The 115,343-nt window shown below is 71.6% G+C and carries 98 protein-coding genes, 2 pseudogenes and 1 riboswitch (2 of these 101 running past the window's edge); of the genes and pseudogenes, 36 read left to right on the plus strand and 64 right to left on the minus strand.

The features are described from left to right. From OOK31_RS09615 to OOK31_RS09640, 6 genes are all read left to right on the plus strand, one after another. Window positions 1-32, plus strand: partial view of an ATP/GTP-binding protein gene (locus tag OOK31_RS09615; protein WP_266573764.1) — the end only. 553 nt of this gene lie to the left of the window's left edge; the window shows 32 of its 585 coding nt (coding positions 554-585); its start codon lies off the left edge, out of view; it ends in the stop codon at window positions 30-32. 293 nt (window positions 33-325) lie between these two features. After that, complete coding sequence (locus OOK31_RS09620) at window positions 326-3,526, plus strand: nitrate- and nitrite sensing domain-containing protein (protein ID WP_267012009.1); 3,201 nt, start codon at window positions 326-328, stop codon at window positions 3,524-3,526. A gap of 10 nt (window positions 3,527-3,536) precedes the next feature. Then, complete coding sequence (locus OOK31_RS09625; RefSeq protein ID WP_030037347.1) at window positions 3,537-3,950, plus strand: roadblock/LC7 domain-containing protein; 414 nt, start codon at window positions 3,537-3,539, stop codon at window positions 3,948-3,950. A gap of 93 nt (window positions 3,951-4,043) precedes the next feature. After that, window positions 4,044-4,598, plus strand: coding sequence for a DUF742 domain-containing protein (locus tag OOK31_RS09630; protein ID WP_267012010.1), 555 nt, complete (start codon window positions 4,044-4,046; stop codon window positions 4,596-4,598). Then, window positions 4,579-5,163 carry an ATP/GTP-binding protein gene (locus tag OOK31_RS09635; RefSeq protein WP_136214583.1) on the plus strand — a complete coding sequence of 195 codons (585 nt, stop codon included), beginning with the start codon at window positions 4,579-4,581 and terminating at the stop codon, window positions 5,161-5,163. Before OOK31_RS09630 ends, OOK31_RS09635 begins: the two co-directional genes overlap by 20 nt. A gap of 79 nt (window positions 5,164-5,242) precedes the next feature. Beyond that, window positions 5,243-8,326, plus strand: a complete 3,084-nt coding sequence (locus OOK31_RS09640) for an NACHT domain-containing NTPase (RefSeq protein ID WP_267012011.1) — start codon at window positions 5,243-5,245, stop codon at window positions 8,324-8,326. 31 nt (window positions 8,327-8,357) lie between these two features. Here the strand turns inward: OOK31_RS09640 and OOK31_RS09645 are convergent, their stop codons facing one another. After that, a complete protein-coding gene (locus OOK31_RS09645; protein ID WP_267012012.1) occupies window positions 8,358-8,546 on the minus strand; it encodes an acyl-CoA carboxylase subunit epsilon in 189 nt (62 codons plus the stop codon). A 23-nt stretch (window positions 8,547-8,569) separates the two neighbouring features. Beyond that, a complete protein-coding gene (locus tag OOK31_RS09650) occupies window positions 8,570-10,153 on the minus strand; it encodes an acyl-CoA carboxylase subunit beta (protein ID WP_267012013.1) in 1,584 nt (527 codons plus the stop codon). 260 nt (window positions 10,154-10,413) lie between these two features. Between OOK31_RS09650 and OOK31_RS09655 the strand changes: the two genes are divergently transcribed. Continuing rightward, entirely contained in the window at window positions 10,414-11,034 is a 621-nt protein-coding gene (locus OOK31_RS09655; RefSeq protein WP_267012014.1) for a YceI family protein, read from the plus strand. A 31-nt stretch (window positions 11,035-11,065) separates the two neighbouring features. On the opposite strand, the gene OOK31_RS09660 is transcribed toward OOK31_RS09655, so the two are convergent. From OOK31_RS09660 to ureA, 6 genes are all read right to left on the minus strand, one after another. Next, entirely contained in the window at window positions 11,066-12,412 is a 1,347-nt protein-coding gene (locus OOK31_RS09660) for a hypothetical protein (protein WP_267012015.1), read from the minus strand. 83 nt (window positions 12,413-12,495) lie between these two features. Beyond that, complete coding sequence (gene cimA, locus OOK31_RS09665) at window positions 12,496-14,118, minus strand: citramalate synthase (RefSeq protein ID WP_267012016.1); 1,623 nt, start codon at window positions 14,116-14,118, stop codon at window positions 12,496-12,498. A 349-nt stretch (window positions 14,119-14,467) separates the two neighbouring features. Then, a complete protein-coding gene (locus OOK31_RS09670) occupies window positions 14,468-15,103 on the minus strand; it encodes a TetR/AcrR family transcriptional regulator (protein WP_267012017.1) in 636 nt (211 codons plus the stop codon). A 15-nt stretch (window positions 15,104-15,118) separates the two neighbouring features. Beyond that, window positions 15,119-16,156 carry an agmatine/peptidylarginine deiminase gene (locus OOK31_RS09675; protein ID WP_267012018.1) on the minus strand — a complete coding sequence of 346 codons (1,038 nt, stop codon included), beginning with the start codon at window positions 16,154-16,156 and terminating at the stop codon, window positions 15,119-15,121. A gap of 30 nt (window positions 16,157-16,186) precedes the next feature. Next, window positions 16,187-17,929: an urease subunit alpha gene (locus OOK31_RS09680; RefSeq protein ID WP_267012019.1), complete on the minus strand. Its 1,743-nt coding sequence runs from the start codon at window positions 17,927-17,929 to the stop codon at window positions 16,187-16,189. Beyond that, window positions 17,926-18,687, minus strand: a complete 762-nt coding sequence (ureA, locus tag OOK31_RS09685; protein ID WP_267012020.1) for an urease subunit gamma — start codon at window positions 18,685-18,687, stop codon at window positions 17,926-17,928. The genes OOK31_RS09680 and ureA overlap by 4 nt, the downstream gene beginning before the upstream one ends. Window positions 18,688-18,844: 157 nt before the next feature. Between ureA and OOK31_RS09690 the strand changes: the two genes are divergently transcribed. Further along, window positions 18,845-20,281 carry a cytosine permease gene (locus tag OOK31_RS09690; RefSeq protein ID WP_267012021.1) on the plus strand — a complete coding sequence of 479 codons (1,437 nt, stop codon included), beginning with the start codon at window positions 18,845-18,847 and terminating at the stop codon, window positions 20,279-20,281. A gap of 88 nt (window positions 20,282-20,369) precedes the next feature. Here the strand turns inward: OOK31_RS09690 and OOK31_RS09695 are convergent, their stop codons facing one another. The 4 genes from OOK31_RS09695 to OOK31_RS09710 form a co-directional block, all read right to left on the minus strand. After that, a complete protein-coding gene (locus OOK31_RS09695) occupies window positions 20,370-21,455 on the minus strand; it encodes a branched-chain amino acid aminotransferase (RefSeq protein ID WP_267012022.1) in 1,086 nt (361 codons plus the stop codon). Between the two features lie 226 nt (window positions 21,456-21,681). Continuing rightward, window positions 21,682-22,722 carry a 3-isopropylmalate dehydrogenase gene (locus tag OOK31_RS09700; protein ID WP_267012023.1) on the minus strand — a complete coding sequence of 347 codons (1,041 nt, stop codon included), beginning with the start codon at window positions 22,720-22,722 and terminating at the stop codon, window positions 21,682-21,684. 136 nt (window positions 22,723-22,858) lie between these two features. After that, window positions 22,859-22,990, minus strand: coding sequence for a hypothetical protein (locus tag OOK31_RS09705; protein WP_267012024.1), 132 nt, complete (start codon window positions 22,988-22,990; stop codon window positions 22,859-22,861). Window positions 22,991-23,251: 261 nt separating this feature from the next. Next, window positions 23,252-24,151: a LysR family transcriptional regulator gene (locus OOK31_RS09710; RefSeq protein WP_267012025.1), complete on the minus strand. Its 900-nt coding sequence runs from the start codon at window positions 24,149-24,151 to the stop codon at window positions 23,252-23,254. 99 nt (window positions 24,152-24,250) lie between these two features. Here OOK31_RS09710 and OOK31_RS09715 point away from each other — a divergent pair, with 99 nt between their 5' ends. Continuing rightward, window positions 24,251-25,264 (plus strand): NADP-dependent oxidoreductase, encoded by a 1,014-nt coding sequence (locus OOK31_RS09715; RefSeq protein ID WP_267012026.1) that lies wholly within the window; start codon window positions 24,251-24,253, stop codon window positions 25,262-25,264. A 119-nt stretch (window positions 25,265-25,383) separates the two neighbouring features. Continuing rightward, window positions 25,384-27,414: a phosphocholine-specific phospholipase C gene (locus OOK31_RS09720; RefSeq protein ID WP_267012027.1), complete on the plus strand. Its 2,031-nt coding sequence runs from the start codon at window positions 25,384-25,386 to the stop codon at window positions 27,412-27,414. Here OOK31_RS09720 and OOK31_RS09725 read toward each other — a convergent pair. The 3 genes from OOK31_RS09725 to OOK31_RS09735 all read right to left on the minus strand — a co-directional run bounded on the left by OOK31_RS09725 (window position 27,411) and on the right by OOK31_RS09735 (window position 28,923). Beyond that, a complete protein-coding gene (locus tag OOK31_RS09725) occupies window positions 27,411-27,947 on the minus strand; it encodes a GNAT family N-acetyltransferase (protein ID WP_267012028.1) in 537 nt (178 codons plus the stop codon). The two genes, OOK31_RS09720 and OOK31_RS09725, sit on opposite strands and share 4 nt — an antisense overlap. After that, the gene (locus tag OOK31_RS09730; protein ID WP_267012029.1) at window positions 27,944-28,075 is read right to left on the minus strand and encodes a hypothetical protein; all 132 of its coding nucleotides are present in this window, start codon (window positions 28,073-28,075) and stop codon (window positions 27,944-27,946) included. The genes OOK31_RS09725 and OOK31_RS09730 overlap by 4 nt, the downstream gene beginning before the upstream one ends. A 137-nt stretch (window positions 28,076-28,212) precedes the next feature. Then, window positions 28,213-28,923: a tyrosine-protein phosphatase gene (locus OOK31_RS09735; RefSeq protein WP_267012030.1), complete on the minus strand. Its 711-nt coding sequence runs from the start codon at window positions 28,921-28,923 to the stop codon at window positions 28,213-28,215. Between the two features lie 88 nt (window positions 28,924-29,011). On the opposite strand from OOK31_RS09735, the gene OOK31_RS09740 reads away from it, so the two are divergent. Continuing rightward, window positions 29,012-29,713: a nitroreductase family protein gene (locus OOK31_RS09740; protein WP_267012031.1), complete on the plus strand. Its 702-nt coding sequence runs from the start codon at window positions 29,012-29,014 to the stop codon at window positions 29,711-29,713. Window positions 29,714-29,720: 7 nt separating this feature from the next. On the opposite strand, the gene OOK31_RS09745 is transcribed toward OOK31_RS09740, so the two are convergent. Next, window positions 29,721-30,152, minus strand: coding sequence for a MarR family winged helix-turn-helix transcriptional regulator (locus OOK31_RS09745; protein ID WP_267012032.1), 432 nt, complete (start codon window positions 30,150-30,152; stop codon window positions 29,721-29,723). 86 nt (window positions 30,153-30,238) lie between these two features. Between OOK31_RS09745 and OOK31_RS09750 the strand changes: the two genes are divergently transcribed. Further along, window positions 30,239-31,162 (plus strand): zinc-binding dehydrogenase, encoded by a 924-nt coding sequence (locus OOK31_RS09750; RefSeq protein WP_267012033.1) that lies wholly within the window; start codon window positions 30,239-30,241, stop codon window positions 31,160-31,162. A gap of 80 nt (window positions 31,163-31,242) precedes the next feature. On the opposite strand, the gene pruA is transcribed toward OOK31_RS09750, so the two are convergent. Together pruA and OOK31_RS09760 are read right to left on the minus strand one after the other, a co-directional pair. Then, window positions 31,243-32,874, minus strand: coding sequence for an L-glutamate gamma-semialdehyde dehydrogenase (gene pruA, locus OOK31_RS09755; protein WP_267012034.1), 1,632 nt, complete (start codon window positions 32,872-32,874; stop codon window positions 31,243-31,245). Window positions 32,875-32,909: 35 nt separating this feature from the next. Beyond that, window positions 32,910-33,836: a proline dehydrogenase family protein gene (locus OOK31_RS09760; protein WP_267012035.1), complete on the minus strand. Its 927-nt coding sequence runs from the start codon at window positions 33,834-33,836 to the stop codon at window positions 32,910-32,912. Window positions 33,837-34,035: 199 nt separating this feature from the next. On the opposite strand from OOK31_RS09760, the gene OOK31_RS09765 reads away from it, so the two are divergent. The 4 genes from OOK31_RS09765 (at window position 34,036) to OOK31_RS09780 (ending at window position 37,449) form a co-directional block, all read left to right on the plus strand. Next, the gene (locus OOK31_RS09765; protein WP_267012036.1) at window positions 34,036-35,196 is read left to right on the plus strand and encodes a CdaR family transcriptional regulator; all 1,161 of its coding nucleotides are present in this window, start codon (window positions 34,036-34,038) and stop codon (window positions 35,194-35,196) included. A 768-nt stretch (window positions 35,197-35,964) separates the two neighbouring features. Next, window positions 35,965-36,459: a hypothetical protein gene (locus tag OOK31_RS09770; protein WP_267012037.1), complete on the plus strand. Its 495-nt coding sequence runs from the start codon at window positions 35,965-35,967 to the stop codon at window positions 36,457-36,459. Window positions 36,460-36,469: 10 nt separating this feature from the next. Continuing rightward, window positions 36,470-36,865 carry a hypothetical protein gene (locus OOK31_RS09775; protein WP_267012038.1) on the plus strand — a complete coding sequence of 132 codons (396 nt, stop codon included), beginning with the start codon at window positions 36,470-36,472 and terminating at the stop codon, window positions 36,863-36,865. Further along, window positions 36,865-37,449 carry a type VII secretion system-associated protein gene (locus OOK31_RS09780; protein WP_267012039.1) on the plus strand — a complete coding sequence of 195 codons (585 nt, stop codon included), beginning with the start codon at window positions 36,865-36,867 and terminating at the stop codon, window positions 37,447-37,449. Before OOK31_RS09775 ends, OOK31_RS09780 begins: the two co-directional genes overlap by 1 nt. 64 nt (window positions 37,450-37,513) lie before the next feature. Here the strand turns inward: OOK31_RS09780 and OOK31_RS09785 are convergent, their stop codons facing one another. Beyond that, complete coding sequence (locus OOK31_RS09785) at window positions 37,514-38,404, minus strand: hypothetical protein (protein ID WP_267012040.1); 891 nt, start codon at window positions 38,402-38,404, stop codon at window positions 37,514-37,516. 169 nt (window positions 38,405-38,573) lie between these two features. Next, a complete protein-coding gene (locus OOK31_RS09790) occupies window positions 38,574-39,155 on the minus strand; it encodes a TetR/AcrR family transcriptional regulator (RefSeq protein WP_267012041.1) in 582 nt (193 codons plus the stop codon). Between the two features lie 115 nt (window positions 39,156-39,270). Here OOK31_RS09790 and OOK31_RS09795 point away from each other — a divergent pair, with 115 nt between their 5' ends. Further along, window positions 39,271-40,812: an MFS transporter gene (locus tag OOK31_RS09795; protein WP_267012042.1), complete on the plus strand. Its 1,542-nt coding sequence runs from the start codon at window positions 39,271-39,273 to the stop codon at window positions 40,810-40,812. 76 nt (window positions 40,813-40,888) lie between these two features. Here OOK31_RS09795 and serA read toward each other — a convergent pair whose 3' ends face one another. The 6 genes from serA to OOK31_RS09825 all read right to left on the minus strand — a co-directional run bounded on the left by serA (window position 40,889) and on the right by OOK31_RS09825 (window position 50,706). Then, entirely contained in the window at window positions 40,889-42,478 is a 1,590-nt protein-coding gene (gene serA / locus OOK31_RS09800) for a phosphoglycerate dehydrogenase (RefSeq protein ID WP_267012043.1), read from the minus strand. A 281-nt stretch (window positions 42,479-42,759) separates the two neighbouring features. Then, a complete protein-coding gene (gene ilvC / locus OOK31_RS09805; protein WP_267012044.1) occupies window positions 42,760-43,761 on the minus strand; it encodes a ketol-acid reductoisomerase in 1,002 nt (333 codons plus the stop codon). Between the two features lie 172 nt (window positions 43,762-43,933). Then, window positions 43,934-44,458, minus strand: a complete 525-nt coding sequence (gene ilvN / locus OOK31_RS09810) for an acetolactate synthase small subunit (protein ID WP_030236168.1) — start codon at window positions 44,456-44,458, stop codon at window positions 43,934-43,936. A gap of 32 nt (window positions 44,459-44,490) precedes the next feature. Further along, on the minus strand, window positions 44,491-46,377 hold the full coding sequence (locus tag OOK31_RS09815; protein ID WP_267012045.1) for an acetolactate synthase large subunit: 1,887 nt from the start codon (window positions 46,375-46,377) through the stop codon (window positions 44,491-44,493). Window positions 46,378-46,604: 227 nt separating this feature from the next. Next, window positions 46,605-49,475, minus strand: a complete 2,871-nt coding sequence (locus OOK31_RS09820; RefSeq protein WP_267012046.1) for a bifunctional diguanylate cyclase/phosphodiesterase — start codon at window positions 49,473-49,475, stop codon at window positions 46,605-46,607. 283 nt (window positions 49,476-49,758) lie between these two features. Beyond that, window positions 49,759-50,706, minus strand: coding sequence for a 2-hydroxyacid dehydrogenase (locus OOK31_RS09825; protein WP_267012047.1), 948 nt, complete (start codon window positions 50,704-50,706; stop codon window positions 49,759-49,761). A gap of 73 nt (window positions 50,707-50,779) precedes the next feature. Here OOK31_RS09825 and OOK31_RS09830 point away from each other — a divergent pair, with 73 nt between their 5' ends. From OOK31_RS09830 to OOK31_RS09840, 3 genes are all read left to right on the plus strand, one after another. Continuing rightward, window positions 50,780-51,787: an aldo/keto reductase gene (locus tag OOK31_RS09830; RefSeq protein ID WP_267012048.1), complete on the plus strand. Its 1,008-nt coding sequence runs from the start codon at window positions 50,780-50,782 to the stop codon at window positions 51,785-51,787. Between the two features lie 300 nt (window positions 51,788-52,087). Beyond that, a complete protein-coding gene (locus OOK31_RS09835) occupies window positions 52,088-53,242 on the plus strand; it encodes a sorbosone dehydrogenase family protein (protein WP_267012826.1) in 1,155 nt (384 codons plus the stop codon). 42 nt (window positions 53,243-53,284) lie between these two features. Beyond that, complete coding sequence (locus OOK31_RS09840) at window positions 53,285-53,482, plus strand: DUF6191 domain-containing protein (protein ID WP_267012827.1); 198 nt, start codon at window positions 53,285-53,287, stop codon at window positions 53,480-53,482. Here OOK31_RS09840 and OOK31_RS39360 read toward each other — a convergent pair. The 6 genes from OOK31_RS39360 to OOK31_RS09875 all read right to left on the minus strand — a co-directional run bounded on the left by OOK31_RS39360 (window position 53,479) and on the right by OOK31_RS09875 (window position 61,130). After that, a complete protein-coding gene (locus tag OOK31_RS39360) occupies window positions 53,479-56,556 on the minus strand; it encodes an AAA family ATPase (protein ID WP_323188212.1) in 3,078 nt (1,025 codons plus the stop codon). The two genes, OOK31_RS09840 and OOK31_RS39360, sit on opposite strands and share 4 nt — an antisense overlap. Window positions 56,557-56,636: 80 nt before the next feature. Beyond that, window positions 56,637-56,804, minus strand: coding sequence for a hypothetical protein (locus tag OOK31_RS09855; RefSeq protein ID WP_267012049.1), 168 nt, complete (start codon window positions 56,802-56,804; stop codon window positions 56,637-56,639). A 177-nt stretch (window positions 56,805-56,981) separates the two neighbouring features. Further along, on the minus strand, window positions 56,982-57,614 hold the full coding sequence (locus OOK31_RS09860; RefSeq protein WP_267012050.1) for a hypothetical protein: 633 nt from the start codon (window positions 57,612-57,614) through the stop codon (window positions 56,982-56,984). 103 nt (window positions 57,615-57,717) lie between these two features. Beyond that, complete coding sequence (locus tag OOK31_RS09865) at window positions 57,718-58,272, minus strand: GNAT family N-acetyltransferase (protein ID WP_267012051.1); 555 nt, start codon at window positions 58,270-58,272, stop codon at window positions 57,718-57,720. 27 nt (window positions 58,273-58,299) lie between these two features. Then, window positions 58,300-60,531 (minus strand): MMPL family transporter, encoded by a 2,232-nt coding sequence (locus OOK31_RS09870; RefSeq protein ID WP_267012052.1) that lies wholly within the window; start codon window positions 60,529-60,531, stop codon window positions 58,300-58,302. 176 nt (window positions 60,532-60,707) lie between these two features. Then, a complete protein-coding gene (locus tag OOK31_RS09875) occupies window positions 60,708-61,130 on the minus strand; it encodes a signal peptidase I (RefSeq protein WP_267012053.1) in 423 nt (140 codons plus the stop codon). Between the two features lie 108 nt (window positions 61,131-61,238). Between OOK31_RS09875 and OOK31_RS09880 the strand changes: the two are divergent. Together OOK31_RS09880 and OOK31_RS09885 are read left to right on the plus strand one after the other, a co-directional pair. Further along, window positions 61,239-61,991: pseudogene (locus OOK31_RS09880) on the plus strand (GNAT family N-acetyltransferase); the annotation flags it as partial. Window positions 61,992-62,135: 144 nt separating this feature from the next. Then, window positions 62,136-62,582, plus strand: a pseudogene (locus OOK31_RS09885) (DinB family protein); the annotation flags it as partial. 28 nt (window positions 62,583-62,610) lie between these two features. On the opposite strand, the gene OOK31_RS09890 reads toward OOK31_RS09885, so the two are convergent. Next, window positions 62,611-63,345, minus strand: coding sequence for a siderophore-interacting protein (locus OOK31_RS09890; protein ID WP_267012054.1), 735 nt, complete (start codon window positions 63,343-63,345; stop codon window positions 62,611-62,613). A gap of 84 nt (window positions 63,346-63,429) precedes the next feature. Between OOK31_RS09890 and OOK31_RS09895 the strand changes: the two genes are divergently transcribed. Both OOK31_RS09895 and OOK31_RS09900 read left to right on the plus strand, forming a co-directional pair. Further along, window positions 63,430-65,523 carry a penicillin acylase family protein gene (locus tag OOK31_RS09895; protein ID WP_267012830.1) on the plus strand — a complete coding sequence of 698 codons (2,094 nt, stop codon included), beginning with the start codon at window positions 63,430-63,432 and terminating at the stop codon, window positions 65,521-65,523. Then, window positions 65,520-66,116: a GNAT family N-acetyltransferase gene (locus tag OOK31_RS09900; RefSeq protein ID WP_267012055.1), complete on the plus strand. Its 597-nt coding sequence runs from the start codon at window positions 65,520-65,522 to the stop codon at window positions 66,114-66,116. Before OOK31_RS09895 ends, OOK31_RS09900 begins: the two co-directional genes overlap by 4 nt. Here OOK31_RS09900 and OOK31_RS09905 read toward each other — a convergent pair. The 11 genes from OOK31_RS09905 to OOK31_RS09955 form a co-directional block, all read right to left on the minus strand. Further along, complete coding sequence (locus tag OOK31_RS09905) at window positions 66,094-66,897, minus strand: alpha/beta fold hydrolase (protein WP_267012056.1); 804 nt, start codon at window positions 66,895-66,897, stop codon at window positions 66,094-66,096. The two genes, OOK31_RS09900 and OOK31_RS09905, sit on opposite strands and share 23 nt — an antisense overlap. Before the next feature lie 178 nt (window positions 66,898-67,075). After that, the gene (gene gatB / locus OOK31_RS09910) at window positions 67,076-68,569 is read right to left on the minus strand and encodes an Asp-tRNA(Asn)/Glu-tRNA(Gln) amidotransferase subunit GatB (protein WP_267012831.1); all 1,494 of its coding nucleotides are present in this window, start codon (window positions 68,567-68,569) and stop codon (window positions 67,076-67,078) included. Window positions 68,570-68,606: 37 nt separating this feature from the next. Beyond that, the gene (locus OOK31_RS09915) at window positions 68,607-68,852 is read right to left on the minus strand and encodes a hypothetical protein (protein ID WP_030010588.1); all 246 of its coding nucleotides are present in this window, start codon (window positions 68,850-68,852) and stop codon (window positions 68,607-68,609) included. Next, a complete protein-coding gene (gene gatA, locus OOK31_RS09920; RefSeq protein ID WP_267012057.1) occupies window positions 68,849-70,342 on the minus strand; it encodes an Asp-tRNA(Asn)/Glu-tRNA(Gln) amidotransferase subunit GatA in 1,494 nt (497 codons plus the stop codon). The genes OOK31_RS09915 and gatA overlap by 4 nt, the downstream gene beginning before the upstream one ends. Before the next feature lie 5 nt (window positions 70,343-70,347). Then, window positions 70,348-70,644: an Asp-tRNA(Asn)/Glu-tRNA(Gln) amidotransferase subunit GatC gene (gatC, locus tag OOK31_RS09925; RefSeq protein WP_267012058.1), complete on the minus strand. Its 297-nt coding sequence runs from the start codon at window positions 70,642-70,644 to the stop codon at window positions 70,348-70,350. A gap of 223 nt (window positions 70,645-70,867) precedes the next feature. Further along, window positions 70,868-73,063: a bifunctional diguanylate cyclase/phosphodiesterase gene (locus tag OOK31_RS09930; protein WP_267012059.1), complete on the minus strand. Its 2,196-nt coding sequence runs from the start codon at window positions 73,061-73,063 to the stop codon at window positions 70,868-70,870. Between the two features lie 399 nt (window positions 73,064-73,462). Next, window positions 73,463-75,733, minus strand: coding sequence for an NAD-dependent DNA ligase LigA (gene ligA, locus OOK31_RS09935; RefSeq protein ID WP_267012060.1), 2,271 nt, complete (start codon window positions 75,731-75,733; stop codon window positions 73,463-73,465). Window positions 75,734-75,763: 30 nt separating this feature from the next. Further along, window positions 75,764-76,747 (minus strand): methionine synthase, encoded by a 984-nt coding sequence (locus OOK31_RS09940; protein WP_267012061.1) that lies wholly within the window; start codon window positions 76,745-76,747, stop codon window positions 75,764-75,766. After that, window positions 76,744-77,433 (minus strand): SDR family oxidoreductase, encoded by a 690-nt coding sequence (locus OOK31_RS09945; protein WP_267012062.1) that lies wholly within the window; start codon window positions 77,431-77,433, stop codon window positions 76,744-76,746. Before OOK31_RS09945 ends, OOK31_RS09940 begins: the two co-directional genes overlap by 4 nt. A 41-nt stretch (window positions 77,434-77,474) precedes the next feature. Continuing rightward, on the minus strand, window positions 77,475-77,825 hold the full coding sequence (locus tag OOK31_RS09950; protein WP_267012063.1) for a DUF1330 domain-containing protein: 351 nt from the start codon (window positions 77,823-77,825) through the stop codon (window positions 77,475-77,477). Window positions 77,826-77,919: 94 nt separating this feature from the next. After that, complete coding sequence (locus OOK31_RS09955; RefSeq protein WP_267012832.1) at window positions 77,920-78,981, minus strand: GlxA family transcriptional regulator; 1,062 nt, start codon at window positions 78,979-78,981, stop codon at window positions 77,920-77,922. 126 nt (window positions 78,982-79,107) lie between these two features. Here OOK31_RS09955 and OOK31_RS09960 point away from each other — a divergent pair, with 126 nt between their 5' ends. After that, the gene (locus OOK31_RS09960; protein WP_267012064.1) at window positions 79,108-80,034 is read left to right on the plus strand and encodes an NADP-dependent oxidoreductase; all 927 of its coding nucleotides are present in this window, start codon (window positions 79,108-79,110) and stop codon (window positions 80,032-80,034) included. Between the two features lie 19 nt (window positions 80,035-80,053). Here OOK31_RS09960 and OOK31_RS09965 read toward each other — a convergent pair whose 3' ends face one another. From OOK31_RS09965 to OOK31_RS09975, 3 genes are all read right to left on the minus strand, one after another. Next, window positions 80,054-80,788: a M48 family metallopeptidase gene (locus tag OOK31_RS09965; protein WP_267012065.1), complete on the minus strand. Its 735-nt coding sequence runs from the start codon at window positions 80,786-80,788 to the stop codon at window positions 80,054-80,056. A gap of 46 nt (window positions 80,789-80,834) precedes the next feature. Then, entirely contained in the window at window positions 80,835-84,425 is a 3,591-nt protein-coding gene (locus OOK31_RS09970; RefSeq protein WP_267012066.1) for a type I restriction endonuclease subunit R, read from the minus strand. Window positions 84,426-84,534: 109 nt separating this feature from the next. After that, on the minus strand, window positions 84,535-85,044 hold the full coding sequence (locus OOK31_RS09975; RefSeq protein WP_267012067.1) for an anti-sigma regulatory factor: 510 nt from the start codon (window positions 85,042-85,044) through the stop codon (window positions 84,535-84,537). 279 nt (window positions 85,045-85,323) lie between these two features. Between OOK31_RS09975 and OOK31_RS09980 the strand changes: the two genes are divergently transcribed. Both OOK31_RS09980 and OOK31_RS09985 read left to right on the plus strand, forming a co-directional pair. After that, entirely contained in the window at window positions 85,324-86,175 is an 852-nt protein-coding gene (locus OOK31_RS09980) for a helix-turn-helix transcriptional regulator (RefSeq protein WP_267012068.1), read from the plus strand. A gap of 11 nt (window positions 86,176-86,186) precedes the next feature. Further along, on the plus strand, window positions 86,187-86,384 hold the full coding sequence (locus tag OOK31_RS09985) for a DUF397 domain-containing protein (RefSeq protein WP_267012069.1): 198 nt from the start codon (window positions 86,187-86,189) through the stop codon (window positions 86,382-86,384). A gap of 25 nt (window positions 86,385-86,409) precedes the next feature. Here OOK31_RS09985 and OOK31_RS09990 read toward each other — a convergent pair whose 3' ends face one another. The 5 genes from OOK31_RS09990 to mnmA form a co-directional block, all read right to left on the minus strand. Next, a complete protein-coding gene (locus tag OOK31_RS09990; protein WP_267012070.1) occupies window positions 86,410-87,627 on the minus strand; it encodes a restriction endonuclease subunit S in 1,218 nt (405 codons plus the stop codon). Next, window positions 87,617-90,208, minus strand: coding sequence for a class I SAM-dependent DNA methyltransferase (locus OOK31_RS09995; RefSeq protein ID WP_267012071.1), 2,592 nt, complete (start codon window positions 90,206-90,208; stop codon window positions 87,617-87,619). The genes OOK31_RS09990 and OOK31_RS09995 overlap by 11 nt, the downstream gene beginning before the upstream one ends. 84 nt (window positions 90,209-90,292) lie before the next feature. Then, entirely contained in the window at window positions 90,293-91,132 is an 840-nt protein-coding gene (locus OOK31_RS10000) for an RloB family protein (RefSeq protein ID WP_267012072.1), read from the minus strand. Next, window positions 91,129-92,340 carry an ATP/GTP-binding protein gene (locus OOK31_RS10005; RefSeq protein WP_267012073.1) on the minus strand — a complete coding sequence of 404 codons (1,212 nt, stop codon included), beginning with the start codon at window positions 92,338-92,340 and terminating at the stop codon, window positions 91,129-91,131. Before OOK31_RS10005 ends, OOK31_RS10000 begins: the two co-directional genes overlap by 4 nt. Before the next feature lie 275 nt (window positions 92,341-92,615). After that, complete coding sequence (gene mnmA / locus OOK31_RS10010) at window positions 92,616-93,749, minus strand: tRNA 2-thiouridine(34) synthase MnmA (protein WP_267012074.1); 1,134 nt, start codon at window positions 93,747-93,749, stop codon at window positions 92,616-92,618. A 68-nt stretch (window positions 93,750-93,817) separates the two neighbouring features. Here mnmA and OOK31_RS10015 point away from each other — a divergent pair, with 68 nt between their 5' ends. After that, the gene (locus tag OOK31_RS10015; RefSeq protein ID WP_267012075.1) at window positions 93,818-94,444 is read left to right on the plus strand and encodes an N-acetylmuramoyl-L-alanine amidase; all 627 of its coding nucleotides are present in this window, start codon (window positions 93,818-93,820) and stop codon (window positions 94,442-94,444) included. On the opposite strand, the gene OOK31_RS10020 is transcribed toward OOK31_RS10015, so the two are convergent. Further along, window positions 94,413-95,159 (minus strand): GbsR/MarR family transcriptional regulator, encoded by a 747-nt coding sequence (locus tag OOK31_RS10020; protein WP_267012076.1) that lies wholly within the window; start codon window positions 95,157-95,159, stop codon window positions 94,413-94,415. The two genes, OOK31_RS10015 and OOK31_RS10020, sit on opposite strands and share 32 nt — an antisense overlap. Before the next feature lie 223 nt (window positions 95,160-95,382). Here OOK31_RS10020 and OOK31_RS10025 point away from each other — a divergent pair, with 223 nt between their 5' ends. Beyond that, on the plus strand, window positions 95,383-96,360 hold the full coding sequence (locus OOK31_RS10025; protein ID WP_267012077.1) for a hypothetical protein: 978 nt from the start codon (window positions 95,383-95,385) through the stop codon (window positions 96,358-96,360). On the opposite strand, the gene OOK31_RS10030 is transcribed toward OOK31_RS10025, so the two are convergent. The 11 genes from OOK31_RS10030 to OOK31_RS10080 all read right to left on the minus strand — a co-directional run bounded on the left by OOK31_RS10030 (window position 96,357) and on the right by OOK31_RS10080 (window position 108,651). After that, window positions 96,357-97,520: a cysteine desulfurase family protein gene (locus OOK31_RS10030; protein ID WP_267012078.1), complete on the minus strand. Its 1,164-nt coding sequence runs from the start codon at window positions 97,518-97,520 to the stop codon at window positions 96,357-96,359. The two genes, OOK31_RS10025 and OOK31_RS10030, sit on opposite strands and share 4 nt — an antisense overlap. Before the next feature lie 80 nt (window positions 97,521-97,600). Further along, a complete protein-coding gene (locus OOK31_RS10035; RefSeq protein WP_267012079.1) occupies window positions 97,601-98,452 on the minus strand; it encodes a thioesterase family protein in 852 nt (283 codons plus the stop codon). Window positions 98,453-98,495: 43 nt separating this feature from the next. Continuing rightward, window positions 98,496-99,152: a trimeric intracellular cation channel family protein gene (locus OOK31_RS10040; protein ID WP_267012080.1), complete on the minus strand. Its 657-nt coding sequence runs from the start codon at window positions 99,150-99,152 to the stop codon at window positions 98,496-98,498. Window positions 99,153-99,362: 210 nt separating this feature from the next. Next, the gene (locus tag OOK31_RS10045; protein ID WP_267012081.1) at window positions 99,363-100,457 is read right to left on the minus strand and encodes an ABC transporter ATP-binding protein; all 1,095 of its coding nucleotides are present in this window, start codon (window positions 100,455-100,457) and stop codon (window positions 99,363-99,365) included. Beyond that, on the minus strand, window positions 100,454-101,518 hold the full coding sequence (locus tag OOK31_RS10050; protein WP_267012833.1) for an ABC transporter ATP-binding protein: 1,065 nt from the start codon (window positions 101,516-101,518) through the stop codon (window positions 100,454-100,456). The genes OOK31_RS10045 and OOK31_RS10050 overlap by 4 nt, the downstream gene beginning before the upstream one ends. Before the next feature lie 29 nt (window positions 101,519-101,547). Beyond that, window positions 101,548-102,549 (minus strand): ABC transporter permease, encoded by a 1,002-nt coding sequence (locus OOK31_RS10055; RefSeq protein ID WP_267012082.1) that lies wholly within the window; start codon window positions 102,547-102,549, stop codon window positions 101,548-101,550. 157 nt (window positions 102,550-102,706) lie between these two features. Continuing rightward, the gene (locus OOK31_RS10060) at window positions 102,707-104,473 is read right to left on the minus strand and encodes an ABC transporter substrate-binding protein (RefSeq protein WP_267012083.1); all 1,767 of its coding nucleotides are present in this window, start codon (window positions 104,471-104,473) and stop codon (window positions 102,707-102,709) included. Between the two features lie 41 nt (window positions 104,474-104,514). Further along, window positions 104,515-105,507 (minus strand): ABC transporter permease, encoded by a 993-nt coding sequence (locus OOK31_RS10065; RefSeq protein ID WP_267012084.1) that lies wholly within the window; start codon window positions 105,505-105,507, stop codon window positions 104,515-104,517. Window positions 105,508-106,143: 636 nt separating this feature from the next. Continuing rightward, window positions 106,144-106,884: an enhanced serine sensitivity protein SseB C-terminal domain-containing protein gene (locus OOK31_RS10070; protein WP_267012085.1), complete on the minus strand. Its 741-nt coding sequence runs from the start codon at window positions 106,882-106,884 to the stop codon at window positions 106,144-106,146. Between the two features lie 56 nt (window positions 106,885-106,940). After that, window positions 106,941-107,675: an enhanced serine sensitivity protein SseB gene (locus OOK31_RS10075; RefSeq protein WP_267012086.1), complete on the minus strand. Its 735-nt coding sequence runs from the start codon at window positions 107,673-107,675 to the stop codon at window positions 106,941-106,943. A 415-nt stretch (window positions 107,676-108,090) separates the two neighbouring features. Next, entirely contained in the window at window positions 108,091-108,651 is a 561-nt protein-coding gene (locus tag OOK31_RS10080) for an AAA family ATPase (protein ID WP_267012087.1), read from the minus strand. Between the two features lie 265 nt (window positions 108,652-108,916). Continuing rightward, window positions 108,917-109,020: riboswitch (glycine riboswitch) on the plus strand. 186 nt (window positions 109,021-109,206) lie between these two features. Here OOK31_RS10080 and gcvT point away from each other — a divergent pair. From gcvT to OOK31_RS10115, 7 genes are all read left to right on the plus strand, one after another. Continuing rightward, window positions 109,207-110,322, plus strand: a complete 1,116-nt coding sequence (gene gcvT / locus OOK31_RS10085) for a glycine cleavage system aminomethyltransferase GcvT (protein ID WP_267012088.1) — start codon at window positions 109,207-109,209, stop codon at window positions 110,320-110,322. A gap of 122 nt (window positions 110,323-110,444) precedes the next feature. Further along, window positions 110,445-110,828 (plus strand): glycine cleavage system protein GcvH, encoded by a 384-nt coding sequence (gene gcvH, locus OOK31_RS10090; protein WP_267012089.1) that lies wholly within the window; start codon window positions 110,445-110,447, stop codon window positions 110,826-110,828. 17 nt (window positions 110,829-110,845) lie between these two features. After that, entirely contained in the window at window positions 110,846-112,102 is a 1,257-nt protein-coding gene (glyA, locus tag OOK31_RS10095; protein ID WP_267012090.1) for a serine hydroxymethyltransferase, read from the plus strand. A gap of 383 nt (window positions 112,103-112,485) precedes the next feature. Further along, window positions 112,486-112,632, plus strand: coding sequence for a hypothetical protein (locus OOK31_RS10100; RefSeq protein WP_267012091.1), 147 nt, complete (start codon window positions 112,486-112,488; stop codon window positions 112,630-112,632). A gap of 158 nt (window positions 112,633-112,790) precedes the next feature. After that, the gene (locus tag OOK31_RS10105; RefSeq protein WP_267012092.1) at window positions 112,791-114,173 is read left to right on the plus strand and encodes an L-serine ammonia-lyase; all 1,383 of its coding nucleotides are present in this window, start codon (window positions 112,791-112,793) and stop codon (window positions 114,171-114,173) included. A 221-nt stretch (window positions 114,174-114,394) separates the two neighbouring features. Further along, window positions 114,395-114,802 (plus strand): SsgA family sporulation/cell division regulator, encoded by a 408-nt coding sequence (locus OOK31_RS10110; protein ID WP_267012093.1) that lies wholly within the window; start codon window positions 114,395-114,397, stop codon window positions 114,800-114,802. A gap of 87 nt (window positions 114,803-114,889) precedes the next feature. Then, window positions 114,890-115,343: the 5' portion of a hypothetical protein gene (locus OOK31_RS10115; RefSeq protein ID WP_267012094.1), read on the plus strand. Its footprint extends 65 nt past the window's final position; 454 of the gene's 519 nt are visible here — the first part of the coding sequence; it begins with the start codon at window positions 114,890-114,892; its stop codon lies off the right edge, out of view.

Below are 115,343 nucleotides of genomic sequence, written 5' to 3' on the forward strand. Positions count from 1 at the left end.
TCGAGCACGCGCTGATGGCACGGCTCAAGTAGCACGCTTTCCAAGGCCGTACGCCGGGGCGGGCTGTGTCATAGGACACGGCCCGCCCCTGTCGTTCATAACGTTTCGACAGAGAATTAAACGGCCGTCGGCCACTGCCCGCGTTCGCCTGGTGCCGCTCTGCGCACAACTGGCCCCATTTTTGCCGCAGGTCGCTCTTTATGTCCGGTTTATGTGGGGCTTAAGGCTCTGGGAACGGCCGGTTTCAACTGTTTGGAACACGGCCGTGCATCGTGCTGGAATTCAACGAACTAGCTAGTAGCACCGCCGAGAGGTTGTTGGTCGAGTGAGGCGAAGCAACTCGAGCCCCGCGGATGAACCCGCGCGCGGCAACTTCACCCCGCCGCCGCGCGCGGCCATGTCGCCCGTCGACGTGCCCGTGGACCCACCCGCGAGCGGCGGCAGCACCAGCAAGCTCTCGCCCCGCAACTGGCGTGTGGCGACCCGGCTGAACGCCATCCTCCTGGTACCCGTCCTCGTCGGACTGGTCATGGGCGGCTTCCAGGTGAAGGGGTCCGTCGACAGCTGGAACGAGGCGAAGGACGCCGAGAAGACCGCCCGGATCGTCCAGGCCGCGGCCGAGTACGGCCAGGCCCTCCTCAACGAGCGCGACCTCACGGCGGAGCCGCTCCTCAAGGGCGACCGCAACAACGACGCCGTGACGAAGTCCTACGCGGCCACCGACGCGGCCAAGGCCAAGTTCGCCGAGGCCGCGAAGGACCTGCCCGCGAAGCAGGGCCTGGAGCGCCGTCTGGAGCTCTTCCGCCAGGAGGAGCCGAAGCTGGAGCTGGTCCGCAAGACGGCCTACGCCGTCCCGGAGACCCCCAAGAAGAACCTCCCCGCGCAGGCCGGCCCCATCCCGACCGAAGAGGGGTACGTGCTGGTCCAGCACTACCTCATGCAGTTCTCCAACGAACTGGGTCTGGGCACCGGCAACGTCACCAGCTACGGCCGCATGGTCTACGCGATCGAGCTGGCCAAGGCCGCGAACTCGCTCCAGCGTTCCGTGGGTACCCACCTGCTGGTCCGCCCGAGCGAGAACGAGGACACCCGCAAGGCCCAGCTCGTCGCCTTCTCCTCCTACGCCTACCTCGAAGAGATAGCCGTCGGCGAGTACGTCGCCGCCGGCACCGACGAGGACGTGAACCGGCTCAAGGAGGTCATGGGCAAGAAGTCCCAGGAGGGTGCCGCCAAGCTCGCGCAGGCCAAGCAGGCCGCCGAGCAGTCCGGCACCGTCTTCAAGGCTCCGCCCGTGGTCAACGGCTCCGCGCTGACCGGTATGACCGAGGCGATCGCCAGCGGCGCGAAGAACACCACCCTCGCGCTGGCCGGCACCACGCCCCCCGCCTGGCAGGCCGCGTCCACCGCCAAGTTCGACGGCTACGCCGAGGTCGAGAAGGACCTCCTCGACAAGGCCGTCAAGGACGCCGTCGCGGTCTCCGACGAGTCCCGCACCGACGCGATCGTCACCGGCGCCATCGTGGTCGTCGCCCTGCTCGCCGCGTTCATCCTGGCCGCCATGATGGCCCGCCAGATGAGCCGCGCGATGCTGCGCCTGCGCAGCTCCGCCTTCGACATCGCCGAGCAGCGCCTGCCGATGCTCGTCGACCAGCTCTCGCGCACCGACCCGGGCAAGGTCGACACCCGTGTCGCCCCGATCCCGATCACCTCCCAGGACGAGATCGGCGAGGTCGCCCGCGCCTTCGACCAGGTCCACCGGGAAGCGGTCCGGCTCGCCGCGGAGCAGGCGCTCCTGCGAGGGAACGTCAACGCGATCTTCACGAACCTCTCGATGCGCAACCAGTCCCTGATCGAGGGCCAGCTGACCCTCATCACCGACCTGGAGAACAACGAGGCCGACCCGGACCAGCTGGAGAACCTCTTCCGCCTGGACCACCTCGCCACCCGTATGCGCCGCAACGGCGAGAACCTCCTCATCCTCGCGGGTGAGAACCCGGGCCGCCGCTGGGACCAGCCGGTCCCCCTCGTCGACGTCCTGCGCGCCGCCTCCTCCGAGGTGGAGCAGTACGAGCGCATCGAGCTCTCGGGCGTCTCCGACGCCGAGATCCACGGCCAGGCCGTGACCGACCTCGTGCACCTGCTCGCCGAGCTGCTGGAGAACGCCACCACGTTCTCCTCCCCCCAGACCAAGGTCCGCGTCACCGCCACCCGTCTGCCCGACGGCCGTGTGATGGTCGAGATCCACGACAAGGGCATCGGCCTCACCGCCGAGGACTTCGCGGACATCAACCACAAGCTGGCCAACCCGCCGACCGTGGACGCCGCGATCTCGCAGCGCATGGGTCTGTTCGTGGTCGGCCGGCTGGCGGACCGCCACAGCATCCGCGTCCAGCTGCGCCCCTCGGGCGAGGCCGCGGGCACCACCTCGCTGGTCATGCTGCCCGACGCCATCACCCACGGTGGCGGTGGCGAGGGCATCCCGGACGACGACTTCACCGTCTCCCAGATGATCCCGCAGCAGCAGATCCAGCAGCCCGCCCCGCTGCGGACCGCCGCCGAGCTCGGCTTCGACGACTCGCGCTACGACGGCCAGGGCGGCCAGGAGGGCCGGGCGGCCGACGGCACGCCCCTGGACCCGATGGCCCGCTCCCTGAGCCATCAGGAGCGCCGGGCGGCGCTGGAGGCCCAGGTCGGCCAGCAGCAGCCGCAGGAGGAGGAGTACTCCGCCCAGGAGTATCCGGAACCTCAGCCGGAGCACGGGTACCAGCCGTACCAGGGCTACGAGCAGCCGTCCGCGCAGGGCTACGAGGAGACGTACGAACCTCAGCAGCAGGCGCAGGCCTACGAGTCGTACCCGGACCAGGGCTATGCCTATCCGGAAGTCGGCTACCAGGACCAGCAGCAGCCCGCGCAGGCGTACGAGAGCGGCTACGAGGACCAGTCCCAGCAGGCCGAGTGGCCCGAGCGGAACACCTACTCGGGCGCCTACCAGCAGGATTACGGGACCGAATCGGAACCCCAGGCCGCTCCCGAACCGGCTCAGGACCGCGTAGGCTTCGACCGTCCGGGCGCCTCTGCGGACGCCGGTCACGCAATGACCGGAGCGGGCCTGCCCAGGCGCGGCAGCCAGCAGCAGTGGCAGCCGGCACAGCAGGAAGCGGAGTCCTCCGGATCCCTCTTCGAGCAGCGGTCGCCGCGACAGCAGCCGGCCGCCGCCGCGGAGCGGGCCCCGGAAAGCACGGAAGCCGGCACGGCCTGGCGTTCGACGAACGACGAGCGCTGGCAGCAGGCCGGCAAACTCCGCGAGCCGAAGGCGGGCGGGGTCACCCCGTCCGGTCTCCCTCGGCGAGTGCCCAAGGCCAACCTGGTCGAGGGCGCTGCGGAGACGACCCCGCAGGGCGGCCCCGAGGTCTCCAGGGCCCCGGAGGACATCCGTGGCAGGTTGAGCAACCTGCGACGCGGTGTCCAGCAAGGCCGCAACGCGGGATCCGAGCAGTCAAGTAACAGCTATGACCAGGAGCGTTAGTGTGAGCGCGATGAGCCAGGCAGCGCAGAACCTGAACTGGTTGATCACCAACTTCGTGGACAACACCCCCGGGGTGTCCCACACGGTGGTGGTCTCCGCCGACGGCCTCCTGTTGGCGATGTCCGACGGGTTCCCGCGGGACCGCGCCGACCAGCTGGCGGCCGTGGCCTCCGGGCTGACGTCGCTGACCGCCGGGGCCTCCCGGATCTTCGAGGGCGGCGCCGTCAACCAGACCGTGGTCGAGATGGACCGGGGATTCCTCTTCCTCATGTCCGTCTCCGACGGATCCTCCCTCGCGGTGCTCGCGCACCCCGAGTGCGACATCGGCCTCGTGGGCTACGAGATGGCCCTCCTTGTCGACCGTGCGGGCAGTGTCCTGACTCCGGACCTGCGCGCCGAGCTGCAGGGAAGTCTTCTCAACTAACAGACAGACAGTGTGTTTCGCGTCATCGCACCGTAGGGTGCGGTGGCGCGGTTCCACAGGGAGTACTGCGTTCTTGGAGTCGGAGGAGGAAACGTGACAACACCCGGAGGACATCCTTATGGCGGCCAGCAGCCGCAGGGTGGGCACGACCAGAACCGCTTCAACTTCCCTTCTGCTCCCAGCCGGCCCGTGCCGGAGCACAACCCCTACCAGCAGCAGCAGTACGGCCAGCCCCAGCCGCCCCCGCAGTCCCAGCGTCCTTCGCAGCAGCCCCTGCGCGGTGGTCCGCCGCAGGCTCCGAAGGCGCACAACCCGCTGGTGCGCCCGTACGCGATGACCGGCGGCCGTACCCGGCCGCGTTACCAGCTCGCCATCGAGGCGCTGGTCAGTACCACGGCCGATCCCGCGCGGCTGCAAGGGCAGTTGCCCGAGCACCAGCGCATCTGCCGCCTGTGCCAGGAGATCAAATCCGTCGCGGAGATCTCGGCACTTCTCTCCATTCCTCTTGGTGTCGCCCGCATCCTCGTCGCCGACCTGGCGGAGGCGGGCCTTGTCGCCATTCACCAGCCCGGCGGCGACGAGTCTGCCGGCGGCCAGCCAGACGTGACACTGCTCGAAAGGGTGCTCAGTGGACTTCGCAAGCTCTAACGGCGGAGCGGCTCCTCGCTCCACCACCTCCGCGAAGATCGTGGTGGCCGGCGGCTTCGGCGTGGGCAAGACCACGTTCGTCGGCGCGGTCTCCGAGATCAACCCGCTGCGCACCGAAGCCGTCATGACCAGCGCCTCCGCCGGAATCGACGACCTCACCCACACCGGTGACAAGACGACCACCACGGTCGCCATGGACTTCGGCCGCATCACCCTGGACCAGGACCTGATCCTGTACCTCTTCGGTACCCCCGGACAGGACCGCTTCTGGTTCATGTGGGACGACCTCGTACGCGGCGCCATCGGCGCGGTGGTCCTCGTCGACACCCGCCGCCTCGCGGACTGCTTCCCCGCGGTCGACTACTTCGAGAACAGCGGCCTGCCGTTCGTGATCGCCCTGAACGGCTTCGACGGCCACCAGCCGTACACGCCGGAGGAGGTCCGCGAGGCCCTCCAGATCGGCCCCGACGCCCCCATCATCACCACCGACGCCCGCCACCGCGGCGACGCCAAGAGCGCGCTCATCACGCTCGTGGAACACGCGCTGATGGCACGGCTGCGGTAGTTCGCGCCCGCTCCGTGCGGAACGCCGGGAACCCGATACGGGTTCCCGGCGTTCTGTCTTTCTGACGGAGGGGGCACGTGTGAGCGCTGAGGCTGCGGCCATCAATCTGGGCAGGGTGCTGGCGACCCGCGCGGTGTCGCTGTGGCTGGGGCCGCGGCGGCGCGAGCAGGAGGCCGCCTCGTCAATGTCGGAGCTGATCCGCGTGCGCGTGTCGGGCCTGAGGTACCAGCGCAGCCTGGAGCGGCAGTTCGAGGACATGGCCGACGCCGTGGCCGCCCGGCTGGAGCCGCTGCTCGCCCACGAGTTCCGGGGCCTCGCCGCCAACGAGCGCCGGGCCGCGACCGACGCCGTGTGCGACACCTTCGCCCGCGCCGACCTCTCCGACGAGGCGGTGATCGGCGCCGACGCCGACCCCGCGGAACTGGCCCGGCGGATCCGCCGCGCGGTCGCCGTACCGCCGGGCCTGTCCGAACCGGCCCTCGCCTTCCACGAGGCCCTGTTCGCCGAGTCCGTCGACTGCTACGTACGCATCCTGCGGCACCTGCCGGTCTTCACCGAGCGGGCGGTCACCGAGCTGCTGGGTCGCACCACCACGCTCGCGGCCGAGGTGGCCCGCGCTCTGGACCGGCTCCCTGCCCGCTCGCTGTACGCGCCCGAGGGCACGGGCGAGGACGAGGCCTTCCGCCGGGAGTACCTGGCGCTGATCAGCGAAACCCTAGACGAGGTGGAGCTGTTCAGCTTCGCCTCGGAGCGGGCACCCCGGACGAAGCTGTCCGTCGCCTACGTGAGCCTGCGCACCAGCGTCGGCGAGGGCGCCCGGCGTTCGCGCCGGATCCCCTCTCCCCGCCGGTCCGCGAGTGCCTGGGCGGAGGAGGACGAGGGCGGGCACGGCGTACGCGTCGAGGCCGCGCTCGGCGAGGCCCGCCGGGTGCTGCTGCGCGGCGAGGCGGGCTCCGGCAAGACCACCCTGCTCCAGTGGCTGGCGGTCACCGCCGCGCGCGGGGCCTTCACGGGCGAGCTGGCCGGGTGGAACGGGCTGGTCCCGGTCATGGTGAAGCTGCGCCGGTACGCGGGACGTGAACTCCCTTCCCCGGAAGCCCTGCTCGACCAGACGGCGGGCCCGCTGACGGGCCACATGCCGAAGGCGTGGACGGACCGGCTGCTCTCCGAGGGCCGGGTCCTGCTGATGGTCGACGGGGTCGACGAGCTCCCGGCGGGCGAGCGCCGCGGGGTGCGGCAGTGGCTGCGCAACCTGCTGGCCGCCTACCCGGACAACCGGGTCGTGGTCACCTCGCGGCCGGCCGCGGCGGGCAAGGACTGGCTGCGCACCGAGGAGTTCCAGCCGGTGCTGCTGGACCGGATGCGGCCGGCCGACCTGGTGGCGTTCGTCCGCCAGTGGCACCAGGCGGTACGGGAGCAGGGAGACCGGCTGCCGTGCGAGCCGGCGCAACTCCCCGACTACGAACGCTCGCTGATCACCAGCCTCCAGGACCGCCCGCACCTCCAGTCCCTGGCGGCGAGCCCCCTGCTGGCCGCGCTGCTGTGCGCGCTGCACCTGGAGCGGCGGCGCCAGCTGCCGCGCAACCGGATGGAGTTGTACCGCACGGCGCTGGAGATCCTGCTGCACCGGCGGGACACGGAGCGGGGTGTGCCCGGAGACCTGGACGTCTCCCTGACCCTGACGGACAAGCTGCGGCTGCTCCAGGACCTGGCTTGGCGGCTGTCGGACAACAACCGCAGCGAGATCGCGCGGGAACGGGCGGCGGGGCACGTGCACGCGGCGCTCGGCCGGATGCGGCACCTGGACGGGGTCGACGGGGAAGCGGTCCTGGAGCACCTCCTGGTCCGTTCGGGGGTGCTGCGCGCGCCGGCCGAGGACCGGGTGGACTTCCTGCACCGCAGCTTCCAGGAGTACCTGGCGGCGGCGGAGGCGGCCTCGGAGGACCGGATCGGGAACCTGGTGGAGCGGGCCCATCTGGACCTGTGGCACGAGACGATCGTGATGACGGCGGGCCACGCCAACCGCACCCAGCGGGAGGAACTGGTCCACGGCATCCTCGCCCGCGCCGCCGCCGAACCCCGCCACACCCGCCGCCTGCGCCTGCTGGCGGCGTCCTGCCTGGAAACGATGCCGTCCGTCCCCGACGCGGTCTCCGGCCCCCTGGACGAGGCCCTGGACGCCCTGATCCCGCCGCGCCGCATGAGCGAGGCCGCCTCACTGGCCGCGGTCGGCGCGCCGGTGCTGCGCCGGCTGCCGGATTCCCTGGCCGGTCTGTCCGACGCCGCCGTCGAGGCGCTCGTACGGACAGCCTCGCTGATCGGAGGGGAACAGGCCATGGACCGGCTCGGCAAGTGGGCCGATACCTCACACCCCGCGATCCGGCGACACCTGGTCGACTGCTGGGAGTCGTTCGAGTCCACGGAGTACGCCCGGCGCGTTCTCAAACGGCTCCCCCTGGAAGACCGGGTGATGTTCGTGACCCACCCGGCCCAGGCGTGCGCCCTGAGGGAGTTGCCGGAAATCCGCCACGTGGTCTTCGAGTGCCCGATCGAGGGATTCTCCGACCTGGGGCTGCCGGGCGACCTGGCTAGTCTGCACATGTTCGAGCTGCGCGGCACCATGGACCTCTCGCCCCTGCGGGCGTACCGGCGGCTTCAGCACCTGTCGCTGTGTGGGCAGGTCCCGCTGCGGGACACAGCGGTGCTGGGTGACCTCGCCGAGCTGGAAACCCTGACGCTGCTGTGGGATTCCCTCCCCGCACCTGCCCGGACGTCGCTGCCCCCGAACATCGCCAGCCTGACCCTCGCGACCTTGGAGCAGGGGGCCGACCTCGCCCCCCTGACATCCCTCGCCATGCTGCGCGAGCTGCGAATCGACGGTCACGGCAGCCCCGAGGGTCTCCTTGACCTGGCCGGTCTCGAGTCCCTGCAATTGCTGGAGCTCGGCCTGTACGACCTGAGTACGTGGCCGGCGAACGTCCGGAGCGCCGCCCCGGAGCTCACCACCCTCACCCTCCAGCACTGTCTGCTGCCGGACGACCTGGGCATCCTGTCCGCTCTGGGCCCCGTCCGCTCCCTGCGCCTCAAGGAGTGCACCACGCCCGATGGCCGCCCGCCGAACCTGGAATCCGTGCCCGAGGGCATCGAGGTCCAGACCGGCTGAGCGGCCATCGGGTGGAGCTGTAGCGCAGCGGCTAGCCCTGCCAGCTGTGCGGGGCCTGGAAGCCGCGGCTGCGTTCCAGGCGGCGCCAGCCGGCCGTGGAGCGGGGGGTGGTGGCGGCCTCGTCGGGGGTGGCGGCGGCGCGGGCCAGGAGGATCGCGGTGATCGCGGCCAGCTCCTCGGGCTCGGCGTTGCCCTTCTCGACCTTCAGCAGGGGGCTCATGGGTGGCAGGTCTCCTTCGCTCGTTACTGCGGCGGGTTGCCGTGCTTGCGGGACGGCAGATCGGCGTGCTTGGTGCGGAGCATCGCGAGGGCGCTGACGAGCACCTCGCGGGTCTCGGCGGGGTCGATGACGTCGTCGACGAGGCCGCGCTCGGCCGCGTAGTACGGGTGCATCAGCTCGGCCTTGTACTCCTTGACCATGCGGGCCCGCATGGCTTCGGGGTCCTCGGCGTCCGCGATCTGCTTGCGGAAGATGACGTTGGCCGCGCCCTCGGCGCCCATGACGGCGATCTCGTTGGTGGGCCACGCGTAGGTGAGGTCGGCGCCGATGGACTGGGAGTCCATGACGATGTACGCGCCGCCGTAGGCCTTGCGCAGGATCAGGGAGATCCGCGGGACGGTGGCGTTGCAGTACGCGTACAGCAGCTTGGCGCCGTGGCGGATGATGCCGCCGTGCTCCTGGTCGACGCCCGGCAGGAAGCCGGGGACGTCCAGGAGGGTGATGATCGGGATGTTGAAGGCGTCGCAGAGCTGGACGAACCGCGCCGCCTTCTCGGAGGCGTGGATGTCCAGGACGCCCGCGAGGTGGCCGGGCTGGTTGGCGACGATGCCGACGACCTGGCCGTCCATCCGCGCGAGGGCGCAGATGATGTTGCGGGCCCAGCGCTCGTGGATCTCCAGGACGTCGCCCTCGTCGACGAGCTCCTCGATGACCTTGAGCATGTCGTACGGGCGGTTGCCGTCGGCGGGGACCAGGTCCAGCAGGACGTCTGAGCGACGGTCCTTGGGGTCGCTGGTCTCGTGGACCGGCGGGTTCTCGCGGTTGTTGGAGGGGAGCATCGTGATGAGGTAGCGGACCTCGGAGATGCAGGTCTCCTCGTCGTCGTACGCGAAGTGCGCGACGCCGGAGGTCTCGGCGTGCACGTCGGCGCCGCCGAGGCCGTTCTGGGTGATCTCCTCGCCGGTCACCGCGCGGACCACGTCCGGCCCGGTGATGAACATCTGCGAGGTGTCGCGGACCATGAAGACGAAGTCCGTCAGGGCCGGGGAGTACGCGGCGCCGCCGGCGCAGGGGCCGAGCATGACCGAGATCTGCGGGATGACCCCGGAGGCCTTGGTGTTGCGCTGGAAGATGCCGCCGTAGCCGGCGAGGGCGGAGACGCCCTCCTGGATACGGGCGCCCGCGCCGTCGTTGAGGGAGACCAGCGGGGCACCGGCCGCGATGGCCATGTCCATGATCTTGTGGATCTTCGTGGCGTGGGCCTCGCCCAGGGCGCCGCCGAAGATGCGGAAGTCGTGTGCGTAGACGAAGACCGTGCGGCCCTCGACCGTGCCCCAGCCGGTGATGACACCGTCGGTGTACGGCTTCTTGGCCTCCAGGCCGAAACCGGTGGCCCGGTGCCGGCGCAGCTGCTCGACCTCCTTGAAGGAACCTTCGTCGAGCAGGAGCGCGATGCGCTCACGCGCGGTCAGCTTGCCCTTGGCGTGCTGCGCCTCGGTCGCACGGTCACTGGGGCCGCGCCGGGCCTCCTCGCGGAGGGAGTGCAGCTCGGCCACGCGCCCACGGGCGTCCGTCGGCTCGCTCGAAGTCTGGTCCACAACGGTCATGTACCGACCTTACGAAGCCGGCCCATCAAAACCCTCCGTTGGTTCTACACAGTCTCGGGCCCCATCCGCTGTGCGGGCCGGACAGAACCGCCGAAGGATGTATGGACTCCCCCAGTCGGGACCTTGGGCCTTTGTGGGGGTCCCACAAATTACGGGGACAGGACCCAAAGAAGTTGAACTTTGAACGGAATGGGTCTAGCGTCATTCTCGTTGAAAGTTAAACCAATCGGCCAGCAGGATCTTCCGAGGAGGAAGCAGTCATGGGTCTCTTCACCCGCCGCAACCAGACCACCGCCGCTCAGGGCACCGCCGCCGTCGCCACGCTCGAAGTGGACCCCGCGCTCGCCGCCCTCACCGGTGACTACGTCATCGACGCCGGCCACAGCAGCATCGGCTTCACCGTCCGCCACGCGATGGTGACCAACGTGCGCGGCAGCTTCACCGAGCACGAGGGCGCCCTGCACCTCGACGGGGCCGACCCCTCGCGGTCCACCGCCACCATCGACGTGAAGATCGCCTCGGTCGGCACGGGCATCGCCGACCGCGACGCCCACCTGCGCGGCGCCGACTTCTTCGACGCCGAGCTCTTCCCGCTGATGAGCTTCCGCTCCACCTCGGCGGCCGCGCTCGGCGGGGACACGTACCGGATCACCGGCGACCTGACGATCAAGGACGTCACCCGCCCGCTCTCCATCGACCTGGAGTTCGCCGGTTCCGCCACCGACGTCTACGGCAACGAGCGCGTCGGCTTCGAGGGCTCCGCCGAGATCCTGCGCTCCGACTGGGGCCTGACCTGGAACGCGGCGCTGGAGGCCGGCGGCGTGATGGTCAGCGACAAGGTGAAGCTGACCTTCGACATCTCGGCGATCAAGCAGGCCTGACGCCGCCGACGGCGCCGGACCCCGGGGGCGGCTACCAGCCGCCCCCGCCGTCGAAGCCTCCGCCACCGTCGAAACCGCCTCCGCCGCCGAAGTCCCCGCCACCGAAGTCGGACGGGTTGAAGTCGGCCCCGGAGACGTCCCCGCCCTCGAAGCCGCCGCCCGCGCCGCCGCCGAAGTCCGAGGCGTAGGCGGGCGTGGACATCATCGAACCGAGCATCGTGCCCATCAGCAGGCCCGGCAGCATGCCGCCGCCGAAGTAGCCGCCCGCCCAGGGACCGTACGCCGGGCCGGCGTCGTAGTAGGGGCGCCGGCCGTGCTCGGTGTCGACGGTACGGACCGCCGGGTCCAGGCCGTCGCGCAGCCGTACGGCGTCCGCCGCGCAGACCGGGACGTTACGGGCCGCCCCGGCGGGCGGGGCCCAGGCGGCGTCCTCGGTGCTCGGCCCGTGCCGGGGGTCGAAGAAGCAGGGCGACCGGCGCTCGGGCACCGGGCGGCCCTGGCGGCGCGCGTCCAGGCGGGCCAGCGCGTACCGGCCGTCCTCCAGCGCCTGCGTGACGCCCTGCACCTCGTGCGGCTGCTGGACCGAGGCCATGATCTGCTTGGCCTTCTCGTAGGAGTCGAGGCCCTGCTCGTAGTCCTTGCGCATGGCGTCGTCGGCGCCGGGCTCGCCGGGATGGAAGTCGAGGCGCTCCAGTTCCTCGCCGAAGGCCGTGATGTCCTCGTCCACGACCACGGCGAGCCGGGCGATGGCCTCGCGGCGGGCCTCTTCCTTCTTCCTGCGGTTGCGCTTGACCAGGGCGTACGCGCCCCCGCCGCCGACCAGCGCCACCACGCCGAGGCCGATCAGGGCGCCGGACGAGGAGCCCTCGTCGCCGGCGCCGGTGTCCCAGGAGGCCGGGGCGGCGCCCTTGGCCTGGGTCAGGGCCTGGTCGACGAAGTTGTTCAGCTGGGTGGCGGCGTCCACCGGGCCGCCGGTCTTCACGGCCTCGGTGAGGTTCTGTACGGCGTTCCTCGGCATCACGGCCTGGTCCGACCCGGCCTTGAACCCGTCGCCGAGGCGGATCGCGTAGAGCCCGGTGATGCCGGTCTCGGCGCGGACGGCGCCCAGCACCTTCTCCTGGGGGAACTCGGCGGTGGCGGGCAGTACCGCGACGAACACCGGCTTCCCGGCGGCCTCGATCTTCTTGGCCAGGGCCTGCGCCTCGGCCGGGGGGAGCTGCGCCTCGGCGCGGGGGTCGACGTAGACCGGGCCCTTCTTGAGGGCCTCGCCCACGGCGGAGACCCCGGTGGCGGCCGACGCCTGCGGGGCGACCGCGACGGCGGTCGCCGACAGGGCCAGCAGCACACCGGAAAGTACGGATATCAGCCTGGTCCTCATACTCCCGACGCTACCCGAACCCGCACTTTCCCGTGTGAGACGGACATAAGGGCGCCCGCATCCCGGCGCGCCCTGCGCCCCGACTACTCCGCCGGTTCGACGCCCGCGTGCAGGAGGCCGAAGGTGAAGGCGTCCTCCAGGGCCTGCCAGGAGGCGGCGATGACGTTCTGGGCGACGCCGACCGTGGACCACTCGCGGGTGCCGTCGGTCGTGGCGATCAGCACGCGGGTCGTGGACTCCGTGCCGTGCTTGCCCTCCAGGATGCGGACCTTGTAGTCGATCAGCTCGAACTTCGCCAGCTGGGGGTAGAAGCGTTCGAGGGCGACGCGCAGCGCGCGGTCCAGGGCGTTGACGGGGCCGTTGCCCTCCGCCGTGGCGACGATCCGCTCGCCCTTGGCCCACAGCTTGACCGTGGCCTCGTTGGCGTGGGTGCCGTCCGGGCGGTCCTCGACGATGGCCCGCCAGGACTCGGTACGGAAGTACTTGCGCGCCCGGCCCTCGACCTCGGCGCGCAGCAGCAGCTCGAAGGAGGCGTCGGCGGCCTCGTACGTGTAGCCCTGGAGCTCGCGCTCCTTGACCCGCTCGACCACGCGGGCGATCAGGGCGCGGTCGCCGCCGAGCTCGACGCCGAGTTCCTTGCCCTTGAGCTCGATGGAGGCGCGGCCGGCCATGTCGGAGACCAGCATGCGCATGGTGTTGCCGACCCGCTCGGGGTCGATGTGCTGGTACAGGTCCGGGTCGACCTTGATCGCCGAGGCGTGCAGGCCCGCCTTGTGCGCGAAGGCGGAGACGCCGACGTAGGGCTGGTGCGTGGAGGGGGTGAGGTTGACGACCTCGGCGATGGCGTGGGAGATGCGGGTCATCTCGGCGAGGGCGCCCGCCGGGAGGACGGTGCGGCCGTACTTGATCTCCAGGGCGGCGACGACCGGGAAGAGGTTGGCGTTGCCGACGCGCTCTCCGTAGCCGTTCGCGGTGCACTGGACGTGCGTGGCGCCCGCGTCGACGGCGGCCAGCGTGTTGGCGACGGCGCAGCCGGTGTCGTCCTGGGCGTGGATGCCGAGGCGGGCTCCGGTGTCGGCGAGGACGGTCGCGACGACGGCGGTCACCTGGGCGGGGAGCATGCCGCCGTTCGTGTCGCACAGGATGACCACGTCGGCGCCGGCCTCGTGGGCGGCGCGGACGACGGACTTGGCGTACTCGGCGTCGGCGCGGTAGCCGTCGAAGAAGTGCTCGCAGTCGACGAAGACCCGGCGGCCCTGTCCGACGAGGTAGGAGACGGTGTCGCGGACCATCTCCAGGTTCTCTTCGAGGGTCGTGCGCAGCGCCAGCTCGACGTGCCGGTCGTGGGACTTGGCGACCAGGGTGATCACCGGGGCGCCGGACTCCAGCAGGGCGCGGACCTGCGGGTCCTGGGCGGCGGAGCCGCCGGCCCGGCGGGTGGCGCCGAAGGCGACGAGCTTGGCGTGCTTGAAGTCGATCTCGGCGCGGGCGCGGGCGAAGAACTCGGTGTCGCGGGGGTTGGCGCCCGGCCAGCCGCCCTCGATGAAGCCGACTCCGAAGTCGTCCAGGTGCCGCGCGATCGTCAGCTTGTCCGCGACCGTGAGGTTGATGCCCTCACGCTGGGCGCCGTCGCGCAGGGTGGTGTCGAAGACGTGGAAGCCGTCGTCGAGTGCCTCTGTCGGCTCAGTCGCCTCTGTCGTCGTCATGCTGATCTGACTCCTGTCGGATGAGTGGTTCCGGAGACCGGGGATCCACTGCCCCCATCATCGCGCGCCCTTCGGTCCCGGCATGATTTCGGGCCGGGAAACGAAAAAACCTCTCGCGGGTGCGAGAGGTCTGCGCGCGGGTCTGAGGCACGGTGGCCGCTTCCGCGAAGGTCTTCCACGGTTCAGCGGTCACTGAGGACCGGCGCGCTGCTGTCCATAATCATGAGCTGAGCAGACACGCCCGCAGTGTTTCACACGGCTGGACGGCGGTGGACGCTGGTCTCAGCATGCGGGCAGCCCCTGTCCGGCAGGCGGCCCGCCGCCCCTCGCGGGGCGGCCGGCGGGCGGGTCAGGCCCCGGCGACGAGGCTCTCGGCGAGGAACTCGCCCACGTGTTCCAGGATGTCCTGGCGCCCTATCCCGGGCAGGCCGACGGCGACCTGGATGCTAAACCCGTCGAGCAGGGCCCTGACCCGGGCGGCGAAGCGGTCCGGGTCCACGGGGCGGAACTCGCCGCGCGAGATGCCCTCGGCGAGCAGTGCGACCAGGTCGCGGTGCCAGGCGCCCTCGATGGCCGCCTGCCGGTCGCGTTCCTGGGGGCCGGCGTTCTGGGAGCGGTTCCAGACCTCCAGCCACAGCGTCCAGTGCGGGTCCCGGGCGCCTTCGGGCACGTACAGGTCCACGTACGCCTGGACGCGCTCGCGCGCCGAGCCGCGCCGGGAGAGCAGGGCCCGCCGCTCGGCGCCCAGGGCGGCCTCGCTCCACTCCAGGGTCTGCAGCAGGAGCTCATCCTTGCTGCCGAAGTAGTAGAGGAGGTGGCCGCTGCTCATGCCGACCTGCCGGCCGAGGCCGGCCATGGTCAGGCCCTCCAGTCCGCGCTCCGCGATCGTGGCCATGGCGGCGACGAGTACGTCCTCGCGCGGGGGCGCGTTCTTGCGCGCCGCCCGTACCGGTACTCCACCCGCCACCATGGGCCACTCCTTCATGAGGTCCGCCTCGGGTCAGACCTTCGGCTGCTGCTGGGTGATGCAGTGGATACCGCCACCCCCGGCGAAAATCGTACGTGCGTCAACGAGCGTCACGGTCCGCTCGGGGAAGAGACCGCGGAAGATCTCGGCGGCCTCCTCGTCGCGCGGGTCGTCGAAGGCGCAGAGCACCACGCCGCCGTTGCAGAGGTAGTGGTTGATGTACGAGTAGTCGACCCACTCGCCGTCCTCCTCCAGCACGGTCGGCGCGGGCACCTCCACGACCTCCAGCCGGCGGCCCTGGGCGTCGGTGGAGGCGCGCAGGATGGCGGCGATGGTCTTGCAGCGCTCGTGGTCCGGGTGGGCCGGGTCGGGCTGGGTGTGGACCATGACCACGCCGGGGCGGGCGAAGGCGGCGACGATGTCGACGTGGCCCTGGGTGCCGTAGGTGCCGTAGTCGCCGGCCAGGCCGTACGGGAGCCAGATGGCCTTCGTGGTGCCGAGGTGGGCGTGGATCTCGGCCTCGACCTGCTGGCGGGTCCAGCCGGGGTTGCGGCCCTCGCCGAGCTGCACGGTGTCGGTGAGGAGCACGGTGCCCTCGCCGTCCACGTGGATGGCGCCGCCCTCGTTGACGAGAGTGGTGCTGAAGGTGCGGGTGCCGGCGAGGTCGGAGACGTGCCGGGCGACCTTGGAGTCGTGGTCCCAGCGGGCCCACTCCTGGGCGCCCCAGCCGTTGAAGGTCCAGTCGACGGCGGCCAGTTCACCGGCGCCGTTGGTGACGAAGGTGGGGCCGATGTCGCGCATCCAGGCGTCGTCGAGCTCGCGCTCGACCAGCTGGACGTCGTCGCCGACGTGTCCGCGGGCGCTGTCGGCGTCGCCCGGGGAGACGACGAGGGTCACGGGCTCGTACGCGCGCACCGCGCGGGCGACGGAGCCCCAGGCCTCGCGGGCCTCGGCGAGCTCCTGCTCGTTGGTGAAGGTCGGGTTGGGGCTGGGCCAGGCCATCCAGGTGCGCTCGTGGGGCATCCACTCGGCGGGCATCCGGAATCCGTGGTTCACAGGCTTTTCAGTCATGACGGGGAGGTCCTTAGAGGCTGTGCTGGCTTACAAGAAGTACAGGCGGTTGAGGGAGACCGATTCGGCCGCTTCGGAGCGCAGCGGTTCCCCGTCGAGGGAGACGAGTCCGCTGCGCGCGTCCACATCGACCGCGCCCACCCGGGAGTTGAGGAGCAGGTCGCGCGGGCCGATGCCGCGGGTGCCGCGGACGGCGACGCGGCGCCTGCGGGTCGGCATCTCGTCGGAGCCGAGCGCGGCGGCCGCGGCGGAGACGAAGGCGACGGAGATGTCGGCGGCGGTGGCCCCGTAGGAGCCGAACTGCGGTCCGAGGACGAGCGGTTCGCAGGTGTCGGTGGCGGCGTTGGGGTCGCCGGTGACTCCGTAGGCGGGGAAGCCGGACTTCAGGACGAGCTGGGGCTTGGCGCCGAAGAACTGCGGGCGCCAGAGCACGATGTCGGCGAGTTTGCCGACCTCGATGGAGCCGATCTCGTGGGCCAGGCCGTGGGCGATGGCCGGGTTGATGGTCAGCTTGGCCATGTAGCGCAGGACGCGGGCGTTGTCGTCGCCCTCGCCGTCGCCGTCCAGCGGGCCGAGCTCGCCCTTCATCTTGGCGGCCATGGCGAAGGTGCGGCGGATGGTCTCGCCCGCACGCCCCATGCCCTGGGCGTCGGAGGAGGTGATGCCGATCGCGCCCAGGTCGTGGAGCACGTCCTCGGCGCCCATCGTGCCCGCGCGGATCCGGTCCCGGGCCATCGCCGCGTCGCCGGGCAGGTCCGGCTTGAGGTCGTGGACGGAGACGATCATGCCGTAGTGCTCGGCGACCGCGTCCCGCCCGAAGGGCAGGGTGGGGTTGGTGGAGGAGCCGATGACGTTCGGCACGCCCGCCATCTTCAGCACGTTCGGGACGTGGCCGCCGCCGCAGCCCTCGATGTGGAAGGCGTGGATGGTCCGGCCGTCCAGGACGCGCAGGGTGTCCTCCACCGACAGGCACTCGTTCAGGCCGTCGCTGTGCAGGGCCACCTGCACGTCGTGCTCCTCGGCCACCCGCAGCGCGGTGTCCAGGGCCCGGGTGTGGGCGCCCATGTCCTCGTGCACCTTGAAACCGGACGCGCCGCCCTCGGCCAGGGCCTCGACCAGCGGAGCCGCGTCCGAGGAAGAGCCCCGGGCGAGGAAGCCGATGTTCACCGGCCAGGCGTCGAAGGCGTTGAAGGCGTGCTTGAGGGCCCACGGGGAGTTGACGCCGACACCCCAGACCGGGCCGAACTCCTGACCGATGACCGTGGTGACGCCCGCGGCGAGCGAGGCCTCCATGATCCGGGGGGACAGCAGGTGGACGTGGGTGTCCACGGCGCCGGCGGTGGCGATGAGGCCTTCGCCGGAGACGATCGAGGTACCGGTGCCGACGACCACGTCGACCCCGTCGAGGGTGTCGGGGTTCCCGGCCCGGCCGATCGCGTGGATCCGGCCCTCGCGGATACCGATGGACACCTTGCGGATGCCCAGGACCGCGTCGATCACCAGCACATTGCTGATCACCACGTCACAGGTGTCACGGACGGCGGCGGCCTTCAGGTGCAGGCCGTCACGGGCCGTCTTGCCGAAACCCGCCAGGAACTCGTCGCCCGGCTTCTGCGCGTCGTGCTCGACGCGGACGGTCAGCCCCGAGTCGCCGAGCCGGACCCGGTCCCCGGCGCGGGGGCCGAAGACGGACGCGTACTCGTGCGGGTCGATGTGGCGGCTGCCGGGAGCGCAGTGCGCGCTGTGGTCGGTGTGCGGTGTCTGCCGGCTCATGCCGTCGTCCCTTCCGGGTGGTCGTGGGCGTCGGGGGTCGGGGCGTCGGCTTCAGCCTGCGCCGGGCCGGAAGCTCCGGAAGCGCCCAGGTAGCCGCAGGCCTCCGCGCGGGCCAGGGCCTGCTCCTTGGCCCCGGGGGCGTCGAGGGGCCCGTCGACCAGGCCCGCGAAGCCGACGGCGATCCGCTCGCCGCCGATCGGGACGAGGCCCACCTCGCCCTCGCCGTGCGGGTCGAAGCGCACGGAGGAGCCCGCGGGCACGCACAGCCGCATGCCGTAGGCGGCCGCGCGGTCGAAGTCCAGGCGCGGGTTCGCCTCGAAGAAGTGGAAGTGGGAGGTGACGCTCACCGGCACGGGGGCCGTGTTGCGCACCCGCAGGTGCACCTGCGGCTCGGGCTGCGGCGCGCCGGGGCCCGGTACGACCGCGCCGGGGGCGTCGTCGCCGAGGGAGACGGCGCCCTGGATCGGGGCCGAGACCACCGCGAGGCGGGATCCGTCGTCGAAGACGGCCTCCACGTGCACCTCGGTGACCACGTCGGACACGCCGGGCAGGACATCGCCGGGGCCGAGGACGCCACGGGCCTCCTCGATGGCCTCCGCCAGCCGCTTGCCGTCGCGCGCGGCCTCGCAGACCGTGTCCGCGATCAGCGCCGTGGCCTCGGGGACATTGAGCTTCAGGCCCCGGGCCCGCCGGGCCCTGGCCAGTTCCGCCGCGCTGCGCAGCAGCAGGCGGTCGCGCTCCGTTGGGGTCAGCCGCACGCCGATCCACCACCTTTTGAGTCGATGGGTTAGAGCATCACTCTAACTCTTCATTTCCTCGCAAGGAATCATTGACCTGAGACCAGGGCTTAGGTCACATTGAGTGTCGCTCAAACACATGCGCAACCACCCCCCGCCCTGCCAAGGGAGTCCCCCCATGCCCATCGAACAGCGCGGCGTCGACACCATCCCGGAGGAGGAGCGGACGAGCGGTCCCCGTGACCTGATCTCGATCCTCCTCGGCTCCAACCTCTGCCTCGGCGTGATCGTCTTCGGATGGCTTCCCCCGTCCTTCGGACTGGGCCTGTGGCCCTCGGTCACCGCCATCGTGACGGGCACCCTCGTCGGCATCGCCTTCACCGCGCCGCTCGCCCTGGTGTCCCTGCGCACCGCGACCAACCTGTCCACCTCGAGCGGCGCCCAGTTCGGCGTACGGGGGCGACTGGTCGGCTCGGTGGTCGGTCTGCTGCTCTCGCTCGGCTACACCGCGCTGACCCTGTGGATCGGCGGTGACGTGATGGTCGGGACCCTGTCCCGGCTCACCGGGCTGCCCGACACCGGGGTCTCGCGCGCCGCGATGTACGGAGTGCTGGCCGCCTGTACCGTCGTCGGGGCCGTCTTCGGCTACCGGCTGCTGCTGCGCATGAGCAAGGTCCTGTCCATCGGCATGGTGGTCCTGCTGGCCGTGGGCGTCTTCGCCTACGCCCCGGACTTCACCAGCGCCGCCCCGCCGGACACCGCGTACCTGCTCGGCTCCTTCTGGCCGACCTGGCTGCTGGCGGCCGTCGCCGCCGGACTCAGCGGCCCCGTCGCCTTCATCACGCTGCTCGGCGACTACACCCGCTACATCTCCCCCCGCGCGCACAGCCCCCGCAAGGTCCTGCGGGCCACCGCCCTCGGCCTGCTGGTCGGCCTGCTGATACCGCAGCTGTTCGGCACGTACACCGCCCTCGCCGCCAAGGCCGGCACCGACTACGCCGGGCCCCTCGTCGAGGCCGCGCCCTTCTGGTACCTGGTACCGCTGCTCGTGGCCGCCGCGGCCGGCTCGGTGGGCAACGCCGGGCTGATGCTCTACTCCATGGGCCTCGACCTCGACGCGATCGTGCCCCGCGCCACGCGCACGACGGCCACCGTCATCGCGGCCGCCGTCGCCACCGCCTTCGTCTTCTTCGGTTCCTTCGAGTGGGACGTGCAGTCCGCGATGACCTCGTTCGTCCTGCTGCTCACCGCGATCGGCACGCCCTGGGCCGTGATCACCCTGATCGGTTACGTGCGCTGCCGCGGGCAGTACGACGCCGACGCCCTCCAGGTCTTCAACCGCCGCTCGGTGGGCGGGATCTACTGGTACCGGGGCGGCTGGAACCTGCGGGCCACCGCCTCCTGGGCGATCGGCGCGGGCGTCGGCCTGCTCGCCGTGACCACCCCCTTCTACGAAGGCCCCCTGCTCGCCCTGACCGGCGGGGTCGACTGCTCCTTCGTGCTCTCCGGGCTGGCGGGCGGCCTCGTCTACGCGGCGCTGACCGCCCGCACCGCGCCCGCTCCGGTGCCCGCGCCCGCAGCCGAGGCCCCGGCGGAGGAGCCGGCCACGGCCTGAGGCACTCCCCCGCCGACGTGCGAAGGCCCGCGCTCCCTGGTCCAGGGGGCGCGGGCCTTCGTACGCAAACGTTTTGCCGGGGCGGGGGCTAGCCCAGCGGGTGCATCCAGCCGTGGTTGTCGGCGGTGCGGCCCGTCTGGAGGTCCAGCAGCGCCTTGCGGAGCTTCATGGTGACCTCGCCGGGCTCGCCGTTGCCCTGGGTCCAGTTGGCGCGCTCGGACTTGACCGAGCCGACCGGGGTGATGACGGCGGCGGTGCCGCAGGCGAACACCTCGGTGAGGGTGCCGTTCTCGTTGTCGCGCTTCCAGTCCTCGGTGGTGATCCGGCCCTCCTCGGCGGTGTAGCCGAGGTCGCGGGCGATCGTGAGGAGGGAGTCGCGGGTGATGCCCGGCAGGAGCGAGCCGGTCAGCTCGGGGGTGACGATGCGGTCGCCGTACACGAAGTACAGGTTCATGCCGCCCATCTCCTCGATCCAGCGGTGCTCCAGCGCGTCCAGCCAGACGACCTGGTCGCAGCCGTGCGAGGCGGCCTGGGCCTGGGCGACGAGGGAGGCCGCGTAGTTGCCGCCGGTCTTGGCCGCGCCGGTGCCGCCCTTGACGGCGCGGACGTACTCCTCGGAGAGCCAGACGGAGACGGGCTTGACGCCACCGGGGAAGTAGGCGCCGGCGGGCGAGGCGATGACCATGAAGAGGAACTCGTTGGCCGGGCGGACGCCCAGGCCGACCTCGGAGGCGAACATGAAGGGGCGCAGGTACAGCGAGGCCTCGCCGGAGTCCGGCACCCAGGCGCGGTCCTGCTTGATGAGGGCGTCGCAGGCCTCGATGAACAGCTCGGTGGGCAGCTCGGGCATCGCCATGCGGCGGGCGGAGGCCTGGAAGCGCTCGGCGTTGGCGCGCGGGCGGAAGGTGGCGACGGTGCCGTCGGGCTGCTTGTACGCCTTGAGGCCCTCGAAGATCGTCTGCGCGTAGTGCAGCGTCATGTTGGCCGGGTCGATCGACAGCGGCGCGTACGGGACCAGCTCGGCGTCGTGCCAGCCGCGCCCCTCGGTCCACTTGATCGTCACCATGTGATCGGTGAAGTGGCGGCCGAAACCGGGGCTGGCCAGGATCGCCTCGCGCTCCGCGGCGGACAGGGGGTTCGAGGAGGGCTTCAGCTCGATCGTGGGCGTCGTCATGAGTGCTTGTCCTTCACCGGTGGGTTGTGGTGGACCGCGCTCACGGCGTACTAGGACGTCCGAGCTTCCCCGTATTCCGCGGCCTCGCGTTCGATTATCGCGCGCGGGCAGCCTTCGGTGAAACGGGGCGTTAGCGGCCCAGGGGAGATGGTGGCACCCGGGGCCGCGCAGGAGAAGCCGCCAGGTCCCTTTGTGACCTGGCGGCTTCCTGGGTGGAGCTGCCGGGTCAGCCGGCTACTCGCGCGGCGAGGGCGTCGCCGATCGTGTCGGTGGAACGGAACGTACCGTCGCGCTCCGCGAGGTCGGCGGAGACGGCGTCCTCGATGCGGACGGCCTGGGCCTCGTAGCCGAGGTGGCGCAGCAGGAGGGCGACGGACAGGATCGTCGCGGTCGGGTCCGCCTTGCCGGTGCCGGCGATGTCCGGGGCGGAGCCGTGGACGGGCTCGAACATGGAGGGGAAGGAGCCGGTCGGGTTGATGTTCCCGGAGGCGGCCAGGCCGATTCCGCCGGTCACGGCGGCGGCCAGGTCGGTGAGGATGTCACCGAAGAGGTTGTCCGTGACGATGACGTCGAAGCGCTCGGGCTGGGTGACGAAGAAGATCGTCGCGGCGTCGACGTGCAGGTAGTCGGTGGTGACCTCGGGGTACTCCTGGCCGACCTTGTCGAAGATGTTCTTCCACATGTGGCCCGCGTACACGAGGACGTTGTTCTTGTGGACCAGCGTCAGCTTCTTGCGCGGGCGGGCGTTGGCCCGCTCGTACGCGTCACGGACGACGCGCTCGACACCGTAGGCGGTGTTGATGCTGACCTCGGTGGCCACCTCGGCGGGCGTGCCGGTGCGCAGGCTGCCGCCGTTGCCGGTGTACGGGCCCTCGGTGCCCTCGCGGACCACGACGAAGTCGATCTCCGGACGGCCGGCCAGCGGGGTGGCGGTGTTGGGGAAGAGCTTCGAGGGGCGCAGGTTGATGAAGTGGTCGAAGGCGAAGCGGAGCTTCAGCAGCAGACCGCGCTCCAGGACACCGGACGGGACCGACGGGTCGCCGATGGCGCCCAGGAGGATCGCGTCGTGGTGCTTGAGGGCTTCGAGCTCCGCGTCCGGGAGGGTCTCACCGGTGCGGTGCCAGCGCTGGGCGCCGAGGTCGTATTCCTTGGTCTCCAGCTTCACATCCTGGGGCAGGACCGCGGTAAGGACCTTGAGGCCCTGAGCCACGACTTCCTGGCCGATGCCATCACCGGGGATCACTGCGAGATTGATGCTGGTCGACATGACGGAACCGTACTCCGTGTCCCAGCCCTCAGACATATCGCGTCCACCATATGGACCCCCGGTCGGCCTGCGGGGGCCGACGGGAACCAGGGGCGGGCGCGACATGCCGGGGCCTCGATTTCGGTGACCGGGAGGGTCAGTGGCCGGTCGAGCCGCCGTTGTCGCGGCGGTCCAGGGCGCGCTGGAGGGCGGCGGCGGCGTTCTTGCGGTCCTCGTCGGCCGGGGAGGTGTGGCGGACGCGGCGGGAGGCAGCGGTGGTGGGGGTCATGGTGATCGACTCCTTGAGATCACGGCGTGGCGGGGCCACGGATGAGGGGTTCCTTCAAGGCGCCGGAAGAGGCGGGGAGCGGTGCGCCGCAGGGGTTGCCTGCCAGGGGCGCGCGCTCTCGACCGCCATTCGCCGGATCGGCGAGACGTTCGGCTCCTACAAAGCTAGGCCAGGTCCTGCTGTATGTCTCCGCAATTACTCGGACTTCCTACTATCTGAGACGCAGAACCGCCCGGAAGGACCCTTCTCGTGGTTCCGGTTTCAGACCTTGTCGGCCCTGAGTTCCCTGATCAGAGCCCTTACGACGAGAGTCTCAGCAGATTCCGGTGTGGTGACGTATCCCACGCGCCTCACCGGCCTCTCCGGCCCCAGTGCGGCGATCTCCACGGCCTCCGTGGCCTCGCGCAGCGACAGCTCCGGCATGATCGCCATGCCCAGGCCCCGGCCGACCATCGTGAGCACCATCGCGTCGTCCTCCGCCTTCACCGTCGCCGCCGGGATCCAGTCCTGGGACCGCCACCAGGCGCGGGTGTAGGAGCCGCAGTTCTCGTCCCAGTCCAGCAGCGGCAGCGCCCTGGGGTCCGGGTGTCCGGCCGGGTGCACCAGGGAGTACGCCTCCACGGCCAGGTCCCCCGCCAGCAGGCCCGGCGGCAGCCCCGCGGTGGCGGCCTCCCCGGGCCCGCCCAGCGTGGCGATGCCCAGGTCGGCCCGGCCCGCGGCCACCTCCCCCGCCACCCCGGCGCCGACCTCGCGGACCACCCTGACCTCGGGGCGGACCCCGGGGTGCCGCGCGGTCAGCCGCTCCAGGGCGGGCGGCAGCAGGTGCAGGGCCGCGCTGCGGAAGGCGGCGACCCGCAGCACCCCGGCCGGCTCCTGCTGCCCGGGGGCGGCCCGCCCGGCGGCGCGCGCCTCCGCGCCGAGGACCTCGTAGAGCCGCAGGATGCGCCGGCCCAGGGCCACGGCCCGCTCCCCCGCCGGGGTCGGCGAGGCGCCGGAGCGCCCGCGCTCGAAGAGCACGGCGCCCACCTTGGCCTCGCTGCCGCGCACGGAGTGGGAGACGGCCGACTGGCTGATGCCGAGCTCCGCGGCGGCGGCGGAGAAGCCGCCCGCTGCGGCGACGGCGACCAGCACCCTCAGTTCCTGCGGGGCGAGCTCGGCCACGGGTTCCCACCTCGGTGTATGAGCCGCGCTCATGGATGCGCGGCTTCCATGAGCCCAACCCCCTGCCCGGGGCGGTGATTCCTTCCTACGGTCCTGACCATGACCACGAACACCGCTCACTTCGTCCACCAGACCGCCCGCCCCACCGGCTTCCCCGCCGCCTCCGACTTCACGTACGTCTCCTCCCCCGTACCCGAACCCGCCCCCGGGACGGCCCTGGTGGAGAACCTGCTGCTGTCCGTGGACCCCTACCACCGGGGCCTGATGGACGGCGGCGAGGGCGGCTTCGAGCTGCACGCCCCCCTCGAAGGCCGCGCGGTGGGCCGGGTGCTCGCCTCCCGCGACCCGGGCCTGGCGGAGGGCGACCTGGTCTTCCACCGGGCGGGCTGGCGCACGCACGCGCTGGTCACCCCCGGCGCCGACGGGACGCGCAAGCTGCGCGGCCACGCGGGCGTGCCGCTGGAGGCGTACCTGTCGATCCTGGGCGGCACCGGCCTGACCGCGTACGCCGCCCTGACCCGCACCGCCGCCCTGCGCGCGGGCGAGGACCTCTTCGTCTCGGCAGCCGCGGGCGGGGTCGGTACGGCCACGGGGCACATCGCCCGGCTGCTGGGCGCCGGCCGGATCGTCGGCAGCGCGGGCTCCGCGGCGAAGGTCCGCCACCTGACGGACGTCCTCGGCTTCGACGCCGCCTTCGACTACCACGACGGGCCGGTCGGGGAGCAGCTGGCGGCCGCCGCCCCCGAGGGGATCGACGTGTACGTGGACAACGTGGGCGGGGAGCACCTGGAGGGCGCGATCGACTCCCTGCGCGAGTACGGGCGGATCGCCTGGGTCGGTGCGATCTCGATGTACAACGGCGACCGGTCCCCGGCCGCGCCCCGCAACCTCTTCGAGGTCGTACACAAGTCGCTGCGCCTGGAAGGGGTATTGGTTCGAAATCACACCAATCTCCAGGAGGAGCTGGAAGAGTTCCTCGTGCCCCATCTGCGCAGCGGACTGGTGGGCACCGACACCACCGTTGTGCAGGGATTCGACCGTACGGTGCAGGCCTTTCTGGGCATGCTGCGGGGGGACAACCTGGGCAAGATGCTGGTCCGTCCCACCATCTGAATCCAGCCAACCCGATGTTCACCGACTCCTTACCGCACGGATGTAGACCTTTGGCGTGGCCGGCGTCACTCTTGCGGTCAATGTGCCAGCGGGGCACTTGAGTTGGAGGCGGGCACCCAGTGACACCGATCAGCCGCAGAGGATTCGTGGGAATCGGCGCCGGGCTCGTGGCGGGCGCGGCCCTGCCCGCGGTCGCGTCGTCCTCGGCGGCCGCGGCCGCCGCGTCCGGCACGATCACCGACGTGAAGCACGTGGTGATCCTGATGCAGGAGAACCGCAGCTTCGACCACTACTTCGGCAGGCTGAAGGGGGTCCGCGGCTTCGGTGACCGCGCCGCCGGCAACATCCCCGGCGGCTGGGGCACCTTCAACCAGCCCAACTGGGGCGGCCGCCAGTACCCGTGGAAGCTCTCCTCCACCCCGCCGGCCGGCGGGGCCGACAGCCAGACCCTGGCCCAGTGCACCGGCGACCTCCCGCACAGCTGGACCTCGCAGCACGCGGCCTGGAACAACGGCCGGATGGACAACTGGGTCGCCGGCGTCGGCAAGACCCACACCCTCGGCTACCTCGACCGCGGCGACATCCCCTTCCACTACGGGCTCGCCGACCACTACACGATCTGCGACGCCTACTTCTGCTCCACCCTCAGCGCGACCGGCCCGAACCGCACCTTCCTGTGGAGCGGCAGGATCGACGCGGGCAGCAAGGACGGCGGCGAGGAGTCCGGGCTGACCTGGGAGACGTACGCGGAGGCCCTCCAGCGGGCCGGGATGACCTGGAAGGTCTACCAGAACGCCCAGGACAACTACGGGGACAACGGCCTCGCCTACTTCAAGAAGTTCACCGACGCCAGGCCGGGCGACCCGCTGTGGGACCGCGGCATGGGCTCCGTCCCGAAGGTGACCGGCTCCACCCCGGACGACATCGCGGCCGCCATCCGCGCGGACGTCGTCGCCGGCACCCTCCCCCAGGTCTCCTGGGTCGTGGCGAACGAGGCCTTCTCCGAGCACCCTTACGCCCCGCCCGGCGACGGCGCGCACTTCGTGGACCTGGTCTACCGGGCGCTCGCCGCGAACCCGGAGGTCTTCGACTCCACCGTCCTGTTCCTCAACTACGACGAGAACGACGGCTTCTTCGACCACGTCGCGCCGCCGGTCGCCCCGCCCGGCACCCCCGACGAGTACGTCGACGGCACCCCGATCGGGCTGGGCTTCCGCGTCCCGATGCTCGTGATGTCCCCCTGGACCCGGGGCGGCTGGGTGAGCTCGGAGGTCTTCGACCACACCTCGGTGCTGCGCTTCATGGAGACCTGGACGGCAGCCCTGGGCACCCCGGCCGCCTGCCCGAACATCAGCGCGTGGCGCCGCAAGGTGGTCGGCGACCTGACCGGCGTCTTCGACTTCGCGCACCCCGTCTACGGGGTCCCGGTGGGCCTGCCCTCCACGGCGAAGGTCATCGGGCAGGCGACCTGCGGCCCGCTCCCCAACCCGGCGCCGCAGGACAACGCCCAGCCGGCGCAGGAGTCCGGGACGCGCCCGGCGCGCGCCCTGCCGTACCAGGTGAACGGCAACATGGACCGCCTGGAGTTCGGGGCGGCGGGGAAGATCCTGGCCTGGTTCTCGATGACCAACCAGGGCGCCCAGGCCAAGCGGCCCGCGCACTTCTCGATCCAGCCGCACCAGTACCGGGACACCTCCGCCTGGCAGTACACGGTGGACCCGGGCGCCACCTCGACGGACTGGTTCAGCATCGGCCTCGGCGCGGGCTCCGGAAAGTACGACATCTCGATGTACGGGCCCAACCGCTTCCTGCGCCGCTTCATCGGGGACGCGGCCAAGCCCGGGAAGTCCCTGGAGGCCGCGGCCCGCTTCGCGGTGGAGCCGGGCACCGGCAAGACGGCGATCTGGTTCAGGATGACCAACGCCTCCGCCGCGCCGGTCACCTTCACGGTCCGCTCCAACGCCTACCGCACGGACGGCCCGTGGACCTACACGGTCCCGGCGAACTCCTCGCGCGAGGACTTCTTCAACGCGGTCGCGTACAACAAGGGCTGGTACGACTTCACGATCCTGGCCGACTCCGACGGCACCTGGTCGCGCCGCTACACGGGCCACATTGAGACGGGCGCCGCGAGCATCAGCGGAAGCTAGAGCACGTCCCCGTCCCGCCAGTCGAAGTCCAGCCGTCCGGCGGGGTCCAGTACCGCCCCGCCGGGCGGGGTCCACACGTAGGTCGAGCCCTCCTCCTCGGGGAGCCGCTCGGGGCCGTGCGGTCCGAGGACCCCGACCGGGCCGGGGTGCGGGCACCAGCCCCGGCCCGCGTACAGGGCCGCGCCCTCCTCGGACGCCGACAGCGCGCCCAGGACGTAGGCCCGGCCGATGATCCGCTCCAGCTCGGCCATCACCCGCCCGGCCAGCCCGCGCCGGCGCGACTCGGCGCGTACGGCCACGGCCTCCACGTACCCGGTGCGCAGGGCCCGGCCCCGGTGCAGCACGCGCCGCTGGACGACACTGCCGTGGGCGACGAGCCGCCCGTCCCGCTCGACCAGGACGTGCATCCCGCCGAGGGCGTGCTCGAAGTCCTCGTCGGAGAACTCCCCGCCGAAGGCGGCGTCGAGCAGCTCCCGGATCGCGCGCAGTTCACCGGCGGCCAGCTCGGCGGTGTGGGCCGTACGTACGCTCACGGCTCCTCCAGCCAGTCGGTGTACCAGGTGCGGAAGTCGGGGCTCGCGGGGACGAAGCCGCCCCAGTCCGGGTCCAGCCGCCACACCTGCCCGGCGCACGGACCGTTCAGGACCAGCCGCAGGTACATCCCGCAGCCCTCCTCGGCGAGGGTGAGCGTGCCGCCGGTCAGCGCCTCGGCCGGGCCCTTGAGCGCTCCCGGCAGCGGCCCGGCCGGAGCCGCTCCCGCACCGCGTGCGCGTCCCAGCTCTCCATGCGGGGACCGTATCAGCGCCCCCGGAGCCGGCCCTCCAGCCGCCCGAGCTCCGCCGCGTCCAGCCCGGCCGCGCGCAGGTAGGCCTCCGCGTCCAGTTCCGCGGCGGCGTCCCGGGCCAGGGCGTGGACGGTGGTGCCGAGGCCGGCGACGTACTCGTCGATCTCCGTGGCGTCGTACGGCCGCTCCTGCGCGGCGTACCGGGCGCGCACCCGCGGCTCGCTCAGCGCGTGGTCGTCGGCGATCTCCTCGGGGCTCGCCCCGGCGAGGCGCAGCAGGACGAGCGCGACGATCCCGGTGCGGTCACGGCCCAGGCCGCAGTGGAAGGCGACGCCGCCCGGCGGGGCGTCGGCGACGGCCCGGGCGACGGCGGCGACGCGGTCGGGGAAGCGTTGGAGGAAAGGCCGGAAATACGCGGGCGTTCCGAATCCCGGAGTGCCCCACCACACGTCCCAGAAGTCCCGGTGCTCGATCCCGTCGAGGGGGATGCGCAGGGTCGTCAGCCCGGCCGGGCGCGGGCTGTGGTCCACCTCGCGCTCGTCGTCGTTGCGCAGGTCGAGCACGGTCCGGACGCCGTGTGCGGCCAGGGTGGTCCAGCCGCGCGCCGTCAGTGCGTCGAGGCTGTCGGCGCGGAACAGGGCGCCGCGCCGGAGCCCGCCCAGGCCGCCGAGGTCGCGGGCGTTGAAGCAGCCTTCCCAGTCCACGAAACGACCGACGTTCGTCATCCTCATAGCCCTCCTATCAACACACAACGGACAGTTGCTGATGACGAGACCCTGGCCGCGGGCGGTTCCGTCCCGTGAAGATCTGCGCATGTCGCCTGAGACCCAGCAGTGGACCCCCACCCACGGCGAGCCGTACCGGCCCGTCGCCTACCGGCCCGCGCGCATGCCGGCCGCGGAATCCCTCGCGCGCGCGGCGGAGTTGCGCACGCGCATGGACGAGCGGCGGACGGTGCGCCACTTCTCCCCCGATCCCGTCCCCGAGCAGGTCGTCCGGGACGCCGTCGCCTGCGCCGCCACCGCCCCCTCCGGGGCGCACCAGCAGCCGTGGACGTTCGTCCTGGTCAAGGACCCGGCGATCCGGCAGCAGATCCGCGCCGCCGCCGAGCAGGAGGAGCAGATCTCCTACGACGGCCGGCTCGGCGACGAGTGGCTCGCGGCGCTGCGCCCCATCGGCACGGACGCCGTCAAGACCCACCTCACGGACGCGCCCGCGCTGATCGTGGTCTTCCAGCAGCGCTACTGGCTCGGCCCGGACGGCACGAAGCGCAAGCACTACTACGTCGACGAGTCGGTCGGCATCGCGGTCGGCATGCTCCTGTCCGCCCTCCACCTCAGCGGCCTGGCCGCCCTCGTCCACACCCCGAGCCCGATGCGCTTCCTGGGCCACGTCCTGGACCGCCCGGAGAACGAGAAGGCCTTCGCGGTCGTCCCGGTGGGCTACCCCGCCGAGAACTGCGAGGTCCCGGACCTGGTCCGCAAGTCCCTGGACCAGGTGATGGTGGAGGTCTAGCCCTGGTCTAGCCCGCCTCGTGGAGGCGGGTCAGGAGGGTGACCAGCTGGCCGCGTTCGGCCGGGGTGAGGGGGGCCAGGAGTTCGGCGTTGGCGGTTTCGGCCAGGGTGGCGCAGCGGGTGAGGGTGGCCAGGCCGGCTTCGGTGGCGGTGACGGCGTTCTTGCGCCGGTCGGCCGGGTCCGGGGTGCGGACGACGAGGCCGGCTGCCTGGAGGTGGTTGAGGAGGCCGACCAGGTCCTTGGGGTCGATGGCGAGGCGCCGGCCCAGGTCGGCCTGGGCGAGGGGGCCGTACTCGGCCGTCGCCGCGAGTACCGCGTGGTGCGCGAGCTTCAGCCCCTCGGCGGCGATGGCGTCGGCGACCAGCCCGCGGCCGCGTGCGGCGACCCGGCCGACGAGCCAGCTGGGCAGGGACTGGATGTGGGCGAGGGCTGAGGTCATGGGCCGAGCCTACCGAAAAGTCGTTGGACTTCCCCACGACTTTCCGCCTATCGTTGGGATGTCCAACGAATCGGAGGGGGAAGTCCGTGCTGCGCGTACGCCATGAGGTCAACGGTGGTCCCGAGGTGCTGTTCACCGAGGAGGCCGAGGTGCCCGCGGCCGGGGCCGGGGAGGTCCTGGTGCGGGCCGAGGCCGTCGGGGTGACCCTGCCGACCGTGCGCAAGGTGCGCGAGGGCAGCGGGCCGGTGTCCTTCGGCGGGGAGGTCGCCGGCACGGTCGTCGCCGTCGGCCCGGACGCGCGCGGCTTCGCCGTCGGCGACCGCGTCACCGGGCTCTGCTTCGACCACGCCTACGCCGAGTTCGCCGTCCTCGCGGCCCCCCTCGCCACCCGGATCCCGGACGGCGTGGACCCCGTCGACGCCGTCGCCCTGGTCCGCAGCGGCCTGGTCGCCCGCGGGGCGTACGAGTCGGCCCGGGTCGAGCCCGGCGAGTCGGTCCTCGTCACCGCGGCGGCGAGCGCCGTGGGCGGCCTGGCGCTCCAGTACGCCAAGGCCCTCGGGGCGGGCCGGGTGGTCGCCGCCGTGAGCAGCGCCGCCAAGGCCGCCTTCGTGCGCGGCCTCGGCGCCGACGAGGTCGTGCTCTACGGGGACGCCGACTGGGGCGGCCCGTACGACGTGGTCCTCGACGGGGTCGGCGGCGAGCTCCTCGCCCCCGCCGTCCGGGCCCTGGCCACCGGGGGCCGCCTGGTGGCGTTCAGCTCCGGCGGCGGCACGGTCGAGGCGTACGAGCTGCTGGTCCGGGGCGCCTCGCTGATCGGTTTCCAGATGCGGGCCGTCGCCCAGGGCCGGCCGGAGCTGTACGCCCGCTGGCAGCGCGAGCAGTGGGAGATGTACGCGGCCGGGACCCTGCGGACCTCCGTGCACGAGCGGATCCCGCTCGCCGACGCGGCCCGCGCGCACGCGGTGATCGAGGAGCGGCGCAACCTCGGCAAGGTCGTCCTCGTGCCGTAGGACCCGGCCCCGGAACTGGGACCGCCCCCGCTCCGGACTTGGGGGTACCGGAGCGGGGGCGGGGTTCAGCGGTGGGCGGGTCAGCCCATGTGCGGGTAGCCGTACTCGGTCGGCGGGACCAGGGTCTCCTTGATGGAGCGGGTCGAGGTCCAGCGCAGCAGGTTCGACGCCGCGCCCGCCTTGTCGTTCGTACCCGAGGCGCGGCCGCCGCCGAAGGGCTGCTGGCCGACGACGGCGCCGGTCGACTTGTCGTTGATGTAGAAGTTGCCCGCCGCGAAGCGGAGCTTCTCCATCGTGTCGGCGGCCGCGTAGCGGTCCTGCGCGATGACGGCGCCGGTCAGGGCGTACGCCGAGACGTTCTCCATCTGGGCGAGCATCTCGTCGTACTTGTCGTCCTCGTAGACGTGGATCGCGAGGATCGGGCCGAAGTACTCGGTCGTGAAGACCTCGTTCTCCGGGTCGGTGCACTCGATGACCGTGGGGCGCACGAAGTAGCCCTCGGAGTCGTCGTACGTGCCGCCGGCGACGATCGTGCAGGTCGGGTCGGCCTTCGCACGGTCGATCGCGGCCTTGTTCTTCGCGAAGGAGCGCTCGTCGATGACCGCGCCGATGAAGTTCGACAGGTCGCGGACGTCACCCATGGTGATGCCGTCGACCTCGGCCGCGAACTGCTCCTTGAAGCCGTCGTTCCAGATCGAGGCCGGGACGTAGGCGCGCGAGGACGCGGAGCACTTCTGGCCCTGGAACTCGAAGGAACCGCGGGTCAGGGCGGTCTTCAGGATCGCGCGGTCCGCGGACGGGTGCGCGACGACGAAGTCCTTGCCGCCGGTCTCGCCGACCAGACGCGGGTAGGAGCGGTACTTCTCGATGTTGTTGCCGACCGTCTTCCACAGGTACTGGAAGGTCTTGGTCGAGCCGGTGAAGTGGATGCCGGCCAGCTCGGGGTGGTTCAGGGCCACCTCGGAGACGGCGATGCCGTCGCCCGTCACCAGGTTGATGACGCCCTTGGGCAGACCGGCCGCCTCCAGGACCTCCATCAGCAGGACGGCGGAGTGCGTCTGCGTCGGGGACGGCTTCCACACGACCACGTTGCCCATCAGGGCCGGGGCGGTCGGCAGGTTGCCGGCGATGGCCGTGAAGTTGAACGGCGTGATCGCGTAGACGAAGCCCTCCAGCGGGCGGTGGTCGCTGCGGTTCCACACGCCGGCCGAGTTGGCGGCGGGCTGCTCGGCCAGGATCTGCCGGGCGAAGTGGACGTTGAAGCGCCAGAAGTCGACGAGCTCGCACGGGGTGTCGATCTCCGCCTGCTGCGCGGTCTTCGACTGGCCCAGCATGGTGGAGGCGGCCAGCTTCTCGCGCCACGGGCCGGCCAGCAGCTCGGCGGCACGCAGGATGATCGCGGCGCGGTCGTCGAAGGACATCGCGCGCCAGGCCGGGGCGGCGGCCAGGGCGGCGTCGACGGCCTCCTGGGCGTCGGCCTCGGTGGCGTTGGCGTACGTACCGATGACCGACTTGTGGTCGTGCGGCTGCACGACGTCGAAGCGCTCGCCGCCGCCCATCCGCTTGACGCCGTCGATCGTCATCGGCAGGTCGATCGGGTTCTCGGACAGCTCCTTGAGCTGCGCTTCGAGCCGTGCGCGCTCCGGGGTGCCGGGGGCGTACGAGTGGACCGGCTCGTTGACCGGCGCGGGGACCTGGGTCACAGCATCCATGGGGCGGGTAACTCCTTGACCTTGGTTTCGTGGACCTAGTTCTTGGTGATCATCGAGCGGAGGAAGAACAGCAGGTTGGCCGGCTTCTCCGCGAGGCGGCGCATGAAGTAGCCGTACCAGTCGGTGCCGTACGCCGTGTAGACGCGCATCCGGTGGCCCTCGGCGGCGAGCCGCAGGTGCTCCTCGCTGCGGATGCCGTACAGCATCTGGAACTCGTACTCGTCCAGCTTGCGCCCGGCCTGGCGGCCGAGCTCCTGGGCGATGGCGATCAGGCGCGGGTCGTGCGACCCGATCATCGGGTAGCCGTCGCCCTCCATCAGGATGCGCATGATCCGGACGTACGCCTTGTCGATCTCGGCCTTGTCCTGGTACGCGACCTCGGCGGGCTCCTTGTAGGCGCCCTTCACGATGCGGACGCGGCTGCCGGCGGCGGCCAGGCGGCGGGCATCGGCCTCGGTGCGGAAGAGGTACGCCTGGATCACGCAGCCGGTCTGCGGGAAGTCGCGGCGCAGCTCCTCGTGGATGGCGAACATCGAGTCGAGGGTGGTGTGGTCCTCGGCGTCCAGGGTGACGGTGGTGCCGATGGCGGCGGCGGCCTCGACGACCGGGCGGACGTTGGCGAGGGCCAGTTCGTGGCCGCCCTCCAGCGCCTGGCCGAACATGGACAGCTTGACCGACATCTCGACCGTCTCACCGAGGCCGAGGGCGGCCAGGCGCTCGATGAGCTGGAGGTACGCGTCACGGGCGGCGTGGGACTGCTCCACGGCGGTGATGTCCTCACCGACGACGTCGAGCGTCACCTCGAGGCCCTTGCGCGTCAGGTCCTCGACGATCGGGATGACCTGGTCGACCGTCTCACCGGGGATGAACCGGTTCACCACGGGCTTGGTCACCGGGGCGGCAGAGACGATTCGGCGCATCTTGTCGCTGCGCGAGGCGGCGAGGATCGCGGGACCCAGCACGGGGCACCTCCAACGGGTGGCAGAAGCAGGCATACGGTCCGCCGCGGGATGTGCGGAGGCCATAAGAAAAACGCAAGTAAAACCACCGTGAAACCTAAGGATCTCCACGATCCTCTGCCATCGACAGCTGTCACGCATCCGTGTCCCGGATCTCATACATCTGTCTGAAGAGCGGGTGCGGGGGTGGGAGAATGTCCGCGTGAAGGGCGATTACCAGGACCTGGTGGACGAGATCTCGGCGCTGCTGGGCGCCCCGGCGACGCTGGAGAACCGGGACTTCCGCCTCATCGCCTTCGGTGCGCACGACAGCGACAGCGACGGCGGCGAACTCGTCCTGGACCCCGTACGCACCCGCTCGATCCTGACCCGGCAGTCCACGGCGGCGGTGCGCAGCTGGTTCGAGGGCTTCGGCATCGCCCGCGCCACGGGCCCGGTCCGCATCCCGGCGGCCCCGGACGCGGGGGTCCTGACGGGGCGGATCTGCCTGCCGGTGCGCTACCGGGGCATCGTGCAGGGCTACGTATGGCTCCTCGACCAGGACCCGGGCCCCGGGGCGGAAGCCCTGGAGGCGGCCATGGAGGCGGCCCAGCGGATCGGGGTGCTGCTCGCGGAGGAGGCCAAGGCGGGCGCGGACCTGTCGCGGGAGTTCCTGGCGGTGCTCACCGCCGGTCGGGGCTGGCAGCGGGACATGGCGGTGGCGGCGCTGCGCCTCGCCCTCGGGCCGGGCGCGGACGGCCTGCACGCGGCGGTGTGCGTGGCGCCGTGGGCCGGGGAGCCGCCGGCGTCGGTACCGGGGGCGGCGGCGGTGTGCGTGGTCCCGGCGGAGGCGGGAGGCCCGGGGCAACTGGCCGTACTGCTCCGGCTCCGGTCGGCGGACGCGCTGGCTCCGGCCCTGACGGCGGTGGGGCGGCTGCTGCCCCGCGCGGGGACGGGTACCGGCACGGGTGTCACCGCCGGGCTCTCCGACCCGGTCCGGGGACTCGCGGGGCTGCCCGCCGCCTGGGCGCAGGCCACCGCCGCGGCCCGGACGGCCGCCGCCCAGCCGCGGCTGGGCCCGGTGGCCCAGTGGTCGGGGATCGGCCCGTACCGGATGCTGGCGACGCTGGCGGCGAGTCCCGTGGACGATCCGGCGACCCGCGCGCTGCTCGGCCCGGCCCACCGCGAACTGGCCCGCACCGCCGAGGTGTTCCTCGACTGCGCCGGCCAGGCGGGCCGCGCGGCGGCGGCCCTGGGCATCCACCGCCAGACCCTGTACTACCGGTTGGGCCGGGTGGAGCAACTGACCGGCCTCGACCTGGACACGGGCGAGGACCGCCTCCTCCTCCACATGGCCCTCAAGGCCTCCCACCTGCAGGGCTGATCCAGGTTCCACCGTCTGGCGAAAACTGTCGGCGGATCATGAGCACACTCGCGAAGCTCCGCGTCGGCGACCGCGACCTGATCCGACTTCCCAAGCCTCCGCACTCACCACGATGCTTCCGGGCGCATGCGAAAGCCGCGGGCCGCGAGAATCCGATCCGCCCGGAGCCCTCCAGTGAGCGACCGCCCGACAGAACGCCCCTCCGTACCCGAGGCTCCGCCTCCACCCGAAGCCACGGACGCCCCAGAACCAACTTCCCCGGACGACTCGGCACGCCCTGCACCTGCGGACTCGGACCACCCCGATGCCCCGAACCCCGCCGAAGCCCTGGGCACAGCGGAGTCCACGCGCCCGACCGAAGCCCCGGAACCGGACGCGGTCACAGCTCCGGATCCCATCGCCCCCTCACGTGGACCCGAGGCTCCAGACCCACAGGATGCGTCGCGGCGACGATCCATCGAGGCGCCGGATGAGGCACCGGACCCGGATGCCGCGCCCGGCCGCTTCGGAGGTCCCGAACGTGCGGACGCCCACGAACAGGCAGGATCCGTTCTCCTCGAAGCAGACGAAGCACCCGAGCCAGACCAGGCATCGGACGCTCCGCGAGCTCCGGAATCGACGGCCGAAGCCCGCGCAGCGTCACCCGGCGACGACCCTGATACCGCGCCCGACCCGACCCTGCCCCACGACGTCCCCGGATCCCGCCCCGAGTCACCCGAACCGGCCGAGCCGCTTTCGGAAGCCGCCCCCGACCCGGACGAGGCACCCGTGCCGAACGGCATCGCCGGGACCGGAGCGGAGCCCGACCGAATGGCAGCGGCAATCGACAAGACTGTCGATCTCGACCAACTGGGTAGGACACCCATCTGGCGCGGCGACAACGCTCCCCTGTACAGGAACGACAACAGAGATCCCGAGGAAATATTCGAGATCGGCTTCGAAGCACGCGACCCCTCACGCGTCGACCTCGTTGAACACGTGGAGGACAGCAATGCCTCAGCATTCGTCAGAACCTCATACCGCGATGACATCGGCGACGACTTCGGAAGTAAATACACATACGAAATTGACGCACCTGGCGGAATCGACGTGAACACAACCATGGGGACACACCCACTCTCCTACGAGAAAGAGGTAGCATTCCCTGGCGGGATCCGCCCCGAGTACATCAAGGGAGCCCGCCCGTACAGCTACGCGACTGGCGAGCTCGGCAATCTCACACCCAACCCGAACTACCGCCCCGAGGTCGAACGTGTCAAATGAACCGGAAGTCTTGCACGACAGACAGGTCAACCTCGTCTCGAGTGCTGGGGTCTCGACAGGAAGACTCGTCGGGGAATACTCCGGAACGGACTACACGGTCCGCGTTCGCCACGGGAGTACCATCTCGGAGCACAAGGCGTGGAATCTTTTCGAGGCATTGGTAAAAGTTCGAAACGACCTCGAACTGGAAGGCTTCAAACCTGCCGTTGAGGGCGCCTGCAGGGATGTTTATCCCAGCCGAATGGGATTGGACATGGGAGGCGGCAGAAGGGCTTACCGCTGGCCGCTCGCCGACCAGCCGACGACAGTCGGAATCTTCGATGAAGTGCCGATCTCGCAGTTCAACCGACTCGCCTACGTGGATGAACAGAGAGAGTCCGTGCGAAAGCTGAAGGGTCTCGAATAATGAGCGAACCGGGAGCAACCTCTCCACAAATCACGGAAGCGATGCGTACTCAAGCGGCGGAGCATCCCGGATCCTGGGTCTACGCGATCGACCCGTTCGTCGATCCGGCCGGCCGTGTCCCCCCGTACGCGATCATCGGCGCCTGGAAGGTAGACGGCCGGGGTGAAATCACCGACCACTTCAAGAGCAATCCGAATTACCGGCCTTCGCCACGCAGCGCGGGAATGAGCGAGCCGACAGACCCGGTGGACTCGGCGATTCAACGCGCTGCCACGGGATACGGGATTGAGGCCGAAGTCGTTGCGGCGCTCGCGAGATCCACCGTCTTCCTTGTTCCCGGAGCGATCTCCGAGGCGGCGGCCCGCTCGGCGGGAGAACACGGGGTCACCCTCGCGGTCTTCAGCGACACACGTCATGCCCCGAACACCGTTCCGGAGTTGCAGACAGCGGATGCGCATCTCCTCGTGACCACCCTCCCAACCGGCACCGTCCTGAAGGTAAATCCAGGAAGTTCTGCCTCCGTGGAGATCCCGCTGGAAGATCTACAGGCGCGACTTGGCCCCCCGAACGGCCTGCACCATTGATCCGAAACAGTTCAGGTTCCGGGTCGTCTCGGTGGTGCTGACCGGAGTCACGGCGGCCCACCCCTCAGCGGCGGGTGTTGCGGGGCTGGAGCGGGGTGCCGGTCGTGGCGTCGAGGAGGAGGCGGTCGCCCAGGGGGCGGGTGAGGGTGACCGGGACGGTCTGCTCCAGCATCACGAGGGGGCAGGCGGCGTCCGGCCGTACGTCCTCGCGGGGCAGGATCCGTCCGGCCAGGACCACCGTCGCGGCGCCCTCCAGTACGTCCACGGCGACTCCGGCGTCGCAGGCCCCGTGCCCGGCGGTGACCTCGAAGGAGGTCGCGCCGGGCGCGGCGGCCGTATGCGCGAACAGCGGGGCCGTGCCCTCGTCGAAGGTGCCCTTGGGGGCGACCGGCGCCGTCGGGAGCTCCTGGGGGCGGATCGCGAGCCGGGTGAGCGGGGTGTCGTAGCCCTCGACGGTGAACAGCCAGGCGGGCACTTCGGCGGGGCCGCGGCTGGTGCGGGTGGTTGCGGCGCCGAAGCGGACGGCGGTGACGGTGAGCGGGCGCTCCTGTCCCGGGGCCATGGCGAACTCCTCGTAGGCCTCGCGGGCGCCCATCAGCCTCAGGGTCAGTTCGCCGCCGCCGGACCAGCGGACGGGCGTGGCGGGCGGTGCGGCGGAGGGCAGTTCGGCCCTCAGGGTGAAGTTCCCGGAGAGGTAGGCGGCCTTGTCCTCGCCGGAGCGGAAGCCCCCGGGCGGCTGCCAGTCCTGGGGGTCCAGGGGGTGGTAGCCGGAGCGCCACTGGTGCAGGGCCTCCGAGCCCTCCCAGGCCTCGGCCACCTGCTTCCTGCGCGCCAGGGTGTCGGCCGGGGCGATCCGCACCGGGTCGGTCGCGCATCCGGCCAGCAGGGCCGCCGGCGCGAGCAGCGCGGCAAGGGCCGCGACGGGCCCGCGCCGCCCCACCCGTACGCGCGCCACCCGCAGTCGACCCGCCGGTGCCACCTCTGCCCGTACGGCCTCTGCCCCTGGCCGCCCTGCCTGTCCGCGCGCTCTCGACACCGCCATCACGACTCCCCCTCGGGCCCGTCCGGTCAGGTTCCGGGCGTGGGACGCGGGCGGCCCGGCGGCGGTTCCCGTCCCCTGGGCCCTAGCCCTGCGCCGGCCGGTCCAGCCCCTGCGCGATGCGGCGCATGCCCTCGGTGAACTCCTCGGCGGTCGCGGCGGTCGCGGGGTCGAACAGCCACTGGATCATCAGGCCGTTGAGGAGGGCCTGGTAGACGGTGCCCAGCGTGCGCTCGTCGCGTTCGTCGAGCTGGTCCTCCGGGGTCCCGGTCAGCATCGAGATCAGCCCCCTGCGCCCTTCGGCCTGCGAGGCCGCGAGCATCGTCCGCAGCTCGGGCCGCTGATCGCGGCTCAGTGCGACCTCCAGGCTGGCCGCCCAGACGGGGGCGGACGCCTCGTGCTGGTCCAGGACCCCCTCCCACACGGAGCGGAACCGTTCCAGCGAGCCCGGCTCCCCCTTGAGGCTCGCCTGGAAGACGTCGCCCCACTCCTCCATCAGAGCGATGAAGGCCTGTGTGAGCAGGGCGTCCTTGGAGCCGTAGTGGTAGCCGATGGACGCCAGGTTCGTACCCGACGCACTGACGATGTCGCGCGCCGTGGTGCGCACGAACCCCTTCTCGGCCAGGCACTTCTTGGCGCCTTCGAGCAGATCTTCACGATGTCCCATGCCGCCACGGTAGCAAGACAGCCGTCCCAGACAGAGGTCCAACACACACGTACAAAACACTCGTCTCATACGAACGTCATAGACAAACGTTTATGACGGCTGTACATTCCTGCTCATGACGAACCCCGCCACCACGGCACCCCTCGCCGGCCGCCGCGAATGGATCGCCTTCACGGTCCTCGTGCTGCCCCTGCTCCTGGTCTCGATGGACGTCTCCGTCCTCTACTTCGCCATCCCGGCCATCACCCGGGAGCTGGACCCGAGCGCCACCCAGCAGCTCTGGATCTTCGACAGCTACGCCTTCGCCCTCTCCGGGCTGCTGATCACGATGGGCTCGCTCGGCGACCGGATCGGCCGCCGCAAGCTGCTGCTGATCGGCGCGACCGCCTTCGGCCTCGCCTCCGTCGGCGCCGGCTACGCCACCAGCGCCGAGATGCTGATCGCGGCCCGTGTGCTGCTGGGCATCGGCGGCGCCACCCTGATGCCGTCCACGCTGGCCCTCGTACGGAACCTCTTCCAGGACGCCAAGCAGCGCGGCAAGGCCATCGCGATCTGGTCCGGGGCCATGACCGGCGGCATCGCCCTCGGGTCGGTGCTGAGCGGTGTGATGCTGAACCACTTCTCCTGGGGCTCGGTCTTCCTGATCAACGTGCCCGCGATGCTGCTCCTGCTGGTCCTGGTCCCCGTGCTGGTCCCGGAGTTCAAGGACCCGGCCCCCGGCCGCTTCGACCTGCTGAGCGTGCCGCTGTCCATGGCCGCCGTACTGCCCGTGGTCTACGGGCTCAAGGAGATCGCCGTCGAGGGCTTCGAGCCGCTCTCCCTGGGCTGCCTCGCCGCCGGGCTGGCCTTCGGGTACCTCTTCGTCCGCCGCCAGCGCACCCGTGAGGACGCCATGGTCGGCCGGGCGCTGTTCCAGGGACGCGGATTCGCGGCGGGCATCGGCCTCAACACCGTCGCCGCCTTCGCCATGATGGGCTCGGCCTACTTCACCACCCAGTACCTGCAGTCCGTGCTCGGCATGGGCACCCTGGAGGCCGCCCTGTGGAGCCTGGCGCCCTCGGTCGTCATCGGCGCCGCCGCGCCGGTCTCCGCCGTCCTGGCGCAGAAGGTGGACCGGGCCTACGTCATCTCCGGCGGGTTCGCCCTCGCCGCCGCCGGGTTCGCCCTGGTCGCCCTGGTGGGCACCGACTCCCTGTGGCTGCTGCTGACCGGCGCCGGGGTGCTCGCCTCCGGGATCGTGACCGTGATGTCCCTGGTCTCCGACATGGCGCTGGGCTCGGCCCCCGCCGAGAAGGCCGGCTCGGCCGCCTCCCTGCTGGAGACGGGCCAGGAGTTCGGCGGCGCGCTCGGCATGGCCCTGCTGGGCAGCCTCGGCACCGCCGTCTACCGCGGCGACATGGCCGGTGCGGCACCCGCCGCCCGGGAGACCCTGGGCGGGGCGGTCGCCACCGCCGGGCAGCTGGGCGGCGAGGCGGGCGGGCAGCTGCTGGCCCTGGCCCGGGAGGCCTTCGTGCACGGGATGCAGTACGCGGCCTGGGGCGGCGCGGCGCTGCTCCTCGGGGCGGCCGTGGCGGCCGGCGCCCTGCTGCGCGGGACCCCCGCTCCCGCCGGGGCGCGCACCGGACCGGCCGAGGCCCTGGCGACGTCGGCGCACTGAGCCCCGTGGCGGACGGGGTACGGCGAAGGGCCCGGGGTGTCCACCCCGGGCCCTCGCGCGCGTATCGGGGCGGTGCTCAGCCCAGGTTGACCGTACGGGCCGAAGCGGCGCCGATCTCGGTCGAGATGGCCGCGAGGACGTCGACCGGGACCTCGGCGTCGACGGTGAGGACGACCAGCGCCTCGCCGCCCTCCTCGGCGCGGGCGACCTGCATGCCCGCGATGTTCAGGCCGGCTTCGCCGAGCAGCTGCCCGACCTTGCCGACGACGCCCGGGCGGTCGGTGTAGCGCAGCACGATCATGTGGTCGGCCAGGGCCAGGTCCACGTCGTACGCGCCCACGCCCACGATCTTCTGGAGGTGCTTCGGGCCCGCCAGGGTGCCGGAGACCGACACTTCCTGACCGTCCGACAGGGTGCCGCGGACGGTCACCACGTTGCGGTGGTCCGGGGACTCCGAGCTGGTGGTCAGGCGCACCTCGACGCCGCGCTCCTGCGCGAACAGCGGGGCGTTGACGTAGGAGACCGTCTCGTCGACGACGTCCTCGAAGACACCCTTGAGCGCGGAGAGTTCGAGCACCTTGACGTCGTGCTGGGTGATCTCACCGCAGACCTCGACGTCGAGACGGACCGCGACCTCGCCCGCGAGGGCAGTGAAGATGCGGCCGAGCTTCTCGGCGAGCGGCAGGCCCGGGCGTACGTCCTCGGCGATGACGCCGCCCTGGACGTTGACCGCGTCCGGCACGAGCTCACCGGCGAGCGCCAGGCGCACCGACTTGGCGACCGAGATGCCGGCCTTCTCCTGGGCCTCGTCCGTGGACGCGCCGAGGTGCGGGGTGCAGACGACCTGGTCGAGCTCGAAGAGCGGGGAGTCCGTGCAGGGCTCCTTCGCGTACACGTCGAGGCCGGCGCCGGCGACGCGGCCCTCCTTGATGGCCGCGTACAGCGCGGTCTCGTCCACGATCCCGCCGCGCGCGGCGTTGACGATGCGGACGGACGGCTTGACCTTGTGCAGGGCCTCGTCCCCGATGAGACCGAGGGTCTCGGGGGTCTTGGGGAGGTGCACGGTGATGAAGTCGGCGACCTCGAGGAGCTCGTCCAGCGTCAGCATCTTGACGCCCATCTGGGCGGCGCGCGCGGGCTGCACGTAGGGGTCGTACGCGACGATCTTCATGCCGAAGGCCGACATGCGCTGCGCGACCAGGACGCCGATGCGGCCGAGGCCGACGACGCCGAGGGTCTTCTCGCTGAGCTCGACGCCCGTGTACTTGTTCCGCTTCCACTCGCCGTTCTTCAGGGCGGTGTTGGCCTGCGGGATGTTGCGGGCCGTGGCGACGAGCAGGCCGCAGGCGAGCTCGGCGGCGGTCACGATGTTGGAGGTCGGGGCGTTCACGACCATCACGCCGGCCTTGGTGGCGGAGGAGACGTCGACGTTGTCGAGGCCGACACCGGCTCGGGCGACGACCTTGAGCTTCTTGGCGGCGGCGATCGCCTCGGCGTCCACCTTGGTGGCGGAGCGGACGAGGATGGCGTCCACGTCGACGATCGCGGGCAGCAGCTCGGCGCGGTCGGCGCCGTTGACGTGCCGGATCTCGAAGTCCGGACCGAGTGCGTCCACCGTGGCGGGCGACAGCTCTTCGGCGATGAGTACGACAGGTTTCGAGCTCACGTGGGTCCTCACAAGTCCAGTGCGGACGGCCGTCCCGACGGCCGCAGGCGGTGGAGGGGGTAGCCGCGTGGAAGACGCACGACACTGTGGGCCTGACGCGTTGTGTTCAGCAGTGTAGTGGCGGATCCGGAACGGAATTCCGCCTGTACGGAAGGATCACCCGTCCGAGATTGGCCGGGGTGGACAATCCGAGCTACGGGAGGTCTACATTCCGTCGGTCTCCCGCACGGGCGGTGCGCGGCAGGGCCGGGACGGTGCGTCCCGGCCCCGCCGCGTACTGATCAGCTCTCGTCGTTGTCGACCCAGCTCATCAGCTTGCGCAGCTTCTTGCCGGTGGTCTCGAGCAGGTGCTCGGAGTCCGCCTTCTTGTACTCGTTGTACTTGGGCAGACCGGCCTTGTACTCGGCCATCCAGTCCTCGGCGAACTTGCCGCTCTGGATCTCGGCCAGGACCTTCTTCATCTCGGCCTTGGTGGCGTCGGTGATGACGCGCGGGCCGGTGATGTAGTCGCCCCACTCGGCGGTCTCGGAGACCGACCAGCGCATCTTCTCCAGGCCGCCCTCGTACATGAGGTCCACGATGAGCTTCAGCTCGTGCAGGCACTCGAAGTACGCGATCTCCGGCTGGTAGCCGGCCTCGGTCAGGGTCTCGAAACCGGCCTTGACCAGGGCGGAGGCGCCACCGCAGAGGACGGCCTGCTCACCGAACAGGTCGGTCTCGGTCTCCTCGGTGAAGGTGGTCTTGATGACGCCGGCGCGGGTGCCGCCGATGCCGGCCGCGTACGACAGCGCCAGGGCGAACGCGCCACCGGTGAAGTCCTGCTCGACGGCGGCGATGCAGGGCACGCCGCGGCCTTCCTCGTACTGGCGGCGGACCAGGTGGCCCGGGCCCTTCGGGGCGACCAGGGCGACGTCCACGTTGGCCGGGGGCTTGATGAAGCCGTAGCGGACGTTGAAGCCGTGACCGAAGAAGAGCGCGTCGCCCTCCTTGAGGTGGTCCTTGATGGACTCCTCGTAGATCTCGGCCTGGAGCGGGTCCGGCGTCAGGATCATGATGACGTTCGCCCACTCGGCGGCCTCCGAGACGGAGACGACCTTCAGACCCTGCTCCTCGGCCTTGGCCTTGGACTTCGAGCCCTCCTTCAGGCCGACGACGACGTCGACGCCGGAGTCACGGAGCGACAGCGCGTGGGCGTGGCCCTGGCTGCCGTAACCGATGACCGCGACCTTCTTGGCCTGGATGATGGACAGGTCGGCGTCGTTCTCGTAGAACAGCTCGGCCACTGGGATATCTCCTTGGTGCGCTGGTGTTGCTCCCACCGTACGGCGGGGAACGGAATCTGAGTTTCTCGGTCTCGCCATGCGAGCCGGCGTGTCAGGCGCCGCGTGGGTCGCGTGCGTCGGCGTGCCGGTCGCCGTGTGTCAGGCGCCGCGTTGGATCAGGCGCCGCGTCTCGTCAGGCGCTGCGGTCGAGCGAGCGCAGGCTGCGGTCCGTGATGGACCGTCCGCCACGCCCTATGGCGATCGTGCCGGACTGCACGAGCTCCTTGATGCCGAAGGGCTCCAGCATCTTGAGCATGGCGCCCAGCTTGTCGGTGCCGCCGGTGGCCTCGATGGTGACGGCCTCCGGGGAGACGTCGACCGTCTTGGCGCGGAACAGCTGGACGATCTCGACGATCTGCGAGCGCGTCTCGTTGTCGGCGCGGACCTTCACGAGGACGAGCTCGCGCTCGATCGCGTTGTGCGGCTCCAGCTCGACGATCTTGAGCACGTTGACCAGCTTGTTGAGCTGCTTGGTCACCTGCTCCAGCGGGAGGTCCTCGACATTCACGACGATGGTGATGCGGGAGATGTCGGGGTGCTCGGTGACGCCGACCGCGAGGGAGTCGATGTTGAACCCGCGGCGGGAGAACAGCGCGGCGATCCGGGCGAGGATGCCGGGCGTGTTCTCGACCAGGACGGAGAGCGTGTGCTTGGACATGTGAGTCGTTCTCTCTCTCAGGCTCTCTCGGCTCAGTCGTCTTCGTTGTCGCCGAAGTCGGGGCGGACGCCCCGGGCTGCCATGACCTCGTCGTTGGAGGTGCCGGCGGCGACCATCGGCCACACCATGGCGTCCTCGTGGACGATGAAGTCGATCACGACCGGGCGGTCGTTGATCGCGTTGGCCTCGGCGATGACCTTGTCCAGGTCGGCCGGGTCCTCGCAGCGCAGGGCGACGCAGCCCATGGCCTCGGACAGTTTGACGAAGTCCGGGACGCGGGTGCCCTTGCGGGGGGCGATCGACTCGCCGAGCTGCGAGCCCACGGTGTCGTGGCCGGTCTCGTCCGCGTGCAGCACGGTGTTGGAGTACCGCTGGTTGTAGAAGAGGGTCTGCCACTGGCGGACCATGCCCAGCGCGCCGTTGTTGATGATCGCGACCTTGATCGGGATGTTGTTCAGCGCGCAGGTGACCAGTTCCTGATTGGTCATCTGGAAGCAGCCGTCACCGTCGATCGCCCAGACGGTGCGCTCCGGCATGCCGACCTTGGCGCCCATCGCGGCGGGGACCGCGTAGCCCATGGTTCCGGCGCCGCCGGAGTTCAGCCAGGTGCGGGGCTCCTCGTACTTGACGAAGTGGGAGGCCCACATCTGGTGCTGGCCGACACCCGCCGCGAAGATCGTGCTCTTCGGCGCGAGCGCGCCGATCCGCTCGATGACGTGCTGCGGGGAGAGGCTGCCGTCCTCGGGCAGGTCGTAGCCCAGCGGGTACGTGTCGCGCCAGCGGTTGAGGTCGTTCCACCAGGCGGTGTAGTCGCCCGCGTTGCCCTCGGTGTGCTCGGCCTGGACGGCCTGGATCAGGTCGGCGATGACCTCGCGGGCGTCGCCCACGATCGGGACGTCGACCTCGCGGTTCTTGCCGATCTCGGCGGGGTCGATGTCCGCGTGGATGATCTTCGCGAAGGGCGCGAAGCTGTCCAGCTTGCCGGTGACGCGGTCGTCGAAGCGGGTGCCGAGCGCGATCAGCAGGTCGGACTTCTGGAGCGCGGTGACGCCGGTGACCGAGCCGTGCATGCCGGGCATGCCGACGTGCAGCGGGTGGCTGTCGGGGAAGGAGCCCAGGGCCATCAGGGTGGTGCAGACCGGGACGCCGGTCAGCTCGGCGAGGACCTTCAGCTCGGCCGTGGCGCCGGACTTCATGACGCCGCCGCCGACGTACAGGACCGGGCGCTTGGCCTGGCAGATGAGCTTCGCGGCCTCGCGGATCTGCTTGGCGTGCGGCTTGGTGACGGGCCGGTAGCCGGGCAGGTCCATGGACGGCGGCCAGGAGAAGGTGGTCTTCGCCTGGAGGGCGTCCTTGGCGATGTCGACCAGGACCGGGCCCGGGCGGCCGCTGGCCGCGATGTGGAAGGCCTCGGCGATGGTCCGCGGGATGTCCGCGGCCTTGGTGACGAGGAAGTTGTGCTTGGTGATCGGCATCGTGATGCCGACGATGTCCGCCTCCTGGAAGGCGTCCGTACCGATCGCCTTGGAGGAGACCTGGCCCGTGATCGCGACGAGGGGGACGGAGTCCATGTGCGCGTCGGCGATGGGGGTGACCAGGTTGGTGGCGCCCGGGCCGGAGGTGGCCATGCAGACGCCGACCTTGCCGGTGGCCTGCGCGTAGCCGGTGGCGGCGTGGCCGGCGCCCTGCTCGTGGCGGACCAGGATGTGACGGACCTTCTTGCTGTCCATCATCGGGTCGTACGCCGGGAGGATGGCGCCGCCCGGGATACCGAAGACGGTGTCGCACCCCACCTCTTCGAGAGAGCGGATGAGGGACTGCGCACCCGTGACGTGCTCAACTGCGGTGGGCTGGTGTCCACCCGTACGGGGCCGCGGCTGCGGATGGTGGGCCCCGGTGGCCTGCTCGGTCATCGGCATTCTCTTCTCGAAGCTGAGGGTTTTACGAGGAGCGGGGATCCCCCGGATCAGAGCCGGGGACGTGTGCCAGTGCAACAAAAAACCCCCCGTGCCTGGTGGCAAGCGAGGGGAGCGCGTCGGTAGCGTTGAGCGGGGACATGCTGGTCCCAGCTTCAGCCGACGCGCTTTCCAAGTACGAGAATTCGGGTGCGCATGGCATTGACCCTCCCTCCGGCGGGAGGTGGATGTCAAGCGGGTGGGACGGGCGTCTCATTATTTGAGCCTCTACGGATGACCATCGAGCCGCCGGACGCGCCTCCTGCCAAGGCGGGCAGGGCTGAACCGCCCGGTACAGGGAACGTACCTCTCACGAGCGCGCGCCGCAGCCTGTATTCGTCGAGCGGACCGGAAAACGCCATTCCCTGGCCGTGGGTGCACCCCATCGCGCGCAGCGCCATCACCTGTTCGGGCAGGTCCACGCCGTCCGCCACGGACTGCATGCCCAGGTCGTTTGCGATCCGCAACAATCCTGCGGTGATCTTGTGCAGGCGGGCGGACTCGACCACGCCCTCCACCAGCCCCCGGTCGAGCTTGAGCAGGTCCACCGGGAGGCGGCGGAGGGCGCTGATGGCCGCGTAGCCGCTGCCGAAGCCGTCCAGGGCGATCCGTACGCCGAGCCGGTGCAGGGCCGTCAGGCGGCGCTCCAGCTCGTCGAAGGGCACTCTGGGGTCGGAGGCGGCGAGTTCCAGGACCAGTGCACCGGACGGCAGCCCGTGCCGGGCCAGCAGGGACTCCACGGACCCGCGCGGCATGGAGCGGTCCAGCAGCCGCTGGGCGGTCATCCGTACGGCCACTGGTACGTCGTGCCCGGCGCGGTGCCGCTCGGCGGCCTGCTCGACGGCCTCCTCCAGCAGCCAACGGCCCAGCTCGGCGGCGCGCGAGGCATCCGGCCCGCCCGCGCCGCCCGCGCTGCGCTCGGCCACCCGCAGGAACTCGGCCGGGGTGAAGAGGATCCCCTGCGTGGAGCGCCAGCGGGCCTGGGCGGCGACGGCCGTGACCTCCCCGGTGACCAGCGAGACCACGGGCTGGTGCAGCAGGGCGAACTCGCCGTCGTGCAGCGCGGTGCGCAGCCGCCCGGCGATCTCGGCCTTGCGTACGACCTCGGCCTGCATCTGGGGGGCGTACAGCTCGACGCGGTCCTTGCCGCCGGCCTTGGCCCGGTACATCGCGAGATCCGCGTTGCGCATCAGGTCCGAAGGGGTGATGCCGGGCTCTGCGAAGGCCACTCCGATGCTGGCGGCGACCCGGACCTCGCTCCCGGCGATCCGGTAGGGCTGGGAGAGGGTGGTGCGCAGCCGGTCGGCGATCTCGTGCACCTGGTACTCGCGGGCGCTGCGGTCACGGCTGCCGTCGCCCAGGATCAGGGCGGCGAACTCGTCCCCGCCGAGCCGGGCGGCGGTGTCCCCGGCCCGGACGGCGTCCTGGAGGCGGCGGGCGGCCTCGATGAGCAGTTCGTCGCCGGCCTGGTGCCCGATGGTGTCGTTGACGGCCTTGAAGCCGTCGAGGTCGATGAAGAGCACGGCGGTGCTGTGGTCCCCGGCCCGGCGGCCGGTCAGGGCCTGGCGGACACGGCGGGTGAAGAGCGCCCGGTTGGGCAGGTCGGTCAGCGGGTCGTGCTCGGCACTGTGCTGGAGCTGGGCCTGCAGGCGCACGCGCTCGGTGACGTCGCGGCTGTTGAGGATGAGCCCGCCCTGGTGGCGGTTGACGGTGGACTCGACGTTGAGCCATTCGCCGCCGCCCGACTTGAACCGGCACTCGATGCGGGTGGTGGGCTCCTCGGCGGGCGGGGCGGCCAGGAAGCGGCGCACCTCGTGGACCACGCGGCCGAGGTCGTCGGGGTGGATGAGGGTGGCCAGCTCGGTGCCGACCAGCTCCTCGGCCTCGCGGCCGTAGACCCCGGCGGCGGCGGGGCTGACGTAGCGCAGGGTGCCGGTGGGCGCGGCGATCATGATGACGTCGCTGGAGCCCTGGACCAGGGAGCGGAAGTGGTTCTCCTTCTGGGCCAGTTCCTGGGTCAGGGCGATGTTGTCGAGGAGCATGATGCCCTGCCGGATGACGAGGGCGAGGACGACGGTGCAGCCGGTGAAGACCACCATCCGGTCGACCTTCCGGCCGTCCACCACGTTGTACAGGATGCCGAGGGTGCAGACGGCTGCGGCGAGGTACGGGGTGAGGGCGGGCAGCGAGCCGGTGATGGGGCGGCTGTGCGGCCGGTCGGCGCGCGGGGGCGCGGGCCGCCCCTGGGACTCGGCGCGGCGGGCGCCCCAGGGCGCGTAGGCGAGGAGCAGTGAGCCCGCGAACCAGCCGGCGTCGAGGATCTCACCCGAACGGTAGGTGGTGTTCAGCAGCGGGGAGGTGAAGAGCGCGTCGCTCAGGACGGTCAGCGCGAGGGCCGCGATGGCGGTGTTGACGGCCGAGCGGTTGTTCGCGGAGCGGCGGAAGTGCAGCACCAGGACCATCGAGACCAGCGCGATGTCGAGGAGCGGGTACGCGAGCGAGAGCGCGGCGCGCGGGACGCTGCCGGGGGCGCCCGACTGGGCGGTGCGGGCGGCGTTGGCGAGGGCCAGGCTCCAGGAGAGGGTCAGCAGCGAACCGCCGATGAGCCAGGAGTCGAGTCCGAGGCAGACCCAGCCGGCCCGGGTGATCGGGCGTTTGGCGAGGACGAGCAGGCCCACGATCGCGGCGGGCGCGAAGCAGAGGAAGGCGAAGTCGGCGAGCGAGGGCTCCGGTACGTCCTGGCCGAGGATGACCTCGTACCAGCCCCAGACGGCGTTCCCGAGGGCGCCCATGAGCGAGGAGAACGCGAACATCAGCCAGGCGGGACGCTCACGCCGGTCGATCGTGCGGGCGTAGTGATAGCAGGAGACCGCGGCCAGTAAGCCGGCCGTGCTGAGCCCGAAATCGCCCATGATCTTGGCGACTTCCTCGGACCCCCAGCCGAGGGCGGCGCCGACGGCGTACCCGCCGCTCACCACCGCCAGGAGGAGCTGCGCCGCGAGACCCTTGCCGCCGCCGGAGACCGGCGGCCGGGTCAGGAGCGCCGCCCCCGGGGCGCTCACCGGTCCCCCTCGCCGGCTTGTTCCAGAGCAAGGCGGTCTCGACAGCGTCGCCTCCGGCGGCTCTGCCGCATCGGATCCTTCGTCCATTGGCCGTGCATCGCCCGTCGCCCCCCAAAGTGTCCGATCACTCCCCAGCGCCAGACGTACGTGGCGCAGCCCCTTCTTCCGGACGATACACCACTTTCGTCACTCAGCGACATAGCTTCTCTACGCTCCGTCACCACCAGGGGAGTTGTGGGCACGGCCCGCGCACGCGCCGTCGCGCAGCGTGCGCGCCCCCGCCTCAGCCGGTGACCAGCACGGTGTTCTCCACCGGCTCCCCGGCGGCGAACCGGGTGAGCTGGCGGGCCACCAGACGCTTGGCCCGGGGCTCGAACGCCGAGCTGCTGCCGCCCACATGAGGCGTGATCAGGACATTCGGAGCATGCCAGAGCGGGTGGCCCGCGGGCAGCGGTTCGGGGTCCGTGACGTCCAGTGCGGCGTGCAGTCGGCCCGATTCCAGCTCGGACAGCAGGGACTTGGTGTCGACGACGGGGCCGCGCGAGACGTTCACGAGGAGGGCTCCGTCCTTCATCCGGCCGAGGAAGGCGGCGCCCGCCAGGCCCCGGGTGTCCTCGGTCAGCGGGGTGCACAGGATCACCACGTCCGCGTCCGGGAGGAGGCGGGGCAGGTCGGCGAGGGCGTGCACGGGCCCGTGGGGGGCGGTGCGCGCGGAGCGGGCGACGCGGGTGACGGGCCCGCACTCGAAGGGCAGGAGCCGGTCCTCGACGGCCGCGCCGATCGATCCGTAGCCGACGATGAGGACGGAGCGGTCGGCGAGGGCCTCGTAGAAGCCACCGTGCCACTCCTCGCGGTCCTGGCCGCGCACCATGCCGGGGATGCCGCGCAGGGAGGCGAGGGTCAGGGTGAGGGCGAGCTCGGCGGTGCTGGCCTCGTGGACCCCGCGGGCGTTGCAGAGCCGCACGCCGGCGGGCAGGTCGGCGAGGCCGCCGAGGATGTTGTCGATGCCGGCGGTGAGGGTCTGCACGACCTGGAGGGCCGGCATCCGCGGGAACGGGCGCAGGGTCACGGCCTGGGACTTCATGTACGGGGTGACGTAGAAGACGCAGTCGGCCGGATCGGCCGGGAAGGTGTCCTCGCCGTCCCAGTGGCGGTAGCTGAGGGAATCGGGGAGCCCGTCGATCTCGTCGGCGGGGAAGGGGAGCCAGACGTCCCCGGTCGTTGCGGTCATGATCGCGAGGCTATGCGAAGGGAACTGGATCAAGCCGTTAGTTTGAGGGCCGGACCGGGAGGGGGACGCAGGGGTGGAGCGCAGGTCGATCGGGTCGGGACCGCTGACGGTGGGGGCCATAGGGCTCGGGTGCATGCCGATGAGCTGGGCCTACGCGCCTTCGCGGCGCCGGGGCGAGGAGTCGCTGCGCACCGTGCACACGGCGCTGGACCTGGGGGCGAACCTGCTGGACACCGCCGATGTGTACGGGCCGTTCACCAACGAGCTGGTGGTGGGGCGGGTGCTGCGGGAGCGGCGGGCCGACGCCTTCGTGTCGGCCAAGGTGGGGCTGCGGGCGGGTGAGCAGCACGTGGTGGCCGACGGCCGGCCGGGGTACGTGCGGCGGGCGTGCGACGCCTCGCTGCGGCGGCTGCGGACCGATGTCATCGACCTGTACCAGTTGCACCGGGTGGACCCGGACGTGCCGGTGGAGGAGACCTGGGGCGCCATGGCGGAGCTGGTGGGTGCCGGGAAGGTGCGTGCGCTCGGTTTCTGCGCGCTGGGCGCGGGGGCCGGGCCCGGGGCGGGGCGGCGCGGGGACCGGGGGTACCGCTCGACGCTGCGGCAGCTGGAGCGGGTCCAGCAGGTGTTCCCGGTGACGGCGGTGCAGGCGGAACTGTCGGTGTGGTCGCCGGAGGCGGCGTGGCAGCTGCTGCCGTGGTGTGCGGCGCGGGGCGTGGGGATGCTGGCGGCGATGCCGCTGGGCAGCGGGTTCCTGACCGGGACCCTGACGCCGGGGCAGGGTTTCGAGGAGGCCGACGTACGGGCGCGCCATCCCCGGTTCACGGCGCACGCGATGGCGTCGAACCAGGTGCTGGTGGCGGGGCTGCGGCGGGTGGCGCGGCGGCACGGGCCTGAGGTCACGGCGGCGCAGGTGGCGCTGGCCTGGGTGCTGGCGCAGGGGCCTCACGTGATACCGGTGCCGGGGGCGCAGCGGGCGCACTGGGCGGCGGAGAACGCGCGGGCCGCGGAGGTGCGGCTGACGGCCGGGGAGCTGGCCGAGATAGCGGAACTGCCGGGGGCGGTGGGAGCCTGGGACTGAGCCCCGACAATCACTCGATCGAGTGTACGAGTGGTGGAACTTGGGGGTGGGCCCCGGATGTTGAGTCATGTGGAAGGCGGGAATCGCGGGATCGGGACCGGATCCGAGGGGATCGGTCGGGCCCGGTCGGGATCGGACGGGGGCGGGACGATGCGGTACGAGCGGACGCGGGCGGTGCGTGCGGTGCGGGCTACGCGGGCGGTGCGGCGGATCGGGGAGGTCCAGGGGGCCGAGCGGCCCCGGGCGGCGGGGGCGCGGTGGTACGGCGCCGGGAGCGCGGGGAGCCGGGGCGTGCTGGCGGTGCTCGCGCTGGCCGGGTGCGGGGCCCTGCTGACGGCGGGCTGTTCCGCTCCGGGCGGCGCCGGGGCAGGGGCGGGCGGCTCTCCCCCAGTCTCTCCGCCGGCTTCTCCCCCGGTGTCGTCACCGGGGTCCGCGCCGGCGGAGGCCTCGGGGCCGCCCGCGAAGGGGTCGGTGACCGTCTCGGGCGAGGTCGCGAAGGGGCTGGAGTCCCCCTGGGGCGTGGCCCCGCTGCCCGGCGGGGACCTGCTGGTCGCCTCGCGCGACAAGGGGACCATCAGCAGGGTCGCGGCGGGCACCGGTGCCGTGACGCAGATCGGCAGGGTGCCTGGGGTGGCGCCGGGCGGGGAGGGCGGCCTGCTGGGCCTGGCGCTCTCCCCGGGCTTCGCCTCGGACCACCTGGTGTACGCGTACTTCACGACGGAGTCCGACAACCGCATCGCGCGGCTGCGCTACGACGAGCAGCGCGCGCCGGGGCAGCAACTGGGCGCTCCCGACACGGTGTTCCGCGGGATCCCCAAGGGGCTGATCCACAACGGCGGCCGGATCGCCTTCGGCCCCGACAAGATGCTCTGGGCCGGGACGGGCGAGACCGGGAACACGGCTCTGGCACAGGACCGGAAGTCGCTGGGCGGCAAGATCCTGCGGATGACCCCGGACGGGCAGCCGGTGCACGGCAATCCGGAGGCCGACTCCGTCGTGTACTCGTACGGGCACCGCAATGTGCAGGGCCTCGCCTGGGACAAGGACAAGCGGCTCTGGGCGGCCGAGTTCGGGCAGAACACCTGGGACGAGCTCAATCTCGTCGAGCCGGGCGGGAACTACGGCTGGCCGGAGGTGGAGGGCAAGGCCGGCAGAGCCGGGTTCCGTGATCCGGTGGCCGTCTGGAAACCGGACGAAGCCTCGCCGAGCGGGATCGCCTGGGCGCAGGGGTCGGTCTGGATGGCCGGGCTCAAGGGGGAGCGGCTGTGGCGGGTCCCGCTGCGGGGGGCCGCCCTGGCCGCGGAGCCCGAGGCCTTCCTGCAGGGGAAGTACGGGCGGCTGCGCACGGTGGTGCCGCTCGACGGTGACCGGTTGCTGCTGGTCACGAGCGAGACGGACGGGCGCGGGTCGCCGGAAGCGGGCGACGACAGGATCCTGACTCTGACGGTGCGGTGACCTGACTGGCCCCGTGGGGGGACGAGAGGCACGGTGGACGCGGTGTTCAACATGATCGAGGAACTGTTCAACCCGGGACGCAAGCACACGGACGAGGAGCGCAAGCGGCTGGAGCTGTCCCGGACCGACGTGAGTGACGGCGATCCGGGACGGGGCCCCATAGACCTGGACTCCGGCAAGGTGCTCATACGCCCTGCCGAGGCGCACGCCGACGAGGCGCGCCCCGAGGAGACGGCCTAGGTCCGGGCCGCCGTCCGGGCCGCGGTCGGGGTGGCTTGGGGGGCGGGCGGGGTGAAGAGGCGCAGGCGGTGGGCGAGGGCCGCGGCCTCGCCCCGGCCGGCGACGCCCAGCTTGGCCAGGATGTTGGACACGTGCACGCTGGCCGTTTTCGGGGAGATGAAGAGTTCCTGCGCGATCAGGCGGTTGGTGGCTCCGGTCGCGACCAGGCACAGCACCTCCCGCTCGCGGCTGGTCAGGCCCAGGGCCTCGGCCGGGTCGAGGTCGGGGGCGGGCGCCGGGCGGGTGTCGTCGGGGGTCAGCGGGAGCCGGGCCCGCTGGGCGAGCAGGGCCAGGTCCTCGCGGAGTCGGCGGGAGCCGAGCCGGTCGGCGGTGGCGTGGGCGTCGCGCAGCAGTCCGGCGGCCGTCTGGCGGTCCCCGCCGCCGACCAGCAGGGCTTCGGCGAGCCGGTGGCGGGTGCGGGCCAGCAGGTACGGGCGCTCCAGCGGGCGGACGGCGGCCTCGACGTCATTCCAGTCGGCGGCGGTGTCGCGGCCCTCGGCGCGGAGCAGTTCGGCCCTGAGGTACTCGGCGTGGGCGGTCCACACGGGCGCCGGGGTGGGCAGGGTGCGGGCGGCGGTGCGCAGGACCTCCAGGGCGGCGTCCCGGCCGGCGTCGGCCGCGGGCAGGCCCCTGGCGTCGGCTTCGGCGGAGGCCGAGGCCAGCAGGAGGGGCCAGGCGTAGCGGTGCTGGCCGAGCGGAAATCCGTAGGCGACGGCCTGGGCGGTCTCGGCGCGGACGTCGGCTATCCGGCCCTCGCCTTCGGCGACGCCGATGGCCAGCCGGTACAGCGGGAGCCGGTGCTGGGGCTGGTTGTCGTGGGTGCCGAAGTGGGCGTGGGCGGCGGCGAGCTGCTGGGCGGCCTCGGTGAGTTCGCCGCGGGCCAGGGCGAGGTAGGCGAGGCGTGAGGCGGCGGCGCCGCGCGGGGCGGCGCCCTGGCCGACGCGCAGGATGCGCCGGGAGGCTTCGGCGGCTTCGTCCCAGCGGCCGAGGCTGTACAGGCTCTCCGCCAGGTTGCCGCGGACCCAGGCCTCGGTGTCCAGGAGCCGGGACCTGCTGACGAGTTCGGCCCCTTGTTCGGCCAGTTCCACCGCTTCGCGGGACCGGCCGAGTCCTTCGAGTTGAGAGCTGAGGTTGATGTGTACGCGTCCTGCTACCACCGTGAGTCCGAGTGCGACGGCCCGTTCGAGCACCGCGTGGAGTTCGGTGAAGCCCGCTTCGGGGTCGCCGGCGTCGCCGAGCATGCTGCCGACCGTGATCCGGGCGTTGAGCTCGGTCTCCTCGGCGCCGACCATCCGCGCGTACTCGACGGCGCGTTCGGCGGCGGCCATGTTGTCGGGGCCGGGGTTGTGGAGCATGCCCCAGCCGGCGGCGCGGACGAGGACGTCGGCGTGCACCTGGGACGGGGGCAGCCCCTTGACCAGGTCCTGGGCCGTGGCGATCTCCGCCCAGCCGTCGCCGCGCCCGAGGCTGGCGATCAGCCGGGAGCGCTCGGTCCAGAACCAGGCGGCGCGCAGCGGGTCGGGGCCGTCGGCGCCGTCCTCGTCGAGCATCCGCAGGGCGAGTTTGGTGAGTTTGAGGGCGCGTTCGCGTTCCCCGCCGAACCGGGCGGCGACGGTGGCCTCGGCGAGCAGGTCGAGGCGCTGGAGCGGGGTGGTCTCCGGGTCGCAGCCGCAGGGCGGGTACACGTCGGTGTAGTCCGCCGGGCGCAGGGCCTCGCGTACGTCCTCGGGGGTGCTCTCCCACAGGTCCAGGGCCCGCTCCAGCAGGCTCAGCTGCTCGGAGTAGGCGTGCCGGCGGCGGGCGGTCACGGAGGCGGCGAGGACGGCGGGCAGGGCCTTGGCGGGGTTGTTCGCGGCGTACCAGTAGTTGGCCAGCCGGATGACCCGCTCCTCGGCGCGGACGAGGGTCTCGTCGGCTTCCACGGCCTCGGCGTAGCGCCGGTTGACGCGGGCGCGCTCGCCGGGCAGCAGGTCGTCGCTGACGGCCTCGCGGACCAGCGAGTGGCGGAAGCGGTAGCCGTCGCCGTCGGCGGTGGCGAGGAGGATGTTGGCGCCGACGGCGGCCCGCAGGGCCTCGATCAGTTCGTCCTCGCCGAGCTGGGCGACGGCGCGCAGCAGCGGGTACTCGATGGTGGAGCCGCCTTCGGCGACGATGCGCACCACGCGCTGGGCGGCGTCGGGGAGCACCTCGACGCGGACGAGCAGCAGGTCGCGCAGGGATTCGGTGAGCCCGGTGCGGCAGCCGCTCTCGTGCGAGGCGACGAGTTCCTCGACGAAGAAGGCGTTGCCGTCGGAGCGGTCGAAGACGGAGTCGACGAAGGCCTCCTCGGGCTGCGAGGCGAGGATCCCGGCGAGCTGGCGGCGTACTTCGGCCCGGTTGAAGCGGGCCAGTTCGATGCGCCGGACGGTGCGGAGCCGGTCGAGTTCGGCGAGGAGCGGGCGCAGCGGGTGGCGGCGGTGGATGTCGTCGGCGCGGTAGGTGGCGACGACGACGAGGCGGCCGCTGCCGAGGGTGCGGACGAGGTAGGCGAGCAGGTGCCGGGTGGAGGTGTCCGCCCAGTGCAGGTCTTCCAGGACGAGCACGACGGTGCGGTCGGCGGCGAGCCGTTCCAGCATCCGTGCCGTCAGTTCGAAGAGCCGGGCGGTGCTCTCCTCGTCGTGCGGGCCGCGGGGGGTCTCGCCGAGTTCGGGGAGGATCCGGGCGAGTTCGTCCTCCTGGCCGGCGGCGGCCGTGGCGAGCTCGTCGGGGAGCTGGCGCAGGAGGCTGCGCAGGGCCGTCGAGAAAGGGGCGAAGGGAAGTCCCTCCGCCCCGATCTCCACACAGCCTCCGACGGCCACGACCGCGCCGCGGCGGTCGGCCTCGCACAGGAACTCCTCGGTCAGCCGGGTCTTGCCGACCCCGGCCTCCCCGCCCATGAGCAGGGCCTGCGGCTCCTGGTCCTCGGCGCGCGTCAGGGCGTCCACGAGTACGGCCAGTTCGTCGGCGCGGCCGACGAACACCGGGCTGACAGATCTGGTCTCCACGCCGCCGAGCATCGCACAGAGGTGCGGGCCGGCGGCACTCGTTATCGGTGCGCTTCTCATCACGTGTCAGTTCACACGGTTCGCGGCGCGGGTCACGCGGCGCGGGTGAAGCGGCTCCGGGTTCCCCTCACCGACCTCTCGGATTCCTGGCCGCGAGAGGAGGAGCGGTGCGCCTTGCGGGCCTCCTGGGCCATCCGGTACTGGTCGGCCTCGCGGATGAGGTCGGCGCGGCGGGCGGTGGCCATCTCGTACTCGAACATCTCGTTCTCCCTGGTTGCGTTTCTCGGGCACCTCGTTCGGTGTGATCCAAGATTCGCTTCCCAGAGGGGTCCGCCGCATCGGGCGCATGCCGCATGTCCGGGGGGCGGGGGTCCTTAGGCCGGGGCCGTAGGTACTCAAGGAGCGCTCGGGCGGCCTAAGGCGTGGCGGTGCAGTGCTTATTCGGCGGCCGTGGGCATGGGGACGAGGAGGTCGAAGTACATGAGGCCGAAGACCAGGACACCGAGGAGGCCCAGGGCGACGGCGGCCCAGGAGACGGACCGGACCCAGACCGGGAGGACCCGGCCGGGGGCGCCGAAGGCGGGGCGGGCCAGGACGAAGACGGCGATCAGGAGGGCGAGGGTGGACAGGACACCGTTGACGAGGGCGGTCATGTGCCAGGCGTCGCCGTACAGGGCGGCGATCTTCTCCTTGGCGGTGGTGGCGCTGACCGATTCGATCTGGCCGATGAGCGTCTGGCGCTCGGCGATCACCCGGGACACCCAGCTGCCGCTGAGGGCGACGAGTCCGAGACCGGCGGCGACGATGGCGGAGGCGGCGGAGCCGACGCCCGAGCCCTGCTCGGGGGTGTCGCCGGCCTCGTCGTCGAAGGCGTCGAGCTCGTCGGCGTCGTCGGCGACGTCGGCGACGTCGGCGACGTCGGCGGCGGCCGGGGCGGCGGGGGTTTCGGCGGCGGGCTCGGCCTGGGCGGGCTCGGCCTGGGCGGCCTCGGCCGGGGTGTTCTCTGCCGCCTTGTCCTCGGCGGCGTCCGCCTCGGTGGCGGTCGGGGCGAGGCTCTTCTTGGTGTCCATGCCGGGCACCGTAGGCGGCGTTTCTGAGAGGTTCCTGAGAAGGGCCACGACGTTCGCGGGGCGCAGGGCCGCAGGCCAGGGGCGGTGCCTGCGGCCCGGGAGGCTACGCGGGGCGGGCGGCGGCCCATTCGGGGGCGAGGACCGACCAGATCTCGGTGTCCTGGCGGACACCGCGGTGGAGGTGGTTCTGCCGCAGGACGCCTTCGCGGGTGAGGCCGAGCCGCTCGGCGACGGCGATGCTCTTCTTGTTGCCGGAGGCGACGTGCCATTCCACGCGGTGCATGCCGCGCTCCTGGAAGGCCCAGTCGATCAGGACCTTGCAGGCCTTGGTGACCAGGCCCCGGCCGGCTCCGGCGGGCTCCAGCCAGCAGCCGACCTCGCAGTTCCCGGCGGCGGCGTCGAAGCTGGGGAAGAGGACCCCGCCGACGAGGGTGCCGTCGACGCGGATCCCGTACAGGCGGGCGCCGTCGGCGGCGGCCTTCTCGGCGTTCGAGCCGAGCAGGCGCCGGGCCGACTCGAGGTCGGTGGCCCGGTCGGGGAATCCGACGTACTGGCCGATGAACTCGCGGCCGCGGTCCATGTGGGCGAGGAACTCCTCGGCGTGCCAGATCTCCAACGGGAACAGCTGGGCGTCGTCGGCGAGGTCTATCGCGAACATTCGTGCTTCCTTACGGCTCGTAACCGGTCAGCGGGACAGCGGGGCCGGCTCCGCATGGTCCGCGTCCGGCCGCTGCGCCGGAAGTGTCGCACGGGTGCGGCACTCGGGGGGCTCGATGCTGATGCGGGGCAGCCGGCGGTCCAGCCAGCCGGGTATCCACCAGTTCGCCCCGCCGAGCATGTGCATCAGCGCGGGCACGAGCAGGGTGCGCAGTACGAAGGCGTCGAGGGCGACGGCGACGGCGAGCGCGATGCCGAACATGGCGATGAGCCGGTCCCCGCTGAGTACGAAGGCCAGGAAGACGGAGATCATGATGACGGCCGCCGAGTTGATCACCCGGCTGGTCTCGGCGAGGCCGACGCGGACGGCCCTGCGGTTGTCTCCGGTCTCCAGCCACTCCTCGTACATCCGGCTGACGAGGAACACCTGGTAGTCCATGGAGAGCCCGAACAGCACCGACACCATGATCACCGGGAGGAAGGGCTCGATGGGCCCGGCGCTGCCCAGTCCCAGCAGTTCGCTCCCCCAGCCCCACTGGAAGATCGCGACGACGACTCCGAAGGAGGAGGCGACGGCGGCGACGTTCATGGCGGCCGCCTTGAGCGGGATGCCTATGGAGCGGAAGGCCAGCAGCAGCAGGACGCAGCCGAGGGCGACGACCACGCCGACGAACAGCGGCAGCTTCCCGATGATCACCTCGGCGAAGTCGTCGTAGCCGGCCGTGACCCCGCCGACGTGGGCCCGCATCGAGCTGCCGTCCTCGGCGCGCGGGATGACCTCCTGGCGCAGCGTGTCGACCAGCTCGCTCGTGGCCCGGGACTGCGGCGCGGAGTCGGGTACGACGGTCAGGACGGCGGTGTCCCCGCTGCGGCTGAGGAGGGCCGGTCCGGCGGACGCCACGCCCTCGGTGGAGCGCAGCGCCCCGGCCAGCCGGTCCACGGCGAGGCGGTCACCGGCGCCGTCGAGGCGGGCCACGACGGTGAGGGGGCCGTTCATCCCCGGTCCGAAGCCGTCGGCGAGCAGGTCGTAGGCCTTGCGGGTGGTGGAGGACGCGGGGTTGTTGCCCTGGTCGGAGGTGCCGAGGTGGAGGGAGAGGGTGGGCAGGGCCAGGACCACCATGACCACGGTGGCGAGCATGCCGAGGAGTTTGGGGTGCCGTTCGACGAAGGCCGACCAGCGGGCGGCGAATCCGGTCGGCGCGTCGGGCTGGGGGCCTTCGGCGGCGAGCCTGCGGCGTTCGCGGCGGGAGAGGGCGCGCGTCCCGATGTAGGAGAGGAGGGCCGGGAGCAGGGTGACGGAGGCCGCCACGGTCAGCACGACGGTGAGGGAGGCCGCGATCGCCACGCCGTCGAGGAACTTCAGTCGCAGGACGAGCATGCCGAGCAGGGCGATGCAGACGGTGGCCCCGGCGAAGACGACGGCCCGCCCGGTGGTGGCGACGGCGCTCTGCGCGGCCTCTTCGACCGTCAGGCCGCGGGAGAGGCCCTTGCGGTGGCGGGTGACGATGAAGAGGGCGTAGTCGATGCCGACCCCGAGGCCGACGAGGGTGCCGAGCATCGGGGCGAAGTCGGCGACCGGCATCGCGTGCCCGAGGAGGGTGATGCCGAAGTAGGCGCTGCCGACGCTGACGAGGGCGGTGGCGATGGGCAGCAGGCTCGCGGCGAGCGAGCCGAAGGCGAGGAAGAGGACGAGGGCCGCGATGGCCACGCCGATGACCTCGGCGAGGTGGGCGCTGGGTGCCTCGGTGAGGCCGACGGCACGGCCGCCGAGTTCGACCTGGAGGCCGTCGGCCTGGGTGGCGGGGTTCCTGGCCGCCTCGACGACCGCCCGGGCCTGGGCCTTGGGGACGGCGTCGGCCTGCCGGTCGAAGGTGACCACGGCGTAGGCGGTGCGGCCGTCGGGGCTGATGCGGGCGGCGTTCTCGGGTCCGGGGCCGTAGGGGCCGGAGACCGAGCCGATGCCGGGGAGGGCGGCTATCTCGTCCAGGGCCCGGGTCATGCGCCGTTCGACGTCCGGGGTGCGGGCGCTCTGATGGTCCGGGGTCCGCCACACGACGGTGTCGGTGTCGCCGCCCTGGCCGTGGAAGCCGTCGCGCAGGAGGTCGTGGGCCTTGCTGGACTCGGTCCCGGGGACCTCGTAGTCGTTGGAGAACGCGGTGCCCGCGGCGGTGGCGGCCGAGGCCGTCGCACCGAGGGCGAGCAGCCAGATCAGGAGGGTGACCAGTCGGTGCCGCATGCACCACCGTGCGATTGCTGCCAACGGACGTGCTCCCTGGTGGTTCGGATCTTCACCGGGGGCGGGGACGGCCCGACGCAAAGAACGCATGAACTCGTGAACTCGTGAACTCTTGTTTTTGTGAAGCGGCCTGGGGTGGTCTACACCTCAATGCCACGATCTCAGCGTTTGGTGATCGTTGGCCTGATTCGTGTGCATCGTCACAGGCCTGCGGCGGGGTGCGGGTCCTCGGGCCCGGCCGTGGGGGCGAAGGGCCCGTCGGCGCGGTAGCCGGGGACCGAGGGCCAGCGGACGGTGAGGACGACCGCGTCCTCCTCCGCGTACCAGGAGTGGTCGACCCCGCGGCCCCAGACGACGTAGTCGCCCTGCTCGGCGAGGACCACGGTGCGGCCGGGGAACTCCAGCCGGAAGCGGCCGCTGATCAGTACCTGGAGCGCGGTGCGCTGCTCGCCGGTCACCCACTTCTCGCGTTCCTCCCCCTTGGGGTGGACGCCCCACTTGATCTCCACGTCCTCGCTGTGACGGGGATCGCCGGGGGTCTTGAAGTGGCCGAGGAGCCAGCCCCGGTCGGCGGCGGCGTCGGGGGTGGCCTTGCCGGTGTAGATGGCGGAGTCGACGTTCACGGGGTGAGGCTAATGCAGTTGTGGGGGTGGGCGTGCGCCTGATGATCTGAACCGATGACCATGGAACGAGATGAACTGCTGAAGGTGCGCGACCACTACGACGCGCAGATGCGCCGGGACGCGGTGCCCGACGCCGCGCACGCGCGGGTGGAGCGGGTGGGCCCCGTCGTACGCCAGACCGTGCCCGGGCTCGGCTGGAACGGCGTGCTCTGGTCGGACCTCGACGAGGAGACGGCGGACGCGCAGATCGCGGCGCAGGTGGCGTACTTCTCCGCGCGCGGGGACCAGGAGGGCGGGGCGGAGTTCGAATGGAAGCTGTACGCCCACGACCGCCCGGCGGACCTCGGGGACCGGCTGCGCGCGGCGGGCTTCGTGCCGGAGCCGGCCGAGACGCTGCTGGTGGCGCGGACGGCCGAGCTGGCCCTGCTGCCCGTGGAGCCGCCCGAGGGGATCACCCTGCGGGTGGTGCGGGACGAGGCCGGGGTGGATCTGATGATGGACGTCCACCACCGGGCCTTCGGCACCGAGCGGCCCCGGATCCGGGAGCAGATGCTCAGCCTGCTGCGGGACGAGCCGCAGACCCTGGAGGCCGTGGTGGCGATGGCCGGGGACGTCCCGGTGAGCGCGGCCCGGATGGAGATGCGGCCGGGCAGTTCCTTCGCGGGCCTGTGGGGCGGCGGCACGGACCCGCAGTGGCGCGGCCGGGGCATCTACCGCCTTCTGGTGGCGCACCGCGCCCGGGTGGCGCAGGAGCGCGGCATCCCGTACCTGCAGGTGGACGCGTCGGACGACAGCCGCCCGATCCTGGAGCGCCTCGGCTTCGGCGTGCTGGGCGTGACGACCCCGTACGTCTGGCAGCCTGACCCCCCGCGCCCTGCGGCCCCGGCCGGATCCCGGCGGGCCGGTGCGGCCGGGTTCCGTGGGGGCGGGGCGCCGGGGGAGGATCGGGGGATGGAACGCATCGGACCGCCCCTGACCGGGGACGAGCGCGAGACGCTGCGCGCGTACCTCGACTTCCACCGGGCCACCCTCGCCTGGAAGTGCGAGGGCCTCACCGACGAGGAGTTGCGCCGGCAGGCCTCGCCGCCGTCCACCCTTTCCCTGCTGGGCCTGGTCCGGCACATGGCCGAGGTGGAGCGGCACTGGTTCCGGCGCACGGTCGGGGGTGCGGACGTACCGCACCTGTGGTCGCGGGAGCACGACTTCCAGGCCGCCTACGACGCCTCCGCCGCGACCCGCGCCGAGGCCTTCGAGGCCTGGGAGGCGGAGGTGGAGCACTCCCGCGCGGTCGAGGCGGCCGCCGAGTCGCTGGAGGTGACGGCCCACGTCACGAAGTGGGAGCGGGACGCCTCACTGCGGGTGGTGATGCTCCACATGATCCACGAGTACGCCCGCCACAACGGCCACGCCGACTTCCTGCGCGAGGCCGTCGACGGCTCGACGGGCGCCTGAGGTTCTCGACCGGCCACAGCACTGGGCGTCAGGCCGCCCGCCAGTAGCCGAGGCTGTTCACCCGCTCCTTGGGCAGGGCCAGGTCCTTGCGGAGGTACGCCGTCAGGCTGCGTGTGGTCGCCGTGTCGCAGGCCAGCCACACGTACGCCGAGTCCGGGTCCGGGCCGACCAGCCCGGGGAGTTCGGCCCGGACCCGTTCGGCGAGCGCCGACCCGCCCCGGGGGACCCGGCGGATCTCGTGCCGGGCGGCGTCCGCCCGCAGGGGCAGCCGCGCGTCGGAGTCGTGCTGGGTCTCGAACCAGATGGTGGCGGGGGTCGACGGGTACGCGTCGAGCAGGGAGTTGATCGCGGGCAGGGAAGCCGGGTCGCCGATGACCAGCAGCCGCTGCGGCTGCGGGACCGGGGCCTTGAAGCCGGTGCCCTGGACGGTGGCGTCGAGGGTGTCCCCGGGCCGGGCCGTCCGCGCCCAGCGGCTGGCGAGCCCGTCGTGCAGGGCGAACTCGAAGGCGAAGGTCCCGGTCTGCGGGTCGGGGTCCACGAGGGTGTAGGCCCGCTGGTGCGGGCGGGCGCCGCCCTCGAACCAGACCCGGACCCACATGGTGGGGTGCAGGGATTCCCCGGCGGCGGCCAGCAGTCCGCCGTCGGTGAAGCGGATCCGCCGGAAGTGCTCGGTGACCTCCTCGACCGCGGTCACCGTGAACGTGAAGTCCTTGCCCCTCATGAGCTTGAGGACCACGCCCTCCCAGCCCTTGCCGACCGCCATGTCCACCCCTTCCCCGGGCACCCCAGGGGCACCCCTATAGTTAGGTCAGCCTAACCTAAGCGCTTGGGGAAGAGTGTGAGCAGTGTGACTACCGAGGCCTACGAGGTCTACCGCGACAGCTGGGGCATCCCGCACCTGCGGGCGTCCGACCCGCTCCGGCTCGCCTACGCCCAGGGCCGGGTCACCGCCCAGGACCGGGCCTGGCAGCTGGAGGTCGAGCGGCACCGCGCCCAGGGCTCCAGCGCCTCCTTCCTCGGGGCCGACTGCGTCGACTGGGACCGCTTCGCCCGCCGCGCCCGCCTCGACGACACCGCCCGGCGCTGCCACGAGGCCCTGGCCGCCGACGACCCGGAGACCGCCGCCTGGCTGCGCGCCTACGTCGACGGGGTCAACGACGGCCTCGCCGAGGGCGCCGCCCGCGACGACCGCTTCGCGCGCACCGGCCACAGCCCCGCCCCCTGGGAGCCGTGGGTCCCGCTCTCGGTCTGGATCGGCACCCACATCCTCTTCGCGGGCTTCGCCACCAAGCTCTGGCGCGAACGCGCCGGCCGCGCCCTCGGCGACGCGGCCGCCACCCTCTTCGCCACCGACGCCCCCGGCACGGCCGGCAGCAACGGCTGGCTGGTCCCGGGAGACCGGACCGCCACCGGAGCCGCGATCATCGCGGGCGACCCGCACCGCTTCATCGAGGACCCGGGCGTCTACCAGCAGATACGCCTGTCCTGCCCCGAGTACGACGTCCTCGGCCTGGCCGTCCCCGGCGTCCCCGGCCTCGCCCACTTCGGCCACACCGGCAGCGCCGCCTGGGCCATCACCAACGCCATGGCCGACTACCAGGACCTCTACGTCGAGCGCCTGCGGCCCGCCGCCGACGGCGAGGGCCTCGAAGCACTGGGCCCGGACGGCGCCTGGGAGCCCGTCGCCCGCCACACCGAGACCATCACCGTCGCCGGCGCCCCCGACGTCGAGGTCGAGGTGCTGGAGACCGCCCGGGGCCCGATCGTCGTCGACGCCGCCGACACCGGAGGCAGCGGGTCGCAGGACCAGACCCTCTCCCTGCGCTACCCGCCCCGCGTCCGCCGCGACCTCGGCTTCGCCGTCCTCCCCGCCCTGCTCCGCGCCCGCACCGTCGCCGACATCGACCGCGCCCTCGACTGCTGGGCCGAGCCCGTCAACGTCGTCCACGCCGCCGACTCCGAAGGCGGGCTGCTGCACCGCGTCGCCGGCGCCGTCCCGCTGCGCGACGCCGCCAACCGGCTGCGCCCGGTGCCCGCCTGGGAGTCCCGTCACGCCTGGCAGGGCTGGGCGGACACCCCCGCCGAACCCGTCCAGGGCTTCGCCGTGATGGCGAACGCCCGCGGGATCGCCTCCCCGCTCGGCGTGGAGTTCGCGCCCCCGCACCGCGCCGACCGCATCCGCGAGCTGCTCAGCGGCTCGAAGGACTGGTCCCCGCAGGCGATGGCCGACGTGCACGGCGACACCTACCTGGCCTCCGCCGCACCGCTGCTGGCCCTGCTGCCGGCCCTGGAGGGCCTCTCCCCCGCCGGCCGGGCCCTGCGCGAGCGGCTGCTGGCCTGGGACCGGCACATGGCGGCCGACAGCACGGACGCCACCGTCTTCTCGGCGTTCCGGGCGGCGACGGTACGCCGCTTCGCCGCCGATCCCGTCTTCGCGGGCCTGGCGGGAGCGCCCGCCGGCCCCGCCGTCTTCCACCCGTGGCTCTACCTCCTGCCCCGCGTCGGCTACGCCCTCGAAGGGCTGCTGGCCACCGGGCTCCTCCCGGACCTGGACCGGGTCGCGCACGTGCGCGCCGCCCTGGAGGAGACGGCGGCGGCCGCCGCCCCCGACACCCCGTGGTCCGAAGTGCACCGCCTGGCCCCCTGGCAGGCCCTGCCCGGCCCGGACGCCGAGGACGACTGGCCCGGCCTCGGCGGCGACCACGACTGCGTCAACGCCACCTCCTCCGTACCCGGGTTCACCGACCGCTTCGCCCGCGCCTCGGCGGCCCGCTACGTCTGGGACCTGGCCGACCGCGAGGCCAGCCTCTGGGCGGTCCCGCTCGGCGCGGACGGCGTCCCCGGCTCACCCCACCACCGCGACCAGCTCCCGCACTGGGCGCGCTGCGCACTCGTACCGGTCGTCACGGACTGGTCCCGTCTCACCAAGGAATCCGCATGATCCCCAGCTCGTCCCGACAGCCCGTGCACAGCAGCCACGTCGAGGGCTTCGGCACCGTCACGATCACCCCCGTGGACCCCGCCGCCGACTCCGCCCTGATCCACAGCTGGGTCACCGAGGAGCGGGCCCGGTTCTGGGGCATGGCGGAGGCCGGCCGCGAGCTGGTCCAGGAGATCTACGAGGACGTCGACCGGCGCACGACCCACCACGCCTTCATGATCGGCCGCGACGGCGAGCAGGTCGCGCTGTTCCAGACGTACGACTGCGCCGAGGACCGGGTCAGCGAGGTCTACGAGGTGCGGCCCGGGGACGTCGGCGTCCACCTGCTGATCGGCCCGACCAAGGGCGCGGCCGAGCACGGCTTCACGGGGAACCTGATCGCGGTCTTCATGGAGCACCTGTTCTCCGACCCGGCCACCCTCCGCCTGGTCGCCGAGCCGGACGCGCGCAACGGCAAGGCCGTCGCCCTGCTGGAGCGCAGCGGCTTCACGCTCGGCCCGGAGGTCGAACTCCCCGAGATCGACCTCCCGGAGGTCTACCTCCCGGCCAAGCCCGCCCGGCTGACCTTCTTCAGCCGGCCGGCTTCTCACTGAGTCCGGCCTCGCCCAGGAACGCGAGGACCAGCTCGGCCCATTCGGCCGGGCGCTCGGCGAAGGGGAGGTGCCCGGTGGGCAGTTCCGCGAACCGTGCGCCCGGCAGGGTGTCCGCCAGCTCCCGCTGGAGGCCGATCGGCACGAGCAGGTCCTCGGTGGTCCCGATCACGAGGGCCGGTACGCCGATCCGCGCGGCCTCCGCGCGCAGGTCCGCGCCCTGGAGCAGGTCCACGTGGTCCCCGGACCCGGGCGGCACCGACCCGGCGGTGGCGCGCACCACGTCCTCGGCCTGAGCGGGCGTCAGCCCCTCCAGCGCCGCCGGGCTCAGCGCGAGCGGCACCAGCAGCCGGGCGAGCAGCTCGTCCTCCCCGCGACGGGCCAACTCCGACCACAGGTCGGCGACCAGCTTGAGCCGGTTCCCGGCGCGGACGAAGGTGGCGGTGAGCACGAGCGCGGTGACCCGCTCGGGGTGGCGGGTGGCGAGCCGCAGCGCCACGTTGCCGCCGACCGAGTAACCGAGCACGGCGAACCGTTCCAGCCCCTCGGCGTCGGCGGCGGCCACCAGCTGGTCGGCCAGCTCGTCCAGTTCGAGGGGCTCTTCGGCCTTCGGCGTACCCCCGGTACCGGGGTAGTCGACGCCGACGACGCTGTGCCGGGCGGCCAGCGCGTCGAGCACCGGCCCGAAGTTGGCCTCCACCGACCCCCCTCCCCCGTGAGCCAGCAGCAGGCCGGGGCCGCCGCTCTCGGTACGGACGGTGCGGGCGTAAGCGGCAGTGGTCATGACGAACCTCGGAATTTCTGTATCGGCTGTTACGGATGTGACGGTACCCCAATTCCCTAACGCTCGCTACAGAAAAGAGGCAGGCCGGCGCCCCAACCCGGACGAGGAGGCGGGTACGACGAAGGGCCGCGCCCGGGAGATCCCGGGCACGGCCCCTCGTGCGGAGTGGTCCGTGGGCTCAGCCCTCGGAGACGCCCAGGCGCTCCAGGATGAGCTCCTTGACGCGGGCCGCGTCGGCCTGGCCGCGGGTGGTCTTCATGACCGCGCCGACCAGGGCGCCGACGGCGGCGATCTTGCCGCCGCGGATCTTGTCGGCGATGCCGGCGTTGCCCGCGATGGCCTCGTCCACGGCCGCGCCGAGCGCGCCCTCGTCCGAGACGACCTTCAGGCCGCGCTTGTCGACGACCTCGTCCGGGGTGCCCTCGCCGGCGAGGACGCCCTCGAGGACCTGGCGGGCCAGCTTGTCGTTGAGCTCACCGGCCGCGACCAGGGCCGCGACGCGCGCGACCTGGGCCGGGGTGATCGGCAGCTCGTCGACGACGACGCCCTGCTCGTTGGCGTTGCGGGCCAGCTCGCCCATCCACCACTTGCGGGCGGCCGTCGAGTCGGCGCCGGCCTCGATGGTGGCGACGATGGAGTCCACCGCGCCCGCGTTGAGGATCGACTGCATGTCGTGCTCGTTCACGCCCCAGTCCTCGCGGAGCCGGTTGCGGCGCACGCGCGGCATCTCGGGCAGGCCGCCGCGCAGCTCCTCGACCCAGTCGCGGGCCGGGGCGACGGGGACCAGGTCGGGCTCCGGGAAGTACCGGTAGTCCTCGGCGTTGTCCTTGATGCGGCCGGCGGTGGTGGAGCCGTCCTCCTCGTGGAAGTGCCGGGTCTCCTGCACGATCGTGCCGCCCGAGGTGAGCACCGCCGCGTGGCGCTGGATCTCGAAGCGGGCCGCGCGCTCGACGGAGCGCAGCGAGTTGACGTTCTTCGTCTCGCTGCGGGTGCCGAACTCGGACTCGGGGGTCGGGCGCAGCGACAGGTTCACGTCACAGCGCATCTGGCCCTTGTCCATGCGGGCCTCGGAGACGCCGAGCGCCTTGATGACCTCGCGCAGTTCGGCGACGTACGCCTTGGCGACCTCGGGGGCCCGCTCGCCGGCGCCCTCGATCGGCTTGGTGACGATCTCGATGAGCGGGATGCCGGCGCGGTTGTAGTCCAGCAGGGAGTGGGACGCGCCGTGGATACGGCCGGTGGCGCCGCCGACGTGCAGCGACTTGCCGGTGTCCTCCTCCATGTGGGCGCGCTCGATCTCCACGCGGAAGATCTCGCCGTCCTCCAGCTGTACGTCGAGGAAGCCGTTGAAGGCGATCGGCTCGTCGTACTGGGAGGTCTGGAAGTTCTTCGGCATGTCCGGATAGAAGTAGTTCTTCCGGGCGAAGCGGCACCACTCGGCGATCTCGCAGTTCAGCGCGAGGCCGATCTTGATGGCGGACTCGACGCCGATCGCGTTGACGACGGGCAGCGAGCCGGGCAGACCGAGGCAGGTGGGGCAGGTCTGCGAGTTGGGCTCCGCGCCCAGCTCGGTCGAGCAGCCGCAGAACATCTTGGTCTTGGTGCCGAGCTCGACATGGACCTCGAGGCCCATGACGGGGTCGAACGAGGCGAGAGCGTCCTCGTACGACATCAGTTCGGTGTAGGTGCTCACGGTGAAACTTTCCCTCTCAGCCCAGCAGGACGTCGTCGTCGCCCAGGCGCTTCAGCTCGCGGTACAGGATCGCGAGGCCGGTGACGATGGCGGCGGCGGACACGGCGGCGTCGACCAGCTTCAGCACGTCGTGCTCGCTGCGGGCCTTCTTGACCTGCTTGATCACGCTGATCGCGCCGAAGGCGGTGGTGCCGATCGACAGGTAGGTGCCGGTCTTGGACTTCTTGAAGCCCTTGGCCTTGGTCAGTGCACTGGTGCTCACAGGGACGGTGCCTCCTCAAGCAGCGGGTGACCCCAGCGCTCGACGAAGGCTGCCTCCACGGCGGCGCCGACCTTGTACAGCCGGTCGTCCTTCATCGCCGGGGCGATGATCTGGAGCCCGACCGGCAGGCCGTCCTCCGGTGCCAGGCCGCAGGGAAGCGACATGGCGGAGTTGCCGGCCAGGTTGGTCGGGATGGTGCACAGGTCCGCGAGGTACATGGCGAGGGGGTCGTCGGTGCGCTCACCGATCGCGAAGGCGGTGGTCGGGGTCGTCGGGGAGACGATCACGTCGACCTGCTCGAAGGACTTCTCGAAGTCCTTCGTGATGAGCGTGCGGACCTTCTGGGCGGAGCCGTAGTACGCGTCGTAGTAGCCGGAGCTGAGCGCGTACGTACCGAGGATGATGCGGCGCTTGACCTCGTCGCCGAAGCCGGCTTCGCGGGTCAGGGCGGTGACGTCCTCGGCGGACTTCGTGCCGTCGTCGCCGACGCGCAGGCCGTAGCGCATGGCGTCGAAGCGGGCCAGGTTGGAGGAGCACTCGGACGGCGCGATCAGGTAGTACGCGGCCATCGCGAGGTCGAAGGACGGGCAGTCCAGCTCGACGATCTCGGCGCCGAGCTCCTTGAGGAGCTCCACCGACTCGTTGAAGCGCTGGACGACACCGGCCTGGTAGCCCTCGCCGGCGAACTGCTTGACCACACCGACGCGCATGCCGGCGACCGAGCCGTTGCGGGCGGCCTCGACGACCGGCGGGACCGGAGCGTCGATGGAGGTGGAGTCGAGCGGGTCGTGACCGGCGATGACCTCGTGGAGGAGCGCCGCGTCCAGGACCGTACGGGCGCACGGGCCGCCCTGGTCCAGGGAGGACGAGAACGCCACCATGCCGTAGCGCGAGACGCCGCCGTAGGTGGGCTTGACGCCGACGGTGCCGGTGACGGCGGCGGGCTGGCGGATGGAGCCGCCGGTGTCCGTGCCGATGGCCAGGGGGGCCTGGAAGGCGGCCAGCGCAGCCGCCGAGCCGCCGCCGGAGCCGCCGGGGATCCGGGTGAGGTCCCAGGGGTTGCCGGTGGGCCCGTAGGCGCTGTTCTCCGTCGACGACCCCATGGCGAACTCGTCCATGTTGGTCTTGCCGAGGATGACGACGTCGGCTTCCTTCAGCTTGCGCGTCAGGGTGGCGTCGTAGGGCGGGATCCAGCCTTCGAGGATCTTCGAACCGACGGTGGTCGGGACCCCGACGGTGGTGAAGATGTCCTTGAGGGCGAGCGGGACGCCGGCCAGCGGGCCGAGCTTCTCGCCGGCCGCCTTCTTGGCGTCGACGGCGCGAGCCTGCGCGAGGGCGCCCTCGCGGTCGACGTGGAGGAAGGCGTTGACCTTCTCGTCGGTCGCCTCGATACGGGCCAGGTGGGCCTCGGTGACCTCGACGGCCGTGAGCTCGCCGGAGGCGATCTTCTCGGCGGTCTGGGCGGCGGTGAGCCTGATGATGTCGATCATGATGATTAGTCCTCCCCCAGGATCTGCGGCACCTTGAAACGCTGCTGCTCCTGGGCGGGAGCGCCGGAAAGCGCCTGCTCGGGGGTGAGCGACGGACGGACCTCGTCCGCGCGCATGACGTTCGTCAGCGGCAGCGGGTGGGAGGTCGGCGGGACGTCTTGGTCGGCGACCTCGGAAACGCGGGCGACCGCGCCGATGATGTCGTCGAGCTGTCCTGCGAAGTGATCCAGCTCAGTGCTGGACAGCTCAAGGCGCGCCAGCCGAGCGAGGTGGACGACCTCCTCGCGCGTGATGCCAGGCATGCAGCGATCCTCTGGGGTTGGTGAATCTGGACTTTGGCCCAATCCTAGAGGGCGCCACTGCCTGGCGGCGCAGCGCTTATATCCATCCCCGCGTGAGCGGGGAGCACAGGTGGCCGGCGAAGTGGCCCAGCTCTTCGCTGGGAACATCCCACTCACGTGGGGAACACCCCGCTGAGTGTACTGCCCACTACGGAAGGTACTGAACGGTCGGCGGGTGGCCGCGCTACGGGGCCGGGGTTTCCGACGTGGCGGCCGCGGCGAGCTCCGCCGTGATGTCGGCGGGCCGGCGCCAGCCCCGCTCTCCGCGGGCCAGGAGCCAGGCGGTGGCCTCCTGCGGCGGCATCGCGGCGGCGACCAGCCACCCCTGGACGGCGTCGCAGCCCAGGTCCCGCAGTCGTTCCCAGGTCTCGTCGTCCTCGACGCCCTCGGCCACGACGAGCAGGCCGAGGGAGTGCGCGAGGTCCACCGTGCAGCGGACGATCTCCGCGTCCTGCGCGTCGACGGCGAGCCGCGCCACGAAAGACCGGTCGATCTTCAGCTCGCTGACCGGCAGCCGCCGCAGGTGCACGAGGGAGGAGTAGCCGGTGCCGAAGTCGTCGAGGGACATCTTCACCCCGTGGCCGGTCAGCCCGGCCATGGTGTCGGCCGCCCGCTGGGGGTCCTCCAGCAGGACGTGCTCCGTTATCTCCAGCTGGAGGCCGCTCGCCGGCACCCCGTGGCGGGCCAGCCGTGCGGCGACCGCGCCCGCGAAGCCGGGGGTGTGGACGTCGCGCGGGGAGACGTTGACGGCGACGGGCACCTTGAGGCCCTGGGCGCGCCAGCGGGCGACCTGGGCGAGGGCGGTTTCGAGGACGTACTCGGTCAGGTGCGGCATCAGCCCCGACGTCTCGGCGATGGCGATGAACTCGTCCGGGGAGACCCGGCCCCGTTCGGGGTGCACCCACCGGACCAGCGCTTCCAGGCCGGCCACCTGCCCGTCGAAGCGGACCTTGGGCTGGTAGTGGAGTTCGACCTCGCCGGCGTCGAGGGCGCGCCGCAGGTCGCCGAGGAGGCCGAGCCGGTCGGGGGTGTTGCTGTCGCGCTTGGACTCGTACACCTCCACGCCGGTGCGGTCCCGCTTGGCCTGGTACATGGCGACGTCGGCCCGCCGCAGCAGGCCTTCCGCGTCCAGTGCGTGGTCGGGGAAGACGGCGAGTCCGGCACTGGCCTCCAGGACGAGGGTGAGTCCGTCGAGGTCGAGCGGGGAGCTGAGTTCGGCGACCAGGTTGCGGGCGACGCGCTGGGCGCTGGTGGTGGAGTCGGCGACGGGCAGCAGTACGGCGAACTCGTCGCCGCCGAGGCGGGCGGCTTCGGCGTCGGGCGGGAGGGCCTGGCGCAGGCGTTCCGCGATCTGGAGCAGCAGCCGGTCCCCCGCCAGGTGGCCGAGGGTGTCGTTGACGGCGCGGAAGCGGTCCAGGTCGATCAGCACGAGAGCGGACCGGGTGCCCAAACGTTCAGCCTCGTCCAGGGCGGACCAGGCGCGCTCCAGCAGCCACTGCCGGTTCGGCAGTCCGGTCAGGGGGTCGCGCAGTTGTTCCTCCGCCCGGGCCCGTGCGATCCACAAGGTGGAGTCGAGCGCGATGAGCGGTACGGCGAACAGCGGCAGCAGTACGGGCCGGCCGGCGGCGACCACGCAGATCAGCGGGGCGATCCCGAGCAGGGCGGCGGCCACGAGTGCCTGCCGGAGCAGGGCGGTGCGGGCCACGGTGGGCAGTCCGCCGCCGCGCGGGGTGAGCGCGAACCAGAGCAGGGCCCGGGTCACCGCCAGGTAGGCGACGGCGACCAGTACCACCTCGGGGACGGCCGCGAGGTCCCAGGTGCCGGGCAGCCAGGGGGCTTCGACGCTCGGCGCGTCACCGAAGGCGAGGAGGACGAGGGCCCCCGCGCCGATGCCGAGGATGTCGACGGAGCCGTGCAGCAGGCCCTGGCGCCAGCGGTGTCTGCGCGCGGCGCCGACCAGGGAGACCACGGCCAGCGAGACGAGCCCGGCCGGGATCCATCCGTAGAGCAGGAGCACGGCGAGGGTGAGGGCGGCGCCGGATCCGGTGCCGCCCCACCAGCGGTCGCGGCCCAGGGCGACGAGGTGGCCGACGATGACGCCGGTGAGCAGCGCGAGTGCCCAGCCGACCGTGCCGCCGGGGAACAGGGCCTGACGGTTGGTCAGCGCGGAGACGATGCCGCCGAGGAGCACCACCGCGGACAGGCCCATGACGGCGAGGGGCAGCACGGTGCGCCGCCCCTGTCCTGTCCCGCCCGCTCCGGTGTCGAGGGGGCGGGTCTCCGGTGTCCTGGCGCCCAGGACACCGATCCGGCCCGCCCGCATGGACGGGATGTCCCCGCCGAATTCAGGTGACGGGTCGGCGCTTTCGGTGGGTTTCATGCCCGTCCCTCTCACAGCCGGCGATGCCGATGTCACGCGATGGCCCCGGTGTCATGCCATCACGGCTGAAGGTCATCAGGCAGCCGTGCACGACAGGCGCACCCCACAACAGTAGGACGCGAGAGGCTCCCAGGGGCAGCGGTCGGCGGTGGTTGCCCGAATGAGCCCCAGCCATCCTCATCAGTACGGTATCCGCCGAACGGGTGAGTTTGGACCAGGACCCCCCAGTCACCCTTCCGATGATCCGACAGGTCACCGCCCCGCGAACAGCCTTGTACCAGCCGTTTACCACCGGACACCGCGCCGGGCGTGCGCCCGCCCGTACGGCCGCACGCCATGCATCCGTTCGCCTTCGCTACTCCCCCGGGACGCCTCCCGTGTGGGTGACTCCCGTGTCGATCACTCCTGGGCCCCGCCCTCGCCCGCGCCCTCGCCCGCGCCCTCGCTCGCGCCCTTGTCCTCGCCGTCGCCCTCACCCGCGCCCGCGCCCTCCAGCGGGAGCGCCGCCTCGCGGGCGGCGTCGGGACCCTGTTCCAGCAGCACCGCGAAGCCCGCGTCGTCGAGGACGGAGAGCTTCAGCTGCATCGCCTTGTCGTACTTGGAGCCCGGGTTGTCGCCGACGACGACGAAGGAGGTCTTCTTCGACACGGATCCGGTCACCTTGGCGCCGCGGCTCTGCAGGGCCTCCTTGGCGCCGTCCCGCGTGTGGCTCTGCAAAGTTCCGGTGACGACGACGGTCAGCCCCTCCAGCGGGCGCGGCCCCTCCTCCTCGGCGGAACCTTCCTCCTCCATCCGGACGCCCGCCTCCCGCCACTTGCGCAGGATCTCCTGGTGCCAGTCGACGGCGAACCACTCCTTGAGCGAGGCGGCGATGATCGCCCCGACCCCCTCGGTGGCGGTCAGCTCCTCCTCGGTGGCCTGCTCGATGCGGTCGATGGAACGGAACTCCCGGGCCAGGGCCTCCGCGGCGACCGGTCCGACGTGGCGGATGGAGAGGCCGTTGATGATGCGGGCCAGCGGCCGCTCCTTGGCGGCGGCGATGTTCTCCAGCATGGCCAGGGCGTTCTTCTTCGGTTCGCCCTTCTGGTTGGCGAAGACCGTGACGATCTTCTCCTCGCCCGTCTTCGGGTCCCGCTTGGGCAGCCCGCTGTCGGGGTCGAGGACGTAGGCCTTGATCGGGAGCAGCTGCTCGATGGTCAGGCCGAAGAGGTCGCCCTCGTCGAGGACCGGCGGGACGGCCGGCTCCAGGGGGCCGGTCAGCGCGGCCGCGGCGACCATGCCGAAGTTCTCGATGTCCAGGCTCTGGCGCCCGGCGAGGTAGAAGATCCGCTCGCGCAACTGGGCGGGGCAGGTCTGGGCGTTGGGGCACCGTACGTCGATGTCCCCCTCCTTCATGGGCCGCAGCGCCGTCCCGCACTCGGGGCACTCGGCCGGCATGACGAACTCCCGCTCGCTGCCGTCCCGCAGGTCGACCACCGGGCCGAGGATCTCGGGGATGACGTCGCCCGCCTTGCGCAGGACGACGGTGTCCCCGATGAGCACGCCCTTGGCCTTGACGACCTCCTGGTTGTGCAGGGTCGCGAACTCCACCTCGGAGCCCGCCACCGTCACCGGCTCCACCTGCGCGTACGGGGTCACGCGCCCGGTGCGGCCGACGCCGACCTTGATGTCGATGAGCTTGGTGTTGACCTCTTCGGGGGCGTACTTCCAGGCGATGGCCCAGCGCGGGGCGCGCGCCGTGGAGCCGAGCCGGCCCTGGAGGGCGATCTCGTCGAGCTTGACGACCACGCCGTCGATCTCGTGCTCCACCGAGTGCCGGTTCTCGCCGAAGTCCGCGATGAACTTCCGCACCTCGGCGAGGGTGGAGACCACCTTGTTGTGCTGCGCGGTGGGCAGGCCCCATTCGTGGAGCAGTTCGTACGCCTGCGACTGGCGCTCGATCTCGAAGCCCTCGCGGGCGCCGATGCCGTGCACGACCATGTGCAGGGGGCGGCTCGCGGTGACCTTGGGGTCCTTCTGGCGCAGGGAACCGGCGGCCGCGTTGCGCGGGTTGGCGAAGGGCTTGCCCTCCGCCTCCACCAGGCGGGCGTTGAGCTCCTCGAACTTCTCCATCGGGAAGTACACCTCGCCGCGGATCTCGACGAGGGCCGGGATCCGGTCGCCCTTGAGGCGGTCCGGGATCTCGGCGATCGTGCGGACGTTGGGCGTGATGTCCTCGCCGGTGCGGCCGTCGCCGCGGGTGGCGGCCCGGGTCAGGCGGCCGTTCTCGTAGGTGAGGTTGACCGCGAGGCCGTCCACCTTGAGCTCGCACAGGTAGTGGAAGTCCGGGGTGTTCACGTCCCGGGCGACGCGCTCGGCCCAGGCGGCCAGTTCCTCGTCGTCGAAGGCGTTGTCGAGGGAGAGCATCCGCTCGCGGTGCTCCACGGAGGCGAAGTCGGTCTCGTACGCCCCGGCCACCTTCTGGGTGGGCGAGTCGGGTGTGCGCAGCTCGGGGTACTGCTCCTCCAGGGCCTCCAGCGAGCGCAGCAGCTGGTCGAACTCGGCGTCGCTGACGACCGGCTGGTCGTTCACGTAGTACCGGAAGCGGTGCTCCTCGACCTGCTCGGCGAGCAGCGCGTGCTGCTCACGCACCGCCGTCGGTACTGCCGTGTCCTGCTGTTCGGCTGCCATGCCGTGTCCTCCCGTGCCCCGTCTCGACCGTCACTCAGGGTTGTCGGCGAGCGACCTCGCCGCCCTGACGCAATGCGCCTGCACCGCGCGGGCGTAGGCGGGCGACGCGCCCGCCAGACCGCACGACGGGGTGACCACGACGGACTCGGCGAGAGTCTCCGGGGCCAGTCCCAGCCTGCGCCAGAGCTTCCTGACACCCATGACGCTACCGCCCGGGTCTGACAACGGGCCGTCGGTGCCGGGCACCACTCCGGCGAAGAGTTTCGTACCGCCCTCGACGGCTTCGCCGATGGTGTCGTCCTCGCGCTCGGTGAGCAAGGAGAAATCGAACGAGACGCCCGTGGCGCCGGCCCTCCGCAGCAGTCCGAAGGGGACCTCGGGGGCGCAGGAGTGGACGATCACCTCACCCTCGTGCACCGCGAACAGGTCGCGCAGCGTGCTCTCCACGACCTGCCGGTCGACGGCCCGGTAGGTCCGGTAGCCGCTGGCGGAGCGGATGCGGCCGAGCAGGACGGCGGTGAGGGAGGGCTCGTCGTACTGGAGGACGATCTCGGCGCCGGGGATCCGCTTGCGCACGTCGGCCAGGTGCTCGCGCAGGCCCTCGGCGAGGGATCCGGCCAGGTCGCGGCAGGCGCCGGGGTCCTGGAGCAGCGCCTCGCCGCCGTGCAGTTCCAGGGCCGCGGCCAGCGTCCAGGGTCCTACGGCCTGCACCTTGAGCTTGCCGGTGTACCCCTGGGTGAACTCCTCCAGCGCGTCGAGGTCCTCGCCGAGCCAGGAGCGGGCCCGCCGGGTGTCGCGTCCCGGCCGGTCGCTGATCCGCCAGCCGCTGGGCTCGACGTGCGCGTACATGTCGACGAGCAGCCCCAGCGAGCGGCCGATCATGTCGGCGCCGGGGCCGCGGGCGGGCAGCTCGGCGAGGTAGGGGAACTCCTCGAAGGAGCCGGTGACGGTCTTGGCGGCCTCGCGGGCGTCGCCGCCGGGCAGCGATCCGACGCCGGTGGCCCCGGCGCTCATCGGCCGGGCCTGACGGTCAGGTCGTTGACCTCGGCGTCGCGCGGCAGGTCGACGGCCATGAGGATGGTGGTCGCCACCGAATCCGGGTCGATCCAGGCGTCCGGGTCGTACTCCTTGCCCTCCTGGGAGTGCACCTTGGCCTGCATGGGGCTGGCGGTGCGGCCCGGGTAGACGGAGGTGACGCGGATGCCGTTCGGCTTCTCCTCGGCGCGCAGGGAGTCGGCGAGGGCCTTCAGACCGTGCTTGGAGGCTGCGTAGGCGCCCCATTCGGCGTGGGCGGTGAGGCCGGCGCCGGAGTTCACGAAGACGACGGTGGCCTTGGAGGCGCGCAGGGTGGGCAGCAGCAGCCGGGTCACCTCGGCGGGGGCGATCAGGTTGACGTTGAGCTGCTGGTGCCAGGTCTTGGGGCGCAGCTCGCCGACGGGTCCGAGGTCGACGATCCCGGCGATGTGCAGGAGGGAGTCGATCCGCTCGGGGACCGGCTGCTTGGAGAAGGCCCACGACAGCCGGTCGGGATCCGCGAGGTCGCCTACGAGGGTCCGCGCGCCGGGGTAGCGCTCGACGAGCTGCCGGGCACGGGCGGCGTCGCGGGCCAGCAGGACGAGGTCGTCGCCCCGGGCGTGCAGGCGGGTCGCGACGGCGGCGCCGATGCCGGATCCGGCGCCGGTGATCAGGTGAGTAGCCATACGGTCATGCTCGCATCCGGGGCGGGGGACGCGCCGCCAGGTCAGCGCCCGGCGGCCGCGCGCAGTCGGGCGGCGGTCCGGGAGGCGTCGTAGTCGGCGGGGACTCCGTCGACGAGGACGGCCTCGCTGGGGACGTGGTCGGTGCGCAGCGGGAGGATGGCCTGGTAGGCGGGCGAGGCGTACCAGGCGCGGGCGCTCTCGATGTCCGGGAAGCCGATGACGACGACCGTCCCGGGGAAGGGGCCCTCCATGACCTCGACCTCCTGGCCGTGGACGAGGAAGCGGCCGCCGAAGGGGTCCATGGTGGCCTGGATCTCCTCGATGTAGCGCAGGACGTCCTCGTGGGGGTTGTCGTGGTCGGGGCGGATGTGGGCGATGGCGTACGCGGTCATGGCGTCTCCCCTGTCGGGCGGTGGCCGGCCCGGTGTTCCGGGCCGTTGCTCCGAGCCTGTCAGCGGGCCGCCGCCGGGTCGATTACCCGTGAGGTCATGCCGGGGCGGGCTCGGCCGGGGCGGGCTCGGGCTGGGCGGACTCGGCATGGCCGGGGCCGTGGAAGGTGCGCCGGTAGGCGATCGGGGAGACGCCGAGGGCGGTGCGCATGTGCTGGCGCAGGGAGTTGGCGGATCCGAAGCCGGAGCGGTGCGCGACCAGGTCGACGGGCAGGTCGCTGGACTCCAGCAACTGGCGGGCGATCTCGAGCCGTTGGGCGGTGAGCCACTGCACGGGGGTCATGCCGGTCTCGTCGCGGAACCGCCGGGTGAAGGTGCGCAGGCTCATCCGGGCGTGGGCGGCGAGCTCGGCGAGGGTGACCGGCTCGGCGAGGCGTTCCAGGGCCCAGGCGCGGGTGGCGGTGGTGGTGGCGACGGTGGGTTCGGGGACGGGCCGGTCGATGTACTGGGCCTGGCCGCCGTCGCGCCAGGGCGGTACGACGCACATGCGGGCGGCGCGGTTGGTGACGGCGGCCCCGTGGTCCCGGCGGATCAGGTGCAGGCACAGGTCGACACCGGCGGAGACCCCGGCGGAGGTCAGGACGTCGCCGTCGTCGACGAAGAGGACGTCCTCGTCGAGGCGGACCCGGGGGTAGGCCCGACGGAACTCGGAGGCGAGGTTCCAGTGCGTCGTCGCGGGGCGGCCGTCCAGGAGTCCGGCGGCGGCGAGGACGTAGGAGCCGGTGCAGATCGAGACCAGGCGGGTGCCGGGGCGGATGCCCGCGATGGCCGCGGCCACCTCGGGCGGCAGCGGGCCGCCGTGGGCCAGCTCGGGCATGGCGTGGGTGGGCGGGACGATCACCGTGTCGGCGGTGGCGAGCGCCTCGGGCCCGGCGGCGGGCTGGAGGGCGAACCCGGAGTCGCTGAGCACGGGGCCGCCGTCGGCGGTGCAGACGACGACCTCGTACAGGGCCCCGCCGGCCTCGTCCACGGCGCTGCCGAAGACGCGGGAGGGGATCCCGAGCTCGAACGGGGGGAAGCCGGGCAGAGCGAGCACGGCGATCCGGTGCCGGGCCCGTCCGCCGTAACCCTGCGCCGCGGTCGTGGGTGGCGTACTCATCTCGGCCATGGCCAAATCCTGTCAGATCGTGGCCATCAGGCCAACACCACGCAGGTCGCACCCGGCCGATGCTGGAGGCACATCGGCGGCCGCACCCGGCCGTCGAGCGTTCGAGGAGAAGAAGACATGCGTGCTGTGGTCGTGAACGAGTGGGGCGGCCCCGAGGTCCTGGCCGAGACGGAGATCGAGCGGCCCGAGCCGGGCCTGAACGAGATCCTGGTGCGCGTCCACGCGGCCGGCGTAAACCCGGTCGACTGGAAGACGCGGGCCACCGGCGGCCTGATCACCTGGGGCGAGACCCCGATCGTCGGCTGGGACGTCTCGGGCACCGTCGAGGCGGTCGGACCCGGCGTGACCCTCTACCGCGCGGGCGACGAGGTGTACGGGATGCCGCACTTCCCGCGGCAGGCGGGCGGCTACGCCGAGTACGTGGTGGGCCCGGCCCGCCACTTCGCCCGCAAGCCCGCCGCACTGGACCACGTGGGGGCGGCCGCGCTGCCCCTGGCGGCGCTGACCGCCTGGCAGGCGCTGGTGGACACCGCCGGGGTCTCGGCAGGGCAGCGCGTGCTGGTGCACGCCGCGGCCGGCGGGGTCGGCCACCTGGCCGTACAGATCGCCAAGGCCCGGGGCGCGTACGTGATCGGCACGGCGAGCGCCGGCAAGCACGAGCTGCTGCGCGAACTGGGCGCCGACGAGGTGATCGACTACCGCTCCACGGACTTCGAGGACGTCGTCACGGACGTGGACGTCGTGCTCGACGGCCTCGGCGGGGAGCACGGGCAGCGCTCGCTGAAGGTGCTGAAGCCGGGCGGCCACCTGGTCACCCTGCCCTCGCCGGACGACGTGCCGGCCGTCGGCACGCAGGACGTGCACACCGGCTGGACGCTGGTGGAGCCCGACTACCGCGGCCTGGTCGAGATCGCGGCCCTGGTCGACGGGGGGAAGCTGCGCCCGGTCATCGACACGGTACTGCCGCTGGAGCGGGCCGCGGAGGCCCACGAGATCGGCGAGCGGGGCCGGACCACCGGCAAGATCGTCCTGACGGTCGCCTGAGCGCCGGGTTCATCCGGTCCTAGCGGACCGCGCCTCGCCACAGGAACGGTTCTTCCTGTGCGAACAGCTCCTCACGGCGCTCGTAACCGGGAAGGACCAGACCCATCTCCCGCCGGAAGGCAGGACCGTGCCCCGGCACCTTCACGTGGCACAGCTCGTGCACGAGGACGAAATCGACCAGGCTCGCGGGCAGCTGCATGACGGCCCAATGCACGGCGATCAGCCCGTCGGGGCCGCACGAGCCCCAACGCTCCCCGAGATCGTCAACACGCACTTCTGCCGGCCGCACCCCCATGCGGAGGGCGATCGCGGGCATGCGGGAGGTGAGCCACCGCTGCCCGCGCTCGATGTACCAGGCGGCCAGGGCCTCCGAACCGGCCGAAGGCGTGGCGGGCGCGGGAAGCTCCAGCCATCCGGCTCTCAGCCGGACCCGCGCTCCCTCCGCCTCCGGTACCGGTCTGAGCCGGTACCGGCGCCCCAGGTAGGCAAAGCTGCTGCCGCCGACGAGTTCCTTGACGGGCTCGGCGGGGCGGGCACGTCGGCGGCGGACCTCATCCGCGAGACGCGGCAGCCGGGAGCGTACGGCTGCGGCCACCGCGCGCGGATCCGCGTCGGCCGGTACGGCGAAGAGCACCTCCCCGTCCGGCGTGACGTCGATGCCCAGGGTCCGCCGCCGGGGGCGGGACTCGACGCGCCAGCTCCACCCCTCAGGGAGGGGTAGTGCGGCGATCGCCTGCTGGACCGAGGTGCTCACCCGGCATTCCTACCACCCGGCTCGGACAGTCGGGCGCGCCACGGTCTCAGCCGTCGTGGCGCGACGGGTAGCGCAGGAAATCGCCGTGCCGGTGCAGCGCGAGCTCGACCAGCAAGCCCGCGACCGGTCCGGTCGCCGACCAGTCGACGTGCAGTTCTTCCTCCAGGTAGATCCGCACTTCCTTGCGTACGCGGTCCTGCGCGTCCGGCAGCGTTGTGAAGTTCGGGGAGCGCACCAGCCCCGCGATCTTCCAGGTGACGTCGCGCGCCGCCTGGTAGAGGTCGGTCCCGTCCGGAACCAGCGACCCGCCCGCCGCGTCCAGCTCGCGGGCGAGCAGGGCGTACACCGGCCTCTCGGTCCAACGGTCGAGGCCCGCCCCCGCCTCCTGACCACCGTCCCGCTCGGAGGCGATGACCTCGTCGGCGAGCCCGGCCAGCGCTGCGGCGGCCTCCTCGAAGTCCGTTCCCATCCGCCGGATGACGGCCTCCAGGCGCTCGCTGAAGTCCTCGTAGCGCGCCCGGTCCGTCTCCAGCCGGGCCGTGATGTGGGTGTGGATCCGGCTGGTCAGGTACGAGATCCGGGCCCGCGGATCGGCGTTGGCTTCGACCCGCTCCATGAAGTCGGGCGCGCCCAGCTCCACCTGCGGGACGCGTTCCACGATGCCGTTCGCCTTGAGGTGCGAGGCGATCAGCGCACGCACCTTGGCCCCGTAGCGGCGCGGGCTGAACTGGTCCCGGCCGTCGAGGTAGCGGGCTCGGGCGAGGTACTGCACCTCCCCCAGCCGCCCGGCGAAGGCCTCGTACCGGAGCGCGAACGGCCGGGGCAGAACGGCGCCCAGCGCGTTGAAGAAGTCTCGGGCCAGTTCGTCGAACTCGCCCCGCAGCAGCGGGTCCTCCAGCGCCGCCAGCAGATCCTCCCGCTGCGCCTCATCAGCTAGCCGCCTCGCGCCCCGCTCAGCCAGGAAGTCGTCGAGGCGCTTGAAGAGGTCGGCGAGGAGTGCTTCGGCCGCCGCGTCGGTCTGGAGCCACATCCTGCCCGTAACCGGTTGTTCCGCATCACTGTCGGGGTCGAGGTGGTCGAAGGATACGTCGTCGTAGCCGAGGACGGCCTTCAGATGCGCCTCCTCGTAGTCGGTCATGGACTTCGCCAGCTCGGGCCCGACGCCGATGTAGTCCACCACCTGGCCCCAGTGCTTGTTGCGGTAGGGGCGGTTGGTGCGGGCGATGGCCTGGAGCAGGCCGGCGCCGAAGAGCGGCCGGTCGAGGTAGAGGACCTGTTCCACGGGCGCGTCGAAGCCGGTGAGCAGCATGGAGGTAACCACCAGGAATCCGAGGGGACGCTCGGCCTTTTCGTCGCGGGGCCGCCGCCCGGCCGCCTCGCGGTCTTCGCCCGCCCCGCCGTCCCAGGGGTCGTGGGCCGAGGTCCGGGTCCCCGTGCGCGCTCCTCCTCCGGGCCGTCCGTGCGTGTGGGCGGTCCAGGAGGGATCGTCGCTCGTCTCGAACGGATCGGGTACCTTCACCCCACGCCGAAAGCGGTCGATGTGCGCCGCCTGGCTGCTCGGCCGGGTCCACACGTCCCAGTCCTTGGGGTCCTTGCCCTTGCCCCGCTTCGGCGACGCCGAGATGACGGCGGCGGCCTCGACCTGCGCGAGGACGTCCCGGTAGCGCAGCAGCCGCAGGATGTCGACCTCGCCCTCCGGGGCGGGCGCGGGGTCGTGGGCGTCTCCGCCCAGCCCGTCGAGGTCCGCCACGAGACGGCTCAGCGCCTTCGAGATGGCCTCCCTGTACGCCACGGCGGCGCGCCGGGACACGGCGACGACCTGCGCGCCGAATCCGTCCGGCAGGGCGCCTGCCGCCCAGTGCCGCACCATGTGCTCGGCCTTCCTGGCGATCACCGCGGGCGATTCCAGGACCTCCTTCTTCCGCCCGAACCGCCGCAGCACCCGGCGCCTCTGCTCGGGATCGTCGGGGACGTGCGCGTCGAAGCCCGCGTCCAGAGCGGCCTTCTCCACCACCTCCAGGTTCACCTCGTGGGCCTCGTACCGTACGGGGACGACGGCCCCGTCGATCTCGGCGTCCCGCAGGGTGTAGGTGTCGGCGTACGAGCCGAAGATGTCCTCGGTGGTCTTGCGGGCCCCGCCGAGAATGGGCGTGCCGGTGAATCCGACCATGGCGGAGTTGGGCAGCATGGCGCGCAGCCGGGCGTGCTGCCAGGCGCTCTGGCCCCGGTGCGCCTCGTCGACGAGGACGACGATGTCGGAGCTGGCGTTCGCCACGCGGTTGTGGAGCCGGTTGCGCCCCTCGGGGTCCTGCGCAAGCACTTCGTCACGGCCGTCGTCGGCGCTGTCGTCCCGGCGAGCCTTCTGGAGCATGACGAGGACGAGGTCGGGGACGTCGAGGCTCAGGTAGCTGCGGGCGTACTTCACCGAGCGCGCCCGGTAGATCTTCTCTTCTGCGGCGGCCAGACTCTGGCGGATCTGCGCTTCCAGGTCCTTCCGGTCGGTAACGACCACGACCTTGTGGCGAGCCAGATCGCGGCTGCTGCGCAGGTAGCGGACGAGGAAGGCCATGGTGAGGGACTTGCCCGAACCCTGGGTGTGCCAAGTGACCCCGCCGCGCTGGTCGACGTCCAGGCCCCCGGCCAGGGCGGTGCGCCGGTCGCGCAGCAGCTTCGCGATCTTGTGGACGGCGCGGAACTGCTGGTAGCGGCCGACCACCTTGACCGTGCGCGGCCCGCGCCCCGCCTCGGTGGTGAAGTCCTTGACGAGGGTCAGCAGGTGGGCGGGCCGGAGCACACCGCCGACCAGGGTCTCCTGTGGGTGGAGTTCGCTTCGGCTGTCGGGGGCGGCTGCCTCCCTCCGCACCGTCTCCTGCCGGGCCGGGTAGACGGTCCGCCAGGGCGCAAAGTGCGCGGCCTCCGCACTGATGGTGCCGATCTCTGCGTGATCCCGGTCGGTGGCGACGAGCACCTGCGCGAAGCGCACGAACTCGGCGACGGGCTCGGGCGCCTCGACCCCCGCGTAGCCGATCACGTCGTCGACGGCCCAGTCGATCGCGAACCGCTTCTCCCCGGGGCTCGACAGCGGGGCCTTGCACTCGACGACCACCCAGGGCAGGCCGTTGACGAACAGCACGACGTCGGGGATCGCCGGGGTGGACTCGGGGCGCTCCACCTTGAACTGGGATACGGCGAGCAGGTCGTTGCCGGTGCCGGCGTCTCCGAGCTTGGGGAACTTCCCCTCCCAGTCGACCAGTCGTACGTGCTCGGGGTCTCCCTTGGTCCATCCCGGGAGCGTGCGCGCGTTGATCCCCTCCCGCAGCATCTGGGTAACGTCCAGATTCCCCGCGACTCCGCGCCCGGCCGGGGCCTGGCCGGGCGCGGTGCCGAGGAGTAGGGCGAGCAGGTGGTCCAGCTGGGCGGCCGTCAGCCAAGGCTTGCCGTGGGAGTCCGGGTTGATCCGTGCCACGGCGGCGCGGAACCGCTTGGGGTAGACCACCTCGGCGAACGAGCCGCGCCCGGACCGCGCCGGGTCGGTCACCGGCTTCCCCGGCGGCGCGCCCTGGAGGTGCTTCCACCCCATGGCGACCAGCTGGTCGATGAGCGGCCTCTCGACCTTGTCGTACTCCGGCTGCCCCATCGCTGGTCTCCCCGCCCCGTGTGCGTACGTCGCTCCCCGCCCCTGTCGAACCTCGAACAGGGGTAGGGGCCACTTTACCTACGGGGTTGGAGCGCGCCGGGGCCGTTGTTCAGGCCGCGAGAGCGGCGGCTGCCGGGGGCGGGGGCGCGTCGGGCCCGCCCTTCCCGGTCCGCAGCTCGAACCAGATGGTCTTGCCGCCGGTCCCGAACAGCTCCTCGTCGAGGCAGCAGCCGCCCCACTGGTCCGCGACGAGTTCGAGTATGGCCAGCCCCCGGCCGCGCTCGGCGTCCCAGGCGATCGCGGCCGGGGCCTCCATCGGGAACACCGAGCTGGAGTCGGAGACGCTGACCCGCAGCACGGGGCACATCCAGCGCAACCGCACGGAGGCGGGCCCCTTGGTGTGCCGGACGGAGTTGGTCGCGAGCTCGGAGGCCAACAGCTCGGCACGGTCCGCCAGTTCGTCGAGCCCGTGCGCGTCGAGCACGGCCCGCAGGGTGGTCCGCGCGATGCCGGGTGCGCGGGGGTCCCGGGGGAAGTGGAGCTCGTACTCCCAGGGTTCGGCGAAGCCGATCGGCGGGGCCACCGCCCCGCCCCGGTTCTTGTCCGTTTCGCGCGTCACGCGGGCACCTCCATGTGCGGCGTGAGGGATCTACGTCGGCCACGTGTCGCGTCGCCTTGCCCGTGTCGGTGGCTTGCCGTCCCGCCCTCCCCGCCTTGGGGGTTGAACGGTCGGTGCGCTTCCGCCTACGAGTCTGCGACGAGTGGCTTGCGTCACACGCTAGCCTCGAAACTAAAACCCGTGCTACCTCATTCACCGAAACGGGTAGTACTTCCGGTTCCGGATGGACGAGCACATACCGCTGTCGGCAAAATGTCCGCGCGAGCAAGGAGTTGACCCATGGCACCGAGGCATTACCCGACCATCCGACAGCGGCGCTTCGGAGCGGAACTGCGCCGCCTGCGGGAAGGCGCCGGGCTGTCCGCGCCGACTGCGGCGGAGCGCCTGGGCGCGGACCGCACGATGATCTCCAACATCGAATCGGGACGGTTCGGCATCAGCGAGGAGCGGCTCCGCCGCCTCGCAAGCATCTACGAATGCAACGACACCGGGCTCGTCGAAGCCCTGGCAACGATGACCGGAGGGCGCGCAAAAGGTTGGTGGGACGAGTACCGGGGCAAGATCCCGCCGGACTTCCTGGACGTGGCGGAATTGGAGCACCACGCCACAAGTCTGCGGACACTCCAGACGGCCCACATCCCAGGCCTGTTCCAGACGGAGGACCACGCACGGGCCCTGTTCGACCTGTTCGTTCCGGCACTGCCCCGGCTGGAATTGGAGCTACGGGTAGCCCACCGGCTGGCGCGGCACAGTGTGATCACGCAGGATCGGAGCGTGCCGTACGTGGGGTTGGTCCACGAGTCGGCCCTACGGATGCGCATCGGCGGCAGCCACGTCGCCAAGCGTCAGCTGATGCGCCTCCTTGACGAGAGCGAGCGGTCCAACGTCCGGCTCCTAGTCATCCCCTTCACCGCCGAAGGCTTCCCCATGGCCGGGGATACGGTGATGTACGCCTCGGCCGCGAACCCACATCTGGACACCGTAGAGGTGGACTCGCCGATCGGCGCGGTCTTCTTCGACACGCCGACGCAACTGGCCAACTTCCGGGAGCGGCTGGACTTGGTCGAACAGGTGACGTTGAATCCGGGAGAGTCGAGGGACCTCATCCTCGCCATCGCCGGAGATCTTTAAGAGGTACCGCCTTGTCCGAGTTGAGTTGGTTCAAGTCTTCGTACTCCGAGGCTTCTGGCAACGCCTGCGTCGAGGTCGCCGTCTGCGAGGGCGACGGCGTGGCGATCCGGGACAGCGTCTTCCCCAGCAGGGTCATCACGGCCAACAGAGCCGCGCTCGCGGCTCTGGTCGTCGGCGCACAGGCGTCACTGAGCGTCGCCTCGCGATAACGGGCGCTCCGGGTACCGGTCAGCCCTACGAGACGCGCACCCGGCCACTCAGCAGGTCTTCGACCAGACCCAGCTGCACCACTCGGAGCTTCTCGATCTGCCTGCCCAAAGCCTCATTGCGCGCGCGGACCGCACGCACCGGGCCCAGCAACCGCTCCTGTTCCGCGCGGGGCGGCACCGGAACCGACATGGCCTTCACCTGGGTTGAGTTGATGGACGCGAGATTCGTCGTCTGCTTGCCCACGCTCTGGAAATACGCTCGCCCAGCCGACGACGACGTGTAGAGCGCGAGGAAGTCGGGCGACAGCTCATCACCGCATCGCACGCGGAACACGTGGTTCTGATGCAGGCACGGGTCCAACCGGCCGTCCCACACCGCTCCACGCCCAAGCTTGTCGAGGTCGCCGCCCTCCGTGAGCAGCAGGTCCCCGGCACGGAGCGCGTACCGCTCGTACTGGGAACTCAGAATCCGGACGGTCTTGACCTCCGTCGTGTCGATTCGGCCGTCGAGGACGTTGGCCACTCTCAAATACGGCAACTCCACAACGCCATCACCGACCGGTTCGGACCCGAGTGTGACGCCGGCCGCGACCGTCGCTACGGACTCCAGCCGGCGAGTCAACCACTCGTCTGTGCCGCCGGACAGCGCCTGGGCTGATAGCGCTGCTTCCGCCACCTCGCACTTCGCCCTCACCCTCTCAATTGCAGCAATGCGTCGCTCGATCGCGATGTGGGCGGCAACGATGCGACACTGCTCGTCAAGTGGGACATCGGGCACCGGCAAACGCCGAATCTGTCCCTGGCCGATGTTCTTCATGCTGCCGCTCGTACCCGTGGCCAGCGACCGGATGCGCTGACGCAGCGACGGTTGGGCCAGCACGAGGGCGAGAAAGGTCGGATCAGCCACCGCCTCGTCCACGACAAGCCGCAGGGTCTTGTCGCTGAGCATCAGTCGTGGAGGAGGAGCTACCGCGACGCACGCGAGCCCGACGAGTTCCTCCGTGTTGGCCCGCGTCATGATGAGATCGCCGGGCCGTACCTCGTACCCCGGGTGAATCAGCGCCGTATCCCGTACAGCCTTGTTTTCCCGCGCGACGAACCGGCCGGACTGGATCGCGCTGACCTTGAGCACCCCCCACTCGCCCTGGCCAGCAGGTGTGTCATCCGCCATGGGGCTCTTACCGGCCTCAATGCGGCAGAGCAGATCGCCAAGCTCAACGTGCCCGAACCTGCTACCGCGCATAGCCAAGCTCCTTCAGCCACTCCCCGAACTCCCCCGCCGCGCCCGCACTTTCCGCCTCCAGGGCTTCCAGGGAGACGGCGTACTTGTCGGCCCACCGCCGCACCGACGCCACCAGTTCGCGGCGGCCGGCGGCCACCGACGCCGTAAGGCGGGTGGACAGGGCCTCGTCCAGGACGGACAGGGCCACGCGCTGGGCGCCGTCCGGCTCCGCCTTCGCCAGTTCGGCGGCGGCCTTCAGGTCGGGGAGGAAGCGCGCGTCCAGCGCCGAGCGCTTCTTCGACGCCGCCGCACGCTCCTTGCGGCGGCGGGTGACCTCGGATTCAAGGCGGGCCAGTTCCTCCGGGACGACCGGGGGGCGGTCCGAGGCGTCGTCCTCGTCCGTGTCCTCTTCGGGGTCCGACGTCGGGGGCTGGGCAGCAGCCAGTTCCTCCAGCGCCGTCTTGTAGGCGGCATCCGCAATGGCCATGGCCGCGTCCGCGCGGGCGACCTCGGCCAGGAACTCCGGGATCAGCACCCGGACCACCGGCTCGTCCATCGCGCGGCGGCGGTCGGCGGCGGATACGGAGGACTTCGCGCGGCCCCGGCCGCGTCCGCCGGAGGGCTCCTCCGCCTCCGGCGTGACCGGTTCGACCATGGTCTCCACCGAGTCGACCCAACCGTCGAGCACCCGCTCGTATCCGCCCGCCGCGAGCGCCTTGAGGTCGTAGCGGGTGACCGTCCACCAGTCGGCCATGATGCCGGCCGTCGTGTACTCGTCCAGCACGCCCGCCGCGCCGATCGTGTCCGTGAAGCCGGTCACGAGCTGTTCGCGCAGCACCATCAGGCGCTGGTTCTTGATCAGGGACTCGAAGTGGGCGGTCTGCTCCGACCACCACTTCTCGTACGTCCGGCGGAGCATCTCCTCCTTCGGCGCCGTCAGGTCCGGAACGCGGGCAGCCGTGGCCTCCGGGCCCTCCGCCAGGAAGTCGACGTACTCCTCGTCGTCCGCGCGCGCCGCGAAGAGGGCGGAGGAGTCGACGCCGTACGCGGCGAACAGCTCCGCCTTCGCCTCGATCTCGGACTTCGGCACCCCGCCGTACAGGTGGGCGCGGACGTCCTGCGGCTCGGCCGGCGGGGAGTTGTCCACCCAGCGGCGGATGTTCAGGTTGGCGTCGGCGGCCAGCAGGTCGTCGCGGCTCACCGCGCGCGAGTAGCCCGGCTCCTGGCGCCAGTGCCGGAAGACCGTGGCGATCTTCTCCACGTGCTCGGGGCCCAGCTCGTTCTGGTTGCGCGCGGACCGGAAGTCACGGTCGGCGTTGATAAAGAGGACCTTCTCCTCGCGGTCGCCGCGCTTGCGGTGCGGGGGCCGCAGGACCAGGATGCAGGCCGGGATACCCGTCCCGTAGAAGAGGTTGGGGCCCAAGCCGATCACGGCCTCGATGCAGTCGTCCTCCAGCAGCTTGACGCGGATGTCGCGCTCCTTGCCGCTGCGGAAGAGCACGCCGTGCGGCATGACCGTGACGGCCGTACCCCGGGCCTCCAGCACCGAGACCATATGCTGGACGAACATGAGGTCGGCCTTCTTGCCGTTCTCCGGGGTCTCGCCCCACTTCATGCGCCAGCCGTGCTTCTCGTCGGCCTCGGCGACGAGCTCGGCGTCGTAGTTCAGCGAGAAAGGCGGGTTCGACAGCACCTTGGTGAACGTCCTCAGGCGCCCGGCCGGGGTCAGGTGCAGCGGCTCGGTCAGGGTGTCGCCGTGCTGGAGGTCGAACTCGCGGATGCCGTGGAGCACCATGTTCATGCTGGCCATGGACCAGGAGGGGCCGTTCTTGTCCTGGCCGTTGATCGCGAGGTCGTCCGGTGATCCGCCGTGCTCCTCCACGTACTCGTGGGCCGCGATCAGCATGCCGCCCGACCCCGCACAGGGGTCGTAGACGCTGTCCCCGGGCTGCGGGTCGGCGAGGCGGACCATCATCCGGACGACCTCGCGCGGGGTGTAGAACTCGCCGCCGCGCTGGCCCGCCGAGTCGGCGAAGCGGGCGAGCAGGTACTCGTACGCTGCCCCCAGCATGTCGGGGAACTCGAAGTCCTCGTTGCGCAGGCGGTACAGGCTGAAGTGGCGGATGAGCGCGCGCAGCTCGGTGTTGGTGAAACGCGGCTTGGTGCCGACGATCTCGTTGAAGGAGATGTGCGAGGCAACGCCCGCCAGCCGGCTGTGGCTGCTCTGGAGGGCCACCAGGGCCTGGTCCAGGCTCTCGCCGACCTTGTCCACCAGCATGGACAGGCCCGGCAGGGGGTGGCCGGGCTGCTCCGGGTTCTCGTGCGGGCCCTTCCACCAGCGGGCCCGCGGCGGGACGTAGAAGATCCGCGGGTAATTGTCCGGGTCGTCGGCCCGCTCCACGGCCTTCGCCCGGTCACCGGTCCGCTCCAGGGCGCCCGAGTAGACCCGCTCCCACTCCGGCTGGAACTCGTCGGAGGAGCGCTTCAGGAACAGCATCCCGAAGATGTAGTCGCGATACTCCGAGGCGTCCATCCGGCCGCGCAGGATGTCGGCGGCGGAGAACAGATGCCGTTCCAGCTGGGGCAGTGTGATTCGGGCCACGCACCGGTCCTTCGTACGCCGTGGGAGTTTCGGGAGAACTCCGGAAGCGTAGTCGGGGAGGGGCACCTGAAGGAAACCGTCCGCTCAGCGGCGCCGGCCGGGCGTCTGGGTCTTGCGCGTCCCGATGCCCAGTGAGGCGAGCAGGCGCCACAGGTCGGTGGACGGGTCGCGCTTGAGCGGGTCGCAGCCGTCGCCGTGGCCGGAGCGGCGGTTCCACTCCTCGTACGTTTCGGTACGCGGGCCGGGGATCTTGGCGAGGCTGAGGTTCTTGGCGGAGCAGGTGCCGTGCGGGCACATCTCGACGAGCTTGCGGGCGTTGTCGACCGCCGTCTGCTCCTTGCCGAGGAGGGACTGCCCGCGCTGTCCGGCAAGGCCCTTGCCCCGGCCGCCGGATTTCTTGTCGTACTCGGTGAAGCCCTCGGCCTGCGGGTGCTTGCGCAGCCGGTCCTTGATGGTGCCGCTGCGGCCCTCCTCCTGGCTGGTGAACTGCTGGAAGTGCAGAAGCAGCCACAGCTCGATGGAGGGGTGCGACAGAGCCACCTGTACGCCCTCGCGGGCCGCCGTGCTCATGGCGTCCCGGATGGCACTGTCACGGTTGTCCTCGGAGTCCCGGTCGAAGAGTGCCCACTTCTCATCACGCGGGCTCGATGCCTGGGCGATCACGTGAGCGACGACCTGGTCCGGGCGAAGGCCCTTCTTGACCGGGGTGAATCGCAGGAAGAACTTCTCCCCAGGACCGTCACGGTAGGTGTCGTTGAGGAGCTTGATGTAGTCGTCTTCGGTCCTCTCGCCCTCGGCCGCGAGGTAGATGATCCGGGACGACTCGTCCGGGTAGGAGCCGAGGTCGCGCCGGAGGGCGCGGGGCGCCTCATGCCGACCCTTCCGCCGGTTGACGCGCCGGCTCTCCGCGGGTGGTCTGCTCACGCTGTCGTCGTCGCCTTCGGCTCCGGTTCCGTTTCCGTCTGCTGCGCGAGGCGCCGCTCCAGCACGGCGAGCTGGCGGGCGACCTCGCCCGTGGCCAGGCGCGGCACGCCGCCGTAGTGGCCGTGCAGGTAGCGGCGTTCCATGTTCTCGTCGTTGCGTGCCTTGCGGGCAGCGAGGAGCGGGTAGAGGGAGGACTCGCCGCTTCCCTCCTTGACCGCGATCCAGACCTGGTCCCGGTCGAGCGGGCGCTCCGTGACCGAGGGGCCGAGCAGGGTGGCGTCGTGCGTGGTGAAGACGAGCTGTGCGAGCTGCGGGTTGGCGTCCTCGTCCTGGAAGAGGCGTACGACCTCCGCCGCGAGCACGGGGTGCAGGCTGGAGTCCAGCTCGTCGGCGAGCAGCACCCCGCCGCCCTTCCTGTTCAGCATGGTCAGTAGAGGGCCGAGGAAGGCGAACCAGGCGTGGGTGCCCAGTGACTCCTGGTTCCAGAAGTCCAGCGGCCGGACGGAGCCGTCCGCGCCGCGGTGCAGGAGCTGGACGTCCCCGGTCTCGGGGTCGACTTCCACGCCCGTGACGCCGATGTCGGCCGATGCAAGCATCGTTACGAGGCGCTCCCGCATCTCCGCGCCGTGGCTGCCGGTCAGCCGCTCGCGTGTCCACGCCGTGCGCTCCACCACGTCCTTGCCGGTGGTCACGAGCCAGAGGTTGTCGCGGAACCATCGGTGGACGGCGGAGAGCTGGGGATGGTTGAGCGCCGCGCCTACGGTCAGGAAGAGGGCGTTCGGGCGGGTGGTGGCGACGAGGAGGTCCTTGAGGTCCTTGCGTCCGCTCAGGCCGGTGCCCGGGAAACGGAACTCGCCCCCGTCCGCCTCAGGCCTGTCGGCCTCGCGGTCGAACCACACCTGGCGCCGTCCGGTCGGGTACGCGTGGAGCCACTCACTCTCGACGCGGTCGTCCGAGAGCTCGAAGCCGTAGGTGTACCGGACTTTTTCGTTCCGGCCGAGGAGCAGCTCCACCTCGAAGAGGCTGGTGTCGTCGGATGCCTCGTCGGCCAGCGCGAAGGGCTCCCGGGGGACGGGGACGTCGGGATCCCGGTCCCAGTCGGCCAGGGATTCGAGGACCGCCCGCCGCATGAAGCGCATCGCGTCCAGGACGTTGGTCTTGCCGGAGGCGTTGGCACCGAAGATCCCGACAGCTGGGAGCACCGACACGGACTTGCCGTCAGAGCGGGTGCCCGTCTCGCGGGCGGTTCTCTCGTTGAATTCCGTCGCTACGAGAGAAAGCTCCTGCTCGTCTCGGATGGACCGGTGATTGGCCACCCGGAAGCTGAGCAACATGACCGACCTCCCAGTGAGGCGGGCTAGCGGTTCGCCGCCTTAGGCGCTTTCGTACGGGTAATCCGTACTGGGCACCCTAAGACCTGCCGGGCGAATGCGCCAGCGTACCGTCACACAGCCTTGACGGAGGAGGAGCAGGAGTCAGCCGCTCAGACTGCGGCCGTGGCGCGGGTGGTCGTGGCGATGGTCGCGGAGCCGACCACGCGGGTGCCGTCGTAGAGGACGATCGCCTGGCCGGGGGCCACGCCGCGGACCGGCTCGGTGAAGGTGACGCGCAGCTCGCCGTCGACGGTCTCCGCGAAGACCTCCGTCTCGCCGCCGTGGGCGCGCAGCTGCGCGGTGTAGGTGCCCGGGGCGGCGGCGGTGGAGCCGCACCAGCGGGGGCGGATCGCGGTGAGGGCGGTGACGTCGAGGGCCTCGACGGGGCCGACGGTGACGGTGTTGTTCACCGGGGAGATGTCGAGGACGTAGCGGGGCTTGCCGTCGGCGGCGGGGTGGCCGATGCGCAGGCCCTTGCGCTGGCCGATGGTGAAGCCGAAGGCGCCCTCGTGGGTGCCGACCTTCTCGCCGGTGGCCTCGTCGACGATGTCGCCCTCGGCCTTGCCGAGGCGGTTCGCGAGGAAGCCCTGGGTGTCGCCGTCGGCGATGAAGCAGATGTCGTGGCTGTCGGGCTTCTTCGCGACGGCCAGGCCCCGCTCCTCGGCCTCGGCGCGGATCTCTTCCTTGGTGGTGAGGGTGTCACCGAGCGGGAAGAGGGCGTGCGCGAGCTGCTTCTCGTCGAGGACGCCGAGGACGTACGACTGGTCCTTGGCCATGTCGGAGGCGCGGTGCAGCTCGCGGGAGCCGTCCTCGGCCACCACGACGGTGGCGTAGTGGCCGGTGCACACGGCGTCGAAGCCGAGGGCGAGGGCCTTGTCGAGCAGCGCCGCGAACTTGATCTTCTCGTTGCAGCGCAGGCAGGGGTTCGGGGTGCGCCCGGCCTCGTACTCGGAGATGAAGTCCTCGACGACGTCCTCGCGGAAGCGCTCGGCGAGGTCCCAGACGTAGAACGGGATGCCGATGACGTCGGCGGCGCGGCGGGCGTCGCGGGAGTCCTCGATGGTGCAACAGCCGCGGGCGCCGGTCCGGAAGGACTGCGGGTTCGCGGAGAGCGCCAGGTGGACGCCGGTGACGTCGTGCCCGGCTTCGACGGCGCGGGCGGCGGCGACGGCGGAGTCCACACCGCCGGACATGGCGGCCAGGACGCGGAGGGGGCGGGCGGTGCGCGGCAGGTTCTCAGTCATAGCACCGTCCAGAGTACGGGGAACCGCGCGGGGTCACAGCGCGTTATCGGCTCTGGGGGGTGGTTCGCATGGGACGGACGCGCAGAGCGGTGCTCTTCGGCGGGATCGGAGTGCTGGGGGTGGCGGCACTGGCCGGGCGCGAGGAGATCGGGCGGGCCTGGTGGCTGGTGCCGGGGGTGTCCAAGCCCCGCAAGGAAGGCGACATCGACCACGCGGGCGCGGGCTGGACGGCGGCCTCCCCCGCGAACTGGCGGCTCGCGGACCGGCCGGACGACTACCGGGTGGACCGGATCGTGGTCCATGTCACGCAGGGCGGCTTCGGCTCCTCGGTGGACGCGTTCAAGAACCCCTTCCACAAGGCCTCGGCGCACTACATAGTCCGCCAGGACGGGCACGTGGAGCAGATGGTGCGCGAGCTCGACGTGGCCTTCCACTCGGGCAACCGCTCCATGAACGAGCGCAGCGTCGGCATCGAGCACGTGGGCTTCGTGGACCGCCCGCAGGACTTCACGGACACCATGTACGAGGCTTCGGCCCGGCTGGCCGCCGACGTCTGCCGGCGCTACCGAATACCCGTCGACCGCAAGCACATCCTGGGCCACTCCGAGGTCCCGGGCGCCGACCACACGGACCCGGGGCCCCACTGGGACTGGCCCCGCTACCTCACCCTGGTCCAGGCCGCCCTGGGCGCGTGAGCCCCTGGCCCACGGAGTCCCTTCCGGCGGCGTGGTCCTCGCGCCACTGCTGCGCCGCCTGGAGCATGGCGGCGCCGACGTGCTCGAAGAAGCGGCCGATGTCCTCCAGGCGGGCGCCGGCCTGGGTGGCGGAGCCGAGGGTCAGTGCTCCCTGGCGGGCGAAGTCGGCCAGGGCGGCGTTCTGGCGGGCGCTGGCCAGCCAGCCCCGGAACCAGGCGTCGGCGTCGATGACGTAGCGGTCACGGCGGCGGCGGGGGTCGCGTTCCCGCCGGATCAGTTCCTGCTGTTCGAGTTCGCCGACGGCCTTGGAGACGGACGCCGGGCTGACCTGGAGGCGTTCGACGAGTTCGGCGGCGGTGAGGCTGCCGCTGTCGGTGACGTAGAGGCAGGCGAGGACCCGGGCGGTCATGCGCGGCAGCCCGGTGCCGGCCATGATCTCGGCGAACCGCTCCTCCACCGCGCGGACCTCGTCGGCGGTGCCCGGCTCGGCCGGCGCCTGGGCCTGGGCGGGCCGGCCGCGGCGTGCGCGTCCCCGGGTCGCCTCGTGCGCGTGGTCGGCCCGGTACCCCTCGGGGCCGCCGTTGCGGCCCACCTCCCGGGTGACGGTGGAGATCGGGCGTTCCAGACGGGCGGCGATCTCGGTGAAGGTCAGCCCCTGGGCCAGGCCCTCCGCGATGTGCCGCCGGTCCTGGTGCGTCAGTCTGCCTCCGGGCATCGGTCGCCTCCTGTCGGGAAGTGGGGGGCCAGTATTGCGTTCGCGGGCAGCTCATTGCAAACAGGAGGGTGCCCGCTTTGCTTTCACCTCCATTCTCATTGCAAAATCCGGCGACAATCCTTGAAAACAAAGGCTTCTGAGCACCCAGAGCGTTGCCCGTTCAGTGAAAGCAAGTTAGCTTTCACCGAACAGTCAACGCCTCTCCTCGCCACCGGAGCCCCCTGTGAGATCATTCCTCGCCCCCCTGCGCACCTGGCACCGCCCGCTGACGCTGTGCTCGGCCCTCATGCTGGGCCTGGTCCTCGCCTCCGGCGTCGGGCTGCTGGTCGACGGCCGGAGCCTGCTCGGGGAGTCGGTGTGGATCAAGCCGCTCAAGTTCGGCTTCGCCTTCGCCCTCTACTCGGGCACCCTCGCGTGGCTGGTCAGCAGGCTGGACCGGGGGGCACGCCTGGGCCGCGTCGTCGGCACGGTCTTCGCGGTCGCCGCGCTCGCTGAGGTCGGCGCCATCACGGCGCAGGCGGCGCGCGGCACGTTCAGCCACTTCAACGCGAGCGGGGCGGACGCCGTCACCCTGGCCCTGACGCCCGTCCTCAGCCTCGGCGTGATGATCCTCGTCGTCGCCCAGCTGATCATCGCGATCGTCGTGCTCCTCCAGCGCACCGGCGGGGCGGCCGCGACGAGGGCGATACGCGCCGGGCTCGCGCTGGCCTCCTTCGGCATGCTCGTACCGGTCTTCTGGCTGGTCGGCGAGAGCCACCCCCGTACCGTGACCGACGCCAACGGCCACGCCGTCCCGATGTACCAGGGGCACGGCATCGGCGACCCCGACGGCCACGGCATGCCGCTCACCGGCTGGAGCGTGACGGGCGGCGACTTCCGGGTGCCGCACTTCTTCGCCCTGCACGGCATCCAGGTACTGCTCCTGGTCGTGGCGGTGCTCGCCGCGCTCGCGGCCCGGCACGCGTGGCTGCGCGACGAGCAGGTCCGCGCACGCCTCGTCGCCGTCGCCGCCCTCGGCTACACGGGGCTGGTCGCGGTGGTGACCTGGCAGGCCGGCCGCGGCCAGTCGCTGATCCACCCCGACGCCGCGACCCTCGGGGCGGGCGCCGTGGTGCTGCTGGCCACCGCCGCGTCGGCGGCCTGGGTGACCTTCACGGCCAGGCGCACCGCCGTCGCCGCCACCGTTCCGTCGGCGGCCTAGCTGAGGCCCGCCGTGCGGGCTCGGGCCACGGCCGGGCCGATGGCCGTGGCGACCGCGGCGATGTCGGCCTTCGTCGTGGTGTGGCCGAGGGAGAAGCGCAGGGTGCCGCGCGCCAGCTGCGGGTCGGTGCCCGTCGCCAGCAGGACGTGGCTGGGCTGGGCCACGCCCGCCGTGCAGGCGGAGCCGGTGGAGCACTCGATGCCCTGCGCGTCGAGGAGCAGCAGCAGCGAGTCGCCCTCGCAGCCGGGGAAGCTGAAGTGCGCGTTGGCCGGGAGCCGGTCCTCGGGGTCGCCGCCGAGTACCGCGTCGGGGACGGCGGCGAGGACGGCGGCGATCAGCTCGTCGCGCAGCGCGCCGACCTCGACGGCGAACCGCTCGCGCCGTTCGGCGGCGAGGACGGCCGCCACCGCGAAGGCGGCGATGGCCGGCACGTCGAGGGTGCCGGAGCGGACGTGCCGCTCCTGGCCGCCGCCGTGCAGGACGGGGACGGGGCTCTGGTCGCGGCCGAGGAGCAGCGCGCCGATCCCGTACGGCCCGCCGATCTTGTGGCCGCTGACGGTCATGGCGGCGAGCCCGCTGTCGCCGAAGCCGACGTCGAGCTGGCCGAAGGCCTGGACCGCGTCGGAGTGCAGCGGGATGCCTGACTCGCGGGCGACGGCGGCGAGTTCACGGACCGGCATGACGGTGCCGATCTCGTTGTTGGCCCACATCACGGTGGCCAGGGCCACGTCCTCGGGGCTGCGCTCGACCGCTTCGCGGAAGGCCTCGGGGTGGACGCGCCCGTAGCGGTCCACGGGCAGGTACTCGACCCGTGCGCCCTCGTGCTCGGCGAGCCAGTGCACGGCGTCGAGGACGGCGTGGTGCTCGACGGGGCTGGCGAGGATCCGGGTCCGGGCGGCGTCGGCGTCGCGGCGGGCCCAGTAGAGGCCCTTGACGGCGAGGTTGTCGGCTTCGGTGCCGCCCGCGGTGAAGACCACCTCGCTCGGGCGGGCGCCGAGCGCCTCGGCGAGGGACTCGCGGGCCTCCTCGACGGTGCGGCGGGCCCGGCGGCCGGCGGCGTGCAGGGAGGACGCGTTTCCCGTGGCGGCGAACTGGGCGGTCATCGCCGAAGCGGCTTCCGGCAGCATCGGCGTGGTCGCGGCGTGGTCGAGGTAGGCCATGATCCCCCGATTCTACGAGTCCCCGGGCACCCGGGATCCCCCCTGGTGCCCGGGGACGGTCCGGCGGCGAAAGAGGCGGCCTAGCGCGGTGCGCGGGCCAGCTGGCGGGACTGGGCGACGAGGCGGTTCGCGGAGTCCCAGACCTCGGCGTCCTCCTCCAGGAAGCCGCCGGCGAGGTTGCGGGTGACGATGGCCACCCGCAGCGGGCCGGGGGCGGGGCGGCAGCGGATGTGGGTGGTGAGTTCGACGGTCGGGGTCCAGCCGAGCAGGCCGAGGTCGAAGGAGGTCGGCGGCAGCGCGTCGACGGCGAGGAGCAGCGACATCGGGTCGGCGTCGCGACCGTCGGCGAGTTCGAACCAGGCCCGCATCTCGCCCTTCCCGGAGGGGGCTCCGACGGCCCAGCCGGCGGTCGCCGGGTCCAGGCGCAGGCGGAGCCGGTCCACGATGGCGGAGCTGCCGGGGATCGGGGCCGGGCCGGCCTCGGGGCCGAGGCAGTCCTCGTAGGCGGGCATGACGGGCGGCAGCGCGACGGTGTGGACGGCGTCGGGGAGCGTGGCGAGGTCGCCGTAGGAGGCGAGGACGCGGATGCGCTCGACCTCGGCGCCGTTCTCGTCGAACTGGAACAGGGAGGCCTGGCCGGTGGAGAGGGTGCGGCCGACGCGGACGACCTGGGTGCGGATGACGGCGGGTCCGGGCACGGAGGAGGTCAGGTAGTGCGCGGAGACGGAGAAGGGGTCCGGGTGCGGCAGGGCCGCCGACAGGGCCCGGCCGACCAGGGCCAGCAGGTAGCCGCCGTTGACGGCGGCGATGATCGTCCAGCCGGCGGAGAGCTCCGCGTCGTACACCCCGGGCTCGCCCGCGCGGGGCGTGACGGTGGTGTCGCGGTCGAACTCGCTGTCGCCGATGGATGCCTGGGCAGCTGCGTGCGTCATGGCATCGACGGTACACCGGCAAGCTACTAAGCGGTAGCTTTTCTTAGGGTTCTTCGGCCACCGCGGAGCGGCGGTTCCAGGCCAGCGGGGCCCGCCAGTGGTAGCGCATCGCGAGCAGCCGCAGCACGAAGGTCGTGACGATCGCGAGGGCCGTCGTCCAGGCGTTGAGGGCGTGGAGGCCGATGAAGACGGCCACCATCGAGGAGCCGACGACGGCGGGCACGGCGTACATCTCCCGGTCGCGCAGCAGCGACGGCACGTCGTTGGCCAGCACGTCGCGCAGGACGCCGCCGCCGACGGCGGTGGCCAGGCCCAGGGCCGCGGAGGCGGTCAGGCCGAGGCCGTACTCGTACGCCTTCGTCGTGCCCGTGACGCAGAAGAGGCCGAGGCCGGCGGCGTCGAAGACGTTGATGGCCCGGTTGATGCGCTGCACCTCGGGGTGGAGGAAGAAGACGAGCGCGGCGGCGATCAGCGGTGTGACGAAGAAGCTGAGCTCTCCGAAGGCCGCGGGGGGCACGGCGCCGATGCACAGGTCGCGCAGCAGACCGCCGCCGAGGGCGGTGACCAGGGCGAGTACGGCGATGCCGAAGACGTCGAAGTTCTTGCGGACGGCGAGCAGCGCGCCCGCGGTGGCGAAGACAAAAATGCCCGCGAGGTCCAGGGCGTGCTGGATTCCGGGCGGGAAGAGATCGTGGAGCACCCGGCCATTGTCGCCCGTCGGCGGAGCCGGTGGCTCCGCCGGTCGCACGGTACGGCGGAGCCGGGCCCCTGGCCGGGGGGCGGGGCGCTCATGTGCGGCGCCGTCGCGGGGGCTCCGCGCTGGATGTTGCGCCGACGCGGCTGGAGCAGCCAGGACGGCGGACCGGCCGCTACTCCGAGTCCGCCGTCCTGCGTATGTGGACCCCGGGGGTTACTCCGAGGCGGTCACCACCGCGTCCGCCGCGCCCGGCAGGGCCGGGTCGCCCGGGGCCTGGTCGGGGGCGTTCTCCGGGTGGTGGCAGGCGACCTGGTGGCCGGTCTTGAGGGCGACCAGCGGCGGGTCCTGCTTGGTGCAGAGCTCCGTCGCCTTCCAGCACCGGGTGTGGAAGCGGCAGCCGCTCGGCGGGGAGATCGGCGAGGGGACGTCCCCCTTGAGCAGGATGCGGCCGCTCTTGGCGCCGCGCCGGCGCGGATCCGGCACCGGCACGGCCGAGAGCAGGGCGTTGGTGTACGGGTGCATCGGGGACTCGTACAGCGCCTTGCGGTCGGCCAGCTCCACGATCTTGCCGAGGTACATCACGGCGATGCGGTCGGAGACGTGCCGGATGACCGACAGGTCGTGCGCGATGATCACGTACGTGAGGCCGAGCTCCTCCTGGAGGTCGTCCAGCAGGTTGACCACCTGGGCCTGGATCGACACGTCCAGCGCGGAGACGGGCTCGTCCGCGACCACCAGCTTCGGCTTGAGCGCCAGGGCCCGGGCGATGCCGATGCGCTGGCGCTGGCCGCCCGAGAACTCGTGCGGGTAGCGGTTGAAGTGCTCGGGGTTGAGGCCGACCAGCGACAGCAGCCGCTGGACCTCCGCCTTGAGCCCGCCCTCGGGGGTGACCCCCTGGAGCTTGAAGGGGGCGCTGACGATCGTGCCGACCGTGTGGCGCGGGTTCAGCGAGCCGTACGGGTCCTGGAAGATCATCTGCACGTCTCGGCGCAGCGGCCGCATGCCCGCCACGCCCAGGTGGGTGATGTCCTTGCCCTCGAACTCGATGGAGCCGCTGGTCGGTTCGAGGAGCCGCGTGATCAGCCGGCCCATCGTCGACTTGCCGCAGCCGGACTCGCCGACGATGCCGAGGGTCTCACCCCGCCGGACGTCGAAGTCGATGCCGTCCACGGCCTTGACCGCCCCGGTCTGCCGACGCAGCAGCCCCTTGTTGATGGGGAAGTGCTTGACCAGCCCCGTCACCTTGAGCAGGGGTCCCTCGGGGCTCCCGGCGGGAGCCGCCGCGTCCGTCTTCTTCGTCTCGGTCACAGCTTCGGCGCAATCTCTTCGGTCCAGATCCGGGTCCGCTCCTCCTGCGACATGTGGCAGGCGGACCAGTGCCGGCTGTCGTCCTCGGTCAGCTCGGGGCGCTGGGTGCGGGTGATGCCGCCCTTGGGCACGTCCGCGTAGGGGCACCGCGGGTTGAAGGCGCAGCCGCTCGGGATGTTGATGAGGCTGGGCGGTGAGCCCTTGACCGGGATGAGGCGTTCGGTCTGGTCGCGGTCGATGCGTGGCATGGAGCCGAGCAGGCCCCAGGTGTACGGGTGCCGGGGGCCGTAGAAGACCTTCTCGGCGGTGCCGCGCTCGACGCACCGGCCGCCGTACATCACGAGGATCTCGTCGGCCATCTCGGCGACCACGCCGAGGTCGTGCGTGATCATGATGACCGCGGAGCCGAACTCCTTCTGCAGGTCGCGGATCAGGTCGAGGATCTGCGCCTGGACGGTGACGTCCAGGGCGGTCGTCGGCTCGTCCGCGATGAGCAGTTCGGGGTTGTTGACCAGGGCCATCGCGATCATCGCGCGCTGGCGCATGCCGCCGGAGAACTCGTGGGGGTACGCGTCCACGCGCCGGTGGGGCTCCGGGATGCCGACGCGGTCGAGCATCTCGACGGCCCGCGCGCGGGCCTTCTTCTTGTCGGCCTCGGGGTGGTGGGTGCGGTACGCCTCGACGATCTGCTTGCCGACCGAGTAGTACGGGTGCATGGCGGACAGCGGGTCCTGGAAGACCATCGCCATCTTGTGGCCGCGCAGCCGGCGCACGTGGTCGGCGTCGGCCGCCACCAGGTCCTCGCCGTCGAGGACGACGGAGCCGGAGATGTGCGGGCGGCTGCGGGCGTTGCCGGTGCGGTGCAGGCCCATGATGGCCAGCGAGGTGACGGACTTGCCGGAGCCGGACTCGCCGACGATGCCGAGGGTCTTGCCCCGCTCCAGGTCGAAGGAGAGTCCGTCGACGGACTTCACCAGGCCGTCGTCGGTCGGGAAGTGCACCTTCAGGTCGCGCACCGAGAGGAAGGGGGCACCGTCGCGCGGGCCGCCCTGCTCGGGCACGAACGCGGGCTGGTCGGAAGCGTTCTTGGTCACGTCAGCCTCACGCGCGGGTCGATGACGGCGTACAGCAGGTCCACGATCAGGTTGGCCATCACCACGAAGAGCGCGGCGAGCAGGGTGACTCCCATGATCACGGGGAGGTCTCCGGCGCCGATCGCCGCCACGGCGGCCGTTCCCAGACCCTGGAAGTTGAAGGTCGTCTCGGTGAGCACCGCGCCGCCGAGGAGTCCGCCGAGGTCGAGGCCGAACATCGTGACGATCGGGGTGAGGGTGGAGCGCAGGGCGTGCTTGCGGATGACCACGGGCTCCGTGAGGCCCTTGGCGCGGGCCGTACGGATGTAGTCCTCGCCGAGGACCTCCAGCATGGTCGCCCGGGTGATGCGGGCGTAGGTCGCGGCGAAGAGGAACGCCAGGGTGATCCACGGCAGGATCAGGCTGTTGAGCCAGGCCAGCGGATCCTCGGTCAGGGGTTTGTAGTTGGACACGTCCAGCCAGCCGAGGCTGTAGACGAAGATCGCGGGGGCCACCATGCCGGTGAAGAAGATCGGCAGGGAGACACCGGCGAGCGCGCCGACCATGACGGTGCGGTCGACGGCGGTCCGGCGCTTGAGCGCCGAGACCACGCCCGTGGCCACACCGGCGATCACCCAGATCACGGCCGCCCCGAGGGCGAGCGAGAGGGTGACCGGCATCCGGTCGAGCATGGTCTCCCAGACGGGAGCCTCGCTCTTGAAGGAGTAGCCGAAGCACGGCGCGGCGCAGTGCGTGACATCGGTGCCGCCGTCGTAGTCGCGGCCGGCGAAGATGCCCTTGAGGAAGAGCAGGTACTGCTCGGAGATGGGCTTGTCGAAGCCCATCTTCACGCGGATGCCCGCCAGGGCGGTCTCATTGGTCTCGCGTCCGGCGTACATGAGCGCGGGATCGCTGCCGGTCAGCTTCGGGACCGCGAAGAAGATGCCGAAGGTGACCACGGAGACCACCAGCAGCGTGGCGGCGACGTTGAACAGCCGCCGTATGAGGTAGACGAGCACTGCAGTCGGCCGCCCGGGGCGGGTGGCCGCCGCCCCTCGTGGGGACGGCGGCCACCGCCTGCGGCCTTCACCTGCCCTTCGGACTAGCGCATGTGCGGTGAAGGCACTTACTTACGTGCTGAGTTGCTTGTACCCGGCTGTCGGCCGGGCGGGCCCGCTACTTCGAGGAGATGCCCACGGTGGCGAGGTCGATCTTGCCGTAGGAGTCGTTGAAGAAGACGTTCGTCAGGCGGGGGTTGTGGTAGACGAGCGCCTTGTCGAAGTTGATCGGCAGGTACAGCGCCTTGTCCATGATCTTCTTGTTGATGTCCGTGTAGAACGGAGCGGCGGCGTCCGGGGTCGCGGCGGCAGCGGCCTTGTCGAAGAGCCCGTTGACCTCGGGGTCGTCGAGCATCGTGTAGTTGTTGTTGGCGTTCGCCGCGATGAACGAACCGTCGACCAGCGGCTGCAGGAAGCCCGAGCCGGAGTTGTAGTCGGCGCCCCAGCCCATGACGATGATGCCGTAGTTCTTCTTCTTCACGTTCTCGGGCGAACCGATCGTGGAGGAGGAGAGCTTGCCGTCGTACTGGTCGATCGTCGCCTTGATGCCGACCTTGGCGAGGGCCGCCTGGAGGGACTCGGCGGTCTTCACCTCGGGGGCGCGGTTGTTGCGCACGGCGATGGTGGTCTCGAACCCGCCGGCCTTGCCACAGGCCTTGAGGGCCTCCTTGGCCTTGGCCTCCTGCGGCTTGCCCTTCGTCAGACCGAACGGGTCGTAGCCCTTGTCCGAGCCGGGGATGCCGGGCGGCAGCATGTTCGCGCCGATGTCGCCGCTGGTCGGGCCGCCGCGGGCGGTCTGCAGGGACTTCGGGTCGGCCGCGTAGATGACGGCCTTGCGGCACTCGATGTTGTCGAACGGCGCGACCGTCTGCGGGAAGGCGAAGTAGCGGATGTAGCCCGTGAAGGGGTTGTCCGCGTTCTTCTTGAGGGCCGGGTCCTTGAGGATCTTGTTCTTCGCGGCCTGCTGCACGCCGGTGCCGTCGACCGCGAGGTCGATGTCACCCGCCAGCAGGCGCTGGTCCATGTCGTCCGGGTTGGTGGTCACCGTGTAGCTGACCTTGTCCGGCAGGCCCGTACGGATCGGGTCCGTCTTCGGGTCCCAGTGCTCGTTGCGGACGAAGGTGGCGCCCTTGCCGGCGGTGAAGCTCTCCACCTTGTAAGGACCGGTGGACACCGGCTTGTTGGTGTACGTGGCACCCGTGTCCTTCGACGCCGGGACCGGCGAGGAGGACGGCATGGCCAGCAGGTAGCTGAAGTCGGAGTTGGCGCTCGCCAGGTGGAAGACGATCGTCTTGTCGTCCGGCGTCTCGACGGACTTCAGGCCCAGCTTGTTCGGGTCCTCGTCCTTGTACGGGCCGGGGTACTTCTGGCCCTGGTCGAGGAGGTCGATCAGGTAGGTCGGGCCGCCGGACAGCACGTCCTGCGCGAAGACGCGCTCGACGCCGTACTTGACGTCCTTCGAGGTGATCGGCGTGCCGTCCTCGAACTTCACCCCGTCCTTGAGCTTCAGGGTGTACGTCTTGCCGTCGTCGCTCAGGACCGGCAGGGCCTCGGCGAGGTCGGGGACGACCTTCGTGCCGTCCTTGCCCGGCTTGCTGTCGTAGGCGAGCAGGCTGCGGACGTAGAGCCGCTGCATGTCCCACACCCAGCCGTAGTACGCACGCGCCGGGTCGAGGTAGTCGACGTCCTGGGGGGACCAGAGCCGCAGCTCGCCGCCCTTCTCGGTGGACGGGTTGATCACGGCAGTGGCGGCACCGCTGTAACCCTTGTCGCCACCCTCGCCCTTCGCGTCGTCCTTCTTGTCGCCGCCGCCACCGCACGCGGCGGTCAGCGACAGGGCGGCGATCACGGCGGTGATCGCGAGTGCCTGCTTTCTGCGGATCACGGTTGTCCAACCTCCATTGGTGGGTGAATCGAAGAAGCGGTTCAGCTGCCCTTGGGGTCGAGTGCGTCACGCAGCCCGTCCCCGAAGAGGTTGAACGCCAGGACGGTGATGAAGATCGTCATACCGGGGACCACCATGTACATGGGGTCGTCCTGGTAGATGGGGACGGCGTCGGAGAGCATCTTTCCCCAGGAAGCGGTGGGCGGCTTGACGCCGGCACCCAGGAAGCTGAGCGCTGCCTCGGTGAGGATGTTGGTCGGGATGATCAGCGTGGCGTAGACGAGGATCGGCGCGACCAGGTTGGGCAGCAGCTCCTTGACCAGGATGTAGCCGCGGCCGGCTCCGAGGCTGCGCGCGGCCTCGACGTACTCGCGTTCACGCAGGGAGATCGTCTGGCCGCGGACGATGCGGCCGATGTACGGCCACCCGAAGAAGCCGATGACGAGGATGAGCACGCCCATCCGGACGCCCGAACCCTCGAAGCCCCAGAGGGAGTTGGGGACCACGGAGACCAGGGCGATGGTGAACAGCAGCTGCGGGAAGGCCAGCAGCAGGTCCATCGTGCGGCTGATGACGCCGTCGACCCAGCCGCCGAGGAAGCCGGCCAGCGCGCCCAGGAGGCTGCCGAGCACGACCGAGACGAAGGCCGCCAGGAAGGCGACGACCAGGGAGATGCGGGCGCCGTAGACGATGCGGCTGAACACGTCGCGGCCGTTGGTCGGTTCGACGCCCAGAAGGAAGTCGGAGCTGATGCCGCCGAAGGAGCCGAGCGGCGTGCCCAGGTCCGGGTCGATCATGTCCTCGTGGAACTCGTTGGGATCGTGCCCCAGCAGGCCCGCGATCAGCGGCGCGAAGACCGCCACCAGGATCAGGAGGATCACGACCACACCGCCGGTCAGCGCGACCTTGTCGCGCTTGAGGCGCATCCAGGCGATGCGGCCGGGCGAGCGGCCTTCGATGGCCTTGGCAGGGACGTCGGCTACGGACACGGGAGCGGGTGTTTCCGCGCTCGTGTCGTGCAGTGGTGCCGTCATCGTGGTGGGGACCCCTCTCGGCCGACGGGTGGGTCGGCCCATGCCCGCCGCTGTGGCGGCGTTGGTGCGGAGTGGCGCTCGGAGTGCTCGGGACACCTGAACGCGTGCGAGGTGCGGGCGGTGCTGGCATTGCTGGCAGTGCTGTGCGGGTGGAGCGAAGTGCGGTGCAGTGCTGAGCGGTGCGGTGCGGCTGAAGTGCGCGAAGTGCGGGAAGTGCTGTGGGAAACGACAAGCGAAGTCCCCGTGCCGAACCGCGTCCCGTAGGACTGACCAGCTCTTGGGTGGGGAGTCTTCATCGGGCGCTCGACCAGCCGCCAGACCCGCAGATGAATGGATGCGCAAACGTGATCTGACTCCCGAGTTCCCGTTATCCGGACTCCGCTCACGGCTCAGCGGAGCAAGACCGTCCGTTCGGTACGCAAACGGACATGACGCCCAACTCATAGGAGGAGTGCGCCTATTGGGCGCCCAACAGGGGCGATATCCGGACATGAGGAAGGCCGCCGGGAACCGTGGTTCCCGGCGGCCCGATGTCCGTCGGTGGTGCTCGTCTCATGCTCCGGGCACAGCCGGAATTTCCCTGTAGCCAGCTCGGCGAACGGCCGGCGCGGCGCGGGCGACGGCCTGGTGGGCGGCCTAGTAGGCGGCCGCCTGCCCCTCGCGGTCGTAGAACGGCCGGGTCTGCGCGCGCAGCCACATCGCCACCGGATCGTGTTCGTCCGCCAGCGCGACCGTGCACACCGGAACCCCTTCGGGCACCGCCCCGACCGACTGGCGCATCATCTCCCGTACGGACTCCAGCGCGGGCGCGGAGGCGTCGTAGAGGTCGAGCCCGACGGCGAGGTACGCCGACCCGAGCGCGGGCTGCACCCAGGCGCGGCGCAGCGACCTGACGGCCGGGGTGCGGTGCGCGTGCTGGGTGAGCAGGCCGTAGAACTGCGGGAGCTCCAGGGCCGGCTCGGAGAGCCGCAGCGGCCCGGCCGGCATCCTGTCCAGGCCCGTCGCGATCCGGCGCAGGTCGGCCCACGGCACGCCGAGGCCGCCGCCGCGGTCGTGCGGGTTGACCCACAGCCCCCAGCGGTCCGGGTAGAGGGCGCGGGCGATGTCCCGGCCGGTGACCACCTCGTAGCCCCGGTTCCAGCCGCTGGCGGCCAGTTCCTGCGGGGAGGTCACGCAGGGCGCGTACCCGAGGCCCTCGACCTCCATGCCGCCGTACTGGGCGTCCGGCGAACCGGGCTGCCCCTGCCACAGCAGCATCCACAGCCGGCCCTCGGCGAGGGCGTGCAGGAATGACTCGTAGCTGTCATAGCGCCCGGGAGTCACCTGGCGCAGCATGTGCTCGACCTGCCCGGCCGCGGCCGTGCCTGACGCACTCACCCGGTACCCCTCTTCGTCCGCCCGTCGTCCACACGTACCAACCAGCTTAAGCGGCGCTAGGGGAGGTAGAAGGGGCGTACGCGCTCACGGATCCAGTCCGTGACCGGGTCGTCGGCGGCGTCGAGCAGGATCAACTGCACGGGCCAGGGCGCCGGTACGCGGGCCAGGGCCCGGCCGAGGGCCTCCAGCGGGGCGTTTCGGGACTCGGGATCCCATCCCACCAGTCGGACGCCGACGTACAGCTGCGGGGGCCCGGCCTCGACGCTGGCGAGGCAGCGGTGCGCGGCGGCGACCACCCCGGTCGCGCGGAACTCCTCGGCGGCGGCGGCGAGGAAGTCGACGGGGTCGTCCTGCCAGTCGGGCTCGAAGAGCCGGACGCGGCCGCCGGCGGCCGGGCCGTCGAGGGGGGTCCGTCCGGCGCGGCAGAGCTCCGCGACGGCGGCGGGCGGAAGCGGAACTCCGACGGCGCCCTCGGGGTTCAGGGCGATGCCGAGCTGCGGGGGCAGGCCGCGGGCGAACTCGACGGCCGGGGCGACGGCGAAGTCCATGGCCGGGCCGGCGCCGAAGCGGAACTGGGCCTCGGAGGAGTAGACGGGGACGTACGCCGCGCCGTCGATCAGCATCGTGGGGAGGGTGAGGCCGTCGCTGTCGGGCCCGCCGCCGTCGGGGAGCGGAACCCAGACCGGGCTGCGCCCGAGCACCTCCAGGATCCGGGGGCCGGCGTCCGGATGCCCGAGCGCCGTCCCGAGCACCTGCTCCAACTCGTTGGCCGGCCAGCCGCTGCCCTGCATGTGCCCCTGCTCTCCGTGTGGGTCCGCCGCTATCGCCCCGAGGCTACCGGCCCCGCCCGACACCTCCCCCGGGGACTCCGCGCCTCAATCGCCGGCGGGGCTGGATGTGGCCGGCGTATCCGCTCACGTGCGGGCCCGCTCCCGGGGGCCAGCCCCCGGACCCCCGCGCCTCAAACGCCGGCGGGGCTGGATCCATCCAGCCTCGCCGGCGTTTGAGGCGGGAACGGTGGAAGGGCGGGTAGGGGACCCCGCCCCGCGCAGCGGCCACCCACCCGCAGACGAAAAACAGGCCTCGGCCACCAGAACCGGCCCCGCCCCGCCACCGCCGGACGGAGTCCGGCGCAGCGGCGCGAAGCCGGGGAGGCCGCTCGCGGCCGAGCCGCGCGAGCGGCGCGTCAAGAAAAGGCGCGGCGCGTCAGGAAAAGGCAATCTGGGTGACGGCGGCAGCCGAGCGGCGGTCCAGGAGCGTCGCCGACGCGCAGCCCGCCGGGGGCCGCCCGGCCTCGGCTTCGCCCAGGAGCCGCCGGACGGCGCCCCGGTGGCGGGCGAAGGCGTACGCCGACACGCGCCGCCCCCGGGCCTCCTGCCCGGAGAGCGCCTCCTCGGCGGTGGTGTCGAGCAGCAGCAGGTGCAGCGCACGGCCCCGGCGGCGGGCGACACCGGCGAGCAGGCCCCGTACCCAGCTCTGGGTGCCGCAGTCGTGGACCACTACAGAGGCGCCGGAGCTGAGCCTGCGCCACAGCCCCCAGTAGTGCGCGGCGCGCACCAGCGGCCGGTACACGGCGTAGGGCAGGGCGCCCGGCATGCGGGCCTCCCAGCGCTCGCGGGCGTCCTGGGAGTCGATGCCGCCCTCCGCCGCGCGCTTGATCAGGGTGCTCTTGCCGCCCCCCGGCAGCCCGGACACCACCACGATGTCCCCGGCGGCGAACCCCAGCCGGTGGGGCCCCCGTACGCAGGTCCCGCGCAGGTCACGCACCGGGCCCGCGGTCAGTGGGCGGGCTCCCCGCTGTGCCGGGACCGCGTTCACCGTTCCTGTGGTGGCCAGTACTCCGAATCTCCGCACAGTGCTCGTCTCCCCCCGAAATCGGGCCGTGAAGGGCCCCATGCCCACTGAGTGTAAAGAGACGGTAATCCGGCGGCCCCGGTTCCGGTCCGTACGTTCTTTCGGGCCCCGCCGCCCGCTCCCGCGCGTCCCGTGCAATGATGTGCGCCATCTGGACACCAACTGCATACCGGCCGCTTGAATCCGCGCGGGAGAGTCCCGGCAGGCCGCAAGGCCGTGCCCGGGCGCCGAAGGAGCAAGTACCTCCCTTGAATCTCTCAGGCCCCGTACCGCGTGGATGAGGCAGATCTGAAAAGCGAGCCGCGACGCGTCCGTCCCTGACGGCCGCCGGCGCGCGCTCCACCCAAGGTGCAAGTCGAGGACGCGCCGCGTACCCGCGGTAACTCTCGGCGAACCTCTCAGGTTCCGATGACAGATGGGGAGGATCGTCCTCGTCATGTCATGCCCTGGGACCCGGGAGCCACACCCATGAGCACTGCCCCCCGCCTGACCGCGCTCGACGCGCTGCACCGCTCGCTCGGTGCGACCATGACCGACTTCGCGGGCTGGGACATGCCGCTGCGCTACGCCAGCGAGCGCGAGGAGCACCTCGCCGTCCGCACGAAGGCCGGCCTGTTCGACCTGTCCCACATGGGTGAGATCACCCTGACCGGCCCCGAGGCCGTCAAGGTCCTGGACTACGCGCTGGTCGGCAACATCTCCACGGTCGGCGTCGGCCGCGCCCGCTACACGCACATCTGCGTGGAGGACGGCGGCATCCTCGACGACCTGATCGTCTACCGCCTGGGCGAGACCGAGTACATGGTCGTCGCCAACGCCTCCAACGCCCAGGTCGTGCTGGACGCCCTCACCGAGCGTGCCGCCGGCTTCGACGCCGAGGTCCGCGACGACCGCGACGCGTACGCGCTGATCGCCGTCCAGGGCCCCGAGTCCCCCGGCATCCTGGCGTCGCTGACCGACGCCGACCTGGACGGCCTGAAGTACTACGCGGGCCTGCCGGGCACCGTCGCGGGCGTGCCCGCGCTGATCGCCCGTACCGGTTACACCGGCGAGGACGGCTTCGAGCTGTTCGTGTCCCCCGAGCACGCCGTGGAGCTGTGGCAGGCGCTGACCAAGGCCGGCGAGGGCGTCGGCCTGGTGCCGGCCGGGCTGTCCTGCCGCGACACCCTGCGCCTGGAGGCGGGCATGCCGCTGTACGGGCACGAGCTGACCACCTCGCTGACCCCGTTCGACGCGGGTCTGGGCCGGGTCGTGAAGTTCGACAAGGAGGTCGACTTCGTCGGCCGCGCCGCCCTGGAGGCCGCCGCCGAGCGTGCCGCCACGAACCCGCCGCGCAAGCTGGTCGGCCTGATCGCCGAGGGCCGCCGCGTCCCGCGCGCCGGTTTCCCCGTCGTCGCCGACGGCCAGGTGATCGGCGAGGTCACCTCCGGCGCCCCGTCCCCGACGCTGGGCAAGCCGATCGCGATGGCCTACGTGGACGCGGCGCACGCCGCGCCCGGCACCTCCGGCGTCGGCGTCGACATTCGCGGTACGCATGAGGCGTACGAGGTCGTGGCCCTGCCGTTCTACAAGCGGCAGAAGTAGCCCGGAAGCCGTCCGCCGGACGGCCGCGGCCGTCCGGCGACCCTTCGGCGCACCCCCGCGTACGTCTCAGTACGCGAGACCGCCGTTCGTATCCACTCCCCCGCATCCAGGAGAATCAGGTCATGAGCAACCCCCAGCAGCTGCGTTACACCAAGGAGCACGAGTGGCTGTCGGACGCCGTGGACGGCGTCGCGACGGTCGGCATCACGGAGTTCGCGGCCACCGCGCTCGGTGACGTCGTCTACGCCCAGCTCCCCGAGGTCGGCGAGACCGTCACCGAGGGCGAGACCTGTGGCGAGCTGGAGTCGACGAAGTCGGTCAGCGACCTGTACTCCCCCGTCTCCGGCGAGGTCGTCGAGGCCAACCAGGACGTCGTGGACAACCCGGCCCTGGTGAACTCGGCCCCCTTCGAGGGTGGCTGGCTGTTCAAGGTGCGCCTCTCGGACGAGCCGAAGGACGTGCTCTCGGCCGAGGAGTACGCCGCGCTGACCCACTCCGACAACTGACACCTCAGGGGAACTTGATGTCTGTGCTGAACACCCCCCTCCACGAGCTCGACCCGGACGTCGCCGCCGCCGTCGACGCCGAGCTCGTGCGCCAGCAGTCGACCCTGGAAATGATCGCGTCGGAGAACTTCGCTCCCGTCGCCGTCATGGAGGCCCAGGGCTCGGTCCTGACCAACAAGTACGCCGAGGGCTACCCCGGCCGCCGCTACTACGGCGGCTGCGAGCACGTCGACGTGGTCGAGCAGATCGCGATCGACCGCATCAAGGCGCTGTTCGGCGCCGAGCACGCGAACGTGCAGCCGCACTCGGGTGCGCAGGCCAACGCCGCCGCGATGTTCGCGCTGCTGAAGCCGGGCGACACGATCATGGGCCTGAACCTGGCCCACGGCGGTCACCTGACCCACGGCATGAAGATCAACTTCTCCGGCAAGCTCTACAACGTGGTCCCGTACCACGTCGACGAGACCGGCGAGGTCGACATGGCCGAGGTCGAGCGCCTCGCCAAGGAGTCCAAGCCGCAGCTGATCGTCGCCGGCTGGTCCGCCTACCCGCGCCAGCTGGACTTCGCCGCCTTCCGCCGCATCGCGGACGAGGTCGGCGCGTACCTGATGGTCGACATGGCGCACTTCGCCGGTCTGGTCGCCGCGGGCCTGCACCCGAACCCGGTGCCGCACGCCCACGTCGTCACCACCACCACGCACAAGACCCTCGGCGGTCCGCGCGGCGGTGTCATCCTGTCGACGCAGGAGCTGGCCAAGAAGATCAACTCCGCGGTCTTCCCGGGCCAGCAGGGCGGTCCGCTGGAGCACGTGATCGCGGCCAAGGCGGTCTCCTTCCTCGTGGCGGCCTCGCCCGAGTTCAAGGAGCGCCAGGAGCGCACCCTGGAGGGTGCGAAGATCCTCGCCGCCCGCCTGGTCCAGGACGACGTCAAGGCCGTGGGCGTGGACGTCCTCACCGGCGGCACCGACGTGCACCTGGTCCTGGTCGACCTGCGCAACTCCGAGCTGGACGGCCAGCAGGCCGAGGACCGCCTCCACGAGGTCGGCATCACGGTCAACCGGAACGCCATCCCGAACGACCCGCGGCCGCCGATGGTCACCTCGGGTCTGCGGATCGGCACGCCGGCGCTCGCCACCCGCGGTTTCGACGCCGAGGCCTTCACCGAGGTCGCCGAGATCATCGCGCAGGCGCTGAAGCCGACGTACGACGCCGACGACCTCAAGGCGCGCGTCTCCGCGCTCGCCGCGAAGTTCCCGCTGTACCCGTCGCTCTAGTCGCGGGCCCGGGAAGGGCCCGGCCTTGTTCTGCACAAGGCCGGGCCCTTTTCATGCACCCGCCCGGCGATGTGGATGAACCTGGGCTTCGCCGTCCTCCTCCTGATGACCGTCGGCCGCAACTGGAAGACCCTGGCCCCGGTCGTCTCGGCCGCGATGGTGATCTCGTACCTGATCGGCCCGGTCGCGGTCGGCGTCCTCCGCCGCACCGTGCCCGGCCTGCCCCGCCCCTTCCGGCTGCCCGCCGCGAGGATCCCGTGCCCCCTGACCTTCGTCTTCGCCGCCCGCGCCCGGTACCGGTCGAAGCGGCCCGACACCGGAATCGTCACCGCACCGACCCTGCCGGCCGCCCCGATCGCCTGGACATCGCCCTGGTGGCGGGCATGGCGCTCGTCACGTACTCCTGGGCCGTCGCGGCGGTCCTCAAGGCCCACCACGCGGGCCTGCCGGGCCCCGACCCGGTCCTGGACGGCTCCGAGGCCCCCGCCGGACCCTCGGGGGCACCGGAGCGCGAGCTGACCCACGCCTGACCGTTACGTCCGACAGCCGAACCGTTCACTTCCACGCGTTAGGCTCGACTGCCGGACAAAATCCGCAGATCCACCTCCAGCACCACCATCCCCCGCAGCACCACCCGCACCACCACCCCTGCCCTCATCACCCCACGAGCAGACAAGGGAGTCCGCCAGTGGCCATCTCCGTCTTCGATCTCTTCTCCATCGGCATCGGCCCCTCCTCCTCCCACACGGTCGGCCCGATGCGCGCGGCACGCATGTTCGTGACGCGGCTGAAGAAGGACGGTGTCCTCGCCCAGACCGCGTCCGTGCGCGCGGAGCTCTTCGGCTCCCTCGGCGCGACCGGCCACGGCCACGGCACCCCCAAGGCGGTCCTGCTCGGCCTGGAGGGGCACTCCCCCCGCACCGTGAACGTCGAGACCGCCGACGCCGAGGTCGAGCGCATCCGCCAGAGCGGCCGCCTGCGGCTGCTGGGCGCGGAGATAGGCGATGGCCACGAGATCGCCTTCGACGAGCCGAACCAGCTGATCCTGCACCGCCGCCGCTCGCTGCCGTACCACGCGAACGGCATGACGCTCTTCGCCTACGACGAGGCCGGCGCCCCGCTGCTGGAGAAGACCTACTACTCGGTCGGCGGCGGCTTCGTCGTCGACGAGGACGCGGTCGGCGAGGACCGGATCAAGCTCGACGACACGGTGCTGAAGTACCCCTTCCGCTCGGGCGACGAGATGCTGCGCCTGGCGAACGAGACGGGCCTGTCGATCTCCTCCCTGATGCTGGAGAACGAGAAGGCCTGGCGCACGGAGGAGGAGATCCGCGAGGGCCTCCTGGAGATCTGGCGGGTCATGCAGGCCTGTGTGGCGCGCGGCATGTCCCGCGAGGGCATCCTCCCGGGCGGGCTGCGCGTCAAGCGCCGGGCCGCCTCCACGGCGCGCCAGCTGCGCACCGAGGGCGACCCGATGCTGCACCGCAGCGAGTGGGCGACGATCTACGCGATGGCGGTCAACGAGGAGAACGCGGCGGGCGGCCGGGTCGTCACCGCGCCGACCAACGGCGCCGCGGGCGTCCTGCCGGCGGTGCTGCACTACTACATGAACTTCGTGCCCGGCGCGGACGAGGACGGCGTGGTCCGCTTCCTCCTCGCCGCGGGCGCGATCGGCATGCTCTTCAAGGAGAACGCCTCCATCTCCGGCGCCGAGGTCGGCTGCCAGGGCGAGGTCGGCTCCGCCTGCTCGATGGCGGCGGGCGCCCTCGCCGAGGTCCTGGGCGGCACCCCGGAGCAGGTCGAGAACGCGGCCGAGATCGGCATGGAGCACAACCTGGGCCTGACCTGCGACCCGGTCGGCGGCCTGGTGCAGATCCCCTGCATCGAGCGCAACGGCATGGCGGCGGTCAAGGCCGTCACCGCGGCCAAGATGGCGATGCGCGGCGACGGCTCCCACAAGGTCTCCCTCGACAAGGTCATCAAGACCATGAAGGAGACCGGCGCCGACATGAAGGTCAAGTACAAGGAGACCGCCCGCGGCGGTCTCGCGGTCAACGTCATCGAGTGCTGACCGGCTGAGACCGGCCGGAACCGGCCCCTTCGAGGGGCCCCTCGGGCCCGCCCTCCCCCCGGAGGGCGGGCCCGTTCGCCTACCCGGCCCCGGGCCGGCGAAGTGGGGCCGAGCGGCCCGTCCGGCTCGGGACCTTCGGCCCCGGGGCCGGGGCGCGGGGGTCGGCTAGCGTGCCGTGAGGGGGGCCGTGCACGACCCCCGCGCGAAGAGAGGCAGCCTCCATGGCCACCACCGAACACCGCGTCCTGCCGCTGCGACTGGAGGCCGCGCCCGTGTCCCTCCCCCTCCAGGGGGCCTTCGTGTACCGCACGGACCGGCCCTACGAGCTGGCCGTCGACTTCCGGGGCGCCGGGATGCACCTCGCCCGCTGGGTGTTCTCGCGGGAGCTGCTGATCGACGGGCAGACCACCGGCACCGGCGAGGGCGACATACAGGTCTGGCCGCGCCGCGAGGGCACCGAACCGCGGGTGTTCCTGGCCTTCAGCAACGGCGTGCAGGGCTGTGTGGTCTCCGCCCGCGCCAAGGACGTGCGGGAGCTGTGCCGGCGCATGACGGAGCTGGTCCCGCGCGGGCAGGAGCGGCGCCACTACGACCTGGACGCCGAGCTGAGCACGCTGCTGGCCCACTGAGCCGGGCGTACGGGAACCGCGCGCGCCCGGGCGGTCGTCCTCCCCCGTGACAGCAAGTCCCCGTCTCAGAGGAATCGGGGGGACGCCATGCGTCACCTGCCCCGCCTGCGCCGCCGCCGGATCGTGGCCCTGGCCACGGGCGCCCTGCTCACCGCCGGGATCGGTCTCGCCGCCCCGGCATCCGCGGCCGCCTCGTCCAGCCAGACCCAGACCCCGCTCGTCGTCAATGCCCGCTGGGGCGGGCACTGCACGTACGACCGGATCGTGATCGACCTCCAGGGGTACGTCCCCGAGGTCACCGTCAGTCCCGTCTCCGAGCTCGTCTACGACGGGTCCGGCAAGCCCGTCCCGCTGGCCGGGAAGTACTTCCTGGAGATCCGCCTGCACCCCGCCGCCGGGCACGACGACGCGGGGAACAACGTCTACCTGGGCCCCAAGCTCCAGAAGATCTACCTGAGCAAGCTCAAGGGCCTCGCCCTGACCGGCGACTACGAGGGGTACGTGACCTTCGGCGCCGCCTTCGACACCCGGCCGGCCTACG

The sequence above is a fragment of the Streptomyces sp. NBC_00249 genome (assembly GCF_026342355.1).
Lineage (GTDB): Bacteria > Actinomycetota > Actinomycetes > Streptomycetales > Streptomycetaceae > Streptomyces.

Excerpts from the sequence above, each read along its gene's own strand:
- OOK31_RS09970 (WP_267012066.1), bottom strand. The coding sequence starts at position 84,425 with ATGGGGCAGCCGGAGTACGACAAGGTCGAGAGGCCGCTCATCGACCAG.
- OOK31_RS09790 (WP_267012041.1), bottom strand. The coding sequence starts at position 39,155 with ATGGGACATCGTGAAGATCTGCTCGAAGGCGCCAAGAAGTGCCTGGCC.
- OOK31_RS39360 (WP_323188212.1), bottom strand. The coding sequence starts at position 56,556 with ATGCTCGGCGGCGTGGAGACCAGATCTGTCAGCCCGGTGTTCGTCGGC.
- gatB (WP_267012831.1), bottom strand. The coding sequence starts at position 68,569 with ATGTCGTACGAGGACGCTCTCGCCTCGTTCGACCCCGTCATGGGCCTC.
- gcvH (WP_267012089.1), top strand. The coding sequence starts at position 110,445 with ATGAGCAACCCCCAGCAGCTGCGTTACACCAAGGAGCACGAGTGGCTG.
- OOK31_RS09745 (WP_267012032.1), bottom strand. The coding sequence starts at position 30,152 with ATGACCTCAGCCCTCGCCCACATCCAGTCCCTGCCCAGCTGGCTCGTC.
- OOK31_RS09860 (WP_267012050.1), bottom strand. The coding sequence starts at position 57,614 with ATGGACACCAAGAAGAGCCTCGCCCCGACCGCCACCGAGGCGGACGCC.
- glyA (WP_267012090.1), top strand. The coding sequence starts at position 110,846 with ATGTCTGTGCTGAACACCCCCCTCCACGAGCTCGACCCGGACGTCGCC.
- OOK31_RS10015 (WP_267012075.1), top strand. The coding sequence starts at position 93,818 with ATGGGACGGACGCGCAGAGCGGTGCTCTTCGGCGGGATCGGAGTGCTG.
- OOK31_RS09700 (WP_267012023.1), bottom strand. The coding sequence starts at position 22,722 with ATGTCGACCAGCATCAATCTCGCAGTGATCCCCGGTGATGGCATCGGC.
- OOK31_RS09940 (WP_267012061.1), bottom strand. The coding sequence starts at position 76,747 with ATGAGCGCCGGGGCCACCGGCGTCGGATCGCTGCCCGGCGGCGACGCC.
- OOK31_RS09650 (WP_267012013.1), bottom strand. The coding sequence starts at position 10,153 with ATGACCGTTGTGGACCAGACTTCGAGCGAGCCGACGGACGCCCGTGGG.
- OOK31_RS09780 (WP_267012039.1), top strand. The coding sequence starts at position 36,865 with ATGAGCGAACCGGGAGCAACCTCTCCACAAATCACGGAAGCGATGCGT.
- OOK31_RS09955 (WP_267012832.1), bottom strand. The coding sequence starts at position 78,981 with ATGAGTACGCCACCCACGACCGCGGCGCAGGGTTACGGCGGACGGGCC.
- OOK31_RS09890 (WP_267012054.1), bottom strand. The coding sequence starts at position 63,345 with ATGGCGGTCGGCAAGGGCTGGGAGGGCGTGGTCCTCAAGCTCATGAGG.
- OOK31_RS09900 (WP_267012055.1), top strand. The coding sequence starts at position 65,520 with ATGATCCCCAGCTCGTCCCGACAGCCCGTGCACAGCAGCCACGTCGAG.
- OOK31_RS09990 (WP_267012070.1), bottom strand. The coding sequence starts at position 87,627 with ATGCGCGGTAGCAGGTTCGGGCACGTTGAGCTTGGCGATCTGCTCTGC.
- OOK31_RS09825 (WP_267012047.1), bottom strand. The coding sequence starts at position 50,706 with ATGACCGCAACGACCGGGGACGTCTGGCTCCCCTTCCCCGCCGACGAG.
- OOK31_RS09735 (WP_267012030.1), bottom strand. The coding sequence starts at position 28,923 with ATGACGAACGTCGGTCGTTTCGTGGACTGGGAAGGCTGCTTCAACGCC.
- OOK31_RS09625 (WP_030037347.1), top strand. The coding sequence starts at position 3,537 with ATGAGCCAGGCAGCGCAGAACCTGAACTGGTTGATCACCAACTTCGTG.
- OOK31_RS09695 (WP_267012022.1), bottom strand. The coding sequence starts at position 21,455 with ATGACGACGCCCACGATCGAGCTGAAGCCCTCCTCGAACCCCCTGTCC.
- OOK31_RS09715 (WP_267012026.1), top strand. The coding sequence starts at position 24,251 with ATGACCACGAACACCGCTCACTTCGTCCACCAGACCGCCCGCCCCACC.
- cimA (WP_267012016.1), bottom strand. The coding sequence starts at position 14,118 with ATGACGACGACAGAGGCGACTGAGCCGACAGAGGCACTCGACGACGGC.
- pruA (WP_267012034.1), bottom strand. The coding sequence starts at position 32,874 with ATGGATGCTGTGACCCAGGTCCCCGCGCCGGTCAACGAGCCGGTCCAC.
- OOK31_RS09980 (WP_267012068.1), top strand. The coding sequence starts at position 85,324 with ATGGCACCGAGGCATTACCCGACCATCCGACAGCGGCGCTTCGGAGCG.
- OOK31_RS09855 (WP_267012049.1), bottom strand. The coding sequence starts at position 56,804 with ATGTTCGAGTACGAGATGGCCACCGCCCGCCGCGCCGACCTCATCCGC.
- OOK31_RS09815 (WP_267012045.1), bottom strand. The coding sequence starts at position 46,377 with ATGCCGATGACCGAGCAGGCCACCGGGGCCCACCATCCGCAGCCGCGG.
- OOK31_RS09905 (WP_267012056.1), bottom strand. The coding sequence starts at position 66,897 with ATGACCACTGCCGCTTACGCCCGCACCGTCCGTACCGAGAGCGGCGGC.
- OOK31_RS09660 (WP_267012015.1), bottom strand. The coding sequence starts at position 12,412 with ATGAGGACCAGGCTGATATCCGTACTTTCCGGTGTGCTGCTGGCCCTG.
- OOK31_RS10030 (WP_267012078.1), bottom strand. The coding sequence starts at position 97,520 with ATGGCCTACCTCGACCACGCCGCGACCACGCCGATGCTGCCGGAAGCC.
- OOK31_RS09655 (WP_267012014.1), top strand. The coding sequence starts at position 10,414 with ATGGGTCTCTTCACCCGCCGCAACCAGACCACCGCCGCTCAGGGCACC.
- OOK31_RS09675 (WP_267012018.1), bottom strand. The coding sequence starts at position 16,156 with ATGACTGAAAAGCCTGTGAACCACGGATTCCGGATGCCCGCCGAGTGG.
- mnmA (WP_267012074.1), bottom strand. The coding sequence starts at position 93,749 with ATGACTGAGAACCTGCCGCGCACCGCCCGCCCCCTCCGCGTCCTGGCC.
- OOK31_RS09740 (WP_267012031.1), top strand. The coding sequence starts at position 29,012 with ATGTCGCCTGAGACCCAGCAGTGGACCCCCACCCACGGCGAGCCGTAC.
- gatC (WP_267012058.1), bottom strand. The coding sequence starts at position 70,644 with ATGCCTGGCATCACGCGCGAGGAGGTCGTCCACCTCGCTCGGCTGGCG.
- OOK31_RS10065 (WP_267012084.1), bottom strand. The coding sequence starts at position 105,507 with ATGACGGCACCACTGCACGACACGAGCGCGGAAACACCCGCTCCCGTG.
- OOK31_RS09865 (WP_267012051.1), bottom strand. The coding sequence starts at position 58,272 with ATGTTCGCGATAGACCTCGCCGACGACGCCCAGCTGTTCCCGTTGGAG.
- ligA (WP_267012060.1), bottom strand. The coding sequence starts at position 75,733 with ATGGCAGCCGAACAGCAGGACACGGCAGTACCGACGGCGGTGCGTGAG.
- OOK31_RS09645 (WP_267012012.1), bottom strand. The coding sequence starts at position 8,546 with ATGAGCCCCCTGCTGAAGGTCGAGAAGGGCAACGCCGAGCCCGAGGAG.
- OOK31_RS09945 (WP_267012062.1), bottom strand. The coding sequence starts at position 77,433 with ATGGCTACTCACCTGATCACCGGCGCCGGATCCGGCATCGGCGCCGCC.
- gatA (WP_267012057.1), bottom strand. The coding sequence starts at position 70,342 with ATGATCGACATCATCAGGCTCACCGCCGCCCAGACCGCCGAGAAGATC.
- OOK31_RS10035 (WP_267012079.1), bottom strand. The coding sequence starts at position 98,452 with ATGACGCACGCAGCTGCCCAGGCATCCATCGGCGACAGCGAGTTCGAC.
- OOK31_RS09690 (WP_267012021.1), top strand. The coding sequence starts at position 18,845 with ATGCCCATCGAACAGCGCGGCGTCGACACCATCCCGGAGGAGGAGCGG.
- OOK31_RS09950 (WP_267012063.1), bottom strand. The coding sequence starts at position 77,825 with ATGACCGCGTACGCCATCGCCCACATCCGCCCCGACCACGACAACCCC.
- OOK31_RS10075 (WP_267012086.1), bottom strand. The coding sequence starts at position 107,675 with ATGCAGGGCAGCGGCTGGCCGGCCAACGAGTTGGAGCAGGTGCTCGGG.
- OOK31_RS10100 (WP_267012091.1), top strand. The coding sequence starts at position 112,486 with ATGGCGCTCGTCACGTACTCCTGGGCCGTCGCGGCGGTCCTCAAGGCC.
- OOK31_RS09730 (WP_267012029.1), bottom strand. The coding sequence starts at position 28,075 with ATGTACCTGCGGCTGGTCCTGAACGGTCCGTGCGCCGGGCAGGTGTGG.
- OOK31_RS10110 (WP_267012093.1), top strand. The coding sequence starts at position 114,395 with ATGGCCACCACCGAACACCGCGTCCTGCCGCTGCGACTGGAGGCCGCG.
- OOK31_RS09795 (WP_267012042.1), top strand. The coding sequence starts at position 39,271 with ATGACGAACCCCGCCACCACGGCACCCCTCGCCGGCCGCCGCGAATGG.
- OOK31_RS09930 (WP_267012059.1), bottom strand. The coding sequence starts at position 73,063 with ATGAAACCCACCGAAAGCGCCGACCCGTCACCTGAATTCGGCGGGGAC.
- gcvT (WP_267012088.1), top strand. The coding sequence starts at position 109,207 with ATGAGCACTGCCCCCCGCCTGACCGCGCTCGACGCGCTGCACCGCTCG.
- OOK31_RS09680 (WP_267012019.1), bottom strand. The coding sequence starts at position 17,929 with ATGAGCCGGCAGACACCGCACACCGACCACAGCGCGCACTGCGCTCCC.
- OOK31_RS10020 (WP_267012076.1), bottom strand. The coding sequence starts at position 95,159 with ATGCCCGGAGGCAGACTGACGCACCAGGACCGGCGGCACATCGCGGAG.
- OOK31_RS09705 (WP_267012024.1), bottom strand. The coding sequence starts at position 22,990 with ATGACCCCCACCACCGCTGCCTCCCGCCGCGTCCGCCACACCTCCCCG.
- OOK31_RS09670 (WP_267012017.1), bottom strand. The coding sequence starts at position 15,103 with ATGAAGGAGTGGCCCATGGTGGCGGGTGGAGTACCGGTACGGGCGGCG.
- ilvN (WP_030236168.1), bottom strand. The coding sequence starts at position 44,458 with ATGTCCAAGCACACGCTCTCCGTCCTGGTCGAGAACACGCCCGGCATC.
- OOK31_RS09960 (WP_267012064.1), top strand. The coding sequence starts at position 79,108 with ATGCGTGCTGTGGTCGTGAACGAGTGGGGCGGCCCCGAGGTCCTGGCC.